The sequence below is a fragment of the Microvirga lotononidis genome (genome assembly GCF_034627025.1).
GTDB classification, from domain to species: Bacteria; Pseudomonadota; Alphaproteobacteria; order Rhizobiales; family Beijerinckiaceae; genus Microvirga; species Microvirga lotononidis.
In genome coordinates this window covers 626,929-736,398 of record NZ_CP141048.1, presented here as the reverse complement: position 1 = coordinate 736,398, position 109,470 = coordinate 626,929, and the positions used below count along the sequence as shown (strand labels likewise).

At 64.0% G+C, this 109,470-nt stretch carries 116 protein-coding genes, 1 tRNA gene and 1 pseudogene (2 of these 118 cut by a window edge); 63 read left to right on the top strand and 55 right to left on the bottom strand.

Annotation, left to right across the window (positions count from 1 at the left end; all coding sequences use genetic code 11):
* Both U0023_RS03365 and U0023_RS03360 read right to left on the bottom strand, forming a co-directional pair.
* Positions 1-146, bottom strand: partial view of an acyl-homoserine-lactone synthase gene (locus U0023_RS03365; RefSeq protein ID WP_009763755.1) — the 5' end (the start) only. It extends 496 nt beyond the left edge of the window; the window shows 146 of its 642 coding nt (coding positions 1-146); its start codon is at positions 144-146; its stop codon lies off the left edge, out of view.
* An 87-nt stretch (positions 147-233) separates the two neighbouring features.
* Positions 234-971, bottom strand: coding sequence for a LuxR family transcriptional regulator (locus U0023_RS03360; RefSeq protein ID WP_009763756.1), 738 nt, complete (start codon positions 969-971; stop codon positions 234-236).
* A gap of 107 nt (positions 972-1,078) precedes the next feature.
* Here U0023_RS03360 and U0023_RS03355 point away from each other — a divergent pair, with 107 nt between their 5' ends.
* The 9 genes from U0023_RS03355 (at position 1,079) to U0023_RS03315 (ending at position 6,549) form a co-directional block, all read left to right on the top strand.
* The gene (locus U0023_RS03355; protein ID WP_009763757.1) at positions 1,079-1,465 is read left to right on the top strand and encodes a helix-turn-helix domain-containing protein; all 387 of its coding nucleotides are present in this window, start codon (positions 1,079-1,081) and stop codon (positions 1,463-1,465) included.
* Positions 1,466-1,587: 122 nt separating this feature from the next.
* A complete protein-coding gene (locus U0023_RS03350; RefSeq protein WP_009763758.1) occupies positions 1,588-2,109 on the top strand; it encodes a hypothetical protein in 522 nt (173 codons plus the stop codon).
* 11 nt (positions 2,110-2,120) lie between these two features.
* Positions 2,121-2,513 (top strand): phage holin family protein, encoded by a 393-nt coding sequence (locus tag U0023_RS03345; RefSeq protein WP_009763759.1) that lies wholly within the window; start codon positions 2,121-2,123, stop codon positions 2,511-2,513.
* Positions 2,510-2,929: a DUF3618 domain-containing protein gene (locus tag U0023_RS03340; protein WP_083861442.1), complete on the top strand. Its 420-nt coding sequence runs from the start codon at positions 2,510-2,512 to the stop codon at positions 2,927-2,929. The genes U0023_RS03345 and U0023_RS03340 overlap by 4 nt, the downstream gene beginning before the upstream one ends.
* Positions 2,930-2,949: 20 nt before the next feature.
* A complete protein-coding gene (locus tag U0023_RS03335; RefSeq protein WP_009763761.1) occupies positions 2,950-3,642 on the top strand; it encodes a hypothetical protein in 693 nt (230 codons plus the stop codon).
* 440 nt (positions 3,643-4,082) lie between these two features.
* Complete coding sequence (locus U0023_RS03330) at positions 4,083-4,436, top strand: response regulator (RefSeq protein ID WP_009763762.1); 354 nt, start codon at positions 4,083-4,085, stop codon at positions 4,434-4,436.
* Positions 4,437-4,464: 28 nt separating this feature from the next.
* Positions 4,465-5,523 (top strand): apurinic/apyrimidinic endonuclease family protein, encoded by a 1,059-nt coding sequence (locus U0023_RS03325; RefSeq protein WP_009763763.1) that lies wholly within the window; start codon positions 4,465-4,467, stop codon positions 5,521-5,523.
* An 80-nt stretch (positions 5,524-5,603) separates the two neighbouring features.
* Positions 5,604-6,056 (top strand): response regulator, encoded by a 453-nt coding sequence (locus tag U0023_RS03320; RefSeq protein WP_009763764.1) that lies wholly within the window; start codon positions 5,604-5,606, stop codon positions 6,054-6,056.
* Between the two features lie 184 nt (positions 6,057-6,240).
* Positions 6,241-6,549 (top strand): SWIB/MDM2 domain-containing protein, encoded by a 309-nt coding sequence (locus U0023_RS03315; protein ID WP_009763765.1) that lies wholly within the window; start codon positions 6,241-6,243, stop codon positions 6,547-6,549.
* Positions 6,550-6,570: 21 nt separating this feature from the next.
* Here the strand turns inward: U0023_RS03315 and U0023_RS03310 are convergent, their stop codons facing one another.
* On the bottom strand, positions 6,571-7,188 hold the full coding sequence (locus U0023_RS03310) for a hypothetical protein (RefSeq protein ID WP_154661144.1): 618 nt from the start codon (positions 7,186-7,188) through the stop codon (positions 6,571-6,573).
* 110 nt (positions 7,189-7,298) lie between these two features.
* Between U0023_RS03310 and U0023_RS03305 the strand changes: the two genes are divergently transcribed.
* Together U0023_RS03305 and U0023_RS03300 are read left to right on the top strand one after the other, a co-directional pair.
* Positions 7,299-8,162 (top strand): D-amino-acid transaminase, encoded by an 864-nt coding sequence (locus tag U0023_RS03305; protein ID WP_009763767.1) that lies wholly within the window; start codon positions 7,299-7,301, stop codon positions 8,160-8,162.
* Positions 8,163-8,215: 53 nt separating this feature from the next.
* Positions 8,216-8,572: a hypothetical protein gene (locus U0023_RS03300; protein ID WP_009763768.1), complete on the top strand. Its 357-nt coding sequence runs from the start codon at positions 8,216-8,218 to the stop codon at positions 8,570-8,572.
* Positions 8,573-8,594: 22 nt separating this feature from the next.
* On the opposite strand, the gene U0023_RS03295 is transcribed toward U0023_RS03300, so the two are convergent.
* The 3 genes from U0023_RS03295 to U0023_RS03285 form a co-directional block, all read right to left on the bottom strand.
* Complete coding sequence (locus U0023_RS03295; RefSeq protein WP_052600599.1) at positions 8,595-9,602, bottom strand: coiled-coil domain-containing protein; 1,008 nt, start codon at positions 9,600-9,602, stop codon at positions 8,595-8,597.
* A gap of 285 nt (positions 9,603-9,887) precedes the next feature.
* A complete protein-coding gene (locus tag U0023_RS03290; RefSeq protein WP_009763770.1) occupies positions 9,888-10,490 on the bottom strand; it encodes a DUF1134 domain-containing protein in 603 nt (200 codons plus the stop codon).
* Between the two features lie 160 nt (positions 10,491-10,650).
* On the bottom strand, positions 10,651-10,986 hold the full coding sequence (locus U0023_RS03285; RefSeq protein ID WP_009763771.1) for a GIY-YIG nuclease family protein: 336 nt from the start codon (positions 10,984-10,986) through the stop codon (positions 10,651-10,653).
* A gap of 123 nt (positions 10,987-11,109) precedes the next feature.
* Here U0023_RS03285 and U0023_RS03280 point away from each other — a divergent pair, with 123 nt between their 5' ends.
* Positions 11,110-11,709, top strand: a complete 600-nt coding sequence (locus U0023_RS03280) for a DUF2239 family protein (protein ID WP_009763772.1) — start codon at positions 11,110-11,112, stop codon at positions 11,707-11,709.
* Positions 11,710-11,838: 129 nt separating this feature from the next.
* Here the strand turns inward: U0023_RS03280 and U0023_RS03275 are convergent, their stop codons facing one another.
* Positions 11,839-12,663 carry a 3'(2'),5'-bisphosphate nucleotidase CysQ family protein gene (locus U0023_RS03275; protein WP_009763773.1) on the bottom strand — a complete coding sequence of 275 codons (825 nt, stop codon included), beginning with the start codon at positions 12,661-12,663 and terminating at the stop codon, positions 11,839-11,841.
* A 172-nt stretch (positions 12,664-12,835) separates the two neighbouring features.
* Between U0023_RS03275 and chpT the strand changes: the two genes are divergently transcribed.
* Entirely contained in the window at positions 12,836-13,477 is a 642-nt protein-coding gene (chpT, locus tag U0023_RS03270; protein WP_009763774.1) for a histidine phosphotransferase ChpT, read from the top strand.
* A 10-nt stretch (positions 13,478-13,487) separates the two neighbouring features.
* On the opposite strand, the gene U0023_RS03265 is transcribed toward chpT, so the two are convergent.
* Together U0023_RS03265 and ctrA are read right to left on the bottom strand one after the other, a co-directional pair.
* On the bottom strand, positions 13,488-13,925 hold the full coding sequence (locus tag U0023_RS03265) for an EamA family transporter (RefSeq protein ID WP_009763775.1): 438 nt from the start codon (positions 13,923-13,925) through the stop codon (positions 13,488-13,490).
* 77 nt (positions 13,926-14,002) lie between these two features.
* The gene (gene ctrA, locus U0023_RS03260; RefSeq protein WP_009763776.1) at positions 14,003-14,704 is read right to left on the bottom strand and encodes a response regulator transcription factor CtrA; all 702 of its coding nucleotides are present in this window, start codon (positions 14,702-14,704) and stop codon (positions 14,003-14,005) included.
* 519 nt (positions 14,705-15,223) lie between these two features.
* Between ctrA and U0023_RS03255 the strand changes: the two genes are divergently transcribed.
* Positions 15,224-15,613 (top strand): flagellar export protein FliJ, encoded by a 390-nt coding sequence (locus U0023_RS03255; RefSeq protein WP_009763777.1) that lies wholly within the window; start codon positions 15,224-15,226, stop codon positions 15,611-15,613.
* Positions 15,614-15,617: 4 nt separating this feature from the next.
* Here U0023_RS03255 and U0023_RS03250 read toward each other — a convergent pair whose 3' ends face one another.
* The gene (locus U0023_RS03250) at positions 15,618-16,295 is read right to left on the bottom strand and encodes a GNAT family N-acetyltransferase (protein ID WP_009763778.1); all 678 of its coding nucleotides are present in this window, start codon (positions 16,293-16,295) and stop codon (positions 15,618-15,620) included.
* Positions 16,296-16,524: 229 nt separating this feature from the next.
* Between U0023_RS03250 and U0023_RS03245 the strand changes: the two genes are divergently transcribed.
* Both U0023_RS03245 and U0023_RS03240 read left to right on the top strand, forming a co-directional pair.
* The gene (locus U0023_RS03245) at positions 16,525-17,538 is read left to right on the top strand and encodes a lysylphosphatidylglycerol synthase domain-containing protein (protein ID WP_009763779.1); all 1,014 of its coding nucleotides are present in this window, start codon (positions 16,525-16,527) and stop codon (positions 17,536-17,538) included.
* On the top strand, positions 17,535-18,362 hold the full coding sequence (locus tag U0023_RS03240; RefSeq protein WP_009763780.1) for a class I SAM-dependent methyltransferase: 828 nt from the start codon (positions 17,535-17,537) through the stop codon (positions 18,360-18,362). Before U0023_RS03245 ends, U0023_RS03240 begins: the two co-directional genes overlap by 4 nt.
* 3 nt (positions 18,363-18,365) lie before the next feature.
* Here U0023_RS03240 and U0023_RS03235 read toward each other — a convergent pair.
* Both U0023_RS03235 and sciP read right to left on the bottom strand, forming a co-directional pair.
* A pseudogene (locus U0023_RS03235) lies at positions 18,366-18,566 on the bottom strand (helix-turn-helix domain-containing protein); the annotation flags it as partial.
* Between the two features lie 242 nt (positions 18,567-18,808).
* Positions 18,809-19,084 (bottom strand): CtrA inhibitor SciP, encoded by a 276-nt coding sequence (gene sciP, locus U0023_RS03230; protein ID WP_009763782.1) that lies wholly within the window; start codon positions 19,082-19,084, stop codon positions 18,809-18,811.
* Positions 19,085-19,443: 359 nt separating this feature from the next.
* Between sciP and mnmA the strand changes: the two genes are divergently transcribed.
* The 4 genes from mnmA to U0023_RS03210 all read left to right on the top strand — a co-directional run bounded on the left by mnmA (position 19,444) and on the right by U0023_RS03210 (position 21,828).
* Positions 19,444-20,598 carry a tRNA 2-thiouridine(34) synthase MnmA gene (gene mnmA, locus U0023_RS03225; protein WP_009763783.1) on the top strand — a complete coding sequence of 385 codons (1,155 nt, stop codon included), beginning with the start codon at positions 19,444-19,446 and terminating at the stop codon, positions 20,596-20,598.
* A 22-nt stretch (positions 20,599-20,620) separates the two neighbouring features.
* Positions 20,621-21,262, top strand: a complete 642-nt coding sequence (locus U0023_RS03220) for a class I SAM-dependent methyltransferase (RefSeq protein WP_009763784.1) — start codon at positions 20,621-20,623, stop codon at positions 21,260-21,262.
* A gap of 127 nt (positions 21,263-21,389) precedes the next feature.
* Complete coding sequence (locus U0023_RS03215; protein WP_009763785.1) at positions 21,390-21,608, top strand: hypothetical protein; 219 nt, start codon at positions 21,390-21,392, stop codon at positions 21,606-21,608.
* 143 nt (positions 21,609-21,751) lie between these two features.
* Positions 21,752-21,828: transfer RNA gene (locus U0023_RS03210), tRNA-Met, on the top strand.
* Positions 21,829-22,015: 187 nt separating this feature from the next.
* Here U0023_RS03210 and U0023_RS03205 read toward each other — a convergent pair.
* Positions 22,016-23,503, bottom strand: coding sequence for a sensor domain-containing diguanylate cyclase (locus U0023_RS03205; RefSeq protein WP_052600600.1), 1,488 nt, complete (start codon positions 23,501-23,503; stop codon positions 22,016-22,018).
* A 673-nt stretch (positions 23,504-24,176) separates the two neighbouring features.
* Here U0023_RS03205 and U0023_RS03200 point away from each other — a divergent pair.
* Entirely contained in the window at positions 24,177-24,719 is a 543-nt protein-coding gene (locus U0023_RS03200; protein ID WP_040638719.1) for a hypothetical protein, read from the top strand.
* A 150-nt stretch (positions 24,720-24,869) separates the two neighbouring features.
* Here U0023_RS03200 and U0023_RS03195 read toward each other — a convergent pair whose 3' ends face one another.
* Together U0023_RS03195 and U0023_RS03190 are read right to left on the bottom strand one after the other, a co-directional pair.
* Positions 24,870-25,478 carry a 3'-5' exonuclease gene (locus U0023_RS03195; RefSeq protein WP_009763788.1) on the bottom strand — a complete coding sequence of 203 codons (609 nt, stop codon included), beginning with the start codon at positions 25,476-25,478 and terminating at the stop codon, positions 24,870-24,872.
* 274 nt (positions 25,479-25,752) lie between these two features.
* A complete protein-coding gene (locus tag U0023_RS03190) occupies positions 25,753-26,232 on the bottom strand; it encodes a lytic transglycosylase domain-containing protein (protein ID WP_009763789.1) in 480 nt (159 codons plus the stop codon).
* Between the two features lie 462 nt (positions 26,233-26,694).
* Here U0023_RS03190 and U0023_RS03185 point away from each other — a divergent pair, with 462 nt between their 5' ends.
* The 3 genes from U0023_RS03185 to U0023_RS03175 all read left to right on the top strand — a co-directional run bounded on the left by U0023_RS03185 (position 26,695) and on the right by U0023_RS03175 (position 29,395).
* Positions 26,695-27,381, top strand: a complete 687-nt coding sequence (locus U0023_RS03185; protein ID WP_195904213.1) for a LuxR C-terminal-related transcriptional regulator — start codon at positions 26,695-26,697, stop codon at positions 27,379-27,381.
* 474 nt (positions 27,382-27,855) lie between these two features.
* Entirely contained in the window at positions 27,856-28,677 is an 822-nt protein-coding gene (locus tag U0023_RS03180; RefSeq protein ID WP_009763791.1) for a response regulator transcription factor, read from the top strand.
* A 400-nt stretch (positions 28,678-29,077) separates the two neighbouring features.
* Positions 29,078-29,395 carry a hypothetical protein gene (locus U0023_RS03175; protein ID WP_040638720.1) on the top strand — a complete coding sequence of 106 codons (318 nt, stop codon included), beginning with the start codon at positions 29,078-29,080 and terminating at the stop codon, positions 29,393-29,395.
* Positions 29,396-29,544: 149 nt separating this feature from the next.
* Here U0023_RS03175 and U0023_RS03170 read toward each other — a convergent pair whose 3' ends face one another.
* Complete coding sequence (locus tag U0023_RS03170; protein WP_009763793.1) at positions 29,545-30,462, bottom strand: LysR substrate-binding domain-containing protein; 918 nt, start codon at positions 30,460-30,462, stop codon at positions 29,545-29,547.
* A gap of 223 nt (positions 30,463-30,685) precedes the next feature.
* Between U0023_RS03170 and U0023_RS03165 the strand changes: the two genes are divergently transcribed.
* From U0023_RS03165 to U0023_RS03150, 4 genes are all read left to right on the top strand, one after another.
* A complete protein-coding gene (locus U0023_RS03165) occupies positions 30,686-32,296 on the top strand; it encodes an ABC transporter substrate-binding protein (RefSeq protein WP_009763794.1) in 1,611 nt (536 codons plus the stop codon).
* A 225-nt stretch (positions 32,297-32,521) separates the two neighbouring features.
* Entirely contained in the window at positions 32,522-33,628 is a 1,107-nt protein-coding gene (locus U0023_RS03160) for an NAD(P)/FAD-dependent oxidoreductase (protein WP_009763795.1), read from the top strand.
* A gap of 32 nt (positions 33,629-33,660) precedes the next feature.
* Positions 33,661-34,014: a RidA family protein gene (locus U0023_RS03155; protein WP_009763796.1), complete on the top strand. Its 354-nt coding sequence runs from the start codon at positions 33,661-33,663 to the stop codon at positions 34,012-34,014.
* 130 nt (positions 34,015-34,144) lie between these two features.
* Complete coding sequence (locus tag U0023_RS03150; protein ID WP_009763797.1) at positions 34,145-35,260, top strand: alpha-hydroxy acid oxidase; 1,116 nt, start codon at positions 34,145-34,147, stop codon at positions 35,258-35,260.
* 258 nt (positions 35,261-35,518) lie between these two features.
* Here U0023_RS03150 and U0023_RS03145 read toward each other — a convergent pair whose 3' ends face one another.
* The 3 genes from U0023_RS03145 to U0023_RS03135 form a co-directional block, all read right to left on the bottom strand.
* Positions 35,519-35,770, bottom strand: coding sequence for a hypothetical protein (locus U0023_RS03145; RefSeq protein ID WP_009763798.1), 252 nt, complete (start codon positions 35,768-35,770; stop codon positions 35,519-35,521).
* 147 nt (positions 35,771-35,917) lie between these two features.
* Complete coding sequence (locus tag U0023_RS03140; RefSeq protein ID WP_009763799.1) at positions 35,918-36,856, bottom strand: dihydrodipicolinate synthase family protein; 939 nt, start codon at positions 36,854-36,856, stop codon at positions 35,918-35,920.
* A gap of 32 nt (positions 36,857-36,888) precedes the next feature.
* Positions 36,889-38,622, bottom strand: a complete 1,734-nt coding sequence (locus U0023_RS03135) for an IlvD/Edd family dehydratase (RefSeq protein ID WP_009763800.1) — start codon at positions 38,620-38,622, stop codon at positions 36,889-36,891.
* Between the two features lie 164 nt (positions 38,623-38,786).
* Here U0023_RS03135 and ytfQ point away from each other — a divergent pair, with 164 nt between their 5' ends.
* From ytfQ to mmsB, 8 genes are all read left to right on the top strand, one after another.
* Entirely contained in the window at positions 38,787-39,749 is a 963-nt protein-coding gene (gene ytfQ, locus U0023_RS03130; protein ID WP_009763801.1) for a galactofuranose ABC transporter, galactofuranose-binding protein YtfQ, read from the top strand.
* A 126-nt stretch (positions 39,750-39,875) separates the two neighbouring features.
* Positions 39,876-41,384, top strand: a complete 1,509-nt coding sequence (gene ytfR, locus U0023_RS03125; protein WP_009763802.1) for a galactofuranose ABC transporter, ATP-binding protein YtfR — start codon at positions 39,876-39,878, stop codon at positions 41,382-41,384.
* Positions 41,384-42,388 (top strand): galactofuranose ABC transporter, ATP-binding protein YtfT, encoded by a 1,005-nt coding sequence (gene ytfT, locus U0023_RS03120; protein ID WP_009763803.1) that lies wholly within the window; start codon positions 41,384-41,386, stop codon positions 42,386-42,388. Before ytfR ends, ytfT begins: the two co-directional genes overlap by 1 nt.
* Complete coding sequence (gene yjfF / locus U0023_RS03115; RefSeq protein ID WP_009763804.1) at positions 42,385-43,344, top strand: galactofuranose ABC transporter, permease protein YjfF; 960 nt, start codon at positions 42,385-42,387, stop codon at positions 43,342-43,344. The genes ytfT and yjfF overlap by 4 nt, the downstream gene beginning before the upstream one ends.
* A gap of 16 nt (positions 43,345-43,360) precedes the next feature.
* A complete protein-coding gene (locus U0023_RS03110; protein ID WP_009763805.1) occupies positions 43,361-44,134 on the top strand; it encodes a FadR/GntR family transcriptional regulator in 774 nt (257 codons plus the stop codon).
* A gap of 298 nt (positions 44,135-44,432) precedes the next feature.
* Complete coding sequence (gene chvE / locus U0023_RS03105) at positions 44,433-45,476, top strand: multiple monosaccharide ABC transporter substrate-binding protein (RefSeq protein WP_040638722.1); 1,044 nt, start codon at positions 44,433-44,435, stop codon at positions 45,474-45,476.
* A gap of 82 nt (positions 45,477-45,558) precedes the next feature.
* Positions 45,559-47,088, top strand: coding sequence for a multiple monosaccharide ABC transporter ATP-binding protein (mmsA, locus tag U0023_RS03100; RefSeq protein WP_009763807.1), 1,530 nt, complete (start codon positions 45,559-45,561; stop codon positions 47,086-47,088).
* Positions 47,089-47,179: 91 nt separating this feature from the next.
* Positions 47,180-48,289: a multiple monosaccharide ABC transporter permease gene (gene mmsB / locus U0023_RS03095; RefSeq protein WP_407667405.1), complete on the top strand. Its 1,110-nt coding sequence runs from the start codon at positions 47,180-47,182 to the stop codon at positions 48,287-48,289.
* A gap of 86 nt (positions 48,290-48,375) precedes the next feature.
* On the opposite strand, the gene U0023_RS03090 is transcribed toward mmsB, so the two are convergent.
* Together U0023_RS03090 and U0023_RS03085 are read right to left on the bottom strand one after the other, a co-directional pair.
* On the bottom strand, positions 48,376-48,684 hold the full coding sequence (locus U0023_RS03090; RefSeq protein ID WP_009763809.1) for a hypothetical protein: 309 nt from the start codon (positions 48,682-48,684) through the stop codon (positions 48,376-48,378).
* Positions 48,685-48,954: 270 nt separating this feature from the next.
* Positions 48,955-49,128: a hypothetical protein gene (locus U0023_RS03085; protein ID WP_009763810.1), complete on the bottom strand. Its 174-nt coding sequence runs from the start codon at positions 49,126-49,128 to the stop codon at positions 48,955-48,957.
* A 233-nt stretch (positions 49,129-49,361) separates the two neighbouring features.
* Here U0023_RS03085 and U0023_RS03080 point away from each other — a divergent pair, with 233 nt between their 5' ends.
* Positions 49,362-49,589, top strand: coding sequence for a hypothetical protein (locus U0023_RS03080; RefSeq protein WP_009763811.1), 228 nt, complete (start codon positions 49,362-49,364; stop codon positions 49,587-49,589).
* A gap of 80 nt (positions 49,590-49,669) precedes the next feature.
* On the opposite strand, the gene U0023_RS03075 is transcribed toward U0023_RS03080, so the two are convergent.
* From U0023_RS03075 to U0023_RS03060, 4 genes are all read right to left on the bottom strand, one after another.
* On the bottom strand, positions 49,670-50,377 hold the full coding sequence (locus tag U0023_RS03075; protein ID WP_009763812.1) for an outer membrane protein: 708 nt from the start codon (positions 50,375-50,377) through the stop codon (positions 49,670-49,672).
* Between the two features lie 295 nt (positions 50,378-50,672).
* Positions 50,673-51,107 carry an NUDIX hydrolase gene (locus tag U0023_RS03070; protein WP_009763813.1) on the bottom strand — a complete coding sequence of 145 codons (435 nt, stop codon included), beginning with the start codon at positions 51,105-51,107 and terminating at the stop codon, positions 50,673-50,675.
* 62 nt (positions 51,108-51,169) lie between these two features.
* Positions 51,170-51,664, bottom strand: coding sequence for a phasin family protein (locus U0023_RS03065; protein ID WP_009763814.1), 495 nt, complete (start codon positions 51,662-51,664; stop codon positions 51,170-51,172).
* 35 nt (positions 51,665-51,699) lie between these two features.
* Positions 51,700-52,080, bottom strand: coding sequence for a phasin (locus U0023_RS03060; protein ID WP_009763815.1), 381 nt, complete (start codon positions 52,078-52,080; stop codon positions 51,700-51,702).
* Positions 52,081-52,280: 200 nt separating this feature from the next.
* Here U0023_RS03060 and U0023_RS03055 point away from each other — a divergent pair, with 200 nt between their 5' ends.
* The 3 genes from U0023_RS03055 to U0023_RS03045 all read left to right on the top strand — a co-directional run bounded on the left by U0023_RS03055 (position 52,281) and on the right by U0023_RS03045 (position 58,231).
* Entirely contained in the window at positions 52,281-54,929 is a 2,649-nt protein-coding gene (locus U0023_RS03055) for a sensor histidine kinase (RefSeq protein ID WP_009763816.1), read from the top strand.
* Positions 54,929-55,399, top strand: coding sequence for a GNAT family N-acetyltransferase (locus U0023_RS03050; protein WP_009763817.1), 471 nt, complete (start codon positions 54,929-54,931; stop codon positions 55,397-55,399). Before U0023_RS03055 ends, U0023_RS03050 begins: the two co-directional genes overlap by 1 nt.
* Before the next feature lie 108 nt (positions 55,400-55,507).
* Positions 55,508-58,231 (top strand): bifunctional acetate--CoA ligase family protein/GNAT family N-acetyltransferase, encoded by a 2,724-nt coding sequence (locus tag U0023_RS03045; protein ID WP_009763818.1) that lies wholly within the window; start codon positions 55,508-55,510, stop codon positions 58,229-58,231.
* Between the two features lie 268 nt (positions 58,232-58,499).
* Here the strand turns inward: U0023_RS03045 and bfr are convergent, their stop codons facing one another.
* The 3 genes from bfr to U0023_RS03030 form a co-directional block, all read right to left on the bottom strand.
* A complete protein-coding gene (gene bfr, locus U0023_RS03040) occupies positions 58,500-58,985 on the bottom strand; it encodes a bacterioferritin (protein ID WP_009763819.1) in 486 nt (161 codons plus the stop codon).
* Between the two features lie 81 nt (positions 58,986-59,066).
* Entirely contained in the window at positions 59,067-59,324 is a 258-nt protein-coding gene (locus tag U0023_RS03035) for a (2Fe-2S)-binding protein (protein ID WP_009763820.1), read from the bottom strand.
* A gap of 118 nt (positions 59,325-59,442) precedes the next feature.
* A complete protein-coding gene (locus U0023_RS03030) occupies positions 59,443-60,012 on the bottom strand; it encodes a putative glycolipid-binding domain-containing protein (RefSeq protein WP_009763821.1) in 570 nt (189 codons plus the stop codon).
* A 175-nt stretch (positions 60,013-60,187) separates the two neighbouring features.
* Here U0023_RS03030 and U0023_RS03025 point away from each other — a divergent pair, with 175 nt between their 5' ends.
* Positions 60,188-60,595, top strand: a complete 408-nt coding sequence (locus U0023_RS03025) for an ester cyclase (protein ID WP_009763822.1) — start codon at positions 60,188-60,190, stop codon at positions 60,593-60,595.
* A gap of 164 nt (positions 60,596-60,759) precedes the next feature.
* Positions 60,760-62,001 (top strand): FAD-dependent oxidoreductase, encoded by a 1,242-nt coding sequence (locus U0023_RS03020; protein WP_009763823.1) that lies wholly within the window; start codon positions 60,760-60,762, stop codon positions 61,999-62,001.
* Between the two features lie 70 nt (positions 62,002-62,071).
* On the opposite strand, the gene U0023_RS03015 is transcribed toward U0023_RS03020, so the two are convergent.
* Genes U0023_RS03015 through U0023_RS03000 form a run of 4 tightly spaced genes read right to left on the bottom strand, consistent with a single transcriptional unit; the run spans position 62,072 to position 65,366 of the window.
* Complete coding sequence (locus U0023_RS03015; RefSeq protein WP_009763824.1) at positions 62,072-62,743, bottom strand: LutC/YkgG family protein; 672 nt, start codon at positions 62,741-62,743, stop codon at positions 62,072-62,074.
* Positions 62,740-64,173, bottom strand: a complete 1,434-nt coding sequence (locus U0023_RS03010; protein WP_009763825.1) for a LutB/LldF family L-lactate oxidation iron-sulfur protein — start codon at positions 64,171-64,173, stop codon at positions 62,740-62,742. The genes U0023_RS03015 and U0023_RS03010 overlap by 4 nt, the downstream gene beginning before the upstream one ends.
* 9 nt (positions 64,174-64,182) lie before the next feature.
* A complete protein-coding gene (locus U0023_RS03005; RefSeq protein WP_009763826.1) occupies positions 64,183-64,980 on the bottom strand; it encodes a (Fe-S)-binding protein in 798 nt (265 codons plus the stop codon).
* The gene (locus U0023_RS03000; RefSeq protein WP_009763827.1) at positions 64,977-65,366 is read right to left on the bottom strand and encodes a c-type cytochrome; all 390 of its coding nucleotides are present in this window, start codon (positions 65,364-65,366) and stop codon (positions 64,977-64,979) included. Before U0023_RS03000 ends, U0023_RS03005 begins: the two co-directional genes overlap by 4 nt.
* Before the next feature lie 135 nt (positions 65,367-65,501).
* On the opposite strand from U0023_RS03000, the gene U0023_RS02995 reads away from it, so the two are divergent.
* The 8 genes from U0023_RS02995 to U0023_RS02960 all read left to right on the top strand — a co-directional run bounded on the left by U0023_RS02995 (position 65,502) and on the right by U0023_RS02960 (position 74,195).
* A complete protein-coding gene (locus tag U0023_RS02995; RefSeq protein ID WP_009763828.1) occupies positions 65,502-66,935 on the top strand; it encodes an FAD-linked oxidase C-terminal domain-containing protein in 1,434 nt (477 codons plus the stop codon).
* Positions 66,932-68,116, top strand: coding sequence for a glycolate oxidase subunit GlcE (glcE, locus tag U0023_RS02990; protein ID WP_009763829.1), 1,185 nt, complete (start codon positions 66,932-66,934; stop codon positions 68,114-68,116). The genes U0023_RS02995 and glcE overlap by 4 nt, the downstream gene beginning before the upstream one ends.
* Position 68,117: 1 nt before the next feature.
* Entirely contained in the window at positions 68,118-68,735 is a 618-nt protein-coding gene (locus U0023_RS02985) for a DUF2585 domain-containing protein (RefSeq protein WP_009763830.1), read from the top strand.
* An 8-nt stretch (positions 68,736-68,743) separates the two neighbouring features.
* A complete protein-coding gene (glcF, locus tag U0023_RS02980; protein ID WP_009763831.1) occupies positions 68,744-70,099 on the top strand; it encodes a glycolate oxidase subunit GlcF in 1,356 nt (451 codons plus the stop codon).
* Positions 70,100-70,199: 100 nt separating this feature from the next.
* The gene (locus U0023_RS02975) at positions 70,200-71,711 is read left to right on the top strand and encodes a hypothetical protein (protein ID WP_009763832.1); all 1,512 of its coding nucleotides are present in this window, start codon (positions 70,200-70,202) and stop codon (positions 71,709-71,711) included.
* A 257-nt stretch (positions 71,712-71,968) separates the two neighbouring features.
* The gene (locus tag U0023_RS02970) at positions 71,969-72,820 is read left to right on the top strand and encodes an SDR family NAD(P)-dependent oxidoreductase (protein ID WP_009763833.1); all 852 of its coding nucleotides are present in this window, start codon (positions 71,969-71,971) and stop codon (positions 72,818-72,820) included.
* Positions 72,821-72,826: 6 nt separating this feature from the next.
* Positions 72,827-73,411: an NUDIX hydrolase gene (locus U0023_RS02965; protein ID WP_009763834.1), complete on the top strand. Its 585-nt coding sequence runs from the start codon at positions 72,827-72,829 to the stop codon at positions 73,409-73,411.
* Between the two features lie 55 nt (positions 73,412-73,466).
* Positions 73,467-74,195, top strand: a complete 729-nt coding sequence (locus tag U0023_RS02960) for a DUF2076 domain-containing protein (protein WP_009763835.1) — start codon at positions 73,467-73,469, stop codon at positions 74,193-74,195.
* Positions 74,196-74,246: 51 nt separating this feature from the next.
* Here the strand turns inward: U0023_RS02960 and U0023_RS02955 are convergent, their stop codons facing one another.
* Complete coding sequence (locus U0023_RS02955; RefSeq protein WP_009763836.1) at positions 74,247-74,576, bottom strand: DMT family transporter; 330 nt, start codon at positions 74,574-74,576, stop codon at positions 74,247-74,249.
* A 115-nt stretch (positions 74,577-74,691) separates the two neighbouring features.
* A complete protein-coding gene (locus tag U0023_RS02950; RefSeq protein WP_083861445.1) occupies positions 74,692-75,429 on the bottom strand; it encodes a L,D-transpeptidase in 738 nt (245 codons plus the stop codon).
* Positions 75,430-75,663: 234 nt separating this feature from the next.
* Here U0023_RS02950 and U0023_RS02945 point away from each other — a divergent pair, with 234 nt between their 5' ends.
* From U0023_RS02945 to groL, 3 genes are all read left to right on the top strand, one after another.
* Positions 75,664-76,509, top strand: a complete 846-nt coding sequence (locus tag U0023_RS02945) for a DMT family transporter (RefSeq protein WP_009763838.1) — start codon at positions 75,664-75,666, stop codon at positions 76,507-76,509.
* Positions 76,510-76,769: 260 nt separating this feature from the next.
* Positions 76,770-77,057 carry a co-chaperone GroES gene (gene groES / locus U0023_RS02940; RefSeq protein WP_009763839.1) on the top strand — a complete coding sequence of 96 codons (288 nt, stop codon included), beginning with the start codon at positions 76,770-76,772 and terminating at the stop codon, positions 77,055-77,057.
* A 54-nt stretch (positions 77,058-77,111) separates the two neighbouring features.
* Positions 77,112-78,758: a chaperonin GroEL gene (gene groL / locus U0023_RS02935; protein ID WP_009763840.1), complete on the top strand. Its 1,647-nt coding sequence runs from the start codon at positions 77,112-77,114 to the stop codon at positions 78,756-78,758.
* A 161-nt stretch (positions 78,759-78,919) separates the two neighbouring features.
* Here groL and gstA read toward each other — a convergent pair whose 3' ends face one another.
* Positions 78,920-79,534, bottom strand: a complete 615-nt coding sequence (gstA, locus tag U0023_RS02930) for a glutathione transferase GstA (protein ID WP_009763841.1) — start codon at positions 79,532-79,534, stop codon at positions 78,920-78,922.
* Positions 79,535-79,645: 111 nt separating this feature from the next.
* Between gstA and U0023_RS02925 the strand changes: the two genes are divergently transcribed.
* From U0023_RS02925 to U0023_RS02905, 5 genes are all read left to right on the top strand, one after another.
* Positions 79,646-80,119, top strand: coding sequence for a MarR family winged helix-turn-helix transcriptional regulator (locus tag U0023_RS02925; RefSeq protein WP_040638727.1), 474 nt, complete (start codon positions 79,646-79,648; stop codon positions 80,117-80,119).
* A 75-nt stretch (positions 80,120-80,194) separates the two neighbouring features.
* Positions 80,195-80,740 carry a VOC family protein gene (locus U0023_RS02920; protein ID WP_009763843.1) on the top strand — a complete coding sequence of 182 codons (546 nt, stop codon included), beginning with the start codon at positions 80,195-80,197 and terminating at the stop codon, positions 80,738-80,740.
* 82 nt (positions 80,741-80,822) lie between these two features.
* On the top strand, positions 80,823-81,209 hold the full coding sequence (locus tag U0023_RS02915) for a COG4315 family predicted lipoprotein (RefSeq protein WP_009763844.1): 387 nt from the start codon (positions 80,823-80,825) through the stop codon (positions 81,207-81,209).
* 56 nt (positions 81,210-81,265) lie between these two features.
* Positions 81,266-81,772 carry an RNA polymerase sigma factor gene (locus tag U0023_RS02910; protein ID WP_040639077.1) on the top strand — a complete coding sequence of 169 codons (507 nt, stop codon included), beginning with the start codon at positions 81,266-81,268 and terminating at the stop codon, positions 81,770-81,772.
* Positions 81,769-82,575 carry an anti-sigma factor family protein gene (locus tag U0023_RS02905; RefSeq protein WP_009763846.1) on the top strand — a complete coding sequence of 269 codons (807 nt, stop codon included), beginning with the start codon at positions 81,769-81,771 and terminating at the stop codon, positions 82,573-82,575. The genes U0023_RS02910 and U0023_RS02905 overlap by 4 nt, the downstream gene beginning before the upstream one ends.
* A 15-nt stretch (positions 82,576-82,590) precedes the next feature.
* Here the strand turns inward: U0023_RS02905 and U0023_RS02900 are convergent, their stop codons facing one another.
* Positions 82,591-83,418 carry an aldo/keto reductase gene (locus tag U0023_RS02900; RefSeq protein ID WP_009763847.1) on the bottom strand — a complete coding sequence of 276 codons (828 nt, stop codon included), beginning with the start codon at positions 83,416-83,418 and terminating at the stop codon, positions 82,591-82,593.
* A 148-nt stretch (positions 83,419-83,566) separates the two neighbouring features.
* Here U0023_RS02900 and U0023_RS02895 point away from each other — a divergent pair, with 148 nt between their 5' ends.
* On the top strand, positions 83,567-84,646 hold the full coding sequence (locus U0023_RS02895; protein WP_009763848.1) for a flavodoxin family protein: 1,080 nt from the start codon (positions 83,567-83,569) through the stop codon (positions 84,644-84,646).
* Positions 84,647-84,700: 54 nt separating this feature from the next.
* On the opposite strand, the gene U0023_RS02890 is transcribed toward U0023_RS02895, so the two are convergent.
* From U0023_RS02890 to U0023_RS02875, 4 genes are all read right to left on the bottom strand, one after another.
* Entirely contained in the window at positions 84,701-85,729 is a 1,029-nt protein-coding gene (locus U0023_RS02890) for an ABC transporter substrate-binding protein (protein ID WP_009763849.1), read from the bottom strand.
* Between the two features lie 192 nt (positions 85,730-85,921).
* On the bottom strand, positions 85,922-86,710 hold the full coding sequence (locus tag U0023_RS02885; RefSeq protein ID WP_009763850.1) for a MetQ/NlpA family ABC transporter substrate-binding protein: 789 nt from the start codon (positions 86,708-86,710) through the stop codon (positions 85,922-85,924).
* Positions 86,711-86,743: 33 nt separating this feature from the next.
* The gene (locus U0023_RS02880; RefSeq protein ID WP_009763851.1) at positions 86,744-87,409 is read right to left on the bottom strand and encodes a methionine ABC transporter permease; all 666 of its coding nucleotides are present in this window, start codon (positions 87,407-87,409) and stop codon (positions 86,744-86,746) included.
* Positions 87,399-88,493, bottom strand: coding sequence for a methionine ABC transporter ATP-binding protein (locus U0023_RS02875; protein ID WP_009763852.1), 1,095 nt, complete (start codon positions 88,491-88,493; stop codon positions 87,399-87,401). The genes U0023_RS02880 and U0023_RS02875 overlap by 11 nt, the downstream gene beginning before the upstream one ends.
* A gap of 263 nt (positions 88,494-88,756) precedes the next feature.
* On the opposite strand from U0023_RS02875, the gene U0023_RS02870 reads away from it, so the two are divergent.
* A complete protein-coding gene (locus U0023_RS02870) occupies positions 88,757-90,853 on the top strand; it encodes an ABC transporter ATP-binding protein/permease (RefSeq protein WP_009763853.1) in 2,097 nt (698 codons plus the stop codon).
* 618 nt (positions 90,854-91,471) lie between these two features.
* On the opposite strand, the gene U0023_RS02865 is transcribed toward U0023_RS02870, so the two are convergent.
* The 6 genes from U0023_RS02865 to U0023_RS02840 all read right to left on the bottom strand — a co-directional run bounded on the left by U0023_RS02865 (position 91,472) and on the right by U0023_RS02840 (position 99,033).
* Positions 91,472-91,951: an META domain-containing protein gene (locus U0023_RS02865; protein WP_009763854.1), complete on the bottom strand. Its 480-nt coding sequence runs from the start codon at positions 91,949-91,951 to the stop codon at positions 91,472-91,474.
* Between the two features lie 120 nt (positions 91,952-92,071).
* Positions 92,072-93,046: an ATP phosphoribosyltransferase gene (gene hisG / locus U0023_RS02860; protein WP_009763855.1), complete on the bottom strand. Its 975-nt coding sequence runs from the start codon at positions 93,044-93,046 to the stop codon at positions 92,072-92,074.
* Positions 93,046-94,140: an ATP phosphoribosyltransferase regulatory subunit gene (locus U0023_RS02855; RefSeq protein ID WP_009763856.1), complete on the bottom strand. Its 1,095-nt coding sequence runs from the start codon at positions 94,138-94,140 to the stop codon at positions 93,046-93,048. Before U0023_RS02855 ends, hisG begins: the two co-directional genes overlap by 1 nt.
* A gap of 104 nt (positions 94,141-94,244) precedes the next feature.
* Positions 94,245-95,285, bottom strand: a complete 1,041-nt coding sequence (locus U0023_RS02850; RefSeq protein WP_009763857.1) for a zinc-dependent alcohol dehydrogenase family protein — start codon at positions 95,283-95,285, stop codon at positions 94,245-94,247.
* A gap of 892 nt (positions 95,286-96,177) precedes the next feature.
* Positions 96,178-96,735 (bottom strand): 16S rRNA (guanine(966)-N(2))-methyltransferase RsmD, encoded by a 558-nt coding sequence (gene rsmD, locus U0023_RS02845; protein WP_009763859.1) that lies wholly within the window; start codon positions 96,733-96,735, stop codon positions 96,178-96,180.
* Between the two features lie 246 nt (positions 96,736-96,981).
* Complete coding sequence (locus U0023_RS02840) at positions 96,982-99,033, bottom strand: pseudouridine synthase (protein WP_322883770.1); 2,052 nt, start codon at positions 99,031-99,033, stop codon at positions 96,982-96,984.
* Between the two features lie 105 nt (positions 99,034-99,138).
* On the opposite strand from U0023_RS02840, the gene U0023_RS02835 reads away from it, so the two are divergent.
* Entirely contained in the window at positions 99,139-99,567 is a 429-nt protein-coding gene (locus U0023_RS02835) for a nucleoside deaminase (protein ID WP_009763860.1), read from the top strand.
* A gap of 27 nt (positions 99,568-99,594) precedes the next feature.
* Here the strand turns inward: U0023_RS02835 and U0023_RS02830 are convergent, their stop codons facing one another.
* Positions 99,595-100,554 (bottom strand): alpha/beta fold hydrolase, encoded by a 960-nt coding sequence (locus U0023_RS02830; RefSeq protein WP_009763861.1) that lies wholly within the window; start codon positions 100,552-100,554, stop codon positions 99,595-99,597.
* A 99-nt stretch (positions 100,555-100,653) separates the two neighbouring features.
* The gene (purD, locus tag U0023_RS02825; protein ID WP_009763862.1) at positions 100,654-101,931 is read right to left on the bottom strand and encodes a phosphoribosylamine--glycine ligase; all 1,278 of its coding nucleotides are present in this window, start codon (positions 101,929-101,931) and stop codon (positions 100,654-100,656) included.
* A 185-nt stretch (positions 101,932-102,116) separates the two neighbouring features.
* Between purD and xseA the strand changes: the two genes are divergently transcribed.
* On the top strand, positions 102,117-103,691 hold the full coding sequence (gene xseA / locus U0023_RS02820) for an exodeoxyribonuclease VII large subunit (RefSeq protein ID WP_009763863.1): 1,575 nt from the start codon (positions 102,117-102,119) through the stop codon (positions 103,689-103,691).
* A gap of 70 nt (positions 103,692-103,761) precedes the next feature.
* Entirely contained in the window at positions 103,762-103,983 is a 222-nt protein-coding gene (locus U0023_RS02815) for a DUF2093 domain-containing protein (protein WP_040639081.1), read from the top strand.
* Positions 103,984-104,008: 25 nt separating this feature from the next.
* Here the strand turns inward: U0023_RS02815 and lpxK are convergent, their stop codons facing one another.
* From lpxK to U0023_RS02780, 7 genes are all read right to left on the bottom strand, one after another.
* Positions 104,009-105,025 (bottom strand): tetraacyldisaccharide 4'-kinase, encoded by a 1,017-nt coding sequence (gene lpxK / locus U0023_RS02810; protein WP_009763865.1) that lies wholly within the window; start codon positions 105,023-105,025, stop codon positions 104,009-104,011.
* Complete coding sequence (locus tag U0023_RS02805; protein WP_009763866.1) at positions 105,025-106,314, bottom strand: 3-deoxy-D-manno-octulosonic acid transferase; 1,290 nt, start codon at positions 106,312-106,314, stop codon at positions 105,025-105,027. The genes lpxK and U0023_RS02805 overlap by 1 nt, the downstream gene beginning before the upstream one ends.
* Positions 106,311-107,045 carry a lysophospholipid acyltransferase family protein gene (locus U0023_RS02800; protein ID WP_040638730.1) on the bottom strand — a complete coding sequence of 245 codons (735 nt, stop codon included), beginning with the start codon at positions 107,043-107,045 and terminating at the stop codon, positions 106,311-106,313. The genes U0023_RS02805 and U0023_RS02800 overlap by 4 nt, the downstream gene beginning before the upstream one ends.
* Before the next feature lie 14 nt (positions 107,046-107,059).
* On the bottom strand, positions 107,060-107,293 hold the full coding sequence (locus tag U0023_RS02795) for a DUF4170 domain-containing protein (protein WP_009763868.1): 234 nt from the start codon (positions 107,291-107,293) through the stop codon (positions 107,060-107,062).
* A gap of 59 nt (positions 107,294-107,352) precedes the next feature.
* Positions 107,353-108,156, bottom strand: a complete 804-nt coding sequence (locus U0023_RS02790) for a 3'(2'),5'-bisphosphate nucleotidase CysQ (RefSeq protein ID WP_009763869.1) — start codon at positions 108,154-108,156, stop codon at positions 107,353-107,355.
* 80 nt (positions 108,157-108,236) lie between these two features.
* Positions 108,237-109,166 carry a 4-hydroxybenzoate octaprenyltransferase gene (gene ubiA / locus U0023_RS02785; protein ID WP_009763870.1) on the bottom strand — a complete coding sequence of 310 codons (930 nt, stop codon included), beginning with the start codon at positions 109,164-109,166 and terminating at the stop codon, positions 108,237-108,239.
* An 18-nt stretch (positions 109,167-109,184) separates the two neighbouring features.
* Positions 109,185-109,470, bottom strand: the 3' portion of a protein-coding gene (locus tag U0023_RS02780) for a hypothetical protein (RefSeq protein WP_009763871.1). Its footprint extends 182 nt past the window's final position; only the last 286 of its 468 coding nucleotides appear in the window; its start codon lies beyond the right edge, outside the window; the stop codon is at positions 109,185-109,187.

Below are 109,470 nucleotides of genomic sequence, written 5' to 3'. Positions count from 1 at the left end.
GCGTCGATCTCCCGTCCGTCGGGGCGATGCAGGCCTTGCCACCCGCGTTCCCTGACGAAGACCTCGTGCCGGAGGCGGAAGTATTCCTCCAACGGGTGTTCGTATAAACTCAGGTTGTCCTTCGTGATCACATGAATTGTCGTCATGGAATTCCACACCCCTTCATGATCAAGGGGGGCATTCTTCTCGCGCTAGGCGGAAGAAAGATATTGTAGGAAATTACAGGTGATGCGTTACAGCTGGATCAGCTTGTATTTAAGCGCCCGCGCCACCGCCTGGGTCTTGTTGACCGCCTCGAGCTTCTGGCAGGCGCTGACGATGTGGGCCGTGACGGTACGTTCGGTGATCCCGAGAATCTCACCCGTATCCGCGGCCGACTTTCCCGCGGCGGCCCAGAGCAAGGCTTCGCGCTCGCGGGGCGTGAGCAAACTGGGGCCGGCCGGGGTCTGGGCATCGAGCAACCCTCGGGCGCGCTCGAAGGCATACATGGCCATCAGGTGGAGGGCGGGCTTCGTCCGGGGGGATAGGTCAAGGTCCACGCCGCTCATGGAGAAGCAGGCCTCATAACCATTGATCCCATGAATCGGCAGGCAGAAGCCGTCCCGCATCCTGAAATCCGTGGCCCGCTCCATGACCTCGGCGGCCTTGCGCTCGGTTGCCCGGTCATAGGGTGCCTCTGACCACTCGAAGGGCTGCGTCGTGTTTTTGCAGAGGCGGATGATTGGGTCGGACCTTACGTAATCGTGCCGGACATAAATATCGAACCACCCCATCGGCCACTTCCTGAGCAGGACGACCTGTTCGAAGCGCTCCTTGGGGTTCGGCAGGCCCGTCATGATGAAGTTCTCGAAGCCGAACAACGAGAACGTCCGGGCGACGGCTTCCACCACGTCGTCCAGGCTGGTCAGTCCGTCGAGGCGGTCGATGAAGCTGAAGGCTTCCGTCGCGTGGTCGAAGGCGCTGCCGCTCAAGGAAATCTCCCGAAAAGGCTTTCCAATCGAGCTTATAATGATGTATCAATACTAACAAGGGTTCTGGAAAAGGCCCGGAGAGGAAAAGGCTGCCGCAGGAGCGTTCTTTGCACAAAAAGTCACCCAACGAGGTCGATCGGCATATCGGAGGCCGCGTCAAAGCCCGGCGCGTCACGCTTGGGATGAGCCAGGAGAAGCTTGCAAGTGCCCTCGGGATCACGTTCCAGCAGATCCAGAAATATGAGAAGGGCACGAACCGCATCGGTGCGAGCCGCCTGCTTCAAATCGCCGGCATCTTGGATGTGAACTTCGAGTTCTTCTTCGAAGGGCTTCCCGGCCTACGGGCCGGCGGCTTGACCGATGACAGCTTGATGGCCGAGTTTCTGAACCGCTCGGACAGCCGCCGCATCGTGCGCGGCTTCCTGAATCTGAAGGACGACGAGGCCCGCCAGAAGGTGGCCGATCTCGTCGACTGGCTTGCGACGTCCCGGTGAGGGACCTCCCGACAGCGCCCTGAGCAGGGAGCGCTTCATCCCCTAAAGCATTGAGCCTTGGAGACCTTCGGAACCCGCCGCGCTTCTAATGGTTACTCACTCACGATTGAAAGAGGTTGACCATGGGCGTGGGACAGCAGAACACCGACAGGCAGCAGGACAACGGCAACGAGGATTGGGATGCGCTCAAGGGCGATGTCGGCGACATCGCAGGTGCCGCAGTGGAGCGCAGCCGGTACTTCATCGATTCCGCGCGCGAGCAGGCGACGGATTACGTCGACCGCCGCAAGGACGATATCGCGCAATCCGTTGCGGATTTCGCCAATTCTCTGCGCGAATCCACCCATTCCTTCGATGAGCGGCCCAACATCCGCGCTGTCGTCGATACCGCGGCCGAGGGTCTGGAGCAGCTAGCGGATTCCATCCGTGAGCGCACCTTCGCGGATTTCTTCAACGACTTCGAGGATGTGGTCCGTCGCCGCCCGGCAACCGTGGCGGCCGCAACCGTGGCCATCGGCTTCCTTGCCGCCCGCTTCATCAAAAGCACGGCCGAGGACCTTCGCTATGACGACGTGCGCGAAAGCCAGGCCCAGACTGCGCGGTCCCGTGCGCGGCAGGCCCAGCGCTCGCGCTCCAGCGCCTGACGGAGGCCGCCATGCAGGGCAACGGCAACCAAACGATCCAGGGTCTCGTGGGTGAGGCGCTGCGGGAATCCACCGATCTCGCACAGAAGGAATTCACCCTTTTCAAGACCGAGGTATCTCAGAACATCCGCACGCTTTTCATGGGGCTCGCCATGGTAGTCGTGGCGGCGATCTTCGCCATCGCGGCCGTCATGTTGCTGACAGACTCGCTCGTGAAGTGGCTGGCGACCGTCGTCCATTCGGAGGCGCTTGCCGCGCTCATCGTTGGCGGCGTGCTGGCCTTGATCGCCATCGGCCTCGGGCTGTGGGGACGCAGCGCCATGTCGTCGTCCACGCTCACGCCGAAGCGGACGATGCATTCGCTCAAGCGCGATGCGGAAGTCCTGTCGGAAAGAGGTGCATGATGACGTCACAGAGTCTGCAGGAACTGGAAAGCGACATTGAGCGTAGCCGCGCTCAGCTCGACCAGACCATCGACCGTCTCCAGAACAAGATGACGGTTTCCGGTGTGGTCGACGATATGCTCGGCACCGCCCGGAACGGCCAGTACGGACCGCTTTACGAAAAGGTTCTGGATACGGTCAGGCGCAATCCAGTTCCGGTCATGCTGATCGCCATGGGCGTCGGGCTTCTCGCCTATCGCCTCGGTCGGTCGACTGCACCTCGGAGAACCCGTCTGATCGCAGCCGATGAGGATCTGATCACGGAAGAGCATCTGCTGATGGAGGCGGAGGATCCTCGTCTCTATGGGGCGGAGGGCGCGCCGCTGAGCACGTCCGATCCGATGTTCGAACCTCCCCGCACCAGTTCCCGATTTTGATCATGAAACAGGAGTTTTCCATGGCTAACAGCAAAAACGAAACCGGTAAGCCGAGCGGGGCGCAGTCGGGCACGACAGGGAACGTCTCTGCCGGAACGTCGGTGGGCAATATCGGCGAGCCGCCCATGCCTCATGCCCATGAGCAGCGGTCGGCCCAGGGTTCCGGCGCCACCGGCGGCAATCAGGCATCCGGTCAGCAGAAAGGCCAGTCCCAGCAGAACGCGCAGGAGCAGGGTGGGTCGATCACCGACAAGGCCCAGCAGGCTGCGGATCAGGCCCGGCAGAAAGCGGGAGAGGCCTATGAAGGCGCTTCCGATTGGGCGCGCGACACCTACGAGCGCGCCTCGCACTGGGCATCCGATACCTATTCAGGCCAGCGCCGTCGCATGAACCAGATGGGCGGGCGGTCTGCTCGTGCCTTCGGTAATGCGCGTGGCGGCGTTCAAAGCTACGTGTCCGAGAACCCGATGGTCGTCGGCCTCGTGGGATTGGCCACAGGTCTTCTCCTCGGCGCCTTGCTGCCGCGCACCCGCCGCGAGAACGAGATGTTCGGCGAATGGGCTGACGAGGTTCGCAACCAGGGTCTTCGCTATGCCCGCGATGCCGCCAATCGCGGCCGCGAATATGTCGAGGACACCTTCAGCGGCGACGAAGCGCGCTTCAGCCGGCACGAGAGCGAGTTCAACAACCAGCGCGATACCAATCGCCATTGATGCTTGAACTGCACCAGTACCGAAGTGAAAAGGCGCCGGCGAAAGCCGGCGCTTTTTTGTTGGATTCGGGAAGGCTGCAATGGGGTGAATAGGTGCGCCACCGGCGAGCGTGCCGCACAAATGACAACGGCCACGGCGAGATGATGCGCGTACATCCGGCGTCAGCATCTCGGCATCGTGACCGCTTCTGGCAAGCGCTTGTGCCGCCAGGTTGAGAGTAAGATGGGATTGACGCCTCCGGTTTCAAGGACCTATCCAAAATCGCACGCGTGCAATATCGGCTTCTTAACCGTAACTCTTCAAAAATTCAGTCCGATGCGACGTATGCGGGAACGAGCTGCTGTCGAACTTGTTGCTCCTACACAAGGAAAAGATTTCCTATCGTCGAAATGCCTGGGAGAGTTGCGGTCCAGTCGAAGGATCGGATGTTGGAGTTGGGTATGCGTATTCTGATCCTGGAAGACGATCCCTGGATTGCGACCGACCTGCAAGCGATCCTCGAGTCGGAAGGGCATGAGATCGTCGATTCCTTGAGTTCCCTCGACGAAGCCTTCCGGCATCTCGACGATGGATTCGATTGCGCGCTGCTCGACATCGACGTGATCGGCGGCAAGAGTTTTGGCGTGGCGGAGGCTCTCGCGGCGCGACGGATTCCCTTCGTCTTCGTGTCGGCGTCGCAGCCCTCCGACTTGCCTCAAACCCTCCGGCAGGCGGCGTTCGTGGCAAAGCCTTTCGAGGAGCGAACGCTTCTGGAATCCGTCGATCATCTCTCCCTCAACCGCCTGCCATGCTGACGGTGGCGCAGGAACCCGCCGCCGCCTGATGGCGTCATCTCTCGTCATGCAAGATTCCCGCTTCGGCTTCTGCTGCAAATACATTCCCGAGGATGGCGACGCGCAGACCGCGCGCGCGATGAACACGAGCACGGTCACGATGGCCTATCTCGGTCGGCTCGTTCCGAGGGCTGCCTATGACAAGATCAGCGCGGTCGTGGCGCATAATCTCGAAGCGTTTCGCCTGCAGATCGCCAATGTGGCGAGACGGCCGAAGAGCGAGCGGCTGCATCGTCTGTCCAGTGATCTGCTTCCCGGTTACACCCACGCGAGCTGCAAGGACATCTACCGCGACCTGGACCTGCGCCGCACGATCGAAACCAAACTCGCTGCCATGGGGGAGCTGGCGCGCGCCAGCGATGTGCGGCTCAGCATGCATCCGGGCCAGTTCTGTGTGATCGCCTCCGCCAATCCGTCGGCCGCAGCCAACGGGTTGGCGGAGTTCGAATACCATGCCGAGGTCATGGCGCTCATGGGATATGGGGAGGGATGGCATCCTCACGGCGCGCATATCAACATTCACGGCGGCGCGAAGGCTCTCGGGGCGGAGGGAATCCGGAGCGGTCTGCAGCATCTGTCGCGCACGGCCCGCAACCTGATCACCATCGAAAACGACGAAGTCAGCTTCGGCCTCGACGACCTCCTGCCGCTCGCGGACGATGTGCCGCTTGTCCTCGATCTCCATCATCATTGGATCATGAGCCGGGGTGAATACATCGAGCCGGAGGATCCCAGGATCGCGCGGATCCTGGCGTCCTGGCGCGGCGTGCGCCCGGTGAGCCATGTAAGCGTCTCCCGGGAGGACCTGCTGCCGGATCAGGATCCGGGGACGCTTCCGGGCTTTCAGGCCCTGATCGCCGCCGGGGTCAAACCAAAGGATCTGCGGGCCCATTCGGACCTCATGTGGAACGAGGCTGTCAACGATCTCGTGATGCGCCACCTATCCTGGTCGGATTTCGAAATCGAGGCCAAGCTGAAGAATATCGCGTCGGAAGGCTTGGCTCGTCACATGACGCTGCGGCAGACGTTGGGGCTTCGGTTGACATGATATTGCATTTTTCTGACCGGTTCCGGAACCAAACCGATTTGGCGGCGTTGTTGGGCATTGTGCATTGAATCAAGAAGTCGATGTCCGCCCATCCCTCCACGGTTCTCCTCGTCGAAGACGAGCCTCTCATCCGCCTCTTCATCTCCGATCTGCTTGAAGATGCCGGCTTCAGGGTGGTCGAGGCTGCCAATGCCACGGAGGCGATGGTGCTTCTTGAGGCGGGGCTGCCCGTCAATGTGCTCCTGACCGACGTGGACATGCCTCTGGGGTGCAATGGCTTCGAGCTCGCCCACCGGGTCCATCGCACCTGGCCGGAGACCGAGATCCTCATCATGTCCGGCCGGCAATGGCCTTCGGAAGGGGACCTCCCACCCGGCGCGGCGTTCCTCGCCAAGCCATGCCCCAACGAGGCCATCGTGTCCCATGTGGCGTCCGCAGCGGAGCGCACCCGGCGCTTCGGCCATGTTGCCAAAAATCCACGACCTGCGGTCGATGACGCGGGGAAGATCCTTCCCTTTCCGAAAACCGCCTAAATTCCTGAACTGCGGCTTGCTGCTGGCGCTGAGCGGACATAAGCTCTGCCGGAATTGACCTTCTGTCAGGGGGCCGGGCTCCGGTAATGTAGCCGGGATGTCCGACCGAAGGCTGGTCAATGAGCTTTTCGGGCCTGCTTCAGGGCTGTCGATGAGCTTTCCCATCCCATTCCCGGAGGAATAAATGCCGACCAAGACTACAGACGGAAAAGCCGGTGCGAAGAAGGCTGCCACGAAGACGGAAGGCTCGAAGCCCAACGCTCTTCAGAAGCCCTTGCAGCCGTCCAAGGAACTGGCTGCCATCGTAGGCTCGGATCCGCTGCCGCGCGGTGAGGTCGTGAGCAAGATCTGGGACTACATCAAGAAGAACAACCTCCAGAATCCCGAGAACAAGCGCGAGATCCTGGCTGACGACAAGCTGCAGCCGATCTTCGGCAAGCCGAAGGTGACGATGTTCGAAATGAACAAGCACCTCGCACAGCACCTGAAATAAGCCTGCGGGCCGTAAGCTCGACTATGAATCCTGCCGCCACCGCGTGAGCGGCAGGATATCAGGCCTCTGACCAGGGGCCTTCTTCCAGGGATCCACCGCCCAGGCCGTTCCCGTCCGCTTCTCGGTGATCACCGCGGTGAAATGCGGGTAGCGCCCATCGAGGAAGAAACCCCGCGATTCTGGATATTGCACCACATGATGGGCCAGAAGTCCCTGTTCCTGCAGGACCAGGAGTACGCTCGTGGTGTTCGCGGTTTCATCCAGGCAATCCATCTGTCCATAGACGCCCGACATCTGGGGCGGCGACCCCGGAACATCCGGCTTTCCTCCCAACGAGGTGGAGAGATAGGCCGTGTAGGAGCGGATCACCTCGCTGAGCGCCTGCCGTTCCGCATCGGGTGAGCCCTGGTTGGACCGCAGCATCTCTCTTGCCCGGCTCAGCCACGCTCCATCGACCGAGATCGCCATCCGCCTCACGCAGCCATAGCCATGGCAGGCGATGATCCGGCTTCCCGACGGCCCCACATAGCCCTGCTGGTTGAACCAGCTCTGGGCCGGCAGGGACGCGGCGGTGGCCGGCGGGGCCATGAACAGCAGGAAGGGCAGGGCCTTCAAAATGAGAAGTGGCGTCGCTCTCATGATGAGTTTACCTATCGGCGAGAGGTTGCAGCGATCCTTGGCCATATAGATCGGGCCGTTCATCTGCCCATAGGTTAAGCTTGCGCGCCGCTTACGACTTTGGAGTTCTCATGTCCCGCATCGTCTTCCTGAACGGATCCTTCCTGCCGATCGAAGAGGCCAAGGTGCCCTTCATGGACCGCGGCTTCATGTTCGGGGACGGCGTCTACGAGGGCATCGGCATGCTCGACGGGCGCTTGATCGACAACGAGGCCCATCTCGAGCGTCTGGAGCGTTCGCTCGCCGAGATCCGCATCCCCAATCCCTATTCCAGGGCCGAGTGGACCCGGCTTCAGGAGGAACTCGCGCGCCGCAACGGCATGACTGAGGGCTTCATCTATTTCCAGGTGACCCGCGGGGTGGCCGAGCGGGACTTCTTCTTCCCCGAGGATCCCAAGCCCACGGTGGCGATGTTCACCCAGGCCAAGTCCATCGCCGACGCTCCGGCGGCTCGGACCGGGATTGCCGTCGTGACGGTTCCGGACCTGCGCTGGCAGAGGCGCGACATCAAGTCGATCAACCTGCTCGCCCAGGTCCTCGCCAAGCAGGCGGCCAAGGAGGCGGGCGCCCAGGAGGCTTGGCTGGTGGAGGACGGTTTCGTGACGGAGGGCGGCTCGTCGAGCGCCTTCATCGTGACGAAGCAGGGCAGCATCGTCGTGCGTCCGCTCTCGAACGCCATCCTGCCCGGCATCACCCGCAAGTCCCTGCTCAGGCTCTCACAGGAGGACGGGATCGTCCTGGAGGAGCGCCGCTTCACGGTCGAGGAGGCCTATGATGCGGCGGAAGCCTTCCTGACCAGTGCCTCGAACTTCGTTCTCCCCATCGTGTCCATCGACGGGCGCCCGGTTGCCGACGGCAAGCCCGGCCCTGTCACGGCGCGGCTGCGGGCGCTTTATCTGCAAATGGCCAGCGCGCCGGCCCTGGCGGCCGAGTAGCTCTGCCGGAACCCGCTCCTGGGTCGCCCGTTGCCTTTGCAAAGGAGCGACCCATGAAGCGTGTGCTGGTCCTATCCACGATCCTGGCCGCCGGCCTCGGCACGGCAGCCCTGGCTCAAAATCCCGAGGTTCTGAGGCAGCAGGCCCCGAACATGCCTGGGCCGAGCCAGATGCCAGCCGAGAAGGTCGAGCCCGACAGCAATCTCTCCGGCCCGAACAACGGCCCGGCCGAGACCGGCTCGACCAACACCTTGAGCGACAAGCTGGAGCGCTCCGACGGGGTGATCCGTCCGCCGGCAAACATCTCTCCTGACAACACCGTGCGTCCGCCGGTGCCGGACCCCGGCACGATGCCGGTGATCCCCCCGCCGGGCAGCCCCGGCGGCAATCCGCAGGTCGAGCCCAAGTAACCCATGAGCCGGCGGGGAGAACCTACTTCCCCGCCGAGCGGCGGCGCTTGCCCTCGCGGGAGCGGTTGTTGTCCCGCGTCTTCCCATTGTCGGAGTTGTTGTTGTCGCTCTTCATGATCTGAGCGGCGACCTCCGTGATCTGGCGGCGCAGCTCGTCGGTCTGTACCCCGGAGCCTTCCAGGCCTGTGAGACGCGCCTGAGCCTCGTCCCGCTCGCCCTCTATTTCGCGGATCCGCTGCTCCAGGATCAGGCCGCGCTCCTGCTCGGCGGCAAGGCTCTTGGCCAGCTCGGCGAGACGCAGGCGCTCGTCGGAGAGTTCGCTGTGGCGCTCGCCCAAGGCCCGCTCGAAATCATTGCCTCGGGCCGTCTGGGTCATCAGGCGGGTTTCCAGGTCCGAGATGGTGATGCGCTTGGTGTCGAGTTCGCTCAAGGATGTCGTGAGGCGCCTCTGGGCATCCGTGAAATCCGCCTCCAGGCGGGCGAGCTTGTCCTCCAGATGGAGGAGTTCGTTCTTGAGCTTCGCGCCCTCGCTCTGGGCGATGTCGAGTTCCATGCGGGTATTGGAAAGCTCGTCCAGGGTCGACCGGTGGGCGTTCTCGAGAGCTGTGAGAGTCTCGCGGGTGCCCGAGAGATGGGCCTGCGTCTGAGTCTGATCCGCTTCGGTGGAGGCGAGCCGGGTCTGCGTTTCCGCAAGCCGGGTCTCCAGTTCGACAACGGTGCGATCACGCTCCGCAAGGGTGGATTCCAAGGCCTCGATCCGGATGGCCCGCCGCCCGAGCTCTTCCATGCTCTCGTGCTTGGTGGCCAGGGCTTCCTCGGCCTTGCGCTCGATCCGCCGCTGCATCACGGCGAATTCGGCGCGCAAATGATCCTTCTCGGCCGTCAATTCCGAGATCGACATGGGAAAGAGCGCCTCCGCCCTGCGGCGGGCGAGGCGCTCCGCGCGGGCATTGACGGCTGGGATGATGAGAAGTGCGATGAGGGATGCTGCGACGAACCCCAACGCAAAGATCATGATGCTTTCGATCACGCGGACGCCAACTCCAAAATGCTTGACCGTTAACGCTCAAGCACCTGGTCTTGTGCCTGCGCAGCTTTCCGGAACTGTCATGCTCCAGACCGCCCGTTGTAGCGCATTCGAAGACGGTTTCCACTGGCATGGCAAAGCCGAGTGATCATTCGCCTCAGGTTATCGCCCGCCTCGTGCCGGTGATCTCGGTTCTAGGGGGCGCTGTGCCTTGCCAATCGAGATGGTTGGCACAGGGCCGGCCATGACGTCCGAGCGGCCGTCGAATCCCGCGTTCCTGGGCCGATCTCAGAACGGATTCCAGGTCGGCTCCGGGGTGAATTTCAGGTAGCCGACATTGACGCCGAGGCGCGCTCCGACGCCGGCCCGGATCGGAACCACGATCATCTCGTCGGCCGCGACGGCCGTGACGCCGAAGCCGCCGATGAAATAGGCCGAGCCGTCGAGGCCCACGAAGCGCTTATAAAGAGCGTCCGTGAAGGGCATGTTGTAGACCAGCATCATGGTGCGGGCGCCGTCGCCGCCCACGTCGAAGCCGAGGGACGGCCCCTGCCAGAACACCTTGCGTTGACCCGCATTGCGGGTGAAGAGCTTGCCCTCGCCGTAGCGCAACCCGCCGAAGAAGGCTCCTGAGGCTTCCTGGCCCAGAATATAGCCGTTGGGCTCGCCCCAGCGCCGGATGGCTTCCTGCAGGGCCAGGGCGAGACCGCGGGAAGCGGAGCCGAAGAACTGGTGTCCCGACTCGACCAGCTCGTTGGAATTGAACGAGTTGGGTCCGCCGGGATTGCTCGCATAGGCGCGTTGAACGGACTGGGCCGAAGCCTGCAGGGGCAGGGCACCGATCAGGGCGGCAAAAGCCGCTGCCGCAACAATCGTGGACCGGGAGCGCATGGGCCATCTCCTCGCATGAAGCGTTCGACAATTCGGCAACAGGGCCGGACAATCTTCGTGGAGATCGAGTTTAAGGCCATCAACCCTAACAAAACCTGTACGCCTGCCGTTTGGTGACCATACGGCAAGGTTCATCGGGCAAAGCCCTGCCGATGCGAGATCATAGGGCTTCGGCTCCCAGCCTCTCGGCCCAGTGGGCGAGGCGCTCCTTCAGGAGGCGATCCCGAAGATAGGCGCTACTCTCTTCCGGAAGCCGCTCGATCTCCTCCAGGACGAAGGCGTCCGGCCCGTGCATCCGCCATTCGGCCTGCAGCGACCGGCAGGTATGGCTGCCCTGTCGAAGCGTGAACCAAACGCGGTTTTGGATCTTGGACAGGTTCGGCGACCGGCCGAGCCAGCACGTGCCGGTCGTCCGGCACCGAACGGCATAGATGCCTGCAACCACCTTCGCTTCCTTGTAGGCCGCGATGGCAGCCTTCCTATCAATGCCCTGCATCAGAGCCTCCCTTACGCCCGCCGGGTCATCGGCATGTTCCGGGTGCAGAATATTGCACGGGTAATAAAACTTTGACAGAGCAATTTTCACCTGGGTATAAATATGTTCGAAGTGGAGATACCGATGGCTGAACTCCTGTCCAAACCCTGTACCCTCTTCGCAGGGACCCGGATGATGGCCTCTGGGCCGCTGGTCGACGTTGCCTTGGCGGCCAGAGCTCTCGAAGGAGCGTCAACCGAGCCCGCCATCATCTTCGAGGATGCAACGGGTCAGGTCATCGATGTGGACCTGCGAGGCAGTTCCGCCGAGATCGTGTCCCGCCTAGTCGCGCGGGAGCAGGAAGCAGCCTCAGGCTCGAAGGCTGCCGTACCGGCTCAGGGGCGCGGGCGTCCCAAACTGGGAGTCGTCTCGCGCGAGGTCACCCTGTTGCCGCGTCATTGGGAATGGCTGTCGGCGCAGCCGGGAGGCGCATCCCAGGCTCTTCGTCGCCTCGTCGACGAGGCGCGCCAAGCCGATCGAGGGGAGAGCCGGAGGAGGGCCGCCCAGGAGGCGAGCTATCGCTTCATGTCGGCTGTCGCGGGCGACTTCCCGGGTTACGAGGAGGCTTTGCGCGCGCTCTTCGCCGGTCATGAAGGGCAGTTCATGGACCTGACGTCCCGATGGCCCGAGGATGTGCGCGCCTATGCTCACAGGCTCGCCTTCGGGCAGCCTGATCCGTCCTGAGGCACGAGCGCACCGGACGGGTATTCGAACTCAGGTCAGAGGCGCGACGTGTTTGATGGATCGCATCCCTACGCGCCAAACCGGCTCAAACTTTCGCGCTGGATGCTGAGGGACTTGCTGGTGTGGGCTCTAGGACGCGACCCTCGGCAGGTCGAGGCGCGAGGCCAGGGCGTTGTCGCCGATGGCCGCGAAAGGTCCGTTCCGGTAGCCCCTGTCCTCGTGGCCATAGGTAAGCGGGATGCCGCCGGGGCCGACGACGCTGCCGCCCGCGCGGGTCAGAATGTGGTCGCCCGCCGCCGTGTCCCATTCCATGGTCGGGCCGCAGCGCACATAGACGTCGGCCTCGCCGGACGCGATGAGGCAGAATTTCAAGGCCGATGATGTCATGCGCCGGGTGCCGATCGACAGGGCCGAAAGGCAGACCTCCGTGGCGCTGTCGCCATGGCGGCGGCTCACCAGGGCGACGAGATCCTTTTCGGGTGCCGGACGGACCGTCGCCTCGCGCCAGTCGAAATCGGCCGTCCCGTCGGGGAGGGGGCTCGTTCGGGCCGTCGCTCCGGCGATCCAGATCGACCCCATGGCGGGGGCGGCCACCACGGCTGCCGTGGGCCTTTGGCCCTGGATCAGGGCGATGTTGACGCTGTATTCGCCGGTGCCGCGGATGAAGTCGCCCGTACCGTCGAGGGGGTCGACCAGAAAGAAAGAGTGATCGACATGCCCTGCGCTGCAGGTTTCCTCCGCCACGACCGGCACCCCGGGCCAAGCCTCCTCGAGCCGCTTGAGGATCAGCTGCTCGGCGGCGAGGTCCGCCGCCGTCGTGGGAGTTCCGTCGTCCTTGATGCGCTTTTCGAGAAAGGCCGTCTCCATGCCGCGGAGGATGCGGCCCGCCTCGACGGCGATGTGAGCGAGCTTCAGGGCGATTTCGTCAGGGTTTTGACCATCGAAGCGCATCATGGCTTTGTGCCCGTTCCCTCGAGATCTGTCGATCTCTTTTTGCCCGCTTCCCAAAGAACTCGTAGCCGGGTATCCGGGTTCACGTTCTCTTTCCTGTTTGGCTGTATGGGTACGCGTCGAAATCTCGATTTCATGAACGTACAGCTGACATTACGGTGCTTCCGGAGCCCTCATGGCCACGATCTCGCTCGATTCGCTCGACCTCGCCGCTCTTCTCTGCTCGCGCGTCTGCCACGACGTGATTTCGCCGGTGGGCGCGATCGTCAACGGGCTGGAGGTTCTCGAGGATGACAGCGATGCCTCCATGCGCGATTTCGCGCTCGACCTGATCCAGAAGAGCGCCAAGCAGGCCTCGGCCCGTCTCCAGTTCGCGCGTCTCGCCTTCGGGGCCGCCGGATCGGCCGGCGCTTCCATCGATCTCGGCGACGCCGAGCAGGTGGCCCGCGGGCTTTTCCTGGACGACAAGATCAGCTTCTCCTGGTCGTCGCCCCGGCTCCTGTTCCCGAAGAACCGGGTGAAGCTGCTCCTGAACCTGGTCATGATCGCCACCACGGCGATCCCCCGCGGCGGCTCGATCGCCGTGACCGTGACGGGCGATGCGGAGAGCTGCGCCTTCACCCTCGTGTCGAAGGGCCTCAACGCCCGCATCCCGGCGCATTCCGAAGCGCTGCTCGCCGGGGATTCCGAAAACGGAACGGTCGATGCCCACGGCATCCAGGTCTATTACGCCGGCATGGTGGCCCGCGCCTCGAACATGAGTATCGCGTTCGGCATCGAGGGCGACGAGGTGACGATCAAGGCCGCGACGGTCTGATCGTCGGTCCTTACGCCTTGTAGGCGACGAGAACCGCGCCCGACGCGATGAGCGCGATGCCGATCCAGTTCGGCATCGCCAGTTTTTCTCCGAGAAAGAGCACGCCGAACAGGGCGACGAGCACGACGCTGAGCTTGTCGATCGGAGCGACGCGCGCCGCATCGCCGAGCTTGAGCGCCCGGAAATAGCAGAGCCAGGATGCGCCCGTCGCAAGCCCGGAGAGGACAAGGAAGAGATACGTCCTGCCGGAGACGGATGTCGGAGCCTGCCACTGGCCCGTTCCGATCAGGATTCCTCCGAGCACGACCAGGATCACGACAGTCCGGATGAAGGTCGCGAAATCCGAATTGATATTCTCGATGCCGACCTTGGCGAAGATCGCCGTCAGGGCCGCGAAGGCGGCTGAGAGCAGGGCCCAGAACTGCCACGACAGAAGAACGGATTTCATGTGAACCTCCATGCTGGCGCCAACAAAAAAGCCCGGGCTGGAGCCGGGCTTCTTTGATTTCCTGCCGATCGCGACGATCAGATCGCGATGCGCTCTTCCGCCTCGTTCGGCTCGCGCAGCACATAACCGCGTCCCCAGACCGTTTCGATGTAGTTACGGCCCTGCGAAGCATTGGCAAGCTTCTTGCGCAGTTTGCAGATGAACACGTCGATGATCTTCAGCTCCGGCTCGTCCATGCCGCCGTAGAGATGGTTGAGGAACATCTCCTTCGTCAGGGTCGTGCCCTTGCGCAGGGAGAGGAGCTCCAGCATCTGGTACTCCTTGCCCGTCAGGTGCACGCGGGCTCCGCTGACTTCGACGGTCTTCGTGTCGAGGTTCACGATGAGATCGCCCGTCGTGATGACCGACTGGGCGTGCCCCTTCGAGCGGCGGACGATCGCATGGATGCGGGCCACCATCTCGTCCTTGTGGAACGGCTTGGTGAGATAATCGTCGGCGCCGAAGCCCAGGCCCTTCACCTTGTCCTCGATGCCGGCCATGCCGGAGAGGATCAGGATCGGCGTCTTCACCTTCGCGACGCGGAGCGTCCGCAGGACCTCGTAGCCCGACATGTCGGGGAGGTTCAGGTCGAGAAGGATGATGTCGTAATCGTAGAGTTTGCCGAGGTCGATGCCCTCTTCGCCGAGATCCGTCGTATAAATGTTGAAGTTCTCGGACTTTAGCATCAATTCGATGCTTTGCGCAGTCGCGCTGTCGTCTTCGATCAGAAGTACGCGCATGTTCAATCCCCAGCCCTTGCCCTTGAGCCTTCGAGCAGCGGATAGCCGCCCATCCGCCACCGGGCTTGCGGCGGATGCTCTTCTGAACTGATTCGAAACGCTAATGCAGAATGGTTAACAAACACTGATTCTGGGATGCAAGCGCTTAACGACCTGGAGAGGCAGATCATCTGCCGAAGGCGATTATCCTGTGGATTCTGGGTAACCATAGGGAACCGCCTCACATCATCCCAAATTCTTGTAACCTAAGCGTTTCATGTGAACCCGGAGGCGGATCCGAAGCAGCCGCACCCGTGATCGAGCCAGTCTTAACGAAATCGGTAAACGAAAGGTTTACGAGCCCCGGCGGTTTCCGTCCTGGCTCGCGGCGCTCCAGAGGGGCGCCCAGGGGATAGGAAATTTTTTGTCGCAGCCGGTAAGGAAAGCTCAACTTCCATGGGCGAAGGTGACGCATGTCTGGCGGATAACTGAGCGATCCGTGAGATGCAGTGAAACAGCGACGTGTGGAGTTCAATCAAGATGAAGTCGCGGGATACGCTCATCCGCCTCAAGCGTTTTCAGGTCGACGAGAAGCGTCGCCGGGTTGCGCAGATCGAGATGATGATCTCTGAGTTCGACCGCATGGCGGCTGATCTGGACCGGGAAATCGCCGCGGAGGAGCAGAAGGCCGGCATCGCCGACCCGAACCACTTTGCCTATCCGACCTACGCGCGCGCTGCGGCCCAGAGGCGGGACAACCTTCGCCACTCGGCCCAGAACCTGCATATCCAGCTCGACGATGCCAAGGCCGAACTCGGCGAAGCCTTCGAGGAGCTGAAGAAGGCCGAGAGCCTGGAAGACCGCGAGCGGACCCTCGATGCCGCCATCGCCCAGGCCGGGCATGGCCGCGCGGTTCGCGCATCGGCCTGATCGATCAGCTCATTTGAATTCGGCGAAAGGGCGTGTCCGGACGGGACGCGCCCTTTTCCTGTTCCGGGGTCCCCAGGACCGGAATGTGAGCTGCCGCCTCCATTGGAAGGAAGCCCTGCAGGCGCGGGTCATCGGCCACCTCGATGGCGCGGCGGTACGGCGTGAAGCCAGAGCGCATGTAGAAGGGCAGGGCGCCCGGCGAGTCCAGCGTGCAGGTATGGACGAAGAAGCGCTCGACCGGATTGGCGAAGGCGCGGGCGATGGCTTCGCCCATCAGGAAGCTCCCGGCACCCTGGCCGATGAATCCGGGAACGAGTCCGAGGAAGGCCAGCTCGGCCTCTCCCTCGGTGCGGAAGTCGAGTTCGAGCAGCCCGACATCGGCCTCGCCGTCATGCAGGGCATAGGCCTCGACCTTGGGGTCGTCGAGGATGGCCGCCAATTCGTGATCCGGCATCACGGCCCGGCTGAACCAGAGCCATGGTTCACCGATCGTCCTGAACAGGGCCCGGTAACGAGGATGGTCCTGATCGATGCGATGGAGACTCCAGTTCTCCGGTTTCTGGAACGGTGGACGGGCCGGAGGCTCGCGCATCTCGAGATAGGTGACGATCGTCGCGATCTTCCCCTGCGGTAGGTCGGTATAGCCATCGAGATTGAGGGGCGTCGCAGGTTCCGCCGTCATGGGCCCATGCCTTGTGAAATCGGTGAGAAAGGAGAGCTGCTCCGCTTGATAATGCGATTGTTACCTGACGTCACGCCTCTTCAGAGAGCCTTCGGATCCTTCGTGAATCGCTCTTCCGCGGCGGATGCCTGCCTTGGACCTTATGTCATGCCCCGGCAAGGCATAATCCCCTTGCAGAACAATGGGATTGTGGGCACAGAAGAAACAACGAGGGAGTTCTGCCGGCTCGATGAAGAATGTGCGTGAGTTCATTTGGCCCGTGATCGGGCTGCTTGCAGTCGTCGTGTCGGGCTGGCTTCTTTATCGTGAATTGCGGGGGATGTCTCTCGACGATGTCTGGGACAGCCTGACGGCCGTTCCGTCGCACCGCTACGCCCTCGCTGCGCTCTCCACTCTCGTGGCCTATGCGGCCCTCGCCTGGTACGACCGGATCGCCCTTCTGCACCTGGGGGTGCGCCATATCTCGTGGCTCTTCGTGTCGGTCACGTCGTTCACGACCTATGCCCTGTCCCACAACATCGGCGCATCGGTCTTCTCCGGTGCGGTGGTGCGGTATCGGGCCTATACGTCGAAAGGCCTGAGTGCGCCCCAGATCGCCGTGCTCGTGGCCCTGTGCTCCTTCACCTTCGGCCTCGGCACCATTCTGCTCGGCGGCATCGTGCTGGTGTCCGATCCGACCCTGCTGCACCGGCTTGAGGATCTTCTCCCGCCGATGCTCACCAATCCCGCGACGGCGCGGGTCGTCGGGTTCCTGCTTCTCGGCTTCGTCGCGCTCTATGTGGTGGGGTCCATCCTGCACCTGCCGCCGCTCGTCATCCGCAAGGCCAAGCTGGAATATCCCCGTCCCGCCGTCATGACGCGCCAGCTGATCGCCGCGCCGCTCGAACTCCTGGGCGCCGCCGGCATCATCTATTTCGTGCTCCCGGCCCATCTGGAGCCGAGCTTCATCATCGTGCTGGCGGTCTTCCTGGCCTCCTTCTCGGCCGCCCTGGTCAGCCACGCGCCCGGAGGGCTCGGGGTCTTCGAGCTGGTCTTCCTGACGGCCATGCCGGACATCCCCAAGGCCGACGTTCTGGCAGCCCTCATCATCTTCCGTCTCTTCTATCTTCTCATCCCCTTCGCCCTCTCCCTCGTGGTCGTTCTGATGTTCGAGCGGGCGCGTCTGGCCCAAGCCTGGCGCGGGCGGGCGGGTACCCCCGACGGCGCCGTGCCGCCGCCGCCTCTGTCCTCCTCCGAGAAATGAGCCCTTTCTGGCGGCGCCTGCGCTTCGGCCTCTCGACCCTGCTCGGCGTCAAGAGGCTCGGCTTCTTCATTCCTTACCGCTATGCGGAGAGCGTCGAGGCGCAGGATTACCCGGCGTTGCGCCCGCTCTTCGAGGCCGCGCAGCCCCGATTTTCCGAGGTTCTGGAGGCCATCGAAAGCCACGCGCACGATCTGCGCTCCATCCTGGAGGGCAGGGGGCCTGCGCGCTTCGACCAGAGCTGGTTCCCCCGCCTCGACGCGGCCGCCGCCTACGCCATCGTCCGCCGGGAGAGGCCGCGCCGGATCGTGGAGATCGGATCCGGCCATTCGACCCGCTTCATGGCCCAGGCGGTCCAGGATGAGGGCCTTGCCACCCGGATCACCTGCATCGATCCCGCTCCTAGGGCCACGCTACGGAAGCTCGACGTGGAGCATCGGCAGGCGCTCCTGCGGGACGCGGATCCGGGTGTGTTCGAGGCTCTGGAGGCCGGAGATATCCTCTTCATCGATTCCAGCCACATCGCCATGCCGGGCACCGATGTGGACCGCCTCTTCCTCGATGCGCTGCCTCGCCTCGCAAGCGGGACCCTGGTCCATATCCACGACATCGCGCTTCCCCATTCCTATCCGGCGGTGTGGGAGTGGCGCGGGTATAACGAGCAATTGCTCGTGGGGGCCCTGCTGCAGGGGGGCGGCTACGACCTCGTCTTCGCGAGCCATCATGTGGCGGGAACGAGCGGCGAGGCCCTGTCCCGGGGCATTCTATCCGAGCTGCCTCTCGTTCACGGCGCGCACGAGACCAGCCTCTGGCTACGGAAAAAGTAGGCCTCAGGCAGCGACTGTCGGCCTCTGCCCCGGCTCCGGCACCGCGATGCCGGCTTCCATGTATTCGTTGAGCTTGTTGCGCAGGGTGCGGATCGAGATGCCGAGGATCCGCGCGGCATGGGTCCTGTTGCCGAAGCAGGACGCAAGGGTATCGAGGATGAGGTGTCGCTCCACGTCGGCGATGGTGCGCCCGACCAGGATACGCCTCAGAACATCGATGGCCTGTTCCGTTTCGGGTGTCGTCGCAGCTGCATTCGCCTGGGGTGAGCCTTGCTGTTCCAACGAATCCGAGGTGCCGAGCACGATGCGAGCCTGCCTTAAGGGAAGTGATTCAGGGATATATGCTCATTCTATGGTTAGGAAGCTCTTAACGGCCGAGCTTCCGGCCCGTGAAAAAGGCGCCGGTCGGGTGACGGGCGCCTTTTCAAGAAGGTGGTTCGGCCGGCTTACTGGCGGTATTGCTGGATGCGCGTGGTGCGCAGGCCGGCCAGGCCATGCTGGTCGATGGACATCTGCCAGCTCAGGAATTCCTCGGTGGTCAGCGTGTAGCGCTGGCAGGCCTCCTCCAGGCTGAGCAATCCGCCGCGGACGGCGGCGACGACCTCGGCCTTGCGACGGATGACCCAGCGGCGGGTGCTGGACGGGGGTAGGTCGGCAATCGTCAGGGGACTGCCATCGGGCCCAATGACATACTTGACCCTTGGGCGGTGGGGTTCGGTCATGATACGCTCACACAAAAATTCAACGACCTGTGACAGGCTCGAACCTACGTGACGGGACTTAATGTTTCCCTAAGCCGATCAGGCGGTTACGAGAATGCCTAAGCTTAGCCATAAACGTTAACGTTGCCTTATTGCGGCGCATTTTCCCTTTAAGAATTGTGGCGCAGGAGCATCGGACCTGGATGTCGGCCCGGCTTTTGGGCGCATCCGATGCTTTTGGTCCATGCCGGCGGCGCGTTCGGCGCGGGGCCGGAGAGCCGCGTCAGCGAAAACGGGTCCACATTTCCGCACGATAGGTTATAGAGGGGCTTTGCAACCCCTCCCGTGCGCCGCCTTGAACGGCGCCTCTGGATGGAAACATGCTCAACTCACTCGATCTTCCCACCGATCCCTCGAAGACCCGCGTCGTCGTCGCGATGTCGGGCGGCGTGGACTCCTCCGTCGTCGCGGCCCTGCTCAAGCGCGAGGGCTACGACGTCCTCGGGATCACGCTCCAGCTCTACGATCACGGGGCCGCTGCGCACCGAAAGGGCGCCTGCTGCGCTGGCCAGGACATCTACGATGCCCGGCGGGTGGCGGAGGCCATCGGCATCCCCCATTACGTGCTCGATTACGAGGCCCGCTTCCGCGAGGCCGTGATCGACCGTTTCACCCAGAGCTATCTGGCGGGCGAGACGCCGATCCCTTGCGTCGAGTGCAACCGCTCCATCAAGTTCCGCGATCTCCTTGAGACCGCCAGGGAGCTTGGCGCCGACGTGCTCGCCACGGGCCATTACGTGGCAAGCCGCGCCCTGCCGGACGGGCGCCGTGCGCTCCACCGGGCCGCCGATCCGGACCGCGACCAGAGCTATTTCCTCTATGCGACGACCCCGGAGCAGCTCGACCTTTTGCGCTTTCCCTTAGGTGAGCTGCCCAAGGAGAAGACCCGCGAGCTGGCGCGCGAATTCGGCCTCACCGTGGCCGAGAAGGCCGACAGCCAGGATATCTGCTTCGTCACGCAGGGCCGCTACAGCGACGTGATCGAGCGGCTGAAGCCCGGCGCCGTGCAGGGCGGGGAGATCGTCCATGTGGACGGCCGCGTGCTCGGTCGCCATGAGGGTATCATCCATTACACCGTAGGACAGCGGAAGGGGCTCGGCCTTTCCGTGGGCGAGCCGCTCTACGTGGTCCGCCTGGACGCCAAGGAGGCGCGCGTGGTCGTCGGCCCGCGGGACGCCCTCGCCACCCGCTTGATCCGCATGACCGACGTGAACTGGCTCGGCGACGTTCCCCTGGAAACCCTGGGCGACAAGGGCATGGAGGTGGCCGTGCGTGTCCGCTCCACCCGCGAGCCTCGCCCGGCGCTCTTGAGATCCACCGGAACCCACACTACGGTCGAGCTGTTATCGGCGGAAGATGGGGTGTCTCCCGGTCAAGCTTGTGTCATCTATGAGAGCGATGCTCCCCGGGCGCGCGTGCTTGGCGGGGGCACCATTGCTCGGACTCTCGCCGAAGCCGCGTCCGCCGCGGCCTGAGGTATTTACCTAGGGAACGTTTATGACGGATGGAGCCACCACCGTCCTGATGCGCAAGGCTTATGCGCGTTGGGCCCCGATCTACGACCTCGTCTACGACAAGCTGACCGAGCCGGCCGCCCGCGCGGCCGTGAACGCCGCCGTCGCCTGCGGCCCCAAGGTGCTGGAGGCGGGCGTCGGCACGGGCCTGTCCCTCGGCTACTATCCCAGGCACGCGGAGGTCTATGGGGTCGATCTCTCCGAGGACATGCTGCGCCGGGCGCAGGACAAGGTGGAGAAGCGGGGGCTCAGCCACGTGAAGAGCCTGCAGGTCATGGACGTGACCCGCCTGAGCTTCCCGGACGAGAGCTTCGATGCCGTCACGGCCCAGTTCATCATCACCCTCGTGCCGGAGCCGGAGACGGCTCTCGACGAGTTCATGCGCGTGCTGAAGCCGGGCGGCGAGATCGTGCTCGCCAATCATTGGGGCCAACCCTCGGGGCCGATCGCTGCCCTGGAGGAGCTGGCATCGCCCGTCGCCAAGGCCATCGGCTGGAGTTCGGCCTTCAAGTCGGCCCGGGTCGAGGATTGGGCCCGAAGGACGGGCCGCATGGAGGTCGTGGAGCTGCGAACCCTGTTCCCGGTCGGGTTCTTCAAGCTGATGCGGATCAGGAAACAGGCCTAGGGACTGGGCCAGCGCTGGGCTCGACGCACCATGCGTTGAGGATGCCCGGTGCGACAAAGGTGACTTTCGGGGCTCGGACCCTATCTTCATAGGGGCTGCCACCTGCTTAAAAACGAAAGTCATCGCCATGCGTCTCTTCATGTTCACCTCCCAAGCCAAGGACGACCTGCACGCGTTTGCCGGCGATGAGGCGGGGAGCAAGCTCCCGTCCAAATATGCACCCTGGGGGCTGACCGGCACGCTCGGCTCCCGCGAGGCGCCGCCGCACAAGTTCTCGCGCAAAGCCATCGAACAGGCGATTTCGACCGACGGCTTCCAGCTCTGGCGCATGAAGTCGAAGGGCTGACAGGCCCGCCGGGCAGGTCAAGAGGAACTCCACCGGAAGCGCGCTGCACAAATCCGCAGCTTTGCCGCGCGTCTTCCTTGACACTGGGGGGCAACTTTCCCTATATCGCCCATGCCTGACGCGGGGTCCGCCCCGCTTCCTGGGGCGGAGTAGCTCAGTTGGTCAGAGCAGAGGAATCATAATCCTTGTGTCGGGGGTTCAAATCCCTCCTCCGCTACCAAACTTTCCAAAACAAAATTGAACGAGCGGCATTCCGGTCATCCGGACATGGCTAAGAGGGCGTTCTGCGCTCAGCGCCGCTACGCGCTCTCGTCGGACATCGCAACGTTGTTCTTCTCGCCGGACCGAAGGCCGGCGGGGCGGGGCTGCAATCTTCGAATCCGTGACGTCTTTCTCGTCGGCGACGATCAGGCGGCGGCGTGGGGGCGGCGGTTCTGCTGTCGGTCGGCTTCTGCCTCACGGTGGTGAACGCAGTTTCGTCCGGCGGCCTTGGCTCCGTAGAGTGCCCGGTCTGCCGCCTCGAGAAGGGTTGCGCGTTCGCTTCCGCGCGACGGATGGACGGACGCGATGCCTATGCTGGCCGTCACCACCTGATAGGGGCTGCCCTCATGGGCGATGCCCAGGGTGACGATGCTCTGACGGATGTTCTCCGCGATCAGTCGGGCGCCCGCGAGATCCGTCTCCGGCAGCACGATGGCGAATTCCTCGCCGCCATGACGGACGGCGACATCGCGCGGACGGCGGATGTTGTTTTCGAGCGTCGCGGCAACGGCGCGGAGGGCCTCGTCGCCCTGTCCATGGCCATAACGGTCGTTGAAGTTCTTGAAGTAGTCGGCGTCGATATAGAGCAGCGACAGAGGCGAACCGGAGCGGACGGCATGGCGCCATTCCCGCTCGAAGGTTTCACGGAAGGCACGGCGGTTCGGCAGGCCCGTCAGGTCGTCGGTGCGTGCGATGCGCCGGAGCTTGGTCTCCGCTCTCGTGCGGCGTTTGAGTTCGCGCTGGAACAGGATCGTCAGTCCGACGACGGCACAGCACAGGACGACGGTCGCAAGGCTCAGGACAAGGGCCTTGCGCTGCCACGCGGAGAAAATCTCCTCGACCGAAAGGGCAACCGTGAGAACGAGCGGATATCGTTCGAACCGTTCGAAGGAGATGATGCGCCGCACGCCATCGATGGGGGAAACGGAAGCGAATGTGCCGGATTTCTCGCCAAGGAGGCGCATGACATGCGGTGAGCCGCCGAGATCCTGGTTCACCTGGCTCGCATCATAAGGATAGCGCGTCAGCAGGATGCCGTCGTTCCGAAAGAGATTGATCGCGCCGTGCTGGCCGAGGCTCAGATTGTCGAACAACTGGTTGATCGTGCTCAGGGGCACGGACCCCATCACGACCCCGGCGAAGTGCCCGGCGGTGTCGGAAAGCTTTCGGCTGATTCCGATGCTCGGGTCGCCGTGCCGCGTCCGGCTCGCGAAGGGGCGGCTGATATACAGGCCGATATGGTTGTTCACTTTGTGGGCGATGAAATACTCGCGGTCCGCGACGTTGAGCGATCGGGAGGCGATCACCGGTCCCGCGTCGGCGATGAGGTTGCCATCCTGATCCACGACCAGCAATGTCCCCATGAAGGAGGCCGTAGCGGCGCGATCGAAGAGCATGCGGTATTGGAGGTCGGGCGAAAGCTGCTGGGAGCCGAGATATTTCAGTCCCTCGATGGCTCCCTGGAGCGACAGATCGAGCAGGTCGAGCTTGCCCTCGAGATCCCGTGCAATCGTCGTCAGGACGTTCCGCGAAGATCTTTCCGCCTCCTCCCACGTGTTCTGGCGGTCGATCCAAAGCGTGTGGCCTGAGATTCCCAGAATGCCCAGGGCGATCACGCCTGCAATCAGGTGCAAATAGACTTCTGAGTACAGACGTTTCATTCGGCAACGCACAAGTTTCTACAGAATATATTCTATATGCGATCCTAAGAGATTGTTACAGCCCAGGCCGAATGAGACTAACGAAGTAGGGTATTTTCCTGAAACGATTTGGATGAAGGATCCATAAATCTTCATTGAATTACAGTAACGTTGCGTAATTTTGGGGCGAGCCTTCGGGTCGGCAGCAGAAGCGTTGTCGTTTCGTAGCGCGCCATGCACGACGAGGAGTGGGGGCTAACACCGCCTCGGTGGCTTCAATCCGTGACCAAGACGCGGACATGATGCATGGGACCATGGCGAAATGTCAGGCTTCATCCTGGTCACGGCCGCCGGTGCAAATGTCGCGCTTGGATCCCGATATCATCCGCGATCTGCGGAGCCGCTGATTTCGCGATTGAGCCGTTGAACTGCATCTGACGCAGCCACATATCCTTAAGAAGTATTGAAATCGTGTCCGGTTCGGCTGCCGAAAAAGGATTTCATTCCAGTGCGTTAGTTCCGATCTCGGCAACGTGGCGGCGACCCAGTGGAACCGCCCGTGGCAGGAGAAGCGTTTCCTCATCGAATCATCTGGAGGCGTGTTGTGGCGGAATTTTCAGGACGTTGGCTGGTGGCTGTCTCCTTGGTGGGAGTTCTTGGGAGCTCGGTGGCTGCTTTCGCACAATCAGGGCGGCCATGGGTCGATCCTCCCTCCGAGACGGACGGCAGGGTCCAAGCGCCCGTATCCGCGCCGGCGTCTCTGCCGGCAAAGCCTCCGGCCCAGGTTGCAGCGCCCCCGGCTCCGGCTCACTCTGACGCCAAGGCAAGTGTTGAGACCCGGCCGGTTGAAGACACGACACCTCCGAAGCCCATCAAGACGGCAAGCGACAAGCCGACGAAACAGAAGGCGGTTGTTGAACGGAAGACTCGTGCCGCCTCACAGCAGGCCAGTTCGGCACCCCGCAACCAGCGACAGGCGACGCAGAACGTGCGCCGGCGCGCCAGCGGGACTGAGCTGTCGCAGGCTGAACCGCGCAACGGCATTGAGCGTCGCGTGCGAGCCGCGCGTTATGGTTCCGTTCAGGAGGGATTGGACGCGGGGCTTCAGGTCATGCGGCTCAGAACCATCCAACTGCCGGATGGCCGCCGCATCGAAGTTCTGACACGCCCCGACCAGGACATCGCATCCGGATTGCCGGACGGTTATTGAGCATCGGGTGAGTGACGGCGGAACAGCGCGCTGAATTCATCTGTCGTCGATGATGCTTTCGCGGTTGCGGGCAGAAGCTCAACAGAGCTTCCCGGAGCATCGGCCTTGATCGCGTGGTCGCGCCCCATGCTTTAGATTTGGCCTATTGGTTCACGAAAGGCCAGTGCCTGTTTTCGCAGACGTGACTTTCGATTCCGATACCCTTTCTTGCGCGCGGCGATAAATGTCGAACCAGAGTTTTCGTTCTCGCTGCGCATCCGCGAGGGCGCGATGCGCGGCAGGTCCGAGTTCGTCGTTGTTGCGTTGAGCTTGAGCAAGAATGTCCTGCATGAGCGCGCGCTGAAGTTCTTCGGGAACTTCAGCATCTCTGAGCACTTCGCGCATGATCCGACGGTGCGCCATCTCGGTATCCTCGAGACGCAAGGCATGGCGAGGCTGTCCTGCCGCGCGCAAGAGTTTGCTCAGCCACTTGCCGTCCCAGGATGGTGCCGTCGCATAAAGCTTGTGCCCGGTCAAAACCGACATCATGCGTTGCACGACATCTTCGAGCGGTTCTCCTTCCGCATTCAACTGATCTCTCGCGATGCGGTGAATCCTGGCTGCTCTGATGTCCCAATCGGTCCAGGATGCAGCCGGCTTGATGAGATGGGTCTCTTCCTCGCCGCTCGCGAAGGCCCAGGCGACCTCGATGGGATAGCCCTGCTTGCCAAGGGACGATGCTTCGAAATCGAGGAAGACAATATCGGACAGGCAGGGCATCGTGGATCAACTCGCGCATGTCGGTATTGCCGACCACGAATACTCAATATCACGCCTATGAAGGTCGGGGCTATCGTCCCGCGTGGTTGATCTCAACGTGAAGCGACGCGCCATTCGCACGATGCCGCAACGTTTTGCGATGACGCCTTGTGCCACACTAAACCGGCTCTCACTTGGCACCGATGCGGCCTCCCGGGGACGCACGATGCTCCCTCTTTTGGCTGGCGCACCGTTGGGCGCGAAAAACCGGAGAGCGACTTTTTCGCACGATGCGCTAGCGCGCCGCGGCCGATGCAAAACCTGCGGCAGGGATCGACCCGGTCATCGTCGGATCGTTGGAGCCGGTTCTGAGTGCATTCAGCAGGCCCTTGCGCTTGGCTTCGTAATAATAGCCGCCCGCATAAAGAGCGACTGCGCGATCCGGATTGCCACCTGCGACCATATAGGCGTTCGCAAGATAAGGAACCGCGTAGGTCAGATTGGTGTTTGCATCGAGAAGTCCGGAGGCCGATCCTGTGTAGCCCATGCCACGTGCGGTGGCGTAGCGGATCTGCATGAGGCCGAGATTGCCTCTATGCGATGCACGGGGATTGTACCCGCTTTCGCGTTTGACGATGCGGTGTACCAATGTTTCGGGAACGCCGTGAGCCTTGGCGTGCTGAGCGATCAGCGCATCGAGTTGGTCGCGTTCGGATGCTGTTGCGGGCAGAGTGCAAGCGATCATTGCGCATGCGAGCACAAGACGAGAAATCATGAAGGTCCCCTTGTTTGAGGAGATTTCTCGACATCAATCGTGGCAATTGGACGTCAGCTTGACTGTAAGGAATTTCTAACACTCGCTTGATGGCCGTGTGTCATGCATCGAAAGGGCAGGGGATTGCGGGCCTTCAGCCGCGGCAGCGGATGCAGTTGTCTCAGCTTCTTTCGAGGTCGTTTTCTCTGCTTATGCGCAAGATGATACGAAATGGCATTCGATGGATGAAGCGTGCATTTTCGTCGGCTGATCGTTGCCGACATCCGCTCTTATGAGTACAATCAAGATGACGCATCCCTTTTGGGGCGTTGAATTCTACCACCTAAGCATAATTCGCTACCTCTTTATTAAGGATGGATAACAAACGGTTAATTCGTACAATTCGAGGTAACCTCTGCGGAAAGGCTCCCTCGCATGTCAAACCTCCTGCCAGTCACCACCATCTTAGGCTGCAAGAATTCGATGCTGCGCGAGGGCTTGAGACACGTCCTCTCAAGCACCCGGTTCCGATTGCATTCGGAAAATCTGACGCGTGGAGAGGTGAGCCTCGATCCGCTCGATCAGGAGAGCCCGCTTCTTTTCATCATCGATGCGAGCCTGTACCCGTCCGATCTGGCTGACGGAATCTGGTCATTGAAGCAACGATACGGCCAAGCCCGTATCGTGGTGCTGTCCGACAGCTTCAATCTCGAGGGCATGAAATCCGCCTTTCAATCCGGAGCGGACGGATACTGCCTTGCCAGCACGGGATGCGAGGCTCTGATCAAGTACCTGGACCTCGTCATGCTGGGCGAGGTCGTCTTCCCATCGGCGGCCTTCCTGTCGGCGATCTCCGGGAGTTCGGACAGTGCCGATCAACCGAGAGATTCGTCTTCCATCAGAATGCAGCCTCTGCCGGTCTCTTCGATGTCGGAAGGCCATGACTCTCCTATCCGCACTTTGTCGAGCAGAGAGGCGGAGATTCTTCAATGCTTGATGCAAGGCGCGCCCAACAAGGTTATCGCGCGCAAACTCGATGTCGCCGAAGCAACGGTGAAAGTGCATATCAAGGCTATTCTGCGCAAAATCCGCGTTGCCAATCGAACCCAGGCCGCCATGTGGGCCGTCAATCATCTGTCGTCCGGCTCAACGGATGCGCCTTGGGCTTAACCTGTCCATAGAGCGTTCTTGCGGGGAGCGTTGGACGTAGACAATGGATGCCATTCTTCGTCCAACGCTCCATTCTTTCACGCCGCATCATCGGCGGATCTCTTAAGGTGAATCCGCCTGCTGGCGGATACTTTCCGCCCAAGGCGCTTCAAACCCCAGATCATCATCCGGTTGCCGGATCGCGGTAAGTCCCGATTATATTAAATCTGGGCGGAAACGGCTGCGTTTGGCGCGCAGATATGTGGCATGGCAAAGAAAAGAACAGATCATACGTAAGTATAAGCCTTGCTGAACGAGGTTCTTTGGAATGGCGGCTCGTTCAAAATATATGTTATCTCATTTCAAATATAACAATTAAAGATTGTTAAAATGATTTGAATGGGTAATGATTGTCTATAATGAGATTATAAGCTAAACATTGTTTGGGAAACTTTATTATCGGCTCTTCGAATCAAGACCAGAAAGGCATCTGCGATGCGGAACACCTACGATCTTGATAGTCTTCCTCATCCTGGAGCCTCGTCGGCCAAGGATGTTGCGTATTCGAGATATATGGAGCTAGCCCGTTCGGTAGAGCCTTCTGCAACCGATCATGCTGCCGCTCGTCCTATCAAGACGATTCTCATCGAGCCGAATGCACTTCTCCGAGAAGGTCTGCGCAGGATTCTTGCGGAGACTGTCTATTGCCCTTCCGTGGCCGCTTCGAGTCTGGAGGAAATGGGAGTGGTGCAGGGTATCGAGAGCAGCACGGTCGTCCTCATCATCGACGCGAGCCGCGATCACGATGCCACCTGTCATCAGGCACGCATGCTGAAAGAGGGTAATCCGAGCGCCAAGGTGATCATGCTGATTGAAGAGTATGATCTCAAGCAGGTGGTTGCGGCTTTTCAGGCCGGGGCGGATGCCTATCTCAAGAAGTCGATCTCCCATGAGGTCCTGGTGAAGTCGCTGGATCTCGTGATGCTGGGGGAAGCCATTTTCCCTGGTGCGATCCTCGATCTGCTGCGGGAACGCGACGTCCAGGCGAGTCAGGCAAAGCCGGCGCCGATGCCTGAGGATACGCATGAATCCAGCCTTCCGGCCAAGGGGCTTTCGGTTCGCGAGACGGTGATCCTGCGCTGTCTGATGGATGGCGACTCGAACAAGATCATCGCTCGCAAGTTCGACATCACCGAGGCGACCGTCAAAGTCCATGTGAAGGCGATTCTGCGCAAGATCCAGGCAAAGAATCGCACACAGGCGGCGATCTGGGCGGCAAGCCATTTGCCGGCGACCCAAGGCAGCGCGAACACCTAGGTCGATTGCCGACGCATTTTCTCAATGGGAGCCAGTGGCTCCCATTGAACGTTTCGATTCGTGGGAATGGACGATTCTCGCCCGCCAGGGAGAGGCATCCCGTCGCGCCCCGACCGATCCTGCTTATCGACCTTCATGCCGATGACAACCGACAGGCTGCGCCACGCGGTACAGATGCCGCGTTGCCCTCCCTGACATCGCGTTCTGGTCATGCTCTGCCTTGGGCTCAGCCGATGACGTCGATTGTCGGAGAGGCGGCATGAAGGACTCGGGAGGGTTTCATCCTTTGTAGTCACCCGGCTTAAACTCCAGGGCCGTTTGTGTTTCAGCTTTTCCATTCTAGTCACAGGGATGAAGCAACAAGTCGAACTCCATCCCTGACACATTCAACGTTGGCAGTATGATGATGCGGCTGAAATCCCTATTCCTCGCGCTCGCCGGCCTCATGGTTGCAAATCTCGCTTATGCCCGTGAGCCTGATCAGAACGGCGACTGGTTGGCGCAGCAGGAGAAGTTCAACAAACGCATTGAGGCACGGGATCGCCGGGCCACTCGGAGCATCTGCGCAAATCTTTGCAAGGAGCCGAAGCGACCGGTCTATGCCGAACCGGAAGAGGGGCTCGAGCCCGACACTGTTGCCGAGGCCACTTACCAACGAGCACGTACGCCCTATCAAATGCAGTTGGAGATGGATGGTCTGCAGGATGAGGGCCAGTAAGTCCGCCATGCTTCGGTCGGCGGAGCATTTCTGAAACCGGATCTGGGCTTGCATGCCTGACGCGGCAGAGCTTTTGCCTGTGGGTGAGAGAAGACTGGTTTCAGCTTCCGGCCGTCATCGACATCAAGGACAAGAGTGATGAATAGGCGTCACTGCTCGGAAGCTGCGGCGGGCAAGGGCTGCTGAAACGATGCCAAGGCCGCATGGATGAACTCAGTCAGTTGCTGTGCCGCAAGGGACAAGGGGCGACGGCTCGATGTCAGAAGCCAGATATCCATCGAGGTCTTCGGAAGGAGCGGGCGGCGGACCAATTGGTCTGATGGATAATCCATTCCAACGAAAGGCGGAAGAATCGAGACCCCGACGCCATTCGCGACGAAGCTGCAGGCGGTTTCCGACATGGGAACTTCGATTCGATTCCGCTTCTGCACACCGCGCATCTGAAATGCACGATCGATCGTCATCAAGGAGCAATCGTCTCGTTCCAGAGAGATGAATGACTCGTTCCGTAAGTCTTCCACGCCGATCGTTGTTTTCTTCGCCAAAGGATGCTGCGACGGCAGAAAGCACATGAGGTCAAATCGGATGACGGCTTCGGCCGTGACGTCCGGATGGTCGAAGGGCAGGATGCTCAGGCCGATATCGACCTGTTGCGCCATGACGAGTTCCGCGATGCGCGGCGAGGCTCGGCTTTGCAGCGTCAGGCGCAGGTCGCGCTGCTCGGCCAGAAACGGCGAAAGGGCTCGCGGAAGATAGCGCGAGGCAAGCGCGGGTAGCGCCGCGATCGTGACTTGCCCCCATTCGCGGTTTCGCACGGCGGCAGCCACCCGTTCGATACGTTCCGTGCCGGCGATGAGCCTCTCGACTTCCGCCGCGACGAGGCGAGCTTCGAGTGTCGGAACCAGCCGGCCGTTGCTGCGCATGAAGAGCTTGAAGCCGCAGCTCTCGCCGAAACCCTTCAGCAGCTTGCTGACTGCGGGCTGCGAGATGCCGAGCCTCTCGCCGGCATGCGTCACGGAGCCGGTCTCCATGAACGCATGAAAGGCTTCTATCTGTCTGATGTTCATTACAACGTTCTCAAGCCTGCGCTTCGCATCATGAATTTTGGTTATAATGAACGGAAGAAAAGCAATTTGACAATCATGTTCGAGGCTCCTCTAATCCTCGGAAGACCTGCGGGCAAGGCGGTCTAGTGGCAGGCGATCATGAGGAGCGGCCTCTCTGGAGGGAGCATCCCAGAGGCTCGTCCGGTGTGCCCGCGGCAACAATATCCAAAGGGGACACAGCGTGATGAAATCAGCAATTTCCGTGGGCGCGTTGGCGATCTTGATATCCGCCGCGTCCCCCGCCTTGAGCAGCAGCCTCGTCGTCTGCATCGAAGGAAGCCCGGAGACCTTCAATCCGCAGCTGACCAGCAATGCGACGACAAGCATCGTGACCGGGCAGATCTACGATCAGCTCGTCTCGGTGAAAGCGGGCAGCTCAGAGCTCGAGCCGAGTCTCGCCGAAAGCTGGTCCGTTTCGGAGGACGGCAAGACTTATACGTTCAAGCTGAGGCAGGGCGTGAAGTGGCAGTCCAACAAGAACTTCAAGCCCTCGCGCGACTTCAATGCGGACGATGTGGTCTTCAGCTTCGAACGGATGATGAAGGCCGATCATCCCTACGCCAAGGTGAACGGCGGGAACTACATCACCTTCAACACCAAGCTCGCCGACGTCCTGACGGCGGTGAAGAAGGTCGACGAGCACACGGTCGCGTTCACCCTGAAGGAGCCGCTGGCGCCTTTCATCGGGATTCTGTCCCACCAGTCGCTGGTGATCCTCTCGGCCGAATATGCCGATCAGCTGCTCAAGGCTGGAACGCCCGAGCAACTCGATCTGCAGCCCATCGGAACGGGCCCGTTCCAGATGCAGGTCTATCAGACCAATGCGGCCGTTCGATTCAAGGCCTTCCACGACACCTGGGGCGAGAAGGCGAAGGATCCGTCGCGGACGCCGAAGGTCGACGATCTCATCATGCCGATCACCGTGGACGCGCCGGTCCGGCTGCAGCGCGCGCAGGCGGGTGAATGCCACATCGCCAATGCGCCGAGCCCCGCCGACCGGGAGGTGATCAAGGCCAGTGCGAAGCTCAACCTCGCCGAGACGCCCGTCGCATCCTCCGGCTTCCTGGCCTTCAACTTCAAAGAGAAGCCGTTCCAGGACAAGCGCGTCCGCCAAGCCCTCGCGCATGCCATCAACATGAAGGGTCTCGTCGACAACGTCTTCGAAGGAACGGGCGCGGTGACGGGAGCTCTCATCCCGGCCTCGCTCTGGGGGCACAATGCAGACCTGAAGGGACATGCCTACGATATCGAGAAGGCCAAGGCGCTGCTCGCCGAGGCCGGATATCCGAACGGCTTCGAAACCCAGATCTGGGCGCTTCCGGTCACACGCCCCTACATGCCGAACGGCCGCCGCGCCGCGGAGTTGATCCAGGCGGACTGGGCCAAGATCGGCGTCAAGGCGGAAATCGTGACCTACGAATGGGGCGAGTACGTCAAGCGCGCGCGCATGGGCGAGTCGAAGACCGCGATGTTCGGCGGCATCTGGGACTTCCCGGATCCGAGCCAGATCCCGAACAACTATTTCACCTGCAATTCGCAGGGCAAACCGAGCCCGTCGAATATCGGCTCGTGGTGCAACCCGACCTTCATCGATCTGATCGCCCGCGCCGGACAGATCACTGATCAGAAGCAGCGGACCGACCTCTACAAGCAGGCGCAGGTCGTCTTCAACGACGAGGTTCCCGCAATCCTGTTCGGCAGCTCCTCGGCCCTGCTCGCCGTCAACAAATCGGTCTCGGGGTTCGTCCCGGCCGTGTTCGGAACGAGCCGCTTCTCCGGCGTCACGGTGCCGTAGAACAATCCAGAGCATCGAACGCAAAAGCGGGAACCGATTTTGCGTGGAAAGATGCGGAAAGACAAAACCTCGGAGCATCGGACGTGAGTTCGATTCCACGTCCGATGCTCCAAGGGTCAAAGCCGAGCGGGGAGGGAAGAAGGATACCTCTCCCTCGATCATTCTTGCCGTTGGGCCGGGCTCAGAACCCGGCGCAGGGCTGTTTCCTTCATGCGGAGCTTGAAGATGCGTGTCGTCGTGATCGGCGCGGGGATCCTTGGATCCAGTGTCGCCTATCATCTTGCCATGAACGGCATTGAAGTCGAGGTGTTCGACGAGGTTCACCAGGGCAAGGCGACCCTGGCGGGGGCGGGGATCGTTTGCCCCTGGGCCACCAAGGTCACCGATCCGGAATGGTACGCTCTTTATGCCGCCGGAGCGCGCTACTATGCCGATCTCGTCGAGGGACTGACCCAGCGTGGCGAAACCGATCTCGGATATGGGCGGGTCGGTGCGCTCGTCGTGGCCGAGGACCGGAAGGAGTTGGACGCCGCGGAACAGAGAATTCAGTCCCGCATCGCCCATGCGCCGGAGGCCGGAAACGTACGCCGCGTGTCGGCTGCGGAAGCGAAGCGGCTGTTCCCGCCTCTGCGGGAGGATCTCGACGGAATCTATATTCCTGGCGGCTCTCGCGTCGACGGCAGGCTTCTCGCCGCAGCCATGACCCGTGCGGCTGTCGCGGCCGGCGCCGTGCTCCGGCATGACCACGTCTCGCTCGAACTGAGGGAAGGAAGGGCACGCGCCATCCGCAGCGATGGAAGCCCGATCGAAGCGGACGAGATCGTCGTCACGGCCGGCGCCTGGGCTTCGCAGATCCTGCGTCCCCTCGGAATGGAGCATCCCGTTCGTCCGCAACGAGGCCAGATCGTTCACCTGCGCCTGTCGGGAACCGAAACGCGCTCTTGGCCCGTGCTGCTCCCGATGACCAGCCATTACATGCTGGCCTTCGACGATTCCCGTGTCGTGATCGGCGCAACGCGCGAGGACAATACCGGGTTCGATTATCGCGTCACCGCGAGCGGCCAGGCCGAGGTCCTCAATGCCGGCCTCGCAATCGCGCCCGGCCTCGCCTCGGCCACGATCATCGAGACACGGATCGGCTTCCGGCCCGCAGGCGACGGCTACAAGCCGATCCTCGGGCGTGTCGCGGGGATGGACGGGCTCGTCATCGGCAACGGCCTTGGCGCAGCGGGCCTCACCATCGGACCCTATGCAGGGCGCCTGCTGGCTCAGATCTGCATGGGCGAGGCGCCGGATACCGACACTTCTCCCTACGCTCCCGCCTCGGCGTGAACGACGCTCCCTTCCCAATCAAAGGACATCCAATGACTGAAATCATCCGTCACCGGAAACACAAGATCATGCACGGCGCCGTGGAGCACAATGGCGTGCTGTACTTCGGCGGGCATGCCGCCAACGACCTGTCGAAGGGCATGGCGGATCAGACCCGGGAGGTCTGCGCCAAGCTCGACAAGTTCCTCGCGGAACTCGGTTCCGACAAGACGAAGATCCTCGCGGCGCGAATTTACCTGAGCGACATGTCGCAGAAGGAAGAAATGAACAAGGCCTGGCTCGAATGGATTCCCGAGGACGATCTCCCGTCGCGGGCCACGATCGGCATTGCCAGTCTCGGCGATCCCAATCGCCTGATCGAAGTGATCATCACCGCCGCGCGATAGCGAAGGCTGAAGTTCATTCATCAGCAACGACAACAGGCTGCGGGTACTATCTTCGCCCGCAGCCATTCATCGAGCAGCATCTGACCAAGGATTGCCGCTGCAATCCCGTACGGTCCCTGGGACGCGGACAATGACAGAGACGAAGAACGGCCGGATCGACGATCGCTACGCGACCAATGAAAAATACACGACGTTGCGTGGAATTCACCGCGACGCCCAGAGGCATCTGTCGGAAGTCGAATGGAATTATCTCTGGTGCGGCACCGGCGACGAGGTCACCCTCAGGGACAATACGGCGGCGTTCGATCGCTATCGGTTCGTCACTCCGCTTTTTGCCGGGATCAGCAACCCCGATACGCGAACCCATGTTCTCGGATTTGATCTGAGCTTTCCTGCCTTCATCGCTCCGTTCGGCGGCGAGGCCGCGTTCCATCCCGGCGGACATCTCGCGATCGGGCGTGCGGCCGAAGCGGTCGGCATTCACCAGATGGTTCCGGTGGCCGCATCGTTCCCGCTCGAGGACATCGCGGCTGCCTCCTCCGTGGCATCGATCTTCCAGATGACGTTCGTCGGCGACGAGGATGCCGCCGTCGACCTCATGGAGCGGGCGAAGGCCGCCGGCTACAAATACATTTGCGTCACCTATTCCCCCATCAGGCAATGGCGGGAACGGATGATGGAAGACCGCTTCTCCATCCGGGGCGAGAGAGGCCCCGCCAATTTCGGACCTGGGCGGTCCGACCCGGCTGCTCTCGTCGAATTGCTCGAGTTCACGCAGCCGCGCTGGACCTGGGAGCAGGTCAAGCGGGTCATCGCCCGCTCGCCGCTTCCCTGCATCGTCAAAGGCGTCACGAGCGTCAAGGACGCGCATGCATCGCTCGATGCCGGCGCGGTCGGGCTTTACGTTTCGAATTACGGCGGTCGCACGGTCGACCGGACACCTGCGGCTCTCGACGTTCTGCCATCCATCCGGAAGTCGGTGGGACGGGACGTTCCGATCATCTTCGACTCGGGCATCCGTCGGGGCAGCGATATCGTCACGGCACTTGCATTAGGCGCGAATGCGGTCGCGCTTGGCCGTCTCATTGCGCTTGGCCTGGCGGCCGACGGTGAGCACGGAGTTCGGCGGACGCTGGAACTTCTGCAGCGCGAGTTTTGGACGACACTGGGTCACCTGGGCTGCTCCCAGGTCCAGGATGTGGGCGAGGCTGTTCTCTATCGACACGAGCTGGATACAGGGCGCTGAAGCATCGAACGCAAAAGTGGGAACCGGTTTTGCGTGGGAAGATTCGTCAAGCCGACGAGTCAGAGCGTCGGACCCAAGGCGGAAGCAGCGAGGCCGTCAATGGAGCACGAGCAGCCAGCTGACCAGGGCCACGGGGGCGATGATGCCGAGAACGAAGGAAACAGCCGAGTGGGCCATAGGAACCTCCTGATGGTTCCCTAACGTAATCCCATGCGCCTCCGCGGGCGGTGCGCTGCAGCACCTGCCAGGGCGAGGACATTACGGCCCTGGCTTGTCCGCTCCCGATGATCCGGTTTCCGAAGGAGAGGGCGGGGCCGTTTCCTCATTGGCGGAGGCGCCATTGCGACCCTTACGCTTCTTGCCGAGCCATTTGAACAGCATCCACCCCAAGCCGGAACTGAGGGCGGCGATCACCACGAGGCCGGAACTCGGATAGTCGCGGAAATTGATCCGCTTCGTACCGTTCAGCTCTTCCAATTCGTCTTCGGGCTGGTCGTCTGTCTCGCGCATGGGATATCTCGTAGGACTCACTCCCATATAAGTCTCTCGCGGCCGGTTTCCATCGCGTGCGGAGGCACTGGACAGCAAAGAGCGCCGCAGCCTCGCGGCTACGGCGCTCCCGTTAAGGTTCAAGGCGTGCGGACGGCCCGGGCGGAGTTACCGACCCCAGCGCAACACCATCGGATCGAGACGGCGGGCCACCTCGAGCAGGCCCTTGCGGATCTCCGGATGTAGGGGCTGCAGCGGATGGCGCACGGCGTCGGAACGGATCACGCCGCCTTCCTTCATGAGCACCTTGGCGGCCAGCAGCCAGCCCTGCCGGTTCTCGTAGTTGATCAGCGGAAGCCAGCGCTCGTAAGCGGCGGCGGCCTCCTCCTTCTTGCCGGCCATGTAAGGGTCGATGATCTGGCGGATGCCGTCCGGATAGGCTCCGCCCGTCATCGCGCCGGTGGCGCCGGCGTCGAGATCGGCCATGAGGGTGATCGCCTCCTCGCCGTCCCAGGGGCCTTCGATGGCATCACCGCCCAGCGCGATCAGCTCCCGCAGCTTCACCGCCGTGCCGGGCACTTCGATCTTGAAGTAGGACACATTGGCGATCTCCTTGGCCATGCGCGCCAGGAAGGGGGCCGACAGGAAGGTGCCGGCCATCGGGGCATCCTGGATCATGATCGGGATGGTGATGGCATCCGAAACCCGGCGGAAGAACTCGTAGATCCCAGCCTCCGACACGCGCAGCGTCGCGCCGAAGAACGGCGGCATGATCATCACCATGGCGGCGCCCGCGGCTTCGGCCCGCCGGGAGCGGTCGGCGCAGATCTCGGTCGAGAAATGGCTGGTGGTGACGATGACCGGAACCCGGCCGGCGACGTGGTCGAGCACCGTCTTCGTGACGGTCTCGCGCTCCTCGTCGGTCAGCAGGAACTGCTCGGAGAAGTTCGCGAGGATGCACAGGCCGTCCGAGCCGGCTTCGATCATGAAATCGATGGCGCGCTTCTGGCCTTCGAGATCGAGCGTCCCATCGTCATGGAAGATGGTCGGCGCCACCGGAAAAACGCCGCGATACGGACGCGTGGAATGAATGCCGGACGAGGACATGATGTCTCCTTTCAGAATGGATGGCGTCGCGGTCAATGGTTGTCGCGTGGGACGGGCGATCCTGTCCGACCCACGAGAAAGTCCAGATCGACACCTTTGTCGGCCTGCAGGACATGGTCGATATAGAGCTTGGCCCAGCCGCGTTCGGCATGCGGAGCCGGCGGAACCCACGCGGCGCGGCGGCGCTCCATCTCCTCTGCCTCGACATGGAGATGCAGGCTACGCGCCGCGACATCGAGCGTGATCATGTCGCCGTTCTGCACCAGCGCCAGAGGGCCGCCGGCGGCGGCTTCCGGCGCCACGTGCAGCACCACCGTGCCGTAGGCCGTGCCGGACATGCGCGCATCCGAAATGCGGATCATGTCGCGCACGCCCTTCTTGAGGAGCTTCTGCGGCAGCGGCATGTTGCCGACCTCGGCCATGCCCGGATAGCCCTTCGGGCCGCAGTTCTTCAGCACCATGATGCAGGTCTCGTCGATGTCGAGATCGTCATCGTCGATCCGGTGGTGCAGTTCCTCGATGGTCTCGAACACGACCGCGCGGCCGGTGTGCTGCATGAGCTCCGGAGAAGCGGCGGACGGTTTGATGACGGCCCCGTTGGGAGCGAGGTTGCCTTTGAGGATCGCGATGCCGGCTTCCGGCTTGAAGGGCTCCTCGAAGGTGGTGATCACCTCGCGGTTCCAGCACGGCGCGTCCTTCACGTTCTCCCAGATCGGCTTCCCGTTGACGGTGAGCGCATCCTTGTGCAGCAGACCGCGTTCGCCGAGCGTGCGCAGCACGACGGGCAAGCCGCCGGCATAATAGAAATCCTCCATCAGGAAGCGGCCGGATGGCATGAGATCGACGAGGCAATGGATCTCGCGGCCGAGGCGGTCGAAATCGTCCAGGGTCAGATCGATCCCGACCCGTCCCGCGATGGCGAGAAGATGCACGACCGCGTTGGTCGAGCCGCCGATGGCAGCCAGCGTCCGGATGGCGTTTTCGAAGGCTTCGCGCGTCATCACCTTCGACAGCACGAGATCCTCGTTCACCATCTCGACGATGCGCCGTCCGGCCATGCGGGCGAGATGGTTGCGCCGCGCATCGGCGGCCGGGATCGCGGCATTCTCCGGCAGGCCGACGCCGAGCGCCTCGACCATGGAGGCCATGGTGGAGCCCGTGCCCATCGTCATGCAATGGCCGGCCGAACGGTTCATTCCACCTTCCGCCTCGTGGAATTCCTGCAGCGTCACTTCCCCGGCGCGCAGCTGCTCGCTCATGGAAATGATGTTGGTGCCCGAGCCGATATATTTGCCGCGATAGACGCCGCGCAGCTGCGGGCCGCCCGACACGCCGATGGTCGGAAGATCCGCCGACGCCGCGCCCATGAGAAGGGCAGGGGTGGTCTTGTCGCACCCCATGAGAAGCACGACGCCGTCGAGAGGATGAGCCCGGATGGCTTCTTCCACGTCCATGGCCGCGAGGTTGCGGAACAGCATGGCCGTTGGGCGCATGGTCACCTCGCCGAGAGAGGAGACCGGGAATTCGAGCGGGAATCCGCCGGCATCCAGCACGCCGTATTTCACATGCTCGGCAATGGTGCGGAAATGCGCGTTGCAGGGCGTCAGTTCGGACCATGTGTTGCAGATGCCGATGACCGGGCGGCCTTCGAACTGGTCCTGCGGGAAGCCGCTGTTTTTCAGGAAGGAGCGATAATAGAAGCCCATCTTGTCCTGGCGTCCGAACCAGGCTTGGCTGCGAAGCTGGCGTTTCTTCTCTTCGGTCATTGTTCTCGGTGCCCTTGGAACTTTGTATCGCCGCGATGGGTGAAACACGTTGGAGCGCGACTTTTGTTGAATAGGCGCTCACTTCGATTCATATAATAGTACTAATAGTCGGCTGTTAAGGCTGCTAAAGTCGAAAAGCAACGACAAATTTTGGGAGAATGCTCATGAAGGCCCGTCATCTCCTGACGACGATTGGCATGGCTGCACTGATGCTGTCCTCAGGCGCCGCGTATGCCCAGAACAAAATGACCATCGGGTTCTCACAGGTCGGATCGGAATCCGGCTGGCGCGCCGCCGAGACGAAGGTTTCGAAGCTCGAAGCCGAGAAGCGCGGCGTGGACCTGAAGATCTCCGACGCGCAGCAGAAGCAGGAGAACCAGATCCGCGCGGTTCGCTCCTTCATCGCGCAGGGCGTGGACGCCATCTTCATCGCTCCGGTCGTGTCGACCGGTTGGGACGCGGTTCTTAAAGAGGCCAAGGATGCCAAGATCCCGGTCGTGCTGCTCGACCGCTCCATCGATACGAAGGACGATTCCCTTTATCTCACCGCCGTGACATCCGACACCGTCTATGAGGGCAAGGTGGCCGGCGAGTGGCTTGCAAAGACAACCGGCGGCAAGTGCAATGTCGTGGAGCTGCAGGGCACGGTCGGATCGAGCCCGGCGATCAATCGCAAGAAGGGCTTCGACGAAGTCGTCGCCGCCAATCCCGGCATGAAGATCGTCCGCACGCAGTCCGGCGACTTTACCCGCACCAAGGGTAAGGAAGTGATGGAAAGCTTCATCAAGGCGGAAGGCGGTGGCAAGAACATCTGCGCCGTCTACGCTCATAACGACGACATGGCGATCGGCGCCATTCAGGCCATCAAGGAAGCAGGCCTGAAACCCGGCACGGACATCAAGATCGTCTCAATCGACGGCGTTCCGGATATCTTCAAGGCCATGTCCGACGGAGAGGCGAACGTTACTGTCGAGCTGACGCCGAACATGGCGGGTCCGGCCCTCGACGCGCTCATCGCCTACAAGAAGGACGGCACGGCGCCGAAGAAGTGGATTCAGACGGAATCCAAGGTCTTCACGCCGGACACGGCCAAGGCCGAGTACGACAAGCGCAAGGATCTCTACTGAAATCGGGATGTGCTGAGGCAGCAGGCGAGCGATCGCCTGCTGTTTTGCTTAAAGCATGATCGGCATCGGACCCGAAAACGAATGGCCGCTTTCAGGTCCGATGCTCCGAAGGCCAGCGAGGACGAGATGCCAGTATCGACGGAGCAGCCTCAGCTTCTCGAGATCCGGGGGCTTACGAAGGGCTTTCCGGGCGTGCAGGCGCTCGATCACGTGGATTTCACTCTGCATGAGGGCGAGATCCACGGGCTGCTCGGCGAAAACGGCGCCGGCAAGTCGACCTTGATCAAGGTGCTCACTGGCGTCTTCAAGCGCGATGCCGGCACCATCCGCCTCGACGGTCAGGACATCGAGGCGCGAGATCCCGCCGATGCGCTCTCGCTCGGCATCGGAACCGTCTATCAGGAAGTCAATCTGCTGCCGAACCTGTCGGTGGCGGAAAACCTCTACATCGGCCGTCAGCCGCACCGCTTCGGCCTCGTGCGCACCGGCGAGATGCGCCGTCGCTCTCAGGAGCTGCTGGCGGGCTACGGCCTCGACATCGATGTCGCCAATCCGTTGAGCGCTTATTCGGTAGCCGTCCAGCAGATCGTCGCCATCGCCCGTGCGGTCGATCTCTCGGCCAAGGTGCTGATCCTCGACGAGCCGACCGCGAGCCTCGACGCGCAGGAGGTCGAGACGCTGTTCAAGATCCTGCGGGATCTCAAGAGCCGCGGCATCGGCATCGTGTTCGTCACCCATTTCCTCGATCAGGTCTATGCCGTCTGCGACCGGATCACTGTCCTGCGCAACGGACGCCTCGTGGGCTCCCGTCCCATCGCCGAGCTGCCGCGCATCGAACTCGTCTCCATGATGCTGGGACGCGAGCTTGCGGCGGAAGCGCTCCATCGCAACCAGCGGAGAGCCGTGACGGGACAGCCGCTCGTCGCCTTCGAGGATTACGGCAAGCGCCGTCTGCTGGAGCCTTTCGATCTCGCGGTGCGCCCCGGTGAGGTGGTCGGTCTTGCGGGTCTCCTCGGCTCCGGCCGAACGGAGACGGCCAAGCTGGTCTTCGGCATCGAGCGCGCCGATAGCGGGCAGGCCTTCGTCGACGGCAAGCCCGTGCGCATCGCGACGCCGCGCGACGCCGCCCGCCTGCGGTTCGGCTTTACGCCCGAGGATCGCAAGACGGAAGGCATCGTGGCGGAATTGTCCGTGCGCGAGAACATCATCCTGGCCCTCCAGGCCCAGCGCGGCTGGCTGCGCCTGATCCCGAGACGCAGGCAGGAGGAGATCGCCGACCGCTTCATCAAGCTGCTCGACATCCGCACGCCGGATGCGGAGAAACCCATCGGGCTTCTGTCGGGCGGCAATCAGCAGAAGGCGCTGCTCGCCCGCTGGCTCGCCACCGAGCCGCGCTTCCTCATCCTGGACGAGCCGACGCGCGGAATCGACGTGGGCGCCCACGCGGAGATCATCCGCCTGATCGAGCGCTTGTGCGAGGATGGGCTCGCCCTTCTCGTCATCTCGTCCGAGCTGGAGGAGATCGCCTCCTACAGCGACCGGGTCGTGGTTCTGCGCGACCGGCGGCACGTGCGCGAACTCTCCGGACCCGATGTGAGCGCCAACACCATCATGACAACCATCGCGGGCCATTAATGAGCGGCATGATCCAGGCGAGCAGCGCTCGCACGCTTCCCAAGGGGCTTCCGCAGGTTGCTGCGCTCCTCCTCGTCTTTCTCGTCAACTGGCTCGTCTTCCGCGATTTCTTTGCCCTGCGCCTGCAGGACGGGCGGCTCTTCGGCAGCCTGATCGACGTGCTGAACCGCGGCGCGCCGGTCGCCATTCTGGCGCTGGGGATGACGCTCGTCATCGCGACCCGCGGCATCGATCTTTCCGTGGGCGCCGTCATGGCGATTGCGGGCGCGATGGCCGCGACATTGACCGCGCAAGGCTATCCGCTGCCCGTGGCGCTGGCGGCCGCCGCCGGGATCGGCCTGGCCTGCGGCCTGTGGAACGGCTTTCTCGTCGCCGTGCTCGAAATCCAGCCCTTCGTGGCGACCCTGATCCTGATGGTGGCCGGGCGCGGCTTCGCGCAGCTCATCACCGAGGGACAGATCATCACCTTCGTGAGCGACGGCTTCGCGGCCATCGGCGGCGGCTCCTTCCTGATGCTGCCAATGCCGGTGGTGATCGCCGTGGTGATGCTCGTCGTCACGCATTGCATCGTGCGCTACACCGCCTTGGGGCTCTTCATCGAATCCATCGGCGCCAATGTCCGCTCCAGCGCCTATGCGGGCATCGGCACCAAGGTCGTGACCATCGCGGTCTATATGTGGTGCAGCCTGTGCGCGGCGATCGCCGGCTTGATCGTGACGGCGGACATTCGCGGGGCCGATGCCAACAATGCCGGGCTCTGGCTCGAGCTCGATGCGATCCTCGCCGTGGTGATCGGCGGCACGTCCCTGTTCGGCGGGCGATTCAGCCTCGGTCTCTCGGTCGTCGGGGCCCTGATCATCCAGGCGATGAACACGGGCATCCTGCTGAGCGGCTATCCGCCCGAATACAACCTCATCGTGAAGGCCATCGTTGTGCTCGCCGTGCTTCTCGCCCAGTCGCCCGTTCTCTCGGCCGTCCGCTCCGTCTGGAAGGCAAGAGCATGATCAGGCGTCACCTTCCGGTTCTCATCACGCTCGCGGTCTTCATCGTCGGGTACCTGATCTGCCTCGCGCAGTTTCCGAGCTTCGCCTCGACCCGCGTGATTGGCAATCTTCTGACCGACAACGCGTTCCTCGGCATCGTGGCGGTCGGCATGACCTTCGTGATCCTCTCCGGCGGCATCGATCTCTCGGTCGGCTCGGTCATCGCCTTCACGGGTGTGTTCCTCGCCGTGACCATCGAGAGATACGGATTGAACCCGTACCTCGCCTTCATCCTCATCCTGGGGATCGCGGGGCTGTTCGGGGCCGCCATGGGCTTCCTGATCCACACCTTCCAGATCCCCGCCTTCATCGTGACGCTGGCGGGCATGTTCCTGGCGCGCGGCCTTTGCTTCGTGCTCACCACCGATTCGATCCCCATCAACGCGCCGGCCTATGGCCAGATCACGGACATCGCCTTCGGCCTGCCGGGCGGAGGACGGTTGAGCTTCATCGCCATGGTGATGCTGCTGACCTTCGCGGCCGGCATCGTCCTGGCGCATTTCACGCGCTTCGGCGCCAATGTCTATGCGCTCGGCGGCAACCGGACCTCGGCGGAGCTGATGGGCGTGCCGGTACGGAAGACGACGATCCGCATCTATATGCTGTCGAGTTTCCTGGCGGCCTTGGCCGGAATTGTCTTTTCCTTCTATACCTCGGCGGGCTACTCCCTGGCCGCGACCGGCGTCGAGCTCGACACGATCGCGGCGGTCGTCATCGGCGGCACCCTGCTCACGGGGGGCTACGGGACGATCATCGGCACGCTGGTGGGCGTGCTCATCCAGGGATTGATCCAGACCTACATCACGTTCGAGGGAACCTTGAGCTCGTGGTGGACCAAGATCGCCATCGGGGCCCTGCTGTTCGCGTTCATCGTGCTGCAGCGCGGCCTGTCGGCGGCGTCGCTTCGAACACGGTAAGACAGAGGGAGGAACGGTGTTGCTGAACGGTGTCCAGAGGCCTGCGAGAGCGCGATCAGCCCATGATCTCGTTGCCCATGGGATCGGCCAGAACATCATGCAGGGCCGCTTCCCCATCGGCAGTACCCTGCCGGGCGACGCGGAGCTGATGGAGCTCTACGGGGTTTCGCGCACGGCGCTCCGGGAGGCGCTGAAGACGTTGGCGGCCAAGGGCCTGATCGAGTCGAAGACGAAGGTCGGCACGAGGGTTCTCGACCGCAACAACTGGAACATGTTCGATGCCGACATCCTCGGATGGCATCTCGAAATGGGCGTCGACGCCCGCTTCCTCGGATGGCTCTTCGAGATCCGGCAGATGCTCGAGCCCCTGGCCTGCGCCACCGCCGCCATGAGGCGGACGCCGGAGCAGCTCGCGGTGATGAGCCGGGCGCTCCAGGCCATGTACCAGTGCGAGACCAGCCGGCAGAGCTTCACGAAGGCCGACCTCGCCTTCCATCAGGCCATCCTGGAAGCCTCCAGCAACCCCTTCCTGCAATCGATCGGCTCCGTCATCGGCGCCGCCCTGGCGACCTCGTTCACGATCAGCTCGCCGGTCTCCAGCGACGACCGCTTCCGCGAGGTGATGCGGCAGCACCAGGCGGTGTTCGACGCCATCGCGGAGGGCGATCCGGCGGCGGCGAGCGAGGCGATGTCGGAGCTGATCCTCCAAGCGGCGGAGCGGGTCCGGATCAAGCATGCGGAGAGTGCGCTGGCGACGTTGCAGATCCACGCCTTCTCGGAAGTGGAGTGACGTCCCGGCGATCCTTCTCCCAGGTGTTCGATCCTCAGCCTTGCTGGAGGGAATAGTATTATAGTATGATTTAATGGCGGGCAGGAGAGGTCTAACACTCGCTTCTATTCGGAGGGGCGGGGCTGTTCTCGGAGGTCATCCTGCCCTTATCATGAGGTCAAAAAGCCGGCCCGAGCGCCCGCCTGTCCGCGCCGAACTCGGTCCTGGAACGAAGAGTGCTGAATATGCGCCGGGCGCGATCATGGCGTTCCGGGCATGGACGAGAGGGAGAACGACCTTGAAGACATTCACGACCACAATGGCGGCCGTGGCTCTTGGAGCCTTTGGCCTCATCGGCGCCGCGCAGGCGCAGGATAAGGGCACGGTCGGCGTGGCCATGCCCACGAAGTCGTCCGCGCGCTGGATCGACGACGGCAACAACATGGTCAAGGTGCTCAAAGAGAAGGGCTACAACGTCGATCTGCAATATGCGGAAGACGACATCCCGAACCAGCTGTCGCAGATCGAGAACATGATCACCAAGGGCTCCAAGGTGCTCGTCATCGCGGCGATCGACGGGACGACGCTCTCCGATGCGCTCCAGCAGGCCGCCGACAAGGGCATCAAGGTCATCGCCTATGACCGCCTGATCCGGAACTCCAAGAACGTCGACTACTACGCCACCTTCGACAACTTCCAGGTGGGTGTGCTCCAGGGCGGCTACATCGAGAAGGCGCTCGGCCTGAAGGAGGGCAAGGGCCCGTTCAACATCGAGCTGTTCGGCGGCTCGCCCGACGACAACAACGCCTACTTCTTCTACAACGGCGCCATGTCCGTGCTCGAACCCTACATCAAGAGCGGCAAGCTCAAGGTGGTCAGCGGCCAGACCGGCATGGACAAGGTCTCGACCCTGCGCTGGGACGGCGCGGTGGCCCAGGCCCGCATGGATAACCTGCTCTCCGCCTACTACACCGACAAGCGCGTCGACGCGGTTCTCTCGCCTTACGACGGCCTGAGCATCGGCATCATCTCGTCGCTCAAGGGCGTGGGCTACGGCACGCCGAAGCAGCCGATGCCGATCATCACCGGCCAGGACGCGGAAGTTCCTTCGATCAAGTCGATCCTCGCCAAGGAGCAGACCTCGACGGTGTTCAAGGACACTCGCGAGCTCGCCAAGGTGACGGTCAACATGGTCGACGCCGTGCTCTCCGGCAAGCAGCCGGAAGTCAACGACACCAAGACCTACGAGAACGGCGTGAAGGTCGTTCCGGCCTACCTGCTGAAGCCGGTCAGCGTCGATGCCTCGAACTGGAAGGAAATTCTGGTGGGCAGCGGCTACTACAAGGAAGACCAGTTCAAGTAGTCGACCGTCTCAAAGATGGACCCTGCGCACCCGCGCAGGGTCCTTGCTCATTTCTGGAAGGCTCCTTGCCTGAGGTCATGCGATGAATGCGATCCTTGAGATGCGCGGGATCACCAAGACTTTCCCGGGCGTGAAGGCGCTGGACAACGTCAACATCACGGTCAAGGCCGGCGAGATCCACGCCCTCGTGGGCGAGAACGGCGCCGGCAAGTCCACGCTGATGAAGGTCCTGAGCGGCGTCTATCCGCATGGTTCCTATTCCGGCGAGATCGTTTACGAGGGCCAGGAGCGGCGCTTCTCGGGCATTGCCGACAGCGAGAAGCTCGGCATCATCATCATCCATCAGGAACTGGCGCTCGTTCCGCTTCTGTCGATTGCCGAGAACATCTTCCTCGGCAACGAGCAGGCCCAATTCGGAATCATCGACTGGTCCGTCGCGTTCGCGAAGACGAAGGAGCTTCTCAAGCTCGTCGGCCTCAAGGAATCGCCCGACGAGCTGATCACCAATCTCGGCGTCGGCAAGCAGCAGCTCGTGGAGATTGCCAAGGCGCTCTCGAAGAAGGTGAAGCTCCTCATCCTGGACGAGCCGACCGCGAGCCTGAACGAGAAGGACAGCGACGCCCTTCTGAACCTGCTGCTCCGGTTCAAGGAGCAGGGCATTTCCTCGATCCTGATCTCGCACAAGCTGAACGAAATCTCGAAGGTCGCCGATTCCATCACCGTCCTGCGCGATGGCGGCACGGTCGAGACGCTCGATTGCCGGGCCGAGACCGTGAGCGAGGACCGCATCATCCGCGGCATGGTGGGCCGCACCATGGAGGACCGCTATCCCAAGCGTGAGCCGAAGATCGGCGAGACCATTTTCCAGGTCGAGAACTGGTCGGCCTATCACCCGCTCCACAGCCAGGTGCAGGTGGTCAAAAATGTCAACCTGCATATCCGGCGCGGTGAGATCGTCGGCATCGCCGGGCTGATGGGGGCAGGGCGGACCGAGTTCGCCATGAGCCTGTTCGGCCGCAGCTACGGCCAGAACATCTCCGGCCGCGTGACCCTGCGCGGCAAGGAGATCGACGTGAGCACGGTGGAGAAGGCCGTCTCCAACGGGATCGCTTACGCCACCGAGGACCGGAAGACCTATGGCCTCGTCCTGGCCGAGGACATTCGCAAGAACGTGACCCTCGCCCATCTCGAGGGCGTCTCGAAGACCTTCGTCATCGACGACATCAAGGAGCTGGCGGTCGCCAACGACTACCGCGCCAAGATGCGGATCCGCTCTTCCAACGTCTTCCAGGAAACGGTGAACCTCTCGGGCGGCAACCAGCAGAAGGTGGTCCTGAGCAAATGGCTCTTCTCGGATCCGGAGATCCTGATCCTGGACGAGCCGACCCGCGGCATCGATGTCGGGGCGAAGTACGAAATCTATACGATCATCAACAGGTTGGCCGATGCCGGCAAGGGCGTCCTCATGATATCATCCGAGATGCCGGAACTGCTCGGCATGTGCGACCGGATATACGTCATGAACGAAGGCTCCCTGATCGCCGAACTCGATATTGCCGAGGCATCACAGGAAAAGATCATGCACGCCATCGTTAAGTCGGGGAGACGCTGAGATGGACACGAGAACCGCTGACGAGATTCAGGTTCCCCAGCAAAAGACGTCGTGGACGGAGTTCGTCAAAACCCATTTCCGCGACTACGGCATGCTGCTGTCGCTGCTGGTCATCATGCTGTTCTTCCAGGTGGTGACGGACGGAACGCTGCTGCGGCCGCTCAACCTGACCAACCTGGTGCTCCAGAACAGCTACATCGTCATCATGGCGCTGGGCATGCTCCTCGTCATCGTGGCGGGCCATATCGACCTCTCGGTCGGCTCCATTGTCGGCTTCGTCGGCGGGCTCGCGGCCATGATGATGGTGCGCTGGGGCTTCGATCCGGTGACGACCACCATCGCGTGCCTGATCGTGGGCGGCATGATCGGTGCGGCGCAGGGGTACTGGGTGGCCTATTTCAAGGTGCCGTCCTTCATCGTCACGCTCGCCGGCATGCTCGTCTTCAAGGGCCTGACCCTGGCGCTGCTCGGAGGCATGTCGGTCGGACCGTTTCCGGTCGGTTTCCAGCGCCTGAGCTCCGGCTTCATCCCGGACGTCTTCGGCGGAGAGGGCTTCAACTACACCGCGTTGTTCCTCGGCGCCGCCAGCGTGGCCGCCATCATCTATTTCAGCTTCCGCAGCCGCGCTAATCAGCTCAAGCACGCGGTCGAGACCGCGCCCTTCGGCCTGTTCCTGTTCAAGAACGCCCTGCTGGCCATTCTCGTCGTCGCATTCTGCTACCTGATGGCGACCTATCGCGGCCTGCCGAACGTCCTGGTCATCATGGCGGTTCTGATCGCGCTCTACGCCTTCGTGACCAACCGGACCACGATCGGCCGCCGCATCTACGCGCTCGGCGGCAACGAGAAGGCGGCCAAGCTGTCGGGCATCAAGACAGAACGCCTGACCTTCCTCACCTTCGTCAACATGGGCGTGTTGGCGGGACTTGCCGGGCTCATCTTCGCCGCCCGCCTCAACACGGCGACGCCGAAGGCGGGCCTCGGCTTCGAACTCGACGTGATCGCGGCCGTGTTCATCGGCGGAGCCTCGGCCACCGGCGGCGTCGGCAAGGTGACGGGAGCCGTCATCGGCGCCTTCGTGATGGGCGTGATGAACAACGGCATGTCGATCCTCGGCATCGGCATCGACTACCAGCAGGTCATCAAGGGCCTCGTCCTGCTCGCAGCCGTCTCCCTCGACGTCTACAACAGGAAAAAATAGGGGAGGCGTCCTGCCGGCCTTCAGACGCACGAACGGCGAGCCTCGGGCCCGCCGTTTTCATTGGAGGGGATCTGGCCCCGTTCCGGTCAATGGGCGGCAGCCGTCAGGCCGGCCGCTTCGGGAACCGGGCTCTTGGTCAAAGTCATCTTGCTGGCGCTGCGGTCGCAGGACACCGTGACGAAGCCGTCGGAGGCGTTGATCCGAACCGTCACCGTATCGTCCGTGCTGACGAGCTTGACCGGTTCCTCGCCCACGTCCTGTGCGGCTTCGTTGATGATCGAGAGACACTCACTGAAAGGCATGGAGGCAATGCGCGTGTCGGCCGCCAGAGCTGCAGAGCCGGCTGCGACGGCACCCAGGGTGCCGAGCATGGTCGCAAGCAAAGTAGAGCGCATTGATCGGTTCTCCCAACGCTCGGACGTCACCACATCCGAGAACGTCCCGCTGTGTCCTGTCACACACGAGGAAGGAACGTCCCTCGCGAGGGGCCGTTCCTCGCCGTCGATGTCGCAGGGAAGGGCCGGACCATCATTGATAAATGTCACATACCCATCGTTAGAGATGTCTGAAGAAGCTTGGCTTTTTCGCTTGCGTGAACGTTGCGCTCATCCTTGTTCGGGGCGCAGCTTCTGCCGCCAAACCGGCGGCTGCTTAGGGGCGATGCACTAGCCGCTCGACTCCTTCTGGTGCCCGGAAATCCGGCGCCCGCGTTGCTCCGCCTGCTCCAAGGCTTCAGCCAGGAGATGGCGGCTCCGCATCAGGGCATCCTCATCCGACATCGCGGCGGTCAATGTCGCGAGGATCTTCTCGGCTTCCGTTTCGTGGCGTGGCTCGGGCATGACAATCTCCATCAAGCTGTGCAGGTGCAACCACCTGATCTCTTCCCGGTTCCTGCGCGACAATCTGGACAGGGGAAGGCAGCATATTTCTGGCGTAATATTGTCCAGCTTGAGCTTCCTTGCTCAAGGGCCTTTCGGACGATGTCTCAGGCCGTCGGTAACGAATTCTTGTTCAGCCTCCCAACATTGCGCGTTCAGACATGATTCATCCCAAGATTGTCAGGGATGGTCCTATGACGACCGGCGGACCAGACCCTTTGAAGGATGCTCTCGATCTCCAGGCTCGGATCAGGGGATTGCAGGCCCTGCTCGAATTGCAGCGCTGGCAGATCGAGGTGCTCAACAACAGACTCTATTCGTCCGAGCCCGGCGGCATCGCCGCGCGGCGCCTGCTGGATCTCAAGCGGAGCGAAGCCGTCAAGGGTGCGTTCGTGGTGCCCAAAGGCGTCAACGATCCCTGACCACGTTTTGGCTGGTGCGATCACGCGAAAAGGCCCGGTGAGGTTACCGGGCCTTCTGCATTGTCGAGGGTGCGGCGTGATCAGTTGAACTTGTAGTTCAGGCCTGCGCGGATGACGCCGAATTCCGCGTCGCGGTTCACGTTCACGCGGCCGCCGAGCACGTAGTTGTCCTTGGTGTCGAGATCGACATAGAGGCCTTCGACCTTGGCGGTGAAGTTGTTGGTGAGGGCGTATTCCACACCGCCGCCCAGGGTCCAGCCCCAGTTGGTCTCGTCGCCGGTGTGATGGCCGAGCACCGGATCGTAGCCGCGGTTGCCGCCGATATCGCCATAGGCGAAGCCGCCCGTGCCGTAGATGAAGGCGCGGTCGAAGGCGACGCCGGCGCGGGCCCGGATCGTGCCGAAGAAGCCGTCGGAGTCGCCGTCATAATACGTGGTGCCGTAGGACGCGCCCTTGTTGCCGACGGCGGCATACTGAAGGTCGGTCTCGACGCCGGCCACGAACATGCCGAACTGGTAATTGTAGCCGGCCTGGGCGCCGCCCACGAAGCCGCCGCCGCGGCTGCCCCGAACCGTGCCGAAGGCCGGATCGTAGTAGCGACTGTCCCCGACGTTCCAGCCGTAGCCGGCGTTCAGACCGGCATAGAAGCCCGTCCAGGTGAAGATCGGAAGCGCATTGTAGGCTGGAGCAGGAGAATAGCGGCTCGGCAGGTCAGCCGCGTGAGCCGTCGAAGCCGCGATGGCGAGAGCCGCAGTGGCCGCGAGAAGTCCAAGAGCAGAGTGACGCATAACTGTATTCCGTGCTTAGCAACAAAAGATCGGATAGGCATTTATTGCCTGTCACGGGTCTAATAAGGGGTGGCGAGAGATTGTTGCAATATGCTTCGATGTAATCAGTCGAAACATGATTGACGGTTTATGAATGTTTACTTTTCATCAACCATGGCGGCTGCGTTCAGCTTGAGGTCAAAGGCTGATTGTGCGCAGATCGCAGCGTGAAGTTTGGCCGTGAGGCCTCAAAGCAAGAGACAGAACTTGGCCTCGCCTTTTTTCAAGGCGGGGCCTTTTTGTCGTTGCCTCGTCGTCAGGGCCGGCCGGGATTCGAAGCCGCGTGAGCCCGTCGGGCAATCACATCCACGTCCGCGCTCATGGCCAGGCGTTCCGGGTCGAGATCAGCAAGGTCGAACCAGCGTGCTTCCAGGGCATCGTCGCCGGCGACGGGCTCGCCCGCGATCCACCGGCATTGCACGGCGATCAGGATGTAGTGCTGCTCCACCGCGCCGGATGGATCCCGCACGAGAACATCGAGGGTGGTGATGACGTCCCGGGCTTCAGCCTCGATCCCGGTCTCCTCCAGAAGCTCCCGGGTCGCGGCGTCCGAGACCGTCTCGCCTAACTCGATCTTCCCGCCGGGAAAGCCCCAAAGGCCCGCATCGGGTGGGTTGGCCCGGCGGACGAGCAAGGTCCGGTCGTCGCGGATGACGACGGCGATGACGGCGGGAACGGGTTTGGGGAACATGGAAAAGGCCCGGCCTGGATGGGCCGAGCCTTAACCGAAAGGTTCGTCGCTGGATAGCTTGTTCAGCGCCCGGAGCGGTGCAGGGCCGATTGCAGGGGCTCCAGGCTCTTGGTGAACCAGAGCGCCGTCGTCTCGGCGATGTCCTTCCATTGTGCCGAGGCGGTCTCATAGGCCTGGCGCGTGGCCTGGCTCTGCGCCTTGAACGCCTCCGGAAGCGGGGAGGGGCTGATCGCCGAGCGCCACAGGTCCAGAGCGGCATGGCGCTGCGTGTTCATGGCGTCGATGATCTTGTCGTTTACTTCCAGGGCACCCTTGGCGGATGCCGCCACGGCCTCGCTCATGGCCTTGCGGAAGACGTCACCCTGCTTCTTGGCGGTCGAGAAGATGGCACCGGCCTCGGCGGGCGCAGCGATCGTCGCAGGCAGCAGAGCGGGCTTCGCTTCCGCCACGGCCTCGATCGTCTCGGCGGCCGGAATGGCTGCCATCTCGACCAGATCGGTGGCCTTCTGCGCTGTCTTTGCTGTCGTCTTGGCTTTGGGCTTCTTCACTTCCGCCATCGTGAGGTCCTCGCAAGGTTTAAGGGAGAAGGAGATTACTTCTTGGAGCCCGGCTGCTTCATGGCCGACTGAGCCAGGGAGCCGAATTCCTTCATCTGGGTCTGCATCGCCTCGAACTGCGTGCGGACGAACTCGGCCTGGATCTGCATGGCTTCCTGCATGTCCTTGGCGCGCACCATTCTCTGCGCGAGGTCGAAGGCGGCGGAGAGGTTCTGCTCGGTATAGGCGAAGGTCTTGCGTGCTGCATCCTTGGCGCTGGCCTGAACGGTGTTCGCCGATCCTTCGAAGGTATCGGCCGTCTTCTGGGCGGCGCTCATGAAACCGTCGATGGCCTTGCGGGCCTGCTCGACGCTCTTCTCGGCGAAGTCGCGCATTTCCGGGGGAACTTCGTAATTTTGGGTCGGATTCGTGGCCATGGGATGCTCCTTGTCGTTCGGTATTTGTGCAGTGCAATATCACATTGTGCGATGCAAAATCAACTCCCTCCTGCTTCGCCCTATTAAGGTTACCTGAAAGTAAAAGGATTCAAGAGTCCTGCCTTGCATGCTTGGCAGTCGATATTAGTCTAGAAGCTCTTCTTGAGTGACTCTCAGATCTTTTACCGCAAAGGCCGTTGATGACGGGTGGTCCCAACCCATTCGAACCGCTGATCTCGCAGCTTGCCACGGAGCCGGGCTTGAGCCTTCTGGCCGAGCCGGGAGCGGGTGTGCTCGTCTGGGATCGGGCCGGGGAGAGGCTCCTCTGGGCATCGCCCGCTGCCGAGAGGCTGAAGGATGCGCTCGCCGATGAAAACGGCCGGATGCTCCCGGGCCTCCGGGCGCGCGATCGGATCAAGGCGTTGGCGGGAGGGCTGGCACCCCGGCAGGGCACTCTGAAAGAGCGCCTGCGGCTCGATCCGTCCCGCCCCTGGCTGCCGGTCTCAACCCTCTGTCGCCTGGCGTCGCTGGAGACCGGCGAGACCGTTCTCGTGACGGCCTTCGCCGGACCCGTGCCGAAAGGGACCACCGCCCCTCGCGTGGTTCGGCCATCGGAACCGCCGAGCATCGAGCTGCCAGTGCCCGTGGAAGGCGATGCCACTCCTTTGCCGGAGCGGCGTTCGGGTCCGGTTCGCTTCATCTGGCACACGGATGCGGCAACTCGTTTCACCGATGTATCACATGATCTCCCCCTGGCTGTGGGAACCATGGCGGGCAATATCGTCGGCCAAACCTGGGAGGAGGTATCGCGGAGCGTCGTTGAGGATCCGCACGAAAGCATCGCAGCCCTGTTTGCCCGCCGCGAGACCTGGAGCGGGCGTACGATCCTCTGGAGCATCGACAATTCCTCGCTGCAGGTTCCGGTCGATTGGGCCGGCATGCCGGTCTTCGGTCCGGACCGGGAACTCATCGGTTTCCGGGGCTTCGGCCTCCTACGCATGGATGCCGTCCAGGAACGGACGATCCCGGACGCGGCGGCCGACCTGATTGCGCAAAGCCTAGTCAACGACGAGACCCTGCCGTTCCGCCCGCCCGAGGAGATGCCGGGCGAGGAGCCTGCGGATTCCGCGCCTTCCGACGAGGAAACATGGTTCTCGAACTTGCGCGACCAAGTGGCCGCGGCGCTGTCCGGCCCCAAGCCGAACGAGCCGGAACCGACCGAGCGCAGCCGCCCCGTCGCGAAGGAGCCTCAAGCATCCGGCCTCTCCAGCACGGAGCGGAATGCCTTCCGTGAAATCGCCCGGGCCCTTGGAGCGCGTCTGGAGGAGGACAAGCCCTCGCCTGAGCAACCGGAGACCGGGGAAGAACTCGGGGCACCGTCCCTGCCGCCGCCGATGGTGCCGTCGGATCACCCTGGCATCCTCGACCGGCTGCCGATCGGGATTCTGGTTCATCGTGGCGAAGTCATCCTCTTCGTCAACCGGTTCCTTCTGGACCTGACCGGGTACGAGGATGTCGAGCAAATCCGGTTGGATGGCGGTCTCGTTCATCTGTTCCGCGGCTCTCCGGCTCTCGGCGGAGCAGGGGGCGAGGATTCCGCCCTCGCGCTGACCACGCAGGCCAACGAGACCATCGCCGTCGCCGTGCGCTCGTCCTCGGCCGAATGGGCCGGCGAACCGGCCGATCTGATGGTCATCCGCAGGGCGACGAGCCTGGAGACGGCACAGCCGCCGGACAACCGCGTCCAGGAGCTGGAAGCGATCCTCGACACGGCCACGGACGGCGTGATCGTGCTCAATGAGACGGGCCGGATCCTCTCGCTCAACCGCTCGGCCGAAGCGCTGTTCGGCTACGACGAGCAGGCGGTGGCAGGCGATGCCATCACGGTTCTCCTGGCGCCGGAGAGCCACATGGTGGCCCTCGATTACCTCGAAAGCCTGCGCTCGCCCGGGATGAGAAGCCTGCTCAACGACGGGCGCGAGGTTGTCGGACGGGAGCGCCAAGGCGGATCGATCCCGCTCTTCATGACCATGGGGCGCCTGGGCGACGGTCCGGACCGGCGCTTCTGCGCGGTTTTGCGCGACATCACGTCCTTCAAGAGGACAGAGGGCGAGCTGATCGGCGCCAAGCACGCGGCCGAGGAGGCGAGCGCCCAGAAGTCCGATCTCCTGGCCACCATCAGCCATGAGATCCGGACGCCCCTGAACGCCATTCTCGGCTTTGCCGAGGTCATGCTCGAGGAGCGTTTCGGGTCCATCGGCAATGACCGTTACAAGGAATACCTCAAGGACATCCACGCATCCGGCTCTCATGTGATCAGCCTGGTGAACGATCTTCTGGATCTCGCCAAGATCGAAGCCGGTCGACTGGAGCTTTCCTTTACGGGGGTGAGCCTGAACGAGCTGGTCTCGTCCTGCGTAACCCTGCTTCAGCCGCAGGCGGCGCGCGACCGCATCGTCATGCGCATGAGCTTCGCCCCCAAGCTTCCGCCTGTGGTGGCGGACGAACGCTCCATGCGTCAGATCGTGCTCAATCTCGTGTCCAACGCCATCAAGTTCACGGATGCAGGCGGGCAGGTCATCGTCTCCACCGCCATGACCGACCGGGGCGAAGTGGCCTTCCGAGTGCGCGATACCGGCATCGGCATGACGCCCGAGGAGGTCGAGGCCGCTCTCGAGCCGTTCCGCCAGCTCGCCACGTCGCGCAGACGCGGCGGCACCGGGCTCGGCTTGCCGCTCACCAAGGCGCTCGTCGAAGCGAACCGGGGTGCCCTTCAGATCGCCAGCCAGCCGAGCGAAGGAACCCTCGTCGAGGTGATCTTCCCGCCGACGCGGGTGATGGCCGAATAGTGTCCCTCTTCGCCCTGCGCCGTGCCGCTCTCTCGGATATGCCGGCTGTCGCGGCCTTGAACCGGCATGTCCGCAGCACCTGCCTGCCTTACCTGCCGGATCTCCATACGCCCGAGGAGGATCTGGCCTTTTTCCGCGACCATGTCTTTCCCACGTCGGAGGTCTGGCTTGCCCATGCCGAGGAGCGGCTGATCGGATTTGCCGGAGCAAGGCTCGATTGGCTCGACCATCTGTATGTCGATCCGGCTTGGCACGGACGCGGTGTCGGGCAGGCTCTACTCTCCGCCGTCCTCAAGGATCGAGCGGAGCTCAATCTCTGGACCTTCCAGGACAATGCGCAGGCTCGCCGCTTCTACGAACGGCAGGGCTTTCGTCTGGTCGCTACGACCGACGGTTCAGGCAACGAGGAACAAATGCCCGATGCCCATTACCGGTGGGTACGCGACCAGTCCTTTGAGAGGCGGCATTAGCGAATCCTGCGGAGCCGGGCTGAGATAGATCAATAGGCTCGACCCCTATTGCGGTTATGAGAGGCCGCAATAGGTTGTCACGTGAATGCCCCGGGACGAAGGATCGCCATGTCTACCTATCGCCTCGACAAGCTCTTCAACCCCCGCTCCATCGCGGTGGTCGGCGCCAGTCCCCGTCCGGGATCTCTCGGCTTGACCTTCCTGCGCAACCTCATTGCGGGCGGCTTCCAGGGCGATCTCTTCGCCGTCAATCCCCATCATGTCGAGATCGAGGGGAGACCCTGCTTCGCCTCCCTGTCGGCGCTCCCCGAAGTGCCCGATCTCGTCGTCGTCGCCGTGCCGCCCGAGCGGGTGCTCGGCGTGGTCGAGGAGGCCGGGGAGGGCGGCGTGAGCGCCGCCATCGTGGCGACGGCGGGCATGGGCTACGGCGAGGGCTCGCTGGGCGAGCAGGTCAGGCTTGCGGCCCGCGCCCATGGCCTGCGCATCGTGGGACCCAACTGCATCGGCGTGCTGGCTCCGCGCGCCAGGATGAATGCGAGCTTTGCGGCCCACAGCGCCAAGCCCGGCGATCTGGCGCTCGTGTCCCAGTCGGGCGCGGTGGCGGCGGGCCTCGTAGAATGGGCGGCGCAGCGGCAGGTGGGGTTTTCCGCCATCGTATCCCTGGGCGACAAGGTCGACGTGGACTTCAGCGATTGCCTGGATTTCTTCTCCGCCGACAGCGGGACCCGGGCGATCCTGCTCTACATCGAGTCCATCGACAACGCGCAGAAATTCATGTCCGCCGCCCGTGCAGCCGCGCGCGTCAAGCCGGTCGTGGTCATCAAGGCCGGGCGCCATGCGCAAGGGGCGAAGGCGGCGGCGACCCACACCGGCGCGCTGGCCGGATCCGACGCGGTCTATGACGCCGCCTTCCGCCGCGCCGGATTGCTGCGTGTGCTCGATCTCGACCAGCTTTTCGCGGCGGCGGAGACGCTCGGGCGGCAGAAGCCGTTCCCTGGCAACCGACTGGCACTTCTTACCAATGGTGGTGGCATCGGGGTTCTCGCCGTCGACCGGCTGATTGATCTGGGCGGCACGCTCGCGACCCTATCCGACAGGACGCGGGAAACCCTCAACGCGATCCTGCCGCCGACCTGGTCCCGGGGGAACCCGATCGACATTGTCGGTGATGCGGAGCCGGGCCGATATGCGGGCGCCCTCGAGGCGCTGCTCGCCGATCCGGACAACGATGCCATTCTCATCCTCAATGTTCCGACGGCCATTGCCGGAGCTTCCAACGTGGCCGCCGCCGTGGTGGATGTGGTCAGGCGCGACCGCGCCCGGGGGTATCGGCAGAAGCCGGTCTTCGCCGCCTGGATCGGCGAGGATCCGGACTCGGCCCGTGTGTTCGATGAGGCGAGGATCCCGAACTTCGCGACCGAGGCCGATGCCGTCCGCGGATTCATCCAGCTCGTGCGCTATCGCGAGGCGCAGGACCAGCTCATGGAGACACCGGACAACCTGCCCCATGACTTCGAGCCGGATCCGGAGGCAGCCCGCGCCGTCGTCGAGCATGTGCTGGCGCAGAACCGCCGCTGGCTCGATCCGCTGGAGGTCGACGCGCTCCTGCGGGCCTACGACATCCCGACCGCACCGGTCATCCTCGCGACGACGCCCGACGAGGCGGCCGAGGCGGCCGGGCCCATCATCGCCGAGGGCGGCACGGTGGCGGTCAAGGTTCTCTCGCCCGATATCGTCCACAAATCGGATATCGGCGGCGTGAAGCTCGACCTGACGACCGAGGAGGCGGTGCGCAAGGCGGCCGCCGAGATCTTCGAGCGCGCCGCCCGCCTGAAGCCGCAGGCGCACGTGACCGGCGTCACCGTCCAGCCCATGGTGCGGCGGGCGAAGGCCCGCGAGCTCATCGTGGGCCTAGCGGACGATCCCTCCTTTGGCCCCGTCGTGCTGTTCGGGCGCGGCGGCACGGCCGTTGAGGTCATCAACGACAAGGCGCTGGCGCTGCCGCCGCTCGACCTGAAGCTCGCCAACGACCTGATCGCCCGCACCCGGGTGTCCCGACGCCTGAAGGCCTACAGGGACGTCCCGGCGGCCGACGAGGGAGCGATTGCCCTGACGCTGGTGAAGCTCGCCCAGATGGCGGCCGACATCCCCGAGATCCGCGAACTCGACATCAACCCGCTGCTCGCCGATCATACCGGCGTGATCGCGGTCGACGCCCGGGTGGCGGTCGCGCCCGAAACCCGGAAGGGCAGCGGCCATCCGCGCTTCGCCGTGCGGCCTTACCCCAAGGAATGGGAGCGCACGATCGCGCTGCGGAATGGGCGGAGCGCTTTCGTCAGGCCCGTGCGGCCGGAGGACGAGGCGGAGTTCCGGCGCTTCTTCGAGCAGATCACGCCGGAGGACCTGCGCCTTCGCTTCTTCGCCCCGGTCCGCGATTTCAGCCACACATTCCTCGCCCGCCTGACGCAGCTCGATTACGCCCGTGCCATCGCGTTCGTCGCCTTCGACGAGAGTACGGGTGAGATGATGGGCGCGGTCCGTCTCCACGCGGATGCCAACCACGAGACCGGAGAATACGGCATTCTCCTTCGCTCGGACCTCAAGGGCCTCGGCCTGGGCTGGGAGCTGATGCGGCTGATGATCGAGTGGGCGAAGGTGGAGGGTTTGCGCGAAATCGAGGGACAGGTGCTGCGCGAGAATTCCACCATGCTCGACATGTGCCGCAATCTCGGCTTCACGATCCGGATCGATCCCGACGACCCCGAATTGCGCCTCGTCACCCTGCCGATCGCCACGATCGAGGAGCCGGGCAAGCTCGCTCAACCGGCATGACAAGAAAAAGCCCGCCTTAGGGGGCGGGCGGTCGACTCTTTTCGGTCGAGTGTGAAATCCTCGCGGAAGTCCCCTCTCACGTCATCACCGGCCTTGTGCCGGTGATCCCGATCCCTTGAAGCGTCGAGCCTCACCTTATCGAGATGGCCGGGACAAGCCCGGCCATGACGTGGAGAGTGTTATTCCCTTGGGAATGACACTCCGTCTCTTCTATCGAGGTTGCAGCTCCGTCGTTGCGCGGAGAGAGCTCGCGCCTCGGATCCAACGCTCACTCGTCGTCCTTGACCCCGCCGATATGCTTCTGGGCGTAGAGCTCAATGCCGACCTGCTCGACGAGGTTCAGCTGGGTTTCCAGGAAGTCGATATGGCCTTCCTCGTCGGCCATCAGCTCCTCGAACAGGTTCTTCGAGACGCGGTCGCCGATGCTGTCGCAATAGGCGGCGGCCTCGCCGTAGAGGTTGCGCGCGTCGTATTCCGCCGCGAGGTCGGATTCAAGGATCTCCTGGATGTTCTGGCCGATGCGCAGGGGATCGAGCACCTGCAGGTTGGCGAAGCCCTCGAGGAAGATGATCCGCTCGATGAAGCGGTCCGCATGGTGCATCTCTTCGATGGATTCCTTGCGCCAGGCTTTCGCAAGCTCCTTGTATCCCCAATCGTCCAGGAGCCGGTAATGCAGCCAATACTGGTTGACCGCCGTCAGCTCGCTGCGCAGGCCGCGATTGAGATACTCGATTACCCTGGGATCACCCTTCATCCTACCCTCTCGTCCACTCGGCACTGGGCGCGCCGGAACCTTCCTTAGAGGATTTAGCAACTAGGGTGAAAGTCCTTTTGTTCAAAGGGTGGGCTCGGCGGCGGCCTTTTCGAGCACGGTCGGGCAGCAGCCGCGAGTGCAGGCCGCGATCGGCTCCACACCCGCATCGGCCAGGGCCTGATCCATGATGGCACGGATCGTCCGTGCGCAGCGCCCGCAATTGGGGCTGCAGCCGAGACACCGATAGACCTGCGCCGGAGTGCGCGGACATTCCGGTCCCGGCTTGAGGCAGGCTTTGACATCACCGTCGGAGAGGATGTTGCAGGAACAGACGATCATTTGTTGTTCTAGTTTAGAATTACTAAAAACTACCTGTGATATCAAAGACTTAAACGAAAATGGAACGGAGCGCCAGTATGGTCGCCTGTGCCCGGATGTCACGGTAGCGGCGTCGTGATCATCCCAGGCGCTTGAACAGGCCGGGATAGTCCAGGACGAAGCCGTCTTCGTCCACGGGCAGGTCGGCGGTGAACCCGCTCTCCAGGCTCTCGAAACGATAGCGCGCGCCTGCATCGAGGGCCGTGTAGCGCTGGTTGGCCGGCGTGACGATCAGGTCGGGAACCGCGATGTAGCAGAGGCGGATGTCCGTGCTCTCGCCCGTCTCCAGGTCGAGGCGCCGGATGGGCAGGGTGTTGGTGAGCGGCGTCGCCCGGATGTCGACGTCGATGCAGCCCTGGAGGTCAGGTCGAAGTTTGCCGTTCTCCTGCCAGGAGCCTTGCCCGTTGCTTTCCAGATGCAGCACATGCCCGGCCGTGGTTCTGAGGATCACGTCCTTGGTGCGCCACAGGGCGTCGAGCCTGAGGCGATAGGAGAGCCCGAACTCGGTCTCCTCTTCCTGGGCGATCACGACGCCCGAGATGGCAAGTCCGCCATCGGCGGGCCGCACGTCCACATGCTCCATGCCCGCTTGGCAGCCGCCCCAGGCCGACCAGCGAATGGTGCGAAAGATCAGTGTCGGGATGGACATGCCGGGCCTCCAAGCATCACGGCGTTCATGCTGGGCGATTATGGCTGAGCTGGAGAGCTTGTCGAATCGAGTGCTGTGCCGGGGGCAGGTAGGGATGCCACTATCGACTTGACGGCAGGATTCGCCATCGTCCTACTTCACACCGGAGGCCTTGGTCAGCACAAGGATCGTCGCCGTGAGTCGAACCGAACTCTCCGAGATCTATCAAGCCTATATCGATTGTCTGAACGCGCAGGACTGGCCGAAGCTGGAGCAGTTCGTTCATGACGATGTCCATTACAATGATCGGCTGGTGGGGCTCTCGGGCTATCGCGAGATGCTGGAGAGAGACTTTTCAGAAATTCCCGATCTCCGCTTCCACATTCAGAGACTCGTTTCCGATCCGCCCTGCATTGCGAGCCGATTGAGCTTCGACTGTACGCCGAAGGGGACGTTCCTGGGCCTTCCCGTGAATGGAACGAGGGTCTCCTTCACCGAGAATGTCTTCTATGAATTTCGGGGCGACAGGATCAGGAGCGTCTGGTCGATCATCGACAGGGCGGCCATCGAAGCGGCATTGGATATCAAGAACCACCGGTCTTAACCTGCGCCTCTTGGATATCGTCCGGCTTCGTGCCGGCTTCCCATGGCGAGCTTTGCAGCGGAAACGCTGGAGGTTATGATGCATCTGCGTCGCGGGAGGGGCGCCTTCGACGCGACAATCATCCTGTCCTTATGGGATAGCGGTACCTGTGGGAGGACGTTTCGATGACCTCCGATACCGATTGCCTCGACGTTGCCGTCGTTGGTGGCGGATGGGCCGGCCTCGGCGTGAGCTACTATCTGGCTCAAGCCGGACTGCGGCATTGCGTGCTGGAGCGAAGCCGGATCGGCGAGACCTGGCGCACGCAACGCTGGGATAGTTTTCGCCTGAACACCCCCAACTGGGCCTCGATGATGCCCGGCGACCAGTACGACGGTCCCGATCCGGACGGATTCATGACGCGCGACGCGTTCGTTGCGCTCCTCGAGGACTTTGCCGCGCGAAACCGCTTGCCGGTCGAAACGCTGACTCCTGTCGCTGATCTCTCCTTCCATGGGGGCCACGAGAGGTTTCGTCTCGAAACCTCTCGTGGCCCGCGATGGGCGCGCAATGTCGTGATCGCAAGCGGCAACCTGAACCGCCCGCGTCGCCCGAAGGTGGCCGCCGGCCTGCCCGCGGGCCTCCTGCAACTCGACGCGTCGGACTATCGAAACCCTGCATCGCTTCCGGCGGGCGCCGTCTTGGTCGTCGGCAGCGCACAATGCGGCGGCCAGATCGCCGAGGACCTTGTGCAGGCCGGTCGCAGGGTCTTCCTCGCCACGGGCCGGGTCGGGCGTGGGGCGCGCCGCTACCGGGGTTACGATATCGTCTTCTGGTTTACGCGCAGCGGCCTCTTCGATGTCCCGCGCAAGGACTTCGTCGATTCTTCGGGCTATATCATGGGACGGCCGCTCCTCGGTGCCGGCCGCACCCTCAGCCTGCAATCGCTCAGTGCACAGGGAGTCGTTCTTCTCGGGCGCCTGGTTGGGATCGAGGACGGATGCCTGACCTTCGCGGGCGATCTCGCGGAGAATGTCCGCTTCGGGGACGAGGTGTCGGCGAGAGTCAAGCGCTCCATCGACGCCTACATCGCAGCCAACGGCATCGATGCGCCTGCGGCGGACGACGATCCTGCCGAGACGGTCGCCCCGAGCCTCCCGGATCCGCCCATCCTCTCACTCGATCCGGCAGAGGACGGCATTGCTGCGCTGATCTGGTGCACCGGGTTCGAGGGGGACTTCGAATGGGTGCGGGTGCCGGGTGTGCTCGACGCACGCGGCCAGCCGGCGCACGAGGAGGGTGTCACGGCGCAGCCCGGCCTCTATTTCGCGGGCCTGGACTTCGGCTCCACCCGGAACTCCGGGACCCTCCTGTCGCTCGTCAAAGAGGCGCACCAATTGGTCAGCCATCTCCTGGCGCGCCATTGAATCGCTGAAAGCGGCTCCTCCCTCTCCCGCCCGGCAGAGGGAGCCTATCGTTCATCGTTCGAGCTTGCCTTCAATTCCGTACCACCACGACATGCAGCCGACGGGGCCCGTGGGCGCCGAGCAGCAGGGTCTGTTCGATGTCGCCGGAGCGGGACGGGCCTGTGATGAAGTTCACCGTGCGGGGCATGGCGCCCTTGCCGTAGGCGAAGCGCACCCGGTTCCAGACGGTTTCGTAATCGCCCGCGATGTCCTTGGCCGAGACCACGATGATGTGGTTGTCGGGCAGGAAGTTGAGAGTAGAGGGGTTCTCGTGCCCCGACACCATGGCGAGCGTGCCGGATTCGGCGATGGCCCCGAAGGCGTGGCTCACCGCGTTGAGGTCCCGGCCCCCGCTCGGCCCATGGGCGATGTCGAGCGCGGTCTCCGACCACGGCATGGCCTGAAGGCGCGGATCGTCGCCCATGCGCAGGGTGGCGGGCAGGTTGTGGTTCCGCAGGAAGAGCGCGATGGATTGCGGCACCTCCGCCGGGGAGGCGACTTCCGTCACCGTGGCGAGCGAGATCTCGACCATGGTCTTGAAGAGCGCGATCCGCTCCTCGCCGGAGACCTGCCCGCGCTGGGGAATGACGCCCTTGGGCGAGCGTTCCAGGCGGTCCGCCACGATCTGGTGGCGGATCTTCTCCGTGCCGTTGACGCCGAGGGAGCGGCGGATATTGGCGAAGATGTCGTCGCGGGCGCTCATGCGGCGGCTCCCTTGCGCTCGCGCTTCCAGCGCTGTTGGAAGGTCTCGCCCTGCGGCGCGGGGAAGTCGCGGTACTTGGTCCAACCCTTGGCCATGGGCAGCCAGGAGAAGCGTCCGCGCTGACGGCCCGCGAGAGAAAGCGCCCCCATGGCGACGCGGGTCGCGAACCGATAGAGGGCGGGGCGCTTGGCGAAGAAGCCCCAGAATTGGAGGCCCGACCGCACGGTCGCCGGCGTCAGGTGCCGCTCGAACTCGCGCTCGCGCCAGTGGCGCATGAGCTTGGGCAGGGGGATGCGCACCGGGCACACGCTCTCGCAACGCCCGCAGAAGGTGGAGGCGTTGGGCAGGTGGCCCGCCTTGTCGACGCCGATGAGGGACGGCGTGAGCACCGCGCCCATGGGCCCCGGATAGACCCAGCCATAGGCGTGTCCGCCGACCGCGTGATAGACCGGGCAATGGTTCATGCAGGCGCCGCAGCGGATGCAGCGCAGCATCTCCTCGAAGCTCGTGCCGAGCATGGAGGAGCGGCCGTTGTCGATGAGAACCACATGGTAGTTCTCAGGCCCGTCCGCATCGGTGCTGCGGCGCGGGCCCGTGGAGAAGGTGGTGTAGACCGACATCTCCTGGCCAGTCGCCGAGCGAGCGAGGACGCGCAGGAGCTGGCTCACGTCCTCGAGCGTCGGAACGAGCTTTTCCAGCGATGCGAGCACGATATGGGTCTTCGGCAGGATCTGCGTGAGATCGCCGTTGCCCTCGTTCGTCACGATGATCGACGTGCCGGTCTCGGCCACCAGGAAATTGGCCCCGGTGATGCCCACGTCGGCCGCGAGGAAGCGCTCGCGCAGGACGGCGCGCGCCTCGGTGAGAAGCTGGACGGGCTCCGAGAGATCGCGCTTGGCGTCGAGATGCGTGTGGACGCGCCGGAAATCCTCCTCGACCTGGGTGGCGTTGAGGTGGACGGCGGGCGCGATGATGTGGCTCGGCAGCTCGTTGCGGAGTTGGATGATGTACTCGCCGAGATCGGTCTCGACGGGCCGGATGCCGTTCGCCTCCAGGTGATGGTTGATCCCGATCTCCTCCGAGATCATGGACTTGCCCTTCGTCACCGTCCTGGCGCCGGCCTCGCGGCAGATGGTCAGGATGATGTCGCGGGCCTCATCGGCGTTGCGGGCGAAATGCACGTGCCCGCCGGAGGCCTTCACCTTCTCCTCGTAGGCTTCGAGGTAGAGGTCGAGATGCTCCAGGGTGTGGTTCTTGATATCCCGCGCCGCATCCCGCAGCGCCTCGAATTCCGGCAGCTTGTCTGCGGCCGCTTTCCGCTTGTCGATGAAGCCCTGCTTCACGTTGCCGAGCGCCTTCTGCAGCTGGTCGTCGCTCAGCGCCCGTGCGGCATTCTGCTTGAATTGGGGAGACGTGGAATGAACGGTCATGATCGACTTTTACTTGGCGGCCGCAGGTTTGGCGACACCGATCGCCGGTTCGTCCGTCATGCCGGCCAGAACCTCCGCCACGTGGCGGACCTGGATCGGCTTGCCGTCGCGGGTGAGCTTGCCGGCCATGTTCATGAGGCAGCCGAGATCGCCCGCGAGTAGGGTCGGCGCGTGGGCTTCCTCGATGTTCCTGGCCTTGGCATCGACGATCGCGCCCGAGATGTCGCTGTACTTGACCGCGAAGGTGCCGCCGAAGCCGCAGCAGACGTCGCTGTCCTTCATCTCGACGAGGGTCAGGCCCTCGACGCTGGAAAGAAGCCGGCGCGGCTGGGTCTTGACGCCCAGTTCCCGGAGGCCCGAGCAGGAATCGTGGTAGGTCACAGTTCCGTCGAACGAGGCCTCGACCCTCGTGACCCCGAGCACGTCGACCAGGAAGCTCGTCAGCTCGTAGGTCTTGGCCGCCAGCGCATCGGCCTTGGCGCGCCAGTTCGGATCTTCCTCGAAGAGTTCAGGATAGTGGGCCTTGAGGGTTCCGGCGCAGGAGCCCGAGGGGGCGACCACGTAATCGTAGTCGTGGAAGGCCTCGATCACCTGCATGGCAAGATCCCGCGTCGTGCCGCGGTCGCCCGAATTGTAGGCGGGCTGGCCGCAGCAGGTCTGGACGGGCACGTCGACGGCGCAGCCGGCCTCTTCCAGGAGCTTGACGGCGGCGAAGCCCACGGAGGGGCGCATCAGGTCGACCAGGCAGGTGACGAACAGGCCGACCCGGGGTTTCACGGGCCGGCCTTCAGGGGGAAGAACGCTCATTGGGTGACCTTCTGGCCCTGAGCGTCGAACTGTTTTAGATAGGCCACGAGGTCGTTGACCTTCTGCTCGTCCTTAACGCCGGCGAAGATCATTTTGGTGCCCGGGATCTTGGCCTTCGGATCCTTGATGTATTCCCGGAACGTGGCCTCGTCCCAGGTAAGGCCGGAATTCTTGTTGGCCGGGGAGTAATTGTAGCCTTCGACCGAACCCGAATGGCGCCCGATGACACCGTTCAGGACCGGGCCCACGGCGTTCTTCGCGTTCGGACCGATCTGGTGGCAGGCCCGGCATTGCGTGAACACCTTCTCGCCGGCGGCCGCGTCCTGGGCCTGGGCGGAACCGAGCCCGGCGAGAAGCAGGGCGGCGGAAAGAACGAAGGAACGCATCAAAAACTCCTTTGCTGGGCCCCTGGCCCATCCTAGAGACATTCTACATTATTGGAAAACGCCATCGGGAAAAGCCGCCTTATTGTTGAGGTAGCCATAACCTGAACGCAGCGTTGGCCCTTGAGGGAGGGTGTCATGACCATTGCATTTCCACAGCCGGACGAAGCGGTTCTGGCGCGCCGGAAGGAAATCGTCGAGGGTTTGGGACGCCTTGTCGCGTCCGAGGCCCTCATCGTCACAGAGGACGAGCGCCGGGCCTTCGAGACCGACGGGCTGACCGCCTACCGCCGGATGCCGCTCGCCGTGGTGCTGCCCTCCACCACGGAGGAAGTCTCGGCGATCATGCGCTTCTGCCACGACCATGGGGTGAAGGTGGTGCCGCGCGGGGCGGGGACCTCCCTCTGCGGCGGGGCGATCCCCCAGGAGGACGCCATCGTGCTCGGCGTCGCCAAGATGAACCGGGTGCTGGACGTCAGCTTCGAGAACCGCACGGCGCGGGTTCAATCGGGCATCACCAATCTCGGCATCAGCCAGGCGGTGGGATATGAAGGCTTCTTCTACGCCCCCGACCCGTCGAGCCAGCTCGCCTGCACCATCGCGGGCAACATCGCCATGAACTCGGGCGGGGCCCATTGCCTGAAGTACGGCGTCACCACCAACAATCTCCTGGGCGTCACCATGGTGCTCCTCGACGGCACGGTGGTGGAGATCGGCGGCGAGCACCTGGATGCTCCGGGCTATGACCTCCTGGGCCTCATCTGCGGCTCGGAAGGCCAGCTCGGCGTGGTGACGGAAGCGGTGGTGCGAATCCTGCGGGCCGCGGAAGGCGCGCGGCCGGCTCTCTTCGGGTTTTCCTCGGTGGAGGATGCGGGCGCCTGCGTGGCGGCGATCATCGGGGCGGGCATCATCCCGGTGGCGCTCGAATACATGGACAAGCCCGCCATCCAGATCTGCGAGGCCTTCGCCCATGCGGGCTATCCCCTCGACGTGGAGGCGATGCTGATCGTCGAGGTGGAGGGGTCCGATGCGGAAATCGACGACATGCTCCGCCGCATCGTGGCCATTGCCGAGCCGTTCCGGCCGAAGACCATGAAGGTCTCTCAATCGGAAGCCGAGAGCGCGGCAATCTGGAAGGGCCGGAAGTCGGCCTTCGGGGCGACGGGGCGCGTCGCCGATTACATCTGCATGGACGGCACGATCCCGACCGGCCAGCTTCCTTACGTTCTCAACCGCATCGACGAGATCGTGAAATCCTACGGGCTCGGCGTCGCCAACGTGTTCCATGCGGGCGACGGCAACCTCCACCCGCTCGTCATGTTCAACACCAACGTGCCGGGCGAGATGGAGAAGGCCGAGAAAGCCGGTGAGGACATCCTCAAGCTCTGCGTCGAGGTCGGCGGCTGCCTGACCGGCGAGCACGGCGTCGGCATCGAGAAGCGGGATCTCATGACCTACCAGTTCAACGCCACGGACCTGGAGCAGCAGATGCGCGTGCGCGGCGTGTTCGACCCGCGCTGGCTGCTCAATCCCGCCAAGGTGTTTCCGCTCGAAGGAAGGCTTGCCGCGTGACCACTCATACTCCCCGCGACGAGCAGGATGCGTCCATCATCATCCGCGAGGCGGCCGACAAGGGCATGCTTCTCAACGTGTCCGGCAACGGCACGAAGGCCGCGATGGGCCGGCCGAACCAGACCGACGCCTCGATCTCGTCGTCTGCCATGAGCGGCATCACGCTCTATGAACCTTCGGAGCTGGTGATTTCCGCCCGCAGCGGCACGCCGGTCCTGGAGGTCATGCGCGTGCTGGCGGCGAAAGGCCAGGAATTGCCCTTCGAGCCCATGGATTACCGCGCGCTCCTCGGCACCAAGGGCGAGCCGACCATCGGGGCGGTGGCGGCGATGAACCTCTCCGGCCCGCGCCGGATCATGGCGGGCGCCGCCCGCGACAGCCTGATCGGCGTGCGCTTCGTCAACGGGCGCGGCGATGTGGTGAAGTCCGGCGGCCGGGTGATGAAGAACGTCACCGGGCTCGATCTCGTGAAACTCATGGCCGGCTCCTGGGGCACGCTCGGTTTCCTTACCGAGGTCACCTTCAAGGTGCTGCCGAAGCAGGAGAGGATGGCGACGCTCGCCATCCGCGGGCTCGACGACAAGCAGGCCATCCAGGCCCTGTCCATGGCCCTCGGATCGCCCTTCGACGTGAACGGCGCGGCGCATGTTCCCGACCGCGACCGTCGGGGCGGCACCACTCTGATCCGGCTCGAAGGCTTCAGGGTCTCGGTCGATTACCGGATGAACGAGATGAAGCGCCTGCTGAAGCGCTTCCGGTTCATGGACCTGCTCGAAGGCGTCGGAGCCGAGGCGCTCTGGCAGTCGGTGCGCGATGCGACCTTGCTGACGGATCACGGCAACCGGGCCGTCTGGCGCGTGTCCACGGCTCCCACGAAGGGCCCCGAACTGGTCGCCCAGGTGGCGCAGGGGCTCGATGCGCAATGGTTCTACGATTGGGGCGGCGGGCTCATCTGGATCTCGACGCCGATCGACGGCGACGCAGGCGCGTCCGTCCTGCGCGAAGCGACCCGGACCTTCGGCGGCCATGCCACCCTGGTGCGTGCGCCGGCCGAGATCCGCTCCACCCTCGACGTGTTCGAGCCTCAACCGGAGGCCCTGATGACACTCTCGCGCGGCATCAAGGCTTCCTTCGATCCCGCCGGAATCCTCAATCCGGGCCGGATGTATGCGGGGATCTGACATGGCGGGCACGGCCTCTCTCGCGCCTGAAGCGCGCACACCCAATGGATCGCGCAAGGCGCTCGTCGCCGGGATCGCGTTCGGGCTCGTCGGGCTCACCGCCGCGATCCTGCTGGGCATGGGCCGTACGCCGATCTGCACCTGCGGCACTATCGAGTTCTGGCATGGGGTGGTGAAGGATTCAGGCAATTCCCAGCACCTGACCGACTGGTACACGCCCTCTCACGTCATCCATGGTTTCCTGTTCTATGGAGGCATTTGGGTCTTCGGCCGCCTGATCGGAAAGCCGCTGCCCTTCGGCATCGCTTTGCTCGTCGCGATCGGGATCGAATGCGCCTGGGAAATCGCCGAGAACACCAACACCGTGATCGAACGCTACCGTGCAACGAACATCGCGCTCGATTATTATGGCGACAGCGTCATCAACTCGGTGTCGGACATCGTCGCCATGACGATCGGGTTCGTGCTCGCCCGGATCTGGCCGGTCTGGCTGACGGTTCTGCTCGCCGCGATCATGGAGGCTTTCGTGGGTTTCTGGATCCGCGACAATCTCATTCTGAACATCATCATGCTGATCCATCCCATTGAGGCCATCAATCAATGGCAAGGGGCGATGTGAGATAAACGATGCAAACCAACTTCACGCCCGACCAGCTCAGGGATCCCGCCATGGCAAGCTCGGAGAAGATTCTCCGGACCTGCGTCCATTGCGGCTTCTGTACCGCCACCTGCCCGACCTACCTGCTGCTCGGCGACGAGCTCGATTCCCCGCGCGGGCGCATCTACCTGATGAAGGACATGCTGGAGAGCGGTAAGCCCGCCTCGCCGGAAGTGGTCAAGCACATCGACCGCTGCCTCTCCTGCCTGTCCTGCATGACCACGTGCCCCTCGGGCGTGCATTACATGCACCTCGTCGACCATGCCCGCGCCTATATCGAGGCCACCTATACGCGGCCCTGGCACGACCGGCTCCTGCGCTGGGTTCTCGCCAGCGTATTACCCTATCCAGGCCGCTTCCGCTTCGCGCTCGGGGCCGCGACGCTCGTCAAACCCCTCAAGGGCGTGATCGGCGGGTTGCCGTTCCTCGGCAGGCGGCTCGAGGCGATGATCGACCTTGCGCCCGCGAAGGCGCCGGCCCGCTCGCCCCTCGACCAGCCCGGCACCTTCAAGGCGCATGGAGAGCGCCGGGGCCGGGTCGCCATCCTGTCCGGCTGCGCCCAGCCTGTGCTCAAGCCCGGCTTCAATGAGGCCGCCGTTCGTCTCCTCAACCGGCATGGCGTCGACGTGGTCCAGCCCAAGGGGGAGGGGTGCTGCGGCGCGCTCGTCCACCACATGGGCCGCGACGAGGAGGCCCACGGTTTCGCCAAGCGCAACATCGATGCCTGGATCGCCGAGATGGACGGGGAGGGGCTCGACGCCATCATCATCACGGCATCGGGCTGCGGCACCACGATCAAGGATTACGGCTTCATGTTCCGGGAGGACCCGGACTATGCCGAGAAGGCGGCCCGCGTCTCGGCGATCGCCAAGGACATCACCGAATACGTCACGTCCCTGACGCTCATGGAGCCGGTGCGCGAGACGGCGCTGGTGGTGGCCTATCACTCCGCCTGCTCCATGCAGCACGGGCAGGCGATCCGCACAGAGCCGAAGACCCTGCTCAAGCAGGCGGGCTTTACCGTGAAGGACGTGCCGGAAGGGCATATCTGCTGCGGCTCGGCCGGGACCTACAACCTGCTCCAGCCGGAGATCGCCGCTCAGCTCCGGGCCCGCAAGGTCGCCAATATCGAGCGGACCAAGCCCGATCTCATCGCCACGGGGAATATCGGCTGCATGACCCAGATCGGGAAGGGGACGGAAATCCCCATTGTCCACACGGTCGAACTTCTCGATTGGGCGACCGGCGGTCCCATGCCGGAAACCCTGGAAGCGGCAGGGTTCGGCAAGCGGGTTTCCCCGCCGTTAACCATCGCGGCAGAGTGAGGCTGCTACATTCTTACGCAACGAAATTCTATTTCCAAAATGCGGCCATCTAGGCTAAAAGTTAGGAAAGCATGAATTTCAGGGGCGTAAGGACCAGCACATGTCTTCGGGTTGGACATCGTTCAGGAGCCGTTTCGGCAAGAAGCAGGAAGAGGCCATTGTCGGTTCCCTGCCCGGGAGGGGCGAGATCGTCGAGGCCGTCTCCGCGCCCGTCGCGGCGCCTTCCGAGAAGGGCGGGGCGATCGTCGTTCGCCCCAATGTAGCGCTCGATTCCGTCGGCCAGAAGAACGAGCTGATCCGCGTGCGCTTCGCCAACATGATCGACCGGCTGGAGGAAATCCGCAGCCTCAAGGAGGATTTCGCCCTCCTCAATGAACCTGTGAACGATCTCATCCGCAGCTATCCGCAGCTCCAGTCGCGCCTTCTCGAAACCGAGGCGGTGCTGCGGCAGGAAACGGACACGACCGTGGCTCTGCGCCGGGAGCTCTCCGACCTCAGCGGCCTCCACGCCCGGACGGTGGACGACCTGAATTCCGCCGTTTCGCAACTGCGCAAGGCGGAAACGAGGGTGCGGGAGCAGGAATCCTTCATCGAGGACCTGCGTCTCAACGTAAAGGACAAGGAAGCCATCGTCGCCGATCTGGAGAACCAGCTCTCCATCGAGACCGAGCGCGCCCGCAACATCACGGAAGAGAACCAGGCCCTGCGCCTCGAAGCCCAGGAGGCGGACCACACGGTGGCGCGCGCCGAGCGGGAGCTCATCGAGACCCGGGAGCGAAACGGCCTGCTCGACCACGAGGTCAAGCGCCTGCAGAAGGTGGCGGAGGAGCAGAATTACCGCCTTTCCAGCCTGACCAACCGCTATGGCGAGCTGGAAACCCAGCTGGAGGCCACGCGCCAGCGCGCCTCCGAACTCGAGACCAAGCTCATGGGCGAGCAAGTGCTGCGCCAGCGCCTGGAAACCCAGATCGATTCCGAGCGCTCGGCCCATCAGACGGATCTCTCGGCGCTGGACATGAAGATCGAGGGCCTCAACTCCCGTCTGGCCGCGACCGACAAGATCCTGGCCCATACCCGTGACCAGCTGCGCGACAAGAACGAGGCCCTGCGCGGCGTCGAGCGCAACCTGAAAGAGACGAGCATCGAGAAGAACACCCTCGACCGCCGCCTGGAAGCGACCCAGCAGGAGGTCGAGCGCCAGGTGGCCATGGTCAACGAGCTCCAGCGCTCGCGCATCGAGCTGCAGGAGCGTGTCGAGATGCTGGGCAAGGCCATCGCGGCCAAGGACTTCCAGATCGAAAGCTCCGACAACAAGGTGGCGAGCCTCTCTGAGCGCATCGACCAGCTCACCAAGCGCTTCGAGCAGGACCGCAACACCCTGGAGGCCGCCAACCGCCGCCTGACCGAGGAGCTGCAGAACGAGAAGGCCGAGCGCTCCCTCATGCAGGGCGCCCTCGAGATCGCCCGCGAGAGCCGCACCAAGATCCAGAAGAAATACGTGGCGCTGCGCAAGAAGACCCGCCTCGACACGCAGGAGGAGGATCCGACCCTCTTCGACGAGGAGGAAGTCGAAACGAATGTCCGGCCGTTGAAATCGCCGGACGCGGAGTAGCGTACTACCTCCAGAGCCCCGCAGCGATGCGGGGCTTTTTTCTTTAAGCGAAATGGAGAAGCCGACCACCACGTCATCACCGGCTCTGTGCCGGTGATCTCGATTGCATTCTTCCGAAACGGGCGAATCGATGAACGATGCGCCGGACACAGGCGGCCGATCGCTCTGCCGGGCTTGGCGAACGGGCCGCTGAGCGCCACTTTGGCCCCATCATCGAATCGCAAACGCCTCCACCTCAGGCATGAAGGATCCCAACGATGGCTCAGCATCCAGCAATCGCCCCCAACCGCGTCGCCGTCATCACCGGAGCCGCCAGCGGCATCGGGCTTGCGGCCGCCAAGCGGTTCGCGGAACTCGGCATGAAGGTCTGTCTGGCCGATCTCGAGGGCGAGACTCTCCGGCGCGCTGAGGAGGAGGTGAAGGGCTTAGCCCGAAAGCCGGAGAACGTGCTGGCCGTCGTGACCGACGTCAGCCGCCTGGGTGACGTCGAGGCGCTCAAGGAGAAGGTCTATGCCTCCTTCGGCGAGGTGGCGCTGCTCATGAACAATGCCGGTACCGAGGGCGGCGGCGAAATGTTCGGCGACCTGCAGCGTTGGCACGCGATCCTTGAGACTAATCTGTGGGGTGTCATCAACGGTGTGCAGGTCTTCGTGCCGTCGATGATCGACCAGAAAACCCCGTGCGCGATCATCAATACCGGGTCGAAGCAGGGCATCACCACGCCGCCCGGCAACACGGCCTACAACATCTCCAAGGCGGGCGTGAAGGTTTTCACGGAAGGCCTGGCCCATGAGCTGCGCAACCGGCCCGATTGCCGGGTGAGCGCGCATCTCCTCATCCCGGGCTTCGTCTATACGGGCTTCACCAAGGCGAGGGGCGTCACCGAGAAGCCGGCCGGAGCCTGGGAGCCGGAGCAAGTCGTCGATTTCCTGCTGCCGGCCCTGGAACGAGGCGACTTCTACGTGCTCTGCCCCGACAACGAGACGACGCGGGAAATGGACGAGAAGCGCATCCGCTGGGCCGCCGAGGACCTCATCGAGAACCGCCCGCCGCTCTCGCGCTGGCATCCCGATTACAAGGCTGCTTTCGCGAAGGTGATGGAAGGCTGAACGGTCGTGGTGAGCTTCGATCCGGCCGCCTTCCGCCATCAGGTCGGCAAGATCCTGGACGATCACGCCAGGGCCTTCGGCCTGCCCGATGAACGGCACGCGATCCTGCGGCGCCAGATCGAGGCCGGGGACGACATTCATTCGCGCCGCACCTTCCCCGGCCATGTCACCACGTCGGCGTTCATCCTCGACCGGACGGGCTCTCGGGTCCTTCTGATCCACCATCGCGCCCTGGAGCGATGGCTGCAGCCCGGCGGCCATTACGAGGCGCCCGACGATCTCATGGCCTCGGCCCTGCGCGAGGCGGTCGAGGAGACCGGGATGCATGACCTTGCCATCGACCCGTGGCACAGGGAGGCCGGGCTGCCCATCGATATCGACAGCCACCGCATCCCGGCGCGGCCGGAACGGGACGAGCCCGAGCACTGGCATCACGACATCCGTTATGTGGTGAGGGCATCGGAAGACGATGCCCTCCGACCCGACCTGCGGGAGGTGCATGGCGCCGAGTGGCGCGGCCTTCGGGACCTGGAAAGCATAGCCCCGCAGGGCGTGCGGAATATGCGCAGCCTCGGCCTTGTCGGCCCCTAACAAAAGGCCGGGGCATGCTTACATCCTTCACCAACATTCCTTGAAGGAGGATGCGATGAACGATCAGGAACGTCAGGTCATCGACGATATTTTTCAACGGCTTGAGCAGGTGGCGAACCAGCCGCGCGACCCCGAGGCGGAGCGTTATATCGCCGACAAGCTGCGCCGGCAGCCCTATGCGCCCTATGCCCTGGCCCAGGCGGTCTTCGTTCAGGAGCAAGCGCTGGCAAATCTCCAGGCCGACAACGAGCGGCTGCGCGCCGAGTTCGACCGGATGAGCCGCCAGCCGCCGCAGCAGCAGGGTGGTTTCCTTTCCAGCATCTTCGGCGGCGGCGCATCACGGCCGCCGGAGCCCGCTTACAACGCGCCGCCGTCCCGTCAGGCTTCACCCTGGGGCCAGCCCCAGCCTCAACCGATGCCGCAGCAGCCTTACGGCGCCCCGCAGAGCGGCCCGATGGGTGGCGCGACCGGCCCCTGGGGCGGCGCCATGCAGCGCGGGGGTGGAGGCGGGTTCCTCGGGAGCGCGCTGACGACGGCCGCGGGCGTCGCGGGCGGCATGATGATCGCCAATGCCCTGAGCCACGCCTTCAGCGGCAACAACAATCCCTTGGGCGAGGCATCCTCCCTGGCGGGCCTCGGCGGAGCCGACCAGGCGGCGGATAATGCGGGCTTCGGCAACATCACGGATGCGCTCTACCCGGACCAGAAGCAGGACCCGCAGGAAGACGACCAGGACTTTTCCGACTTCGGCGGCGACGGCGGCGACGAGGGCGATTGGACCTGATGACCTCTCGGTCTCTTCGGAAGCGCCCGCCATCCGGCGGGCGTTTTCGTTTCAGTGACCTGCGGTCTTTGAGAAGAGGTTGATCACCAGAACGCCCGTCAGGATGAGCGCCATGCCGATCAGGGCGGGGAGGTCCAGCGCCTGGCGATAGAGCAGCAGACCCACGAGGGCGATCAGCACGATGCCGACGCCCGACCAGATCGCATAGGCGATGCCGATGGGGATCGTGCGCATGGTCAGCGAGAGACAATAGAAGGCGATCCCGTAACCGAGGATCACGATGGCGGATGGCCAGAAGCGCGAGAAGCCTTCGGACGCCTTCAGGGCCGAAGTCGCGATGACTTCGCTGATGATGGCGGCGAAGAGATAAACGTAGTTCATGGCGGCTCCCGTGCGGCGGCCGGGGAGCTTTACACCGGACGAGGCACGATTCCAAAAGCGAATGGCCGGGGCGAGCCCGGCCATCTGAGTAACAGAAATCGCGTGTGCGGCGTAATCAGAGAACGACCACGCTCGCTCCCACCTTCACGCGGTTGTAGAGGTCGGTCACGTCGTCGTTGAGCATGCGGATGCAGCCGGAGGAAACGGCCTGTCCGATGGTGTGCGGCTCGTTGGTGCCGTGGATGCGGTAGAGCGTGGAGCCGAGATAGAGAGCCCGCGCGCCGAGCGGATTGTCCGGTCCGCCTTCCATGAAGCGGGGGAGGTCCGGGCGGCGGCGCAGCATGTCGGCCGGCGGACGCCAGGACGGCCATTCGCGCTTCATGGAAACGGTCTGGCGACCGCGCCACTCGAAGCCTTCGCGGCCGACGCCGATGCCGTAGCGGATGGCGCGGCCGCCGTCCTGAACGAGATAGAGGAACTTGCTGTTGGTATCGACCACGATCGTGCCCGGACGCTCGTTGCCCGGATAGGACACGAGCTGGCGCTGGAACTGCGGCGCGATCGCATAATCGATGCTGTTGTCGTAGCCCGTGCCGTTCCCATAATCCTGCGGCAGGGAGGCCACGGTGCTGCCGGTGGTGGTCACGTCGTAGGGATAGCCCGCCATGCGCTCAGCCCGGGAGGCGCGAGCCGCCGGACGGGTCACGAGGGGATAGCTCTCACGGTAACCATCCTCCGTCCGTGCATAAGGGTAGTCATAGCCCGGAGCGATGTAAGTATTGCCGTAGAAATTGCCGTTTCCGTAGACCGGCTGCGCCGAGGCGGCAGCCGGGAGAAGGACAGCCAGAAGCATTGCAGAGCAAGGGATCCAAGCGCGCATTAACGTATCCTTATCGGTGATTTGCAGAATAAACGACAAGCGCGGCTTTTGTTTCCGCCAAGCTGGATGAATTTAAGCAGGATTTGCAGGAGAGCTTTCCTGCCGATGCTCCGAAAAGAGGAGTGAACCGCTGCGGAAAGTGCGGTAAGAGCCTCTTCCTTCGACGGCGCTCATCCCGGACGCCGGCTTTCACATCGTCGTGACATCATGAAATTCGGTCCCGCCCTCCGGGCGGCCGCTGGCATCGCGGTTCTCTCCATCATGGATGCGGTCATCAAGGGGATGTCCGCTTCCTACCCGACCTTCCAAGTCGCCTTCCTGCGCTTCATGTGCGGCAGCATCGTCGTCGCGGGCGTCGTGGCCGTCCTCAGGCCGGGCTGGCCCAACCGGGAAACCGTCGCGGCCAATGCGATCCGCTCCGTGATCGCGGTCATCACGGCCCTGAGCTTCTTCTATGCCCTCGGGCAGCTGCCCCTCGCCGAGACCCTCGTCCTGTCGTTCCTGTCGCCGATGTTCATCGCCCTGTTCGGGATGCTGATGCTGCGGGAGCGGGTCGACAGCCGGATCGTCGGCGCCATCGGCATCGGGTTTCTCGGAACCCTCGTGGTCGTCCTCGGCCAGACGGGGGAGGCCAACGCGGCCCGCTCGTGGACGGGTGTCGGCGCCGCCCTGCTGTCGGCGATCACCTATGCGCTGAGCCTCGTGTTGCTGCGCCAGCGCGCCCAGCGGGACAAGTTCCTGCACATCGTCATCTTCCAGAACATGGGCCCGTTCCTCCTGGTCGCGCCCTTCGGCATCTGGGCGTGGCAGCCGCTGCATTACGAGCACCTGGCCTGGTTCGCGCTGATGGGGGTGCTGGGCGTGATCGGCCACGTGCTCATGGCAACCGCCTATGCCAAGGCCGAGGCGGCGCGCCTCGCCCCCCTCGAATACACGGCCCTCATCTGGGCGGTGCTGATCGGCTACGGGGTCTTCAGCGAGGTTCCCACCTGGGCGACCCTGGGAGGCGGCATCCTCATCGTGGCCGCCGCGATGCTGACGTCGCGGCGATAGCCGAGACGCCCAGCGGGCCCGAATCCGACTGAAACGGCCCTCCGACAGGGCTTTCGGGATGGTCATGAAACGATCATGTCGGATACCTAAAAGGAGGTAGGGAACACTTTCTGACATTGCCCCAAGGGCAGATCTCTTGACTCCCTTCCCGCATATGCCTATCTCGCCGCCAGCGTTAGCACTCGTCAACGAACAGTGCTAACAGCCAGAAGACCAGGCGCGGCCAGAGGGGTCGCGCCCATCGTCAAAGGGGAAGTTCCATGAAGTTCCGTCCGCTGCACGACCGCGTAGTCGTCCGCCGCATCGAAGCCGAAGAGAAGACGGCCGGCGGCATCATCATCCCGGACACCGCCAAGGAAAAGCCGCAAGAGGGCGAAGTCGTCGCCGTCGGCCCCGGCGCCCGCGATGAAAGCGGCAAGATCGCTGCCCTCGACGTGAAGGCCGGCGACCGTGTCCTGTTCGGCAAGTGGTCCGGCACCGAGGTGCGGATCGACGGTCAGGACCTCCTGATCATGAAGGAATCCGACATCATGGGCATCGTCGGCTAATCGAGCCGCTCGCCCTTCTTTCCAAGTTTACCAATTTAACTGGAGGCATAGCCCATGGCTGCCAAAGACGTTAAGTTCTCCTCCGACGCCCGCGAAAAGATGCTGCGTGGCGTGGACATCCTCGCCGATGCCGTGAAGGTCACGCTGGGTCCGAAGGGCCGCAACGTGGTGATCGAGAAGTCCTTCGGCGCGCCGCGCATCACGAAGGACGGCGTCACCGTCGCCAAGGAGATCGAGCTCTCCGACAAGTTCGAGAACATGGGCGCCCAGATGGTGCGCGAAGTGGCCTCGAAGACCAACGACATCGCCGGCGACGGCACCACGACCGCGACGGTTCTGGCCCAGGCCATCGTGCGCGAGGGCGCCAAGTCGGTGGCCGCCGGCATGAACCCCATGGACCTCAAGCGCGGCATCGATCTCGCCGTCTCTGAGGCCATCAAGGACATCCAGGCTCGCGCCAAGAAGGTGGCTTCCTCCGACGAGGTTGCCCAGGTCGGCACGATTTCCGCCAACGGCGACAAGGACATCGGCGAGATGATCGCCCATGCCATGCAGAAGGTCGGCAACGAGGGTGTCATCACCGTCGAGGAAGCCAAGACCGCCGAGACCGAGCTCGATGTCGTGGAAGGCATGCAGTTCGACCGCGGCTATCTCTCGCCGTACTTCATCACCAACGCCGAGAAGATGGTGGCCGAGCTTGAGGATCCCTACATCCTCATCCACGAGAAGAAGCTCTCGTCGCTCCAGCCGATGCTGCCGATCCTCGAGGCCGTCGTTCAGACCGGCAAGCCGCTCCTCATCATCGCCGAGGATGTGGAAGGCGAGGCTCTCGCGACCCTCGTGGTCAACAAGCTGCGTGGCGGCCTGAAGATCGCCGCCGTGAAGGCTCCGGGCTTCGGCGACCGCCGCAAGGCCATGCTCGAGGACATCGCCGTCCTGACCGCCGGTCAGACGATCTCCGAAGACCTCGGCATCAAGCTCGAGACCGTCCAGCTCCCGATGCTCGGCCGCGCCAAGCGCGTTCGCATCGAGAAGGAGAACACCACGATCATCGACGGCGCCGGCCAGAAGGCTGACATCGAGGCTCGCGTGGCGCAGATCAAGGCGCAGATCGAGGAGACCACCTCGGACTACGACCGTGAGAAGCTCCAGGAGCGTCTGGCCAAGCTCGCAGGCGGCGTCGCGGTGATCCGCGTCGGCGGCGCGACCGAGGTCGAGGTGAAGGAGAAGAAGGACCGCGTTGACGACGCCCTGAACGCCACCCGCGCTGCGGTGGAAGAAGGCATCGTCCCCGGCGGCGGCACGGCTCTCCTGCGCGCCAAGGCTGCGGTTGCCAAGCTCCAGAGCGACAATGCCGACGTGAATGCCGGCATCAAGATCGTGCTGCGCGCCCTCGAGGCTCCGATCCGCCAGATCGCCGAGAACGCCGGCGTGGAAGGCTCGATCGTTGTCGGCAAGATCGGCGACAACGCGAAGTCCGACACCTTCGGCTTCAACGCCCAGACGGAAGAGTTCGTGGACATGCTCCAGGCCGGCATCGTCGACCCGGCGAAGGTCGTCCGCACGGCTCTGCAGGATGCAGCTTCCGTGGCCGGCCTGCTCGTCACGACCGAAGCCATGGTCGCCGAGGCCCCCAAGCGCGAATCCGCTCCGGCCATGCCGGGCGGCGGCATGGGCGGCATGGGCGGCATGGACTTCTAAGAAGTCCAAGAGAAGCCGCCCATCACTCGGAAAAGCTCAAGTCCGGCAAGCCGGACTTGAGTGGCGGCATGGACTTCTAAGAATTCCAGGCACGACAGCCTGAAAATAAAGAAGCCCCGGAGGAAACTCCGGGGCTTTTTGTTTGTGCAATCGATGAAGGCTTACGCCGCCTGCTTCAGGCCTTCGGCCACGAGGGCTTCCTGCACCTTGGGACGCTCGGCGACGCGGGCCATGAAGGCGCTCAGGTTCTTGAACGACGAGATGTCGATCTGGTGGAAGTTCGTCCAGTTCACGACCGTGAAGAGATAGGCGTCGGCGATGGTGAAGGTCTCGCCCATCAGGAATGGCTGCTTGCTCAGGACTTCGTCAAGATAGGCGAAGCGGCTGGCGAGGCGGTCTTTAGTGGCTGCCTTCATGGCGTCCGGCGTCGCGGGATTCCAGAGCGGGCCGAAGCCCTTGTGGATCTCGGAGCTGATGAAAGTGAGCCACTCGATCAGGCGGTAGCGCTCCGTGGTGCCGTTGGCGGGGGCGAGGCCTGCGGCAGGCTGCTGATCCGCCAGATACTGAATGATCGCGGCCGCCTCGGTGAGCAGGGAGCCGTCCTGCAGGGCGATGGCCGGCACGTATCCCTTGGGATTGATGGCGCGGAAGTTCTCGCCGGTCTCGGTGAGATGCTTCGCGAGGTCGACCTTCACGAGAGTGACCGGAAGACCGGCCTCGCGGGCCACGATATGGGGAGCGAGCGAGCAGGCGCCAGGGGTATAGTAGAGCTTCATCGGTGTGGTCCTTGTGTTTGGCGAGGAGCCGGGCGGAAATTTCATGCACTTGCATGGATATTCATATGCACTTGCATCGAAATGTCAAACATGATGCAATTGCATAGAAGCATGAAGGGCTTTGCCGTGGCGCAAGAGTTGCAGGAACCGTCGGATGCGGTCACCGATGCCTGGGTCCGTCTCATCCGGGCGGGGCGGGCTGTGGTCGGCCATATCGAAGGGGAGCTGAAAGGCGCAGGGTTTCCCCCGCTGTCCTGGTACGATGTCCTCCTGCATCTGAAGCGCCGGCCCGACGGCCGTTCCTCGCCGCGGGAGATCGAGGACGCGGTGCTCTTCGAGCAATACAACCTCTCCCGCCTTCTAGACCGGATGGAGAGTGACGGGCTCGTGTGCCGGGTGCCTTACCCTGGAGACCGCCGGCGCCAGCTGGTGGAGATCACCGAGGCGGGGCGGGCGCTCCAGAGGCGCATGTGGGGTGTCTATGGCCCGGCCATCAACCGCTCCATCGGTGGGAAGCTTTCGGAGGAGGAGGCGGAGCAGCTTGCGGCCCTCCTGCTGAAGCTGATGCATTCCGAGAATGCCTGAGCTTCCACGAACGATCTGGACCCGAGGGCGTTCATGAGAGAAGACGGCTAAGTTCCGGCTGACGAGGGATCCTCCGTGAAACGCAGTTCCTCACTCTCGACCCGATCGCTGCGCAGCATCCTGGCCAGCTTGGTTCTTCTCCTCGCGGCTGCCGTCATTCCGGAATTCCCTTCGGCCCAGGCGCAGTCGGCCCCGACCTCGCGGCCCAGTTCCACCGCCATCCGGACGCCCGACTTCGACGAGACCCTGCGCTGGTACCAGGACAAGCTCGGGTTCCGGCTGATCGGCTCCGAGAATTTCGTTCAGGGGCGCACCGCCGTTCTGGAACGCAGCGGCTTTCTCCTGGAGGTCACCGAGGTCGATCACCTGCTGCAACAGGATCAGGACCCGAACGCCGGGAATGAAGCCGCGGTCACGCGGGTGCCGGTCATCAGCCTCATCGTTCCCGATGTGGACAAGGAGGTTTCGCGCCTGCGGAAGGCCGGGGTCGATATCCTTCAAAGTCCCGAGGACGAGCTCGACGGCCGCTTTCGAACGGCGCAGATCCGCGACAATGGCCGTCATCGCATCGAGCTGCGCGAGCCCATCGACGAGAGCGGCTACAGCGCGATGGGGCGGTGAATAAATGTCGCTCCATCGGGAATAAGGCTGCGCATGGAGTGTCTCTGAGACGTGGTCATCGTCGACCTCAAGGAGGACACCCATGAATCCGCTGCTGCGTCCGGCCATCCTGGCCGGAGCCCTCGTCGCCGCATCCGCCGTGCTTGCCCAGTCCGCAGCCCCGGCGAAGGTGGCTGATACGAGCAAGGGCAAGGCCCTCGTCGATGCCAAGGGCATGACCCTCTACACTTTCGACCGCGACACCGCCGGCAAGCCCGCCTGCAACGGACAATGCGCCCAGAACTGGCCGCCCCTGATGGCCGCCGGGGGTGCTGCCGCATCCGGCGACTGGAGCGTGGTGACCCGCGACGACGGGGCCAAGCAATGGGCCTATAAGGGCAAGCCGCTCTATCTCTGGGTCAAGGACACCAAGCCGGGCGAGGTCACGGGCGACGGCGTCAACAATGTCTGGCACGTCGCGACACCGTAAGTGTTGCCGGACGCCCAGGTTCATCGTTGAATGATGCCGCCAACCGAGACTTGACCTTGGACGAGATCGCTTCCCTTCTCGAGCCGCAGATTCCGGGCCTGCGCCGTTACGCCTGGGCCCTTCTGCGCGACGGCGAGGCGGCGGACGATCTCGTCCAGGACACTCTGGAGCGCGCGATCAGCCGCTGGCACCAGCGGCGCGACGGCGATCTGCGGGCCTGGCTCTTCGCGATCCAGCGCAACCTGTTCATCAATGCCCTGCGCCGGCGCAAGGCGCATGGCACGCACGTGGGAGAGGACGCGCTGAACGACCTTCAGGCGCCCGACATGAGCCCGGAAGGCCATGCGGGACTGCATGATGTTCTCAGGGGATTGGACGCCCTGCCGGAGGAGCAGCGCTCCATCCTGCTGCTGATCGGCGTCGAGGACCTGTCCTACGAGCAGGCCGCGCAGGTGCTGGATATTCCGCTCGGCACGGTCATGTCCCGCCTGAGCCGCGCGCGGGCGCGCCTGAGGGAATTCATGGAGAACGGGCGCAGCACCGTCTTGAGGAGAGTGAAGTGACGGGCGAGCGACCCATCGGAGAAGACGATCTGCAGGCTTTCGTCGACGGCAGGCTCCCGCCGCCGCGGCGCGAGGCGGTGAAGGCGTATCTCGCCGAGCATCCAGCGACGTCCGAACAGGTCGAACGCGAAATCGAACTCCGGGAAGCCCTGCGTGCGCGATTGGCCTTCAAGGCACGGGAACCCATTCCCTCGCGCCTGCGCGTCGCCAATCTCGTGGCGGCGCGGCGCCGCCGCTCTCCGTTGCGTCCCGCGGCTTTTGCCGCCGTTCTGGCGTGGCTTGCCATCGGGGGTGTTCTGGGAGCCTGGGGCGGTGTCTGGTGGGCGTCGCGCGCGCAGAGACAGGCAGAGGCCGTGAGCGTTGCCGACAACGCCATCGCGGCGCACCGCATCTATGTCAGCGAGCGATTGCATCCCGTGGAGGTTCCCGCCGAGCAGGAAGCGCATCTCGTGCAATGGCTGTCGCGCCGCGTGGGCAAGCCGCTGACGGCGCCGAACCTGAACGCCCAGGGTTATCGCCTCATCGGCGGGCGGCTCCTTCCCGACAGCGGCGAAGCAGCGGCGCTCTTCATGTACGAGAATGGGGGCGGAAACCGCCTGACGCTCTATGCGCGCTCGGGCGATGAGGCGCAGACTTCGTTCCAGTTCGAGGAGCGGGACGGCGTCTCGGCATTCTCCTGGATCGAGAACGGCCTGTCCTATGTGGTCACGGCGAAAGCCGACCGTGCGCAGCTCCTGCCCATCGCCGAGGCGATCTACAAGCAGTTCGCCGCGACAGGCGACCCGGCGAAGGGACGCCTGTAGCGCTCGTCGTGTTCGTCAGCCGAAGACGGCCGGATCCGGGCCGACGCGGCCGGAGGCATCGTCGAGCCCGGCGATCACGCGCATATCGTCCGCGTCCAACGAGAAATCGAAGATGTCCAGGTTCTCGCGGATGCGGGAGGTCGTGACGGACTTCGGGATCGCGATGAAACCGTTGTCCAGATGCCAGCGAAGGATGACTTGGGCTGGCGTCTTGTCGTACTTGCGCGCCAGGGCGACGAGGTCTTCATTCTCCAGGATCGTTCCCTGGCCGAGCGGGCTCCAGGCCTCGGTCGCGATCCCGTTCGCCGCGTGGAACGCGCGCAACTCCGTCTGCTGGAAGCCCGGATGCAGCTCGATCTGGTTGACGGACGGCGTCACGCCGGTCTCGCCGATCAGCCGCTGCAGGTGCGGCACCATGAAGTTCGACACGCCGATGGATTTCGCGCGGCCATCCTGCTTCAGCTTGATCAGCGCGCGCCATGTGTCGAGATAGGCTTCGCTGCCCGCGACCGGCCAGTGGATGAGATAGAGATCGACATGATCAAGCTTGAGACGCGCGAGGCTCTCGTCGAAGGCCCGCAGGGTGTTGTCGTAGCCATGGCGGTCGTTCCATACCTTCGTGGTGATGAACAGTTCCTCCCGCGAGACCGGCGCGGCCTTGATGGCCCGACCCACGCCTTCCTCGTTGCCGTAGATGGTGGCCGTGTCGATGGACCGGTAACCGGCCTTGATGGCGTCGCCGACGACGTTCGCGGCTTCTTCGTTGGAGACCCGCCAGACGCCGTAGCCGAGTTGCGGCATGGCGTTTCCATCGTTCAGGCGGACAGTGGGTATGGTCGGCATAGACGGCTCCATTGATCGTGCGGCGGGAGAATAACGTCAGGTGGGAATAATCAAATAGTGATCGTCTCCGGCTGGCGCCATGCCGGAACCGGCATAGCGACCCCGCGTTGCAGGCTTGGCACATTGTCTCTCGATGCAGGAGCTCGTCTTGTCCGTCCCAGAAGCGCGGAAGGGTACGCCCGATCCGACCCTCGACCAGGCCGAGTTCCGCAAACGGTTTCTCCAGCAGTTTCAGGACCCTGCCTACGATCCCCTGGCAGGCGAGCTTCAGCGGATCGCCGATGCGGCCTGGGATGCCTACAGCCATCACAGGAAAAGCCCCAAGACCCGCAAGGCAGGACCGGGCTTCTCCGATCCCGATTACGATCTCGCGGTCGATTGGATCGCCGCGAAGGAGGCGATCGACCTCGCGCAGAAGCGGCACGAGGCCCCGGGCGCTCCATCCCGGTTCCTCCTGATCTCGGCCTCGTCGCGCAGCGAGCACACCTGTCCCGGCGAGATGTCCAAGAGTTACCGTCTCGTGGAGATCGCCCATCAGGTTCTCGCCAGCGCCGGCAATACCGAAGTCGAAGTCCTGGAATTGAGCCGTCTCACGTCCGAGTACGGCCGTCACATCCATCCCTGCAAAGCCTGCTTCTCGACGGCGGCGGCTTTGTGCCACTGGCCCTGTTCCTGCTATCCCAACTACTCGCTCGGACAGACCCAGGATTGGATGAACGACATCTACCCCAAATGGGTGGAAGCTCACGGCGTCATGATCGTCACCCCGGTCAACTGGTATCAGGTCTCGTCACCCTTGAAGCTGATGATGGATCGGCTCGTCTGCGCCGATGGCGGCAATCCGGATCCGACATCGACCCAGGGCAAGAAGACGGACCTCGCGAAGGGTCTCGAACTGGAGGGCTGGGATTATCCCAAGCACCTGGAGGGCCGGCTTTTCTCCGTTATCGTCCACGGCGACGCGGAGGGCGCAGGCGGCGTCCGCCGCAGCCTGTCCGACTGGCTGCGCGCCATGGATCTCGAGCCCGCGGGAGGTGCGGCTGAGTTCGAGCGCTATATCGGCTATTGGAAACCCTACGCGACGAGCCACGAGGAGCTCGATCGTGATCAGGCCGTGCAGGACGAGGTGCGCAACGCCGCGTGGACGCTGCTGGAGGCCGTCAAGGCGAAGCGAGAGGGGAAGCTCGTCTCTGCCGGCAAGAACCTCAAGGAACCCCGTCAGAAGTGAAAAGGCCGGGCTGTGCCGCCCGGCCTACTCGTGAGAGACTTGTCCGGTTCGGTTCTATTTGGGAGCCGACTTGACCTCTGCGTCCCACTTCTTGAGCAGGCGCGTCCGTTCCGCCACGGAGCCATATTTGGCGGTGTCGTAGTTGATCAGCTTCATGTCCGAGAGCTTCGGTGCATCCGGTGAAATCGGAGCGTTCCTGTTGGACGCGATCGAGTAGATCTTCAGGTCCGCGCCCACGAGTTTCTGCGCTTCGGCCGAGAGCGCCCAATCGACGAATTTCTGCGCCGTCTCCGTATTCTTGCCGCCCTTCACGACGGAGATGGAGCCGGTCTCGTAACCCGTCCCCTCGCAGGGAGCGAGCGTTCTCACCGGTGCCCCCTCGGCGATCATCGTCACCATGTCGTGCATGAACGCGATGGCGATCCCGGTTTCTCCCAGTGCTACGGCCTTGACCGGAGCGGCCCCCGACTTGGTGTATTGGTTGACGTTCTTGTGCAGGCTTTTCATGTAGTCGAAGGCCTTGTCCTCACCCATCAGCTGAACGAGCGAAGCCAGGAAGACATAGGCCGTGCCGGACGAGTTCGGATCGGAAACTTGCACTTCGTCGCGATATTTCGGATCGATTAGATCAGCCCAGCATTTCGGCTCCGGCAACCCGCGGCTTTCGAGCACCTTCGTGTTGTAACCAATGCCGAGCGCGCCGAGATATGTTCCCGTCGCGCGGTAGCCGGCCTGCTCGGCAAAGCGCTGGGCCCAATCGTGCAGTTCGGGCAGCTTCGGCGACTTGTATTCGACCGTCAGCCCTTCTTCGGCCGCCTGAATATGGGAATCGCCGGGACCGCCCCACCACACGTCCGCGCGTGGATTCGAGGCTTCGGCCCTGATCTGCGCCAGGGTTTCGCCGGTGCTCTTGCGCACCATCGTGGCCTTCGCGCCCGTGGCTTTCTCGAAGGCCGCGACGCCGACGCGGCACTGCTCTTCGAGGATGGAGCAGTAGATGGTGATCGGCGCCTGGGCTCGCGCGGCCAACGGGGCCGCGCAGAGGGCCGTCGTAAGGGCCAAGCCCAACAGTGATACTCGCATGGCTTTTCCTCCCGGGAGGCCGGGCTGCATCGGCCCGGCTGACATTGTGCTTCAAGGAACCATGCGATGTGGAAACTTAGCCGGCTTTTTTGTCAAGGCGGCTTTGGTCGAGTGCGCGTCGATGCACTCGACGCGGAACAATAAAAAGCCGGGCACGAGGCCCGGCTTTCGGATGCTCAGAGAATGCGCCGCTTACCAGCTGGTCAGCACGGAACCCTTGAACTTCTCCTCGATGAACTTCTTTACCTCGGGGGTGTGATAGGATTCGACGAGGGCCTTCACCCAGGGCTTGTCCTTGTCTTCGCTGCGCACCGCGATGATGTTCACGTAAGGACCTTTCGGGTTCTCACGGGCGATGGGGTCCTTTACCGGATCGAGTCCGCCGGATGTCGCGTAATTGGTGTTGATGACCGAGGCATCCACGTCGTCGAGCACGCGCGGTCCCTGCGCGGCCTCGATTTCGACGAACTTGATCTTCTTCGGGTTGTCCGTGACGTCGAGCGGCGTGGGCTTGTAACCGGTGCCTTCCTTCAGCTTGATCAGGCCCTTGTCCTGCAGAAGGATGAGGGCGCGCCCGCCATTGGTCGGATCGTTCGGGATCGAGATCGTTGCACCGTTCGGGAGAGCATCGAGGCTCTTGTGCTTCTTCGAGTAGATTCCGATGGGGAAGTTCACGGTGAGCGCGACGCTCTCGATCTTGAAGCCGCGATCGGCCACCTGATTGTCGAGATAGGGCTGGTTCTGGAAGGAGTTCGCCTCGATGTCGCCGCCCGCCAGGGCCGTATTCGGCACCACGTAATCGGAGAATTCGACGATCTTGATGTCGAGCCCCTTCTTCGCCGCGATGGGCTTCACGGCTTCGAGGATCTGCGCATGCGGGCCGGGCGTGGCGCCGATGCGAATGGTCTGCGTCTGCTGCGCAAGAGCGGGCAGGGCGGCAAGCGAGAACAGGGCGGCAAGCCCCAGCTTCTTGAGGGACATCGGATACTCCTTGAACGATGTGCTTGGTAAAGATCAGGCGTGGCGGATGCGCTTGTTGAGGCGGCGGGCGAGGCGATCGCCGATGCTCTGCACGGCCTGGACGAGGACGATGAGCACCACCACGACGGCAAGCATCATCTCGGGCATGAAGCGCTGGTAGCCGTAACGGATGCCGAGGTCGCCGAGACCGCCGCCGCCGACCGCGCCGACCATGGCCGAGAACCCGAGGAGCGACACGACCGCGAGCGTCAGGCCGAGCACGATGCCGGGCAGGGCTTCAGGGATCAGAACCTTGCGCACGATCTGGATCGGCGTTGCCCCGAAGGCGCGCGCCGCCTCGATCAGCCCCTGATCCACCTCACGGATTGCGCCTTCGATGAGGCGCGCGATGAAGGGTGTGGCCGCGATGGTCAGCGGCACGATGGCCGCATTGGTGCCGATGGAGGTGCCGGCGATCAGGCGCGTGAAGGGGATGATCGCGACGACCAGAATGATGAAGGGCGTGGAGCGGGTGGCGTTGACCACGACACCGAGGACGCGGTTCACCCAGGGGGCGGCGAACAGCTCGCCCTTTCCGGAGGTGGCGAGGAATACGCCCAGGGGCAGGCCCAGGAGAGTGGCGATCAGGGCCGCGACTGCGACCATGTAGAGGGTTTCGCCGGTGGAATTGGCGATGAGGCGGATCATCTCAGGCGACATGGCCGAGGACCTCCGTGTCGAGACCGTGCTTGTTCAGGAAATCGAGAGTGACGGCGAGGGATTGCTCCGGCACGCCGACCACGAGGGTGCCGAAGGGCCGGCCTGCGATCTCGTCCACCGAGCCCGACAGGATGTTGGTCTCGATATTGAGATCGCGGGCAAGTCGCGCGAGAACCGGATCCGTGGCGTGGGGCCCACGGAAACCGATGCGAACCACCGCCTGGCTGCCGGGCGTCGCTTCGGCTCTGAGCCTGCTCTGCACGTAGGGCGGCAGAGCGCGGCCGGACTCGTCGGCCAGGAAGGAGCGGGTCACTTCGTGCTGCGGCCGGGTGAAGACCTCGAACACATCACCCTGCTCGACGATGCGCCCGCCTTCGATCACCGCGACCTCGCGGGCGATGTTGCGGATCACCGCCATCTCGTGGGTGATGAGCAGGATCGTCAGGCCAAGCTCGTCGTTGATGCGGCCGAGCAGGTCGAGGATCGACCGGGTGGTCTCCGGGTCGAGGGCCGAGGTCGCCTCGTCCGACAGGAGAACCTTGGGCTTGGTGGCGAGCGCACGGGCGATGCCGACGCGCTGCTTCTGGCCGCCGGAGAGTTCGGAAGGGTAGCGGTTGCGCTTGTCCGTGAGGCCGACGAGTGCCAGGAGCTCCTCGACCCGGGTCTTGATCTCGGCCTTGTCGTAGCCTGCGACCTCGAGCGGCAGGGCGATGTTCTGGGCCGCCGTGCGCGATGAGAGCAGGTTGAAGTGCTGGAAGATCATGCCGATGGAGCGGCGGGCATGGCGAAGCGCGGCCTCGGGAAGGGCCGCGATGTCGGCGCCGTCGACGATCACCTTGCCGGAGGTCGGCTTCTCAAGCCCGTTCACCAGGCGGATCAGGGTCGACTTGCCGGCGCCCGACCGACCGATCACGCCGAGAATCGAGCCCTGAGGCACGGCCAGATTGATCTCCTGCAGGGCCGTCACGGGCTGCCCGTCACGTCCGGGGAAAGTCTTCGATACCTTCTCCAGGCGCACGATGGGCTCCGCCGGGATCAGGCGCTGGGCGGTCTGCTCGCCGAGATATCCGAGAGGGGCGTTCATGAGGTCGCCTTTTCAGTGACGTCGGGGATGTCGATATGACACATGAGACATCCCGTTCTCTAAGTCAACCCTTTCGTTCGTTAAACAGGACATGCTGCTTTTTCCGAACGGGACAGGCCGTATAACGGCCTGTTGCTGATCTCACAAGGCTGCTATCGCTTGCGCAGGGCGGAAGTTCCTCCTTTCTTTCGCCACAAGCACCATTGATCCGGCTTCTCCGGATTTCTATGGCGCCGGGAACGGGCTCTCGGCAGGAGATGTGTATGATCAAGGCGAGCATTGCGCTGGCAATCCTGGGTCTGGGCGTTCTGGCGGCCTCCCTGTCCGGAGCGGTGGCCGTTCCGTTCTACCTGCCCCTCTCGACCCTGGCGCTGGCCGGGATCGTCTATATCGGACGGGACATCCCGAAATTCCTGCGCATCTTCCTCGCGATGGTGTCGGTGACGCACATCGTGCTCGTCCTGCTCGTCCTCGGGGCCACGTCGGGACTGATCACGGGCGACTATACGGGGTACGTCCCGCCGCCCTCAGCCGCGCTGGGCGCGACCGCCTTCGGGGCCATCATCTACGGGCTGTCCCATGTGCCGGTCGTCCGCACCATCTGCCGGATCACCGATCTCTATCTCGAATCCCAGGCGGACAGCGTCATCCGCATGCCCTTCCTGGGGCTCGTAAGGGCTCGCGAAGGCACCATCGGCACCTGGATGATCGCGATCCTCATCGCGATCAACCTGGCCCAGGTGGCCCTCAACGTCCGCCTCAGCTTCTTCTCGCGCGACATGTTCAATGCCTTGCAGGATAAGGACGCCAGCGCTTTCTGGTATCAGCTCTTCGTGATCTTCACGCCACTGGCGGCCGTGTTCGTGGCCATGGCGCTGACCGAGGTGCTGCTGCAGAACGTGCTCTCCATCCGCTGGCGCGCCTTCCTCAACACCTATTATCTGCGCGAGTGGCTCGGCGACGGGACGCATTACCGGATGCAGATCATGGGCCGCGGCGCGGACAACCCGGACCAGCGCATCTCGGAAGACCTGCGCAAATTCGTCGAAAGCACTTATTCCCTGTCCGTCGGCCTCATGAACCAGGCTGCGACCCTCGTGTCCTTCGTGGCCATCCTCTGGACGATCTCGGCGGGCTTCACCTTCCCGGGGACGAGCTGGGAGGTGCCGGGTCTGCTCGTCTGGGTCTGCGCCGGTTACGCCATCCTGGGCACCTGGGTGACGCATCTCATCGGCCGGCCGCTGATCGCTCTCAACTTCGAGCAGGAGCGCGTGGAGGCGAACTACCGCTTCTCCCTGGCGCGCCTGCGCGAATATACGGAGCAGGTGGCTCTCCTCTCCGGCGAGCAGGCCGAGCGGGAGAGCCTTGGACGGCGGTTCGGGCAGATCGTCGACAACTACATGCGGATCGTGTTCCGCCTCATCAAGCTCAACACCTTCACCTCGGCCTATTTCCAGGCCAACGTGGTGGTGCCCTACATCCTGACGGCGCCCTATTACTTCATCGGCAAGATCTCGCTGGGCCAGATGCAGCAGGTGGTCGGCGCATTCTCGCGGGTCGAGTCGGCCCTGACCTACTTCATCACGATCTATACGACGCTCGCGGACTATAAGGCCGTGCTCGACCGTCTCACCACCTTCGAGGGCGCGATCGCGTCCGCCCAGCGGGTCGGTGGCGAGAGCAAGCTCCTCGTGAACGAAGCGTCCGGCCGGGAGCTCCGCCTGAAGGATCTCGACGTGCGCCTGCCCGACGGCCATGCCCTGATGCACACGGATGCCCTGACCTTCCGTCCGGGAGAGCGAACCCTCATGACCGGCCCGTCTGGCTCGGGCAAGTCCACCCTGTTCCGTGCCATCGCCGGGATCTGGCCCTTCGGCGAAGGGCAGGTGCTGGTGCCCGAGGGGCAGACCATGATGCTGCTTCCGCAACGGCCCTACATTCCCATCGGGACGCTGCGCGAGGCCGTCGTCTATCCCGGCAGGGCCGAATCCTATGAGGACGGCCAGATCACGGAAGCTCTGCGCTCGGCCAGGCTGCCGCAGATCGCCGAGCGCCTCGACGAGGACCGCAACTGGGCCCAGACCCTCTCGCTCGGCGAGCAGCAGCGCCTCGCAGTCGCCCGGGCGCTCCTTGCGAAGCCCGACTGGCTGTTCCTGGACGAGGCGACCGCCGCCCTCGACGAGCCCACGGAAGGGGAGATCTACCGGATCATCCGGGAGAAGCTGCCGAACACGACCGTCGTGTCCATCGGCCACCGCTCGACTCTCACCGCCTATCACGACCGGCGCGTCGACATGAAGAAGACCGATGGCGGCCTCTCGACCCCGGTGGATCTGCGGCAGGCGGAACCCGCGGAGTAGGTAAGAGCCTTTCCGACGTCATCACCGTCCCCGGACTTGATCCGGGGATCAGTCCCGGTGATCTCGATCGGAAAGGCGCGGCGCTCTACACGATCGGGATGGCCAGGACGAGCCCGGCCATGGCGTGGGAGGATGCCTGTTGATGGTTTCCTGTCAAAGAGCCAGCGCCTGCGGGCCCGCCGCTTGCGCTGCGAGCCTGCAGGTCAGTCGAGGGAGGGCGCGAGAAGGCGTCCGGCTCGGTTGTAAGCTAAAGGAAGAACCCGACGGCTCCTCGCGCACGGTTCTTTTAGGCGTTTCGACTTGGACCAGCACAGGGCTGCCAAGGGCCTCCTGCCGCCGGCTGCGTGACCGGCGGACAGGACCGTGCCGGATCCCACACCGTGCGACGCCTCGCGAAGCGCGCCCCTCGTCGGATCAGGCTGTGCAACGATATAGCCAAGGCTCATCCCCCTGTCAAGAACAAAGTGAGAACATAACATCACGCTTCCCACACCCTCTCACGTCATGGCCGCACTTGGTGGGTGGCCGCAACACGTGCGGCCGCCGGGAATGACAAAGCAGACCAACGAAAAAGGCCGGCTTCACGCCGGCCTTTTCAATTCCGTCGAAGGCAATGCCTCAGAGCGAGCGCTCCAGGATCAGCCGGCCGCCGTTCTGGGTCTGGATGATCAGGTTGCGGCCCTGGATGTCCCATTTGCCCGAGGAGCGGAGGGCGACCAGAAAGGCCTGCTCGAGAGCCATCGTGGACTTGTCGCAGCTCTTCTTCGTCAGGGCGAAGGGCCCGACGGCCAGGCCCTGCTCGCGCAGGGGATAGGCCGCGGTGGCGTAGGTGTTGCAGCCGCTGAAGCCGGTGGCCCGGAGCTGGTCGTCGAGCCTGAAGCTCGGGCGCTCGCCAGTGAACGGCTTGCCGTTCAGGCTGACGGCCACCCAGGCGGAATTCAGCGGGAAGATCTTGCCTCCCTCGCCGGGCTGCGGGACCTTGTTATCCACCTGACGGGTCGGGCCGGCCGGTCGGCCGAGGGTTGCGGCCGATTGGGCATGAGCTCCCGAGACGGCCGCGAGGGCCACCAGACATGTCGCAAGTCGAAGCGCGTTCATCGGAACCTCTACTACAAAAAAGCGCAGGGACCATAAGAGGCCTTGAGCATTGAGGCAACTCTCTCACGTGAAGATGCACACCAAGGTTGAAGCCTTGGTGAAGGCGAGTTCACGATCGTGCTATCCGATCCGCCGCAGGAGCCGTTCGGTGAGAGCATTGGTGGGGCGGAACAGATAATCGAAAGCCCGCACCGTGACATCCTGCGCGCCGATTCCCTGCAGGGCCGCCACGATCTCGAACACCGTCGCGGCCCGGCAATGCAGCACGACCTCCCGGCCCAGCGCGTTCCCGTAGGGCAGGGTAGCGCCGTGTTCCTTGGCGAGCGACACGAGCGCGGAAGCCCGCGCCGGATCGAGCGCCGCGCGGACCTCGCGGCTGGTCCGGGCCTCTTCCTCGGCGGCGATGCGGGTCAGGACGGCGGTCGCCGCGGCCCGGGCCCGGTTCGTCCAGGGCGCGCGCGCCGAGGCGACGAGATTGGCCTCGGAGCGCAGCATCACACCATCATCGAGGATCTTCAGGGCATTGGCCGCCAGCGTGGCGCCCGTCGTGGTGATGTCGACGATCAGCTCCGCCGAGCCCGCGCTCGGCGCACCCTCGGTGGCGCCCAGGCTCTCGACGATCCGGTAATCGGCCACGCCCTTATCGGCGAAGAACCGGCGGGTGAGGTTCACGTATTTGGTCGCGACCCGCATCTTGGTGCCGTGGCGCGCGCGAAGATCGGCCGCGACCTCGTCGAGGTCGGCCATGGTCCGTACGTCGATCCAGGCCTGCGGCACGGCGACGACCACATTGGCATGGCCGAAACCCAGCGGGGTGAGCAGCTCCACCGCCTCGTCCGCATCGGCGATCTGCTCGCGGATCAGGTCCTCCCCGGTGATGCCGAGATGAGCCGTGCCGCTGGCGAGCTGGCTCACGATCTCGGAGGCCGACAGGAAGGCGACCTCCACGTCGGGCACCCCGGCAAGCGTGCCGCGATAGTCCCGGGCGCCCCGGGACTGGGTGAAGACGAGACCGGCCCGGGCGAAGAACGCGGCCGCGTTTTCCTGCAGGCGCCCCTTCGAGGGAACGGCCAGGATCAGAGGGGAATCGGTCATCAGGGCCTCCCCACGATACGGTCGAGCCAGAAGGAGCAGCCGACCGCCGGGATCGGCGCATCGGCGCCGAGATGTTCGAGCAGGTGGTCGTAGCGTCCGCCGCCCACGACCGGTTTGCCGTCGCCGCGGCGCGGGTCCTGCACCTCGAAGATGAAGCCCGTGTAGTAGTCGAGATTGCGGGCGAAGGTGGCAGCGAAGGAGAAGGAGCTCACATCGAGTCCCCGGGCGGCCATGAAGCCGGTGCGCGCCTCGAAGAGGCTCAGCGCCGCGTCGAGATCGAGGGCCGAATCCTTGGCGAGGGTTCTCACCGCATGGGCCGCCTGGTCCGGGTCGCCCGCGATGGTCAGATAGCGCTCCAGCACCTGCCGGGCGTCGTCGGGCAGTCCGGTGCGGTTCGCGGCGCGGGCCAGAAAGCGCTCGGCGATCTCGCCCGCGCTGCGCCCGCCGACCCGGGCAATGCCCGCGATCGACAGGATGTCCTCCACGAAGGCCTTGGCGGCCTGGGGGGCCTGTCCCTCGATGGCTGCGAGCAGGCCTGCATGCTCCTGGGCGCCGGGCGCGTCGGGCTCGGCAAGGCTCGCCAGTCCCTGGCCCGACACGATGGCTCGGATGACCCGTCTTTTGGCGGCCGGCGCGATGCCCAAGGCATCGATCAGGGCATGGAGCAGGCCCATGTCGCCCAGCTTCACGACGGGGGCCGGGCCGCCGAACTGCTTGAGGCCGTCCAGGGCAAGGGCGAGAATTTCCGCATCGACCGCCGAGACGTCCTTGCGGCCGATGGATTCGAGGCCCGCCTGCAGGAACTCGCCGCTCTCGCCCGGGCGCATGCGGAAAACCGGTCCGCCGTAGGAATAGCCGGAGGGCTGGGCACCGTGCCGATGGAGATGATGCAGGCAGACCGGGATCGTGTATTCGGGCCGCAGGCACAGCTCCGCTCCCGAGGCATCCTGCGTCACGAACATGCGCCGCCGGATGTCCTCGCCCGAAAGATCGATGAACACGTCCGCCGGCTGCAACACCGGCGGCTCGATCCGCGCATAGCCCTCACGCTCGAACAGCGTGATCAGCGTAACAATGGCATCCGTCTCCGTCACTGGCTTCGCCCAATCCTCATGCTGGCATGCTCTCTATCAATGCCGGGCCCGGAAGGCGATTGTTTTCGACCGGAAGGGTGAATGAGAGCAGGGGGGTATCGTGCTCAGAAGCGCGTGATGACGCTGATTCCCAGCCCCTCGAACCGGTCCATCGCCATGAGGGCGGCGGGGGCCTCGTCGAGGCCGATATGCTGCCCGACGAGCTTCTGCGGCGCGAGCTTGCCGGTGCGGATCATGGCCATCATGTCCTGGTAGCGGAAGGCCTGCATGCCATGGCTGCCGTAGACTTCCAGCTCATGGGCGATGATCTGCGCCATCGGCACCTGCGCGCGGGCGTGCTCTCCCACCATCAGGCCGACCTGAACGTGGCGCCCGCGTCGGCGCAGATTCGCGATGGAATTGAAGCAGGTCGCCGGATGACCCAAGGCGTCGATGGACACATGCGCGCCGCCCTTGGTGATCTCCCTCACCGCGCCGACCACGTCGGCGGCGTCGCGCGCATTGACGGTCGCCACCGCGCCCATCGTCCGGGCGAAGGCGAGCTTCTCGTCGGTGAGATCGACGGCGATCACGTTCGCCCCCATGGCGCTGGCGATCATGATAGCGGACAAGCCCACGCCGCCGCATCCATGCACGGCCACCCACTCGCCGGGCTTCACCCGGCCCTGGTCGACGATGGCGCGGAACGACGTCACGAAGCGGCAGCCGAGGCTCGCGGCGGTGGCGAAGTCGAGTTCGTCGGGAAGGGCCACGAGATTGGTGTCCGCATAATCGACCGCCACGTATTCGGCGAAGGAACCCCAGGCGGTGAAGCCCGGCTGGAACTGCTGCTCGCAGACCTGGTGATTGCCCGAATGGCACTCGTGGCAATGCCCGCAGCCGCCCACGAACGGCACGGTCACGCGGTCGCCCTTCTTCCAGCGCGTCACCTGCTCGCCCGTCGCGAGAACGGTGCCGGCCAGCTCATGTCCCGGCACGTGCGGCAGCACCACGTCCGGATCGTGCCCCATCCAGCCGTGCCAGTCGCTCCGGCACAGGCCCGTCGCTTCCACCTTGATCACGACTCCCTCCGCCGAGGGCGTCGGATCCGGCACGTTCTGCACGCGCGGCGGCTGACCGAACTGCTCGAAGAGAACCGCTTTCATGAGAGGCATTCCTTATACGGCCGACAGGGAAGGGCGGTATAGCGGGCGGGTGACGATGGGGCAAATTCCGCAATTATCCATCAAAGATGACTGAATGGTATTTAGTTGCTATTCATTCTGCATGACGCAAATTGCCGCTTTCTGTTCCGTGCTCATCATTGCCTTCATGGGCTCTTCTCCGGCTTTGGCGCATCGCCCTTACTTCACGCAAATTGAGAAAATTCGGCTTCCCAACGGTGAGATGGGAGAAGCAAGGCTTCTGAACGGCGATGGCATTCTGGGTCCTGATCCTGTGCGTGTCATTGTCCTTGATGCGCAAGGACGGTTGCTTGCACGAAGCCACCGGTCGCTCTCGATGAGAATTTCGTGCCGTGATGGTGGAAGTTGCCTCATTTTCGATTTCACTGATGGGAGGGTTCTGAAGCTAGATTCCTCAACCTTTCGGCAAGGTGCTCAGGTTCCAGGTCTAGCTGATGAATATCGAAACGAGTTGTGGGATATGGAGAGCGGCGAAGACGCATGGGGATTTGTCCGCGACATTCCTGCGCCTGTCGAAGGAATTGTCGGCTTCGGAGAGTTTGTTCTCCATCATATGCCGATGGTCGTTTTCAATGGACTGATCGGCGGCCTGTGCGTGCAAATTGGCAAGGCAACTTTGCTGATCACAAGGAGCCGTTGGAATTACCGTCTGGAAGCTTTGATCCGTATGGTCTCGGCCTTTGTAGTCATTGGAGTGGGCTTGGTTCTTGTGCTTGCATCAGGACTTTTCAGCTTACTTGCGGGCATGCCATTTGTGGGATGGCTTGGCTTCTTAATGATTGGCGCCGGCGTGGCTATTGTCGCAGCCGCCTATTTCATAAAGTCCAGAAGCGTTCAGGGCGTGGCCAAGAGGTCACCCCCTGAACCGCCCGAACACCACCTTCGTCTCCCCGTAATCCCGCCGCTCAACCTCCTCGAACCCTTCAGGCAGCGTCACCGCGGCGTCCAGCGCCTCTTCCACGATCACGAGGGCATCGGGCACGAGCCAGCCGCCTGCGGCGCAGGAGCGTAGGGCTTTGGGCGCGAGGTCCTTGCCGTAGGGCGGGTCGCAGAAGACGACGGAGAAGGGGGCATTGGGGGCGGCATCGCCCATGCGGGTGGCGTCGCGGCGGAAGAGGCGGGTGGCGCCGCCGGCCCCGAGGGCTTCCACGTTCTCGCGGATGATGCCGCGGGATTGCGCGCCGTCGTCGACGAAGAGCGCGAAGGCGGCCCCGCGCGAGAGCGCTTCCAGGCCCAGGGCTCCGGTGCCGGCGAAGAGGTCGAGCACGCGCGCGCCCTCGATGGGGTCGTCATAGCCGTGCTGGAGGATGTTGAAGAGCGTCTCGCGCAGGCGGTCCGAGGTCGGGCGGATCGCGTCCGAACTCGGCCCCTTGAGCGAGCGGCCGCGCCAGCGTCCGCCCACGATTCTCATTGTATAAATCCTGTTTAAGAAGTTCGGCGATAGCCTCCTCCTGAGCGGCTGGGCCTTAAAGCGCGGGAACTCTCCCCCTTGAGGGGAGGAGTTGGAGATGGGGGTGTGAGCGCCACTCTGGTCTAGTCCAGTGCCGACACCCCACCCCGCCTGCTTTCGCAGCCACCCCTCCCCACAAGGGGGAAGGAAACAGCCGCACCGCGCTACGAGTCAGACACGCAGGATGAGGTTGGTGTTTCCCCTCGTTCAGCGGCGGCCGCGCGGGCCGCCCTTTGATCCGCCTTTGAAGCCGCCTTTTGCGGGACCGCCCTTGGACGCTCCCCTCGGGCCTCCCTTGAAGCCTCCGCCTCTCGGACCGCCGCGCGAGGGCGCGTCTCCGCGCGGAGGACCGCGACGGGGACGGTCATCGTCGCCGCGAGCGCGGAACGGACGGTCGCCCTGCGGCTTGCGCGGGCGGTCGTCGCCTCCCTCGCGAGAGCGGAAGGGGCGCTCGCCCTGGCGCGAGCGCGGACGCTCGTCGCCTTCGGGGCGGGCGCGGAATGGCCTGTCGCCGGCCGGGCGTCGCGGCCGATCGTCCTCGCTTCGGGCACGGAAGGGGCGCTCGCCGGTCTCGCGGCCACGACGGGCCGGAGCCCCTTCACGATCGTCGCGACGGCGCGGACGGTCCTCGCCGGCGGCCGCACGGCCCCGGCGCGGCGCGGGCGCTTCCTCTTCCTGCGGTTGGCGCACGAGACGCTCCACGACAACCTTGCGGCCCTCGCTCGACGAGATCGCGCCGACGCGCTCGCGCTGGAGCTCTCCGCTCGCGGCGCGGGCCTCCTTCGGATCGGCGCCGCGGCGCGGGGACCTCCGGCGCGGAGCATCCTCGTCCGTCTCTCCGGCACGCCACACGCTCGTCTTCACGTCGAGGCGCGAGGGGCGCTTTTTCGGCTCTTCCTCGTCGCGCTCGAACCGGTCGCCGCCACGGCCACGCGACGGCCGTTCATCGTCGTCCCGGCGGCGCCGCGGCCGCTCGTCGTCCCGGTCGCGGCCAAAGCGCGACGGACGTTCGCTGCGCTCCTCGCGGTCCTGCTTCTTGGACGAGCCAAAGGGCGCGATGGGCTCGCGCACCGGGCTTTCGAAGTCGACCCCCGCCTCGGCGGCAAGCGCCTCTCCGAGCTGGTCCCGCAGCACCTTGGTGCGCACCTCTTCCACGAGGCCGACCTCGAGGTCGCCGAGCTGGAACGGGCCGAAGGACATGCGGATCAGGCGGTTCACCTGCATGCCGAGATGTTCGAGGATACGCTTGATCTCGCGGTTCTTGCCCTCGCGAAGACCCATCGTGATCCACACGTTGTCGCCCTGCATGCGGTCGAGGCGCGCCTCGATGGGGCCGTAATCGATCCCGTCGATGCTGATGCCGTCGCGCAGCTTGTCGAGGTCCGCTTGGTTGATCTCGCCATGGGCGCGCACCTTGTAGCGGCGCAGCCAGCCGGTGTCCGGGTGGGCGATGATGCGGGCAAGGCCGCCGTCGTTGGTCAGGAGCAGCAGGCCCTCGGTGTTGATGTCGAGCCGGCCCACCGCCACCACGCGGGGCAGGTCCTCGGGCAGATTGTCGAACACGGTCGGGCGGCCTTCCGGGTCGCGGGCCGTGGTCACGAGACCGCGCGGCTTATGGAAGAGCCACAGGCGCGTCCGCTCCTTGGCGGGCAGGGGCTCGCCGTCCACGGTGATCTTGTCCGACGCCGTCACGTTGATGGCCGGGGATTCCAGCACCTTGCCGTTGAGGGTCACGCGGCCTTCCGCGATCAGCACCTCCGCGTCGCGGCGGGACGCGACTCCCGCACGGGCGATGACCTTGGCGATGCGGTCCTCGACGGGCTCCAGCGGCTCGGCCTGCACCTCGGCGCGCTCCTCGCGGGCGCGGCGCGGACGATCCTCGGCCGAGCGGTCGAAGCGGCGCGGGCGCTCGTCGCCGGCGCGGCCACGGAAGGGCTTGTCGCCGCCTTCGCCGCGGGGCCGAAAGGACTTCTTCTCGCCACCTTCGAAGCGGCGGGGGCGCTCATCGTTGTCCCGGCTGCGGAAGGGGCGCTCGCCACCTTCTCCGCGTGGGCGGAATGGCTTATCACCGTCGCGGCTGCGGAACGGCCGGTCGCCGCCCTCGCGGGGCTTGCGTGGGCGGTCGTCGTCGCCTCGGGCGCGGAAGGGGCGCTCGCCACCTTCGCGAGGCTTTCGGGGGGGCCTGTCGCCGGAGGGGCGGCCACGGTCGGAGCGTCCGGAGGAACGGCCCCTGCGATTATCGTCGTTGCTGTCGGTCATGGGAGCCTGATAGCAGAGGAGTTCCACAGAAGCGAGGGTTAAGGAGCGAACCGGTTGACGGATAACGCCGATCACGAGCCGCTTGATCCGGGACGGCCGGATCCCATGAGCGTGGCCTTCGACGAGGCCCGCGCCGCCGCCGCGCGCGGGGAGGTGCCCGTGGGGGCCGCCATCGTCAAGGACGGCCGGATTGTCGCTTCGGCGGGCAACCGCCCGCGCGAGCTGCGCGACCCCTCGGCCCATGCGGAAATGCTCGCGATCCGCCGGGCCTGCGAGGCTTTGGACGACGAGCGCCTGTCGGGCTGCGATCTCTACGTGACCCTGGAGCCCTGCACCATGTGCGCGGGAGCGATCTCCTTCGCCCGCATCCGGCGCGTCTATTACGCGGCCCAGGACCCCAAGGGCGGCGCGGTCGACAACGGCGTGCGCTTCTTCGACCAGCCGACCTGCCACCATGCTCCGGAAGTCTACGGCGGCATCCGGGAGAGCGAGGCGGCCCAGCTGCTGAAGGCGTTTTTCGGGGAGCGGCGTTAGAGCGCTTTGTGCTCTATTCGCAGAACATCACGAAGCCAGAAAGGCCTGCAGCGCCTCCAGCGTCGCGGATGGGTTTTCTTCCGCTACGAAATGCCCTGACGTGACGCCGGTGCCGGTGGCTCTGGGGGCGAAACTCCGGTGCCAGATTTCCAGCGGCTGCTTCCGGTCGCCGACGGGGCCGCTGACGAGATAGTAGTCGCTCCAGATCAGATAGGTCGGGCATTGGATCGTCTTGCCCGCAGCCAGATCGGCTTCGTCGGCCTCGATGTCCTGCGTCGCGCCGGCCCGGTAATCCTCGCAGAAGGCGTGGATGCGGCTGGGTTCGTTGCAGCTCTGCCAGTAGGAATGCAGAGCCCGGGGATCGAAGGCGCTCAGGTCGCCCGCGGCCGACCATTGCCGCATCAGGCCCTCGAAATAGGGGATCGGATCGCGTCCGATTTCTTCCTCCGGCTTCGGGTAAGCCTGTGAGAGATAACCCCAATGCGCTTCCGGAACTTTCTCCGAGCGCATCTCCTCCCACACATGAAAGGTCGGCAGGATGTCGAGAAGAGCAAGCCGCTCCACGCGGCCCGGATGGTCGAGCGCGAGCCGGTAGGCTACGCGGGCTCCGCGATCATGTCCGGCGATGGCGAAATGCACATGGCCCAGCGCTTCCATGACCCGGATCACGTCCCGGCCCATGGCGCGCTTGGAATAGGTCTCGTGTTTCGGATCGCCCTTGGGGGCCGCCGACCAGCCATAGCCGCGCATGTCCAGGCAGACGACCCTGTACGTCTCGGCCAATGTCGGCGCGAGGTGGTGCCACATGGCATGTGTCTGGGGAAAACCGTGCAAAAGGACCAGCGGCTTCCCGTTGCCTTTCGTGCGCGCGAAGATGCGTCCCACCTCCGTGTCGATCCAGTGGCTTTCGAAATCGGGAAAGAGATCGTCGCTCATGGAGGCATGCTCGCTGGTTTGGGACAGGGACGATGCGAGAAGGTAGGGCATTTGTTCCCAAAAAGGATCATCTCCCTTTTGGGAAATGTGGCGCAACTCTAACGAGAATCGTCTGCCCTTGCGTCATCCCTCGATGGAAGTACGCGGCTTTCAGCTCTCTTCCCGCTCCACGGCACGCCAGCCGATGTCCTTTCGGCAGAAGCCCTCTGGCCAAACGATCTGCGACACCGCCTCATAGGCCTTGGTCTGGGCCTCCGAGATGGTGCGTCCCAACGCGGTGACGTTGAGCACGCGTCCGCCATTGGCAACGATCCTGTCGCCGTCTTGTTTCGTGCCGGCATGGAACACGATCACGTCGTTCAAGGCCTCGGCCTTGTCGATGCCGCGGATCTCCGATCCTTTCTCGACGGCGCCAGGATAGCCCCTGGCGGCCATGACGACGGTGAGTGCCGCCTGATCCGACCATTGCAGCGAGATGCTGTTCAGAACGCCGTCGCACGCGGCCAGGAGCGCGGTCACGAGATCGGATTTCAGGCGCGGCAGCAGCACCTGGGTTTCGGGGTCGCCGAGGCGGGCGTTGTATTCGATGAGCTGCGGCCCGTCCTTGGTGAGCATCAGCCCCGCGTACAGGATACCCGTATAGGGGGTGCCACGCGCCTTCATGCCGGCGAGAGTCGGCTCGATGATCTCGCGCATGGCCCGGGCTTGCAGCTCCGGCGTCATCACGGCGGCCGGAGAATAGGCCCCCATGCCGCCGGTGTTGGGCCCCTGGTCGCCGTCGAAGACGCGTTTATGGTCCTGCGCCGTACCGAAGGGGACCGCGTGCGTGCCATCGCAGAGGGCGAAGAAGCTCGCCTCTTCGCCTTCGAGAAAGGCCTCGATCACCACCTCGGCTCCGGCGGCGCCGAGTCCGCCGCCGATCATCATGTCGACCGCTTGCTCAGCCTCCTCGAAGGAGGTGGCGACCACCACGCCCTTTCCAGCGGCAAGGCCGTCCGCCTTGACGACGATCGGCACGCCGTAACCGCGAATGTAGGCTTTGGCCGCCTCCGCATCGGTGAAACGCCGATAGGCCGCGGTGGGAATGTCGAACTCCGCGCACAGATCCTTGGTGAAGGCCTTCGAGCCTTCGAGCTGGGCCGCAGCCTTGCTCGGCCCGAATGCCTTGATCCCGGCGGCGGTGAGATCGTCCACGAGGCCCGCCACCAGGGGGGCTTCAGGGCCGACCACGACGAAATCGACCTTCATCACCCGGCAGAAATCGATCACCGCCCGGTGGTCCGTGACGTCGAGCGCCACATTGGTGCCATGCTGCGCCGTGCCGGGATTGCCGGGGGCAATGAGGAGCTTGTCGCACAGGGCGCTCGCCGAGAGACTTCTCGCCAAAGCATGCTCCCGCCCGCCGGACCCGATGAGAAGAATGTTCATGGCCTTCGCCTCCCTGTGCTGCCTGCGCTCTTAGCCGCTGCGGGCTTTTGCGCCTAGTCTCGAAAGCGTGAAACGGGACCTGTTTCGCGGGCGCGGCGAAATGCACAGGGGATAGTTTCGCATTGTGAACGGCTGTTGCGTCCGCACCCTTGGCAGGTTGCAGCCGGGCGGATTAGGTTCACGGCATGTTCGCAGAAAAAGCTCCCTCGAATGCTCCCGAATGGTCGGTCTCCGACCTTGCGGGAGCTCTCAAGCGCACCCTGGAGGATGCGTTCGGCCATGTCCGCCTGCGGGGCGAGGTGTCGGGCTATCGCGGGCCGCATTCGTCGGGCCACGCCTATTTCTGCCTGAAGGACCAGAATGCCCGAATCGACGCGGTGATCTGGAAAGGATCCTTCGCCCGGCTCAAGATCCGCCCCGAGGAGGGGATGGAGGTCATCGCCACCGGGCGCATCACCACCTTCCCGGGTTCGTCCAAGTACCAGATCGTCATCGACACGCTCGAGCCCGCCGGCATCGGCGCCCTCATGGCCCTGCTCGAGGAGCGCCGCCGCAAGCTGAATGCCGAAGGGCTCTTCGCCCAGGAGCGCAAGCGGCCTCTGCCGTTCCTGCCCCGAGTGATCGGCGTCGTCACCTCGCCGACCGGCGCGGTGATCCGCGACATTCTCCACCGGCTGGAAGACCGCTTCCCGCGCCGGGTGCTGGTCTGGCCCGTGCGCGTGCAGGGCGACACCTGCGCGTCTGAGGTCGCCGCCGCCATCCGTGGCTTCAACGCGCTGGAGCCGGGCGGCCGGATCCCGCGCCCGGATGTGCTGATCGTCGCCCGCGGTGGTGGTTCGATCGAGGATCTGTGGGGCTTCAACGAGGAAATCGTGGTGCGCGCCGCCGCCGAGAGCGCCATCCCGCTCGTCTCGGCGGTGGGCCACGAGACCGACACGACGCTGATCGACTACGCGTCCGACCGGCGGGCGCCCACGCCCACAGGTGCCGCCGAGATGGTGGTGCCGGTGCGGGTCGAGCTCATGGCGGCCGTCAACGATCTCTCCCGGCGGCATATGGAGGCGACGCTGCGCCTCGTGGAGCGCCGGCGGTCGGACCTGCGTGCCACGGCCCGCGCCCTGCCGACGCCGGAGGCGCTGTTCTCGCCCAAGCGTCAGCGGCTCGACCTCGCGGCGGCCAAGCTCTACCCGGCGCTCGCCCGCAATGCTCGCGGCCACGAGGAGCGGCTGCTCAAGGTCGCGCGCCAGCTGGCCCACGTCTCGCCGGTGGCCAATGTCGCCCGCATGCGGGCTCGGCTCGATGCGGTCGGACCGCGTCCCCACAACGCGGTCTGCCGCTCCATCCTCCTGCGCGAGGAGAGCCTGAAGCAGATCGGCCGCCGTCTGGTGGTATCCCGCGAGGCCTTGCTGCGCGCCGAGCGGACGCGCCTCGCGCAAGGCCACGAACTCACCCGGCGGGTGGCCGAGCGTCTCGTGCCCGCGTTGCAGGGACAGATCGCCCGCAAGGCCGACAGGCTGGAGGCGGTGTCGAAGCTCTTCGACAGCCTGAACTATAAATCCGTGCTCAAGCGCGGCTTCGCCCTGGTCCGGGATGCGGACGGGCAGCCGCTCAATTCGGCCGAGGCGGTGCTGGACGGCCAAGCCCTCGTGCTGGAATTCGCCGACGGCAAGGCGGACGCGACGGGCGGGCGGATCGGGTCGCGGCCCAGAGTGGCCAAGCCGAAGCTCGTGGCGGCGGAAGAGCAGGGCGCCTTGTTTTGATTGAGGATTGGAAATCCTCGGCTCACCTGCTTATGTGAAGAAAGGCGCAACGCATTTCTCGATGTCATCGATGTTGAACAAGATCGAACGCAGCGGCGGCGAAGCCGTCGTGCAATATCTCGACAGCAACCTCCGGGTCGTGAAGCCCGGGGCCTATGTGCGTTGCGCGGTGACGGGCGTCGAGATCCCCCTCGACGAGCTCAAGTATTGGAGCGTCGAGAGGCAGGAAGCCTATGCCTCGCCCGAGGCGGTGATGATGCGCATCTCGGGTCAGCCTGCACCTAGAAAATAGCTGCCCTGGAAAATAAGGGGCGCCGTCAGGCGACGCGCAGTCGCCTTTCGTTGATGCGGCGCAGGAGCAGGTTGCGCAGGCCCGCCTCGTTCTCGATCCGGAGCCGCACGGGAAGGACGGTCAGCTCCGGCCAAGGCCTGGGATCCCGTATCGCCGCGATCCGGGCAAAATCCTTTTCCGTCGTCACGGCCACAAGCCCGCGAGCCTCGGCTTCGCGTTGCAGTGTCCCGAGTTCGGCCGTCGTATAGCGATGATGGTCGGGGAACGAACGGGCGGCTTCGACGATGGCCCCGCAGTCGCGCAGGGTGTCGAAGAACTTGCCGGGACGCCCGATGCCCGCGAAGGCGAGAACCCTCCTGCCTTCCAGGGACTGGATCGCTTCCGGGGAAGGTGCGAGCCTTGCCTCGAACACGCGCTTGTCGCGGCGTTCGGCCTCCTCGGCAATCTGTCGCCCTGGCTCGCCATCGCCGATGATCAGAACCGCATCGATCATGGGCCATTGAACGTCCATCGGCGCGCGCAGCGGCCCAGCCGGCAAAGGCAGTCCGTTGCCGATTCCGGTGGCCCCATCCACGACCGCGATGGCGCAATCCTTGACCAGGGACGGATTCTGAAGCCCGTCGTCCATGATCACGACCGTCGCGCCGGACTCGTAGGCCAGCTGTGCCCCGGCAGGACGGTCGCGCGATACGATGGTCGTCGCCGTCCTCGAGAGCAGAATGGGTTCGTCACCCACGTCCGAGGCCGAATGATCCGGTGTACTGACTTGCACGGGACCCGGAAGGCGGCCGCCATAGCCCCGCGACAGGAAGGCCGGGCTCTCTCCGCCGGCATCGAGAATTCTGGCGACGGCCAAGGCCGTCGGCGTCTTGCCGGCGCCGCCCGCGGTGAAATTCCCGATGCAGATGACGGGAAGGTCCGCCTTCTCGCCCGTGCGATGCATCCGTCGTGTCGCAACGGAAGTATAGATGATGCCTGCGGGGCGCAACAGGGTGGCCGGCAGCGTGGGGAAGGGTTGCCACCAGAAGCGCGGCGCGCGCATCAGCGGCGCGCCCCCAGTTTCGCCTGGACGATGAAGGGCTCGACCGACTGCATGGTACGGTCCACGGCACCGCCGAGCGCCTGAACGGCCTCTCCGGCCTTGCGGGCCATGTCGCGCGTCAGCGCCGCATTGCTCAGCAATTCGTTGACGGCGCGGGCCAGGGTGGCGCTGTCCTTCACCATCAAGGCACCCCGAGACCGGTCGAGGGCCTCGTAGATCTCGGTGGCGGTATGGACATGCGGGCCGTGCAGGATGGCCGCGCCGAGCTTGGCCGGCTCGATCGGGTTATGTCCGCCGACGGGCACCAGGGTGCCGCCCATGAGGACGACCGGGGAGAGCCGGTAGAACAGGCCCATTTCGCCCACCGTATCGACCACGTAGACATCCGTCGCTCGGTCCGGGTGAATGCCCTCCGACCGTCGCCCGGCCCGCAAGCCGGCCTGCCCTGCCAGAGCCGAGACCTCCGGTCCGCGATGGGGGTGCCGCGGGGCGATGATGGTCAGCAGCTGAGGATAACGCTTGGCCAGGGCGCGATGGACGGCGACGATCACGCTTTCCTCTCCGGGATGCGTGCTGGCGGCAAGCCAGACCGGGCGGCCCGCGATCATGCCCGAAAGATGCGCCACCATCCGTGGGTCGGCCGGGGGAGGGGCGGCGTCGAATTTGATGTTGCCTGTCACGATCACCCGGGGCGCGCCGAGCCGCGCCAGCCGTTCGGCATCCTCGGCCGTCTGGGCCAGGCACAGGGCGAACTGGTCGAGCAGGCCTTTGATGATGCGCGGCATCTTCTGCCAGCGCCGGTACGACCGATCCGACATGCGCCCATTCACCATGACGAGCGGGATGTCACGCTCGGCGAGCGCCATGATGGTGTTCGGCCAGATCTCGGATTCAGCGATGAGGGCGAGGTCGGGCTGCCAATGTTCGAGGAAGCGTCTTGTATAACGTGGCACGTCCAGGGGGACGAACTGGTGGATGGCCCCGGGTGGGAGACGACGGGCGATGAGGGACGCGGACGTCTTCGTGCCCGAGGTGACCAGGACCGTGAGACCCCGCTGGGTCATCCGTTCGACGATGGGCAGAAGAGACAGGGTCTCGCCGATGCTGGCGCCGTGAACCCAGATCAGGTGACCTTTGGGCCGCTGCCGGCTGGGATAACCTTGCCGCTCTCCCAGCCGCGTGCGGTCCTCGCGCCCCTTGTGCCGGCGCCAGTACAGGAGGCCGAGCACGGCCGGCTCCAGCACGGACACGGCCGCGCGATAGGCTTTGAAGACGATCGGGAAGCTCATGCTCGGGAGCCTTCCATGAGCACAGGATTGGGCTTGGCGCCCGGATCCCTCGACCCGACGAGAGCATAGGCCCGCTCGTGAACCCGGTCGAGTTCCCGTTCGACGCACTTTCTCAAGGATTCCAGCGTCGGCTCGTCCGCGTCGCGCGGCACATGGACCGGCTCGCCGAGCACCATCGCCCCGCGCCCGAAGGGCAGGCCGATGCTGGCCTTGTCCCAGCTGTCGAAATCGATGCGGCGGCTGGTCACGACGGCAACGGGTACGATGGGGCGACCCGATAATTGCGCGAGCGTCACGATGCCCTGGCCGCAGATCCGCGAGATCTTCGGGATATCGGCGGTCATCACGACCATCTCCCCATCGCTCAAGGCCCGCAGCATCGACCGCATGGCCTGGGCGCCGCCCTTTTTACGGATGTCGCGACCGCGTGCGCCGGAGCCGCGGATCGCCCGCACGCCCAGGTGACGCAGGGCAACAGCGTTGAACTCGCCGTCGCCGGACCGTGACACGAGGCTTGCGGCACGGTCCTGCGGCCTTTTGGCGAAATGGATCATGAAGTGCTGGCCGTGCCACATGGCAGCGATCACGGGCATCTCGATCCGCTCATAGGCATCGGCCGGTTCCATGACGAACCGGTTCGTGCGCTGGACGAACTTGAGATAGCCCGCGACGACGAAGCCCAGGGTTTCCTGGACCGCCCGCGACCGGATGATGCGCTTCATGAGGCTCATGGCGGCGTGAAGGATCAGCCGTTCTGCGGATCCAGCAGGCGGTGGAGGTGGACGATGAAGTAGCGCATCTGCGCATTGTCCACGGTGGCCTGCGCCTTGGCCTTCCATGCCGCATGGGCGCTGGCATAGTTCGGGTAGATTCCGACGATGTCGAGCTTGGAAAGATCCTTGAAATCGACGGATTCGAGGCTGCTGAGCTCGCCGCCGAAAACCAGATGCAGGAGCTGCTTGCCAGGCGTGTCGGTCATGGTGATAGGGCTCTTCTGAAGAGTGTTGGAAGGATCGATGTCGGCTGGAGCCGACGATGTCAGGCTCTCATGGCTCCAATAGCACGAGGATGCAACCGTGACGCAACGGCAATCATCTCATCGTGAGAGGGCTGGGGCCTGTTGTAGATCGGCGTCGAACCATCGAACCCCGTTAGGCAGCCGCCTGCCTCCTGCAGAATGAGGTCGGCTGCGGCGATGTCCCAGTCCTGTGCATTGGCGGAGACGAGCCCGATATCGATGGTGCCTTCCGCCACCCGGGCCAGCCGGAGCGCCAGGGACGGCACCTTGGGCAGGCGCTCGACCGGGCCCATGCGGCGTTCGAGCCGGTCCACGAGAGGCTTAGGGCCCGCCACCCGGGCCGGAGAGGTACCGCCGGCTTGGTCCAGCGCCAGCCTCTCGCCGTTGCACCAGGCTCCTTCGCCGATCCGCGCTTCATAAAGACGCTCATGGATCGGAGCGTGGAGGACGCCGAGGACCGGCCTGCCGTCCTTGACGAGGGCAATGGAGATGGCCCAGTCGGCGTGGCCCGAAGCGAAGGCTCGGGTGCCGTCGATGGGGTCGACGATCCAAACATAGCTTTGCTCGAGGCGCGACGGATCGTCGGCGGTTTCCTCGGAGAGCCAGCCGGCCTCCGGGAACAGTCCGGAAAGATGCTCCTTCAGGAAGACGTCGAGGGCAATATCCGCTTCCGTCACCGGAGAGCTCTGCCCCTTGTACCAGAGCCTGGCAGCCGTCTGCGCGCCGGCGCGGTAATAGGGCAGGGCGAGCTCGCCCGCCTGGCGGGCGGCGTCACGGACGGCGGGAGCGAGAGCGGCAATCGATTGGGGTGAGGAGGACAGCATCGAATCTGAGATGGGAGCTATTGGGAGGAGATACCATAGCCCGCCTGTCTAAACCTTCCATTTCGACGCGGCTGCGGTTCCTAGATGAAGCAGTCGAGGGTCATGGCCGCGAACAGGATCAGGCCCGCATCCCGATTCGCGCGGAAGAGCCGCAGCGCGCCCGCGCCATCCGCCCGGTCGATGCGCGCGACCTGCCAGCCCAGGTGGAGGGCGAAGAGACTCAAGCCGGCGAAGGAGGGCCAGCCTGCCCGCACCAAGGTCAGGGCTGCGGTGATGAAGACCAGGGTCAACGCATAGCAGATGCCGACGCCGAGCTTCACATTCTCGCCGAAGAAGCGAGCTGAGGACTTGATCCCGGCGATCTCGTCGTCCTCGATGTCCTGGAGCGCGTAGATGGTGTCGTAGCCCACCACCCAGGCGATGCTGCCGAGATAGAGAAGGATCGGAGCCCAACTCAGGAAGCCGAAGGCGGCGGCCCAGCCCATCAGCGCCCCCCAGGCGAAGGCGAGGCCCAGGACGATCTGCGGCATCCAGAAGAATCGCTTCATGAACGGATAGAGCGCCACGACCCCCAGCGAGGCGAAGCCGGTCGCGATGGCGAAGGCGTTGAACTGGAGCAGGACCAGAAGACCGACGATGCCCTGGAGCGCGAGGAAGGCCAGCGCGCCTTTCAGGCTGACCTGCCCCGACGGCAGGGGGCGCTGGCGGGTGCGCTCGACCCGGGTGTCGAGGTCCCGGTCGACGATGTCGTTGTAGGTGCAGCCGGCCCCGCGCATCGCCACGGCGCCGATCAGGAAGAGCAGGCAATGGATCGGGTTCGGCCAGGGCTGTCCCGCCGCGATGGCGGCGAGCGCAGCCGACCACCAGCAGGGCAGGAGAAGCAGCCACCAGCCGATGGGCCGCTCGATGCGGGCCAGACGCAGATAGGGCCTGACGCCCGCAGGCGCCCACCGGTCGGCCCAATGTCCCTTGACGGCATCGGGCAGGGAAGGCGTTCCGGGACGCTCCATGGCTCGTCGGTTTCCGGCTTAGAGGGCGCCCTTCGGGATGCTCAGGGTGCCGGTCAGGCCACCGCCCAACTTGCCGGCGCCGCCGCCCTGCTGGGCCTGCTGCTTGGCGCGCTTCTCCATCTCGGCCATCTTCGCGGCCGCGCCGCAGGCCTGGCCCTTGAACTGTTGGGATCGCTTGTGATCTTCGGCGAAGCTCTGGACCAGCTGATCGGGAACCTGGCACCAGTCCTTGTTGTCGGTCATCCACTTCTGGCCGGCCGTCCCGTTCGTCACGAGCTTTGAGAAGATGGTGCAGGCTTCCCGC

Excerpts from the sequence above, each read along its gene's own strand:
- U0023_RS03350 (WP_009763758.1), top strand. The coding sequence starts at position 1,588 with ATGGGCGTGGGACAGCAGAACACCGACAGGCAGCAGGACAACGGCAAC.
- U0023_RS03345 (WP_009763759.1), top strand. The coding sequence starts at position 2,121 with ATGCAGGGCAACGGCAACCAAACGATCCAGGGTCTCGTGGGTGAGGCG.
- U0023_RS03340 (WP_083861442.1), top strand. The coding sequence starts at position 2,510 with ATGATGACGTCACAGAGTCTGCAGGAACTGGAAAGCGACATTGAGCGT.
- U0023_RS03335 (WP_009763761.1), top strand. The coding sequence starts at position 2,950 with ATGGCTAACAGCAAAAACGAAACCGGTAAGCCGAGCGGGGCGCAGTCG.
- U0023_RS03330 (WP_009763762.1), top strand. The coding sequence starts at position 4,083 with ATGCGTATTCTGATCCTGGAAGACGATCCCTGGATTGCGACCGACCTG.
- U0023_RS03325 (WP_009763763.1), top strand. The coding sequence starts at position 4,465 with ATGGCGTCATCTCTCGTCATGCAAGATTCCCGCTTCGGCTTCTGCTGC.
- U0023_RS03320 (WP_009763764.1), top strand. The coding sequence starts at position 5,604 with ATGTCCGCCCATCCCTCCACGGTTCTCCTCGTCGAAGACGAGCCTCTC.
- U0023_RS03315 (WP_009763765.1), top strand. The coding sequence starts at position 6,241 with ATGCCGACCAAGACTACAGACGGAAAAGCCGGTGCGAAGAAGGCTGCC.
- U0023_RS03310 (WP_154661144.1), bottom strand. The coding sequence starts at position 7,188 with ATGAGAGCGACGCCACTTCTCATTTTGAAGGCCCTGCCCTTCCTGCTG.
- U0023_RS03305 (WP_009763767.1), top strand. The coding sequence starts at position 7,299 with ATGTCCCGCATCGTCTTCCTGAACGGATCCTTCCTGCCGATCGAAGAG.
- U0023_RS03300 (WP_009763768.1), top strand. The coding sequence starts at position 8,216 with ATGAAGCGTGTGCTGGTCCTATCCACGATCCTGGCCGCCGGCCTCGGC.
- U0023_RS03290 (WP_009763770.1), bottom strand. The coding sequence starts at position 10,490 with ATGCGCTCCCGGTCCACGATTGTTGCGGCAGCGGCTTTTGCCGCCCTG.
- U0023_RS03285 (WP_009763771.1), bottom strand. The coding sequence starts at position 10,986 with ATGCAGGGCATTGATAGGAAGGCTGCCATCGCGGCCTACAAGGAAGCG.
- U0023_RS03280 (WP_009763772.1), top strand. The coding sequence starts at position 11,110 with ATGGCTGAACTCCTGTCCAAACCCTGTACCCTCTTCGCAGGGACCCGG.
- U0023_RS03275 (WP_009763773.1), bottom strand. The coding sequence starts at position 12,663 with ATGATGCGCTTCGATGGTCAAAACCCTGACGAAATCGCCCTGAAGCTC.
- chpT (WP_009763774.1), top strand. The coding sequence starts at position 12,836 with ATGGCCACGATCTCGCTCGATTCGCTCGACCTCGCCGCTCTTCTCTGC.
- U0023_RS03265 (WP_009763775.1), bottom strand. The coding sequence starts at position 13,925 with ATGAAATCCGTTCTTCTGTCGTGGCAGTTCTGGGCCCTGCTCTCAGCC.
- ctrA (WP_009763776.1), bottom strand. The coding sequence starts at position 14,704 with ATGCGCGTACTTCTGATCGAAGACGACAGCGCGACTGCGCAAAGCATC.
- U0023_RS03255 (WP_009763777.1), top strand. The coding sequence starts at position 15,224 with ATGAAGTCGCGGGATACGCTCATCCGCCTCAAGCGTTTTCAGGTCGAC.
- U0023_RS03250 (WP_009763778.1), bottom strand. The coding sequence starts at position 16,295 with ATGACGGCGGAACCTGCGACGCCCCTCAATCTCGATGGCTATACCGAC.
- U0023_RS03245 (WP_009763779.1), top strand. The coding sequence starts at position 16,525 with ATGAAGAATGTGCGTGAGTTCATTTGGCCCGTGATCGGGCTGCTTGCA.
- U0023_RS03240 (WP_009763780.1), top strand. The coding sequence starts at position 17,535 with ATGAGCCCTTTCTGGCGGCGCCTGCGCTTCGGCCTCTCGACCCTGCTC.
- sciP (WP_009763782.1), bottom strand. The coding sequence starts at position 19,084 with ATGACCGAACCCCACCGCCCAAGGGTCAAGTATGTCATTGGGCCCGAT.
- mnmA (WP_009763783.1), top strand. The coding sequence starts at position 19,444 with ATGCTCAACTCACTCGATCTTCCCACCGATCCCTCGAAGACCCGCGTC.
- U0023_RS03220 (WP_009763784.1), top strand. The coding sequence starts at position 20,621 with ATGACGGATGGAGCCACCACCGTCCTGATGCGCAAGGCTTATGCGCGT.
- U0023_RS03215 (WP_009763785.1), top strand. The coding sequence starts at position 21,390 with ATGCGTCTCTTCATGTTCACCTCCCAAGCCAAGGACGACCTGCACGCG.
- U0023_RS03195 (WP_009763788.1), bottom strand. The coding sequence starts at position 25,478 with ATGCCCTGCCTGTCCGATATTGTCTTCCTCGATTTCGAAGCATCGTCC.
- U0023_RS03190 (WP_009763789.1), bottom strand. The coding sequence starts at position 26,232 with ATGATTTCTCGTCTTGTGCTCGCATGCGCAATGATCGCTTGCACTCTG.
- U0023_RS03185 (WP_195904213.1), top strand. The coding sequence starts at position 26,695 with ATGCTGCGCGAGGGCTTGAGACACGTCCTCTCAAGCACCCGGTTCCGA.
- U0023_RS03180 (WP_009763791.1), top strand. The coding sequence starts at position 27,856 with ATGCGGAACACCTACGATCTTGATAGTCTTCCTCATCCTGGAGCCTCG.
- U0023_RS03175 (WP_040638720.1), top strand. The coding sequence starts at position 29,078 with ATGATGATGCGGCTGAAATCCCTATTCCTCGCGCTCGCCGGCCTCATG.
- U0023_RS03170 (WP_009763793.1), bottom strand. The coding sequence starts at position 30,462 with ATGAACATCAGACAGATAGAAGCCTTTCATGCGTTCATGGAGACCGGC.
- U0023_RS03165 (WP_009763794.1), top strand. The coding sequence starts at position 30,686 with ATGAAATCAGCAATTTCCGTGGGCGCGTTGGCGATCTTGATATCCGCC.
- U0023_RS03160 (WP_009763795.1), top strand. The coding sequence starts at position 32,522 with ATGCGTGTCGTCGTGATCGGCGCGGGGATCCTTGGATCCAGTGTCGCC.
- U0023_RS03155 (WP_009763796.1), top strand. The coding sequence starts at position 33,661 with ATGACTGAAATCATCCGTCACCGGAAACACAAGATCATGCACGGCGCC.
- U0023_RS03150 (WP_009763797.1), top strand. The coding sequence starts at position 34,145 with ATGACAGAGACGAAGAACGGCCGGATCGACGATCGCTACGCGACCAAT.
- U0023_RS03145 (WP_009763798.1), bottom strand. The coding sequence starts at position 35,770 with ATGCGCGAGACAGACGACCAGCCCGAAGACGAATTGGAAGAGCTGAAC.
- U0023_RS03140 (WP_009763799.1), bottom strand. The coding sequence starts at position 36,856 with ATGTCCTCGTCCGGCATTCATTCCACGCGTCCGTATCGCGGCGTTTTT.
- U0023_RS03135 (WP_009763800.1), bottom strand. The coding sequence starts at position 38,622 with ATGACCGAAGAGAAGAAACGCCAGCTTCGCAGCCAAGCCTGGTTCGGA.
- ytfQ (WP_009763801.1), top strand. The coding sequence starts at position 38,787 with ATGAAGGCCCGTCATCTCCTGACGACGATTGGCATGGCTGCACTGATG.
- ytfR (WP_009763802.1), top strand. The coding sequence starts at position 39,876 with ATGCCAGTATCGACGGAGCAGCCTCAGCTTCTCGAGATCCGGGGGCTT.
- ytfT (WP_009763803.1), top strand. The coding sequence starts at position 41,384 with ATGAGCGGCATGATCCAGGCGAGCAGCGCTCGCACGCTTCCCAAGGGG.
- yjfF (WP_009763804.1), top strand. The coding sequence starts at position 42,385 with ATGATCAGGCGTCACCTTCCGGTTCTCATCACGCTCGCGGTCTTCATC.
- chvE (WP_040638722.1), top strand. The coding sequence starts at position 44,433 with ATGGCGGCCGTGGCTCTTGGAGCCTTTGGCCTCATCGGCGCCGCGCAG.
- mmsA (WP_009763807.1), top strand. The coding sequence starts at position 45,559 with ATGAATGCGATCCTTGAGATGCGCGGGATCACCAAGACTTTCCCGGGC.
- mmsB (WP_407667405.1), top strand. The coding sequence starts at position 47,180 with ATGCTGCTGTCGCTGCTGGTCATCATGCTGTTCTTCCAGGTGGTGACG.
- U0023_RS03090 (WP_009763809.1), bottom strand. The coding sequence starts at position 48,684 with ATGCGCTCTACTTTGCTTGCGACCATGCTCGGCACCCTGGGTGCCGTC.
- U0023_RS03085 (WP_009763810.1), bottom strand. The coding sequence starts at position 49,128 with ATGCCCGAGCCACGCCACGAAACGGAAGCCGAGAAGATCCTCGCGACA.
- U0023_RS03080 (WP_009763811.1), top strand. The coding sequence starts at position 49,362 with ATGACGACCGGCGGACCAGACCCTTTGAAGGATGCTCTCGATCTCCAG.
- U0023_RS03075 (WP_009763812.1), bottom strand. The coding sequence starts at position 50,377 with ATGCGTCACTCTGCTCTTGGACTTCTCGCGGCCACTGCGGCTCTCGCC.
- U0023_RS03070 (WP_009763813.1), bottom strand. The coding sequence starts at position 51,107 with ATGTTCCCCAAACCCGTTCCCGCCGTCATCGCCGTCGTCATCCGCGAC.
- U0023_RS03065 (WP_009763814.1), bottom strand. The coding sequence starts at position 51,664 with ATGGCGGAAGTGAAGAAGCCCAAAGCCAAGACGACAGCAAAGACAGCG.
- U0023_RS03060 (WP_009763815.1), bottom strand. The coding sequence starts at position 52,080 with ATGGCCACGAATCCGACCCAAAATTACGAAGTTCCCCCGGAAATGCGC.
- U0023_RS03055 (WP_009763816.1), top strand. The coding sequence starts at position 52,281 with ATGACGGGTGGTCCCAACCCATTCGAACCGCTGATCTCGCAGCTTGCC.
- U0023_RS03045 (WP_009763818.1), top strand. The coding sequence starts at position 55,508 with ATGTCTACCTATCGCCTCGACAAGCTCTTCAACCCCCGCTCCATCGCG.
- bfr (WP_009763819.1), bottom strand. The coding sequence starts at position 58,985 with ATGAAGGGTGATCCCAGGGTAATCGAGTATCTCAATCGCGGCCTGCGC.
- U0023_RS03035 (WP_009763820.1), bottom strand. The coding sequence starts at position 59,324 with ATGATCGTCTGTTCCTGCAACATCCTCTCCGACGGTGATGTCAAAGCC.
- U0023_RS03030 (WP_009763821.1), bottom strand. The coding sequence starts at position 60,012 with ATGTCCATCCCGACACTGATCTTTCGCACCATTCGCTGGTCGGCCTGG.
- U0023_RS03020 (WP_009763823.1), top strand. The coding sequence starts at position 60,760 with ATGACCTCCGATACCGATTGCCTCGACGTTGCCGTCGTTGGTGGCGGA.
- U0023_RS03015 (WP_009763824.1), bottom strand. The coding sequence starts at position 62,743 with ATGAGCGCCCGCGACGACATCTTCGCCAATATCCGCCGCTCCCTCGGC.
- U0023_RS03010 (WP_009763825.1), bottom strand. The coding sequence starts at position 64,173 with ATGACCGTTCATTCCACGTCTCCCCAATTCAAGCAGAATGCCGCACGG.
- U0023_RS03005 (WP_009763826.1), bottom strand. The coding sequence starts at position 64,980 with ATGAGCGTTCTTCCCCCTGAAGGCCGGCCCGTGAAACCCCGGGTCGGC.
- U0023_RS03000 (WP_009763827.1), bottom strand. The coding sequence starts at position 65,366 with ATGCGTTCCTTCGTTCTTTCCGCCGCCCTGCTTCTCGCCGGGCTCGGT.
- U0023_RS02995 (WP_009763828.1), top strand. The coding sequence starts at position 65,502 with ATGACCATTGCATTTCCACAGCCGGACGAAGCGGTTCTGGCGCGCCGG.
- U0023_RS02985 (WP_009763830.1), top strand. The coding sequence starts at position 68,118 with ATGGCGGGCACGGCCTCTCTCGCGCCTGAAGCGCGCACACCCAATGGA.
- glcF (WP_009763831.1), top strand. The coding sequence starts at position 68,744 with ATGCAAACCAACTTCACGCCCGACCAGCTCAGGGATCCCGCCATGGCA.
- U0023_RS02975 (WP_009763832.1), top strand. The coding sequence starts at position 70,200 with ATGTCTTCGGGTTGGACATCGTTCAGGAGCCGTTTCGGCAAGAAGCAG.
- U0023_RS02970 (WP_009763833.1), top strand. The coding sequence starts at position 71,969 with ATGGCTCAGCATCCAGCAATCGCCCCCAACCGCGTCGCCGTCATCACC.
- U0023_RS02960 (WP_009763835.1), top strand. The coding sequence starts at position 73,467 with ATGAACGATCAGGAACGTCAGGTCATCGACGATATTTTTCAACGGCTT.
- U0023_RS02955 (WP_009763836.1), bottom strand. The coding sequence starts at position 74,576 with ATGAACTACGTTTATCTCTTCGCCGCCATCATCAGCGAAGTCATCGCG.
- U0023_RS02950 (WP_083861445.1), bottom strand. The coding sequence starts at position 75,429 with ATGCTTCTGGCTGTCCTTCTCCCGGCTGCCGCCTCGGCGCAGCCGGTC.
- U0023_RS02945 (WP_009763838.1), top strand. The coding sequence starts at position 75,664 with ATGAAATTCGGTCCCGCCCTCCGGGCGGCCGCTGGCATCGCGGTTCTC.
- groES (WP_009763839.1), top strand. The coding sequence starts at position 76,770 with ATGAAGTTCCGTCCGCTGCACGACCGCGTAGTCGTCCGCCGCATCGAA.
- groL (WP_009763840.1), top strand. The coding sequence starts at position 77,112 with ATGGCTGCCAAAGACGTTAAGTTCTCCTCCGACGCCCGCGAAAAGATG.
- gstA (WP_009763841.1), bottom strand. The coding sequence starts at position 79,534 with ATGAAGCTCTACTATACCCCTGGCGCCTGCTCGCTCGCTCCCCATATC.
- U0023_RS02925 (WP_040638727.1), top strand. The coding sequence starts at position 79,646 with ATGAAGGGCTTTGCCGTGGCGCAAGAGTTGCAGGAACCGTCGGATGCG.
- U0023_RS02915 (WP_009763844.1), top strand. The coding sequence starts at position 80,823 with ATGAATCCGCTGCTGCGTCCGGCCATCCTGGCCGGAGCCCTCGTCGCC.
- U0023_RS02900 (WP_009763847.1), bottom strand. The coding sequence starts at position 83,418 with ATGCCGACCATACCCACTGTCCGCCTGAACGATGGAAACGCCATGCCG.
- U0023_RS02890 (WP_009763849.1), bottom strand. The coding sequence starts at position 85,729 with ATGCGAGTATCACTGTTGGGCTTGGCCCTTACGACGGCCCTCTGCGCG.
- U0023_RS02885 (WP_009763850.1), bottom strand. The coding sequence starts at position 86,710 with ATGTCCCTCAAGAAGCTGGGGCTTGCCGCCCTGTTCTCGCTTGCCGCC.
- U0023_RS02880 (WP_009763851.1), bottom strand. The coding sequence starts at position 87,409 with ATGTCGCCTGAGATGATCCGCCTCATCGCCAATTCCACCGGCGAAACC.
- U0023_RS02875 (WP_009763852.1), bottom strand. The coding sequence starts at position 88,493 with ATGAACGCCCCTCTCGGATATCTCGGCGAGCAGACCGCCCAGCGCCTG.
- U0023_RS02870 (WP_009763853.1), top strand. The coding sequence starts at position 88,757 with ATGATCAAGGCGAGCATTGCGCTGGCAATCCTGGGTCTGGGCGTTCTG.
- U0023_RS02865 (WP_009763854.1), bottom strand. The coding sequence starts at position 91,951 with ATGAACGCGCTTCGACTTGCGACATGTCTGGTGGCCCTCGCGGCCGTC.
- hisG (WP_009763855.1), bottom strand. The coding sequence starts at position 93,046 with ATGACCGATTCCCCTCTGATCCTGGCCGTTCCCTCGAAGGGGCGCCTG.
- U0023_RS02850 (WP_009763857.1), bottom strand. The coding sequence starts at position 95,285 with ATGAAAGCGGTTCTCTTCGAGCAGTTCGGTCAGCCGCCGCGCGTGCAG.
- rsmD (WP_009763859.1), bottom strand. The coding sequence starts at position 96,735 with ATGAGAATCGTGGGCGGACGCTGGCGCGGCCGCTCGCTCAAGGGGCCG.
- U0023_RS02840 (WP_322883770.1), bottom strand. The coding sequence starts at position 99,033 with ATGACCGACAGCAACGACGATAATCGCAGGGGCCGTTCCTCCGGACGC.
- U0023_RS02835 (WP_009763860.1), top strand. The coding sequence starts at position 99,139 with ATGAGCGTGGCCTTCGACGAGGCCCGCGCCGCCGCCGCGCGCGGGGAG.
- U0023_RS02830 (WP_009763861.1), bottom strand. The coding sequence starts at position 100,554 with ATGCCCTACCTTCTCGCATCGTCCCTGTCCCAAACCAGCGAGCATGCC.
- purD (WP_009763862.1), bottom strand. The coding sequence starts at position 101,931 with ATGAACATTCTTCTCATCGGGTCCGGCGGGCGGGAGCATGCTTTGGCG.
- xseA (WP_009763863.1), top strand. The coding sequence starts at position 102,117 with ATGTTCGCAGAAAAAGCTCCCTCGAATGCTCCCGAATGGTCGGTCTCC.
- U0023_RS02815 (WP_040639081.1), top strand. The coding sequence starts at position 103,762 with ATGTTGAACAAGATCGAACGCAGCGGCGGCGAAGCCGTCGTGCAATAT.
- lpxK (WP_009763865.1), bottom strand. The coding sequence starts at position 105,025 with ATGCGCGCGCCGCGCTTCTGGTGGCAACCCTTCCCCACGCTGCCGGCC.
- U0023_RS02805 (WP_009763866.1), bottom strand. The coding sequence starts at position 106,314 with ATGAGCTTCCCGATCGTCTTCAAAGCCTATCGCGCGGCCGTGTCCGTG.
- U0023_RS02800 (WP_040638730.1), bottom strand. The coding sequence starts at position 107,045 with ATGAGCCTCATGAAGCGCATCATCCGGTCGCGGGCGGTCCAGGAAACC.
- U0023_RS02795 (WP_009763868.1), bottom strand. The coding sequence starts at position 107,293 with ATGACCGACACGCCTGGCAAGCAGCTCCTGCATCTGGTTTTCGGCGGC.
- U0023_RS02790 (WP_009763869.1), bottom strand. The coding sequence starts at position 108,156 with ATGCTGTCCTCCTCACCCCAATCGATTGCCGCTCTCGCTCCCGCCGTC.
- ubiA (WP_009763870.1), bottom strand. The coding sequence starts at position 109,166 with ATGGAGCGTCCCGGAACGCCTTCCCTGCCCGATGCCGTCAAGGGACAT.